This window comes from Nocardia sp. NPDC059195 (assembly GCF_042754695.1).
GTDB lineage: Bacteria > Actinomycetota > Actinomycetes > Mycobacteriales > Mycobacteriaceae > Nocardia.
In genome coordinates, this window is sequence record NZ_JBHZBG010000009.1 from 1 (window position 1) to 113,150 (window position 113,150).

The following is a 113,150-nucleotide window of genomic DNA, read 5'->3' on the forward strand; positions in this document are numbered from 1 at the left end:
CTGAGCCGAAGGCTCTAGTCTCGAGCGCTAACCGGCGGCCCTCAGGGCCGCGGACACGCGCGCGCCAGCGCGCCAATAAACACAGCGTCAAACCTGCCTGGGACTAGCGAAACATCGACCCCGACCGAACGTCCTACCCCATAACGACGTTTCGGCGCTTGGCCAGCAGTTTGTACAGGGTCTGCTGGATGGTCTCGCGGACCTGGTCGGTGACCTCGAACATCGTCATCGGGTCATCGGCCTCCTCCGGCTCGAATGCCGTGGTCGCGATCGGCTCACCGAACTCGATGTACCACTTCGACGGCATCGGCACCGCGCCCAGCAGCCCCAGATGCGGGAACAGCGGCGTCACCGGGAAATACGGCAGACCGAGCAGGCGCGCCAGCGGCTTGACGTCGGCCAGCTTCGGGTAGATCTCCTCGGAGCCGACGATCGACACGGGAATGATCGGCACCCCGGCCCGCACCGCCGCCGCCACGAAACCGCCGCGCCCGAACCGCTGCAGCTTGTACCGGTCGGCGTAGTTCTTGCCGATGCCCTTGAACCCTTCCGGGAACACCCCCGCGATGTGTCCGGAGCGCAGCAGCCGCTCGGCGTCGGGATGGCAGGCCAGTGTGTGCCCGGCCTTGCGCGCGAGCGCGCCGAGCAGCGGCATCTCGAAGATGAGATCGGCGGCCAGCAGCCGCAGCGCCCGCTGATTCGGGTGCTTGTCGTGCACGGCCAACTGCAGCATCAGACCGTCGATCGGCACGGTGCCCGCGTGATTGGCGACCAGCAGCGCGCCACCGACGGCGGGAATGTTCTCGATGCCGGCGACCTCGACGCGGAACCAGTAGTCCGACAGCGGCCGCAGCGCGGGCAGGATGACCGATTCCAGCAGGTGCCGGTCGTAGCCGAACTCGTCGACCTGGTAGTCCCCGGTGAGCCTGCGGCGCGCGAATTCCGCGGTCCGTTCGATCTGCTCGCCGACGGCGTCGCGCACGATGTCGGTCAGCGACTTCGGTGGCCGCGCGGGCATTCCCGGCCGACGCTCGCTGAGGGAGGTGACCGGCATCGCCTGCATCGGCTGATCCGGCCATCGCCGGGTCTGCGGTCGCTGTCGGGCCTCGACATTCACGTCGAGACGAATGACTTTCGCTCCCTCGTTCATGTATGCGCTCCTGAACCGGCCCCGATGAGGCCGAGCAGTTTGTGTTCCGCGGCGTCGATCCAAGCCGGATCGAAGACAGGCCGCAACGCTGCGCCCGCGATGAAGTCATCGAACGCCTGGACCGTGGTCCAGCGTGGGGTGAAACCGAGTTCGGTACGCATACGGGTGGTGTCGAGCCCGCAGCCGAAGTAGAAATATTCGGGTTGTTCGCCACTGAATCCGCGCATGATCGGGCCCATCAGCGAGCGACCGACTGTGCGGAAGACAAAAAAGGGAACCGGCGCGACGATGCGCCCGGCCCGGCGGATCGCCTGCGACATGGCCAGCGCACCGTCACCGGCGATATTGACCGTGCCACCGTGCGCACGCTGCGCCGCGTGCACGAGCACCGCGACCGCGTCTTCCTCGTGCAGCAATTGCAGTCGGGCTTCGCGACCGAGAACAGTCGGGGTGATCGGCGAACGCAGATATTGCACGCCCCGATCGGCCAGACGGGGACCGACGATCGGCGCGAAACGCAGAATCGACGCGGAGATATCGGGCCTGCGCCGCGCCATTCCACGCACCAGCGACTCGATATCGATCATGTCGCGCGCGAACCACCCCGCCGGCGGAGTGCGCGCATCCATTTCCTCGGTGAATTTCGCCGGATCCTTGGCGCTGCAGCCGTACACCGCCGACGACGACCGCACCACCACGCGCCGCACCGACGGCGCTTTTTGACACACGGCGAGCAATTGCATCGTGCCGAGGACATTGAGATCCTTCATCACCGCGCGACCGCCACCGGCGGGCGGACGGGTGAGGACGGCCGCGTGCACGACAGTGTCGACGTCGTTGCCCTCGACGACCTTGCGGATCAGCGGATTCCTGATATCGGCGCGCACGAACTCGGCACTACCCATTTTTCGGCGAAGCTCACGGCTGGGGGTGACCGTGTCCACCGCGATGACACGTTCGACGCCGGGTTCGGCAGCTAGCCGTGCCGCGACGTTGCCACCGAAGAAGCGGCTGGCTCCAGTCACCAGCACAACTTTCGGTGCGTGTCGTTCCCGTGTATCGGAACTCGTACCTGACCCCACTCAAAGCCCCCTGCTCATCGTGTTTCGCGTACCAGAGTAGCCGCATTCGCGCCACTCGCTGTCACGATCTACAAGCATTTAACGAGGATGATTCGTCCTCGCACAGTGAGATTCACAAACCCGGGCTTTTCACAGCGAGAGCCCGCCACCTTCGAAGGTGACGGGCTCGTCGCAGGCACGCTGGCTTACTTGCCGAGTTTGCGCCGCTGAACACGCGTGCGGCGAAGCAGCTTGCGGTGCTTCTTCTTCGACATACGCTTGCGGCGCTTCTTGATCACAGAACCCATAGGGTTTCCTCGCGTTCTCTCTACTCGGCATACACACGCGGTGTTCACGTGCGTCGTTTGGCGTCCGCGCCGCCGGGGCAACCGGACACCACGAACGGTGCCACCGGCAGGCGGACACGAACCAGTTGTCCATGCTACCGGGGCACCCGAGCAGCAACGAAACCGCAGTACCTCTGGCGGCTGGCGCCGCGGGTTTCGGCCCTGAACCCTGACTCTTCCCTCCCTACGGGCACTCCTTCGTCGCACCCTCCGGTCAGTCCATCGCCAGGGACGGGCCGAAACCACTCAGCTCATCCGGCGTCGAAGTACGACGTCTCCAGGTAGTCGTGCACCGCCTTCGCGTGCACTCGAAACGAGCGTCCGACACGCACCGCGGGCAGTTCACCCGAGTGCACGAGCCGGTACACCGTCATTTTCGACACCCGCATGAGTTCGGCGACCTCGGCGACGGTGAGAAACTGCGTGCCACCGCCGATCACCGTTTGCGGGGTGGCGCCGACCCGCGGGGCGGGCGAACCCGAACCACCGCCCGACGCCGATGGATTACTTGACATTCTGTTCGCAGACATCATGGCACCATTGACCTCCGGCACGCCCGCGCCGCCGGCTTCCCCACCAGCGGAACAGACACGCACGTGCTTCTACGAGCTTAGCGGGACCAGTGGGATTACTGCGACGGGTGTGAGAAATCGGTTTTCAAACCGAGTACCCGTTTGTCACTCGTTCGTTGCACCCTGTTCGGCAGAGCGCCGCTTCGCCGCGTGCAGGGCTTCGGTGAATGTCGAGCGCAGCGCACCACGCTCGAGTTCGCGCAGTGCCGCGGCGGTGGTGCCGCCGGGTGAGGTGACCGCGGCCCGCAGATCGGCCGGGCTCTGGCCGGTTTCGTCGAGCATGGCCGCCGATCCGATCATCGTCTGCACGACCAGTTCCCCCGCTACCTCCCGAGGGAGGCCGAGACCGACAGCGGCATCGGTCATCGCCTCGACGACGAGGAAGAAATACGCGGGCCCCGAACCCGACACCGCGGTGACCGCGTCCATCTGCGATTCGGACACCGTCACCACCTTGCCGACGGCTTCGAGCATCTCACCGACCTGCTCCAGCTGCTCGGCCTTGGCGTAGCGGCCGGGCGATTGCACGCACATACCCTGCCCGACCAGCATCGGAGTGTTCGACATGACGCGTACGACAGCGAATCCCGCGGGTAGCTTCGACTCGAGCCGCGCGGTGGAAACACCCGCGGCCAGCGAGACGAGTACCTGGTCGCTACCGCTGTCCAGGTCGGCCTTGGACAGATCGGTGAGCACCGAGTCGACCACACCGGGCTTGACCGCGATGACCACGATGTCGGCACCGACCACCGCGTCGCTGACGGATCCGCTCACCCGCACCTTGAAACGCTCGGCCAGCTGCGCGGCACGCGGGGCGAGCGGCTCAACGATGACCAGATCCTTTGTCGCCCGACCGGATTCCAACAATCCGGCCACCAGCGCCTCACCGATCCGACCGCCACCGACCACCGCAATTCTCGTCATGCGGACAAGGTTAGTTGGCCCGGTGGCCTCAGCGTGCAGCCGGGATCAGGGCCAGCTGGCGACTCTGGGCGACGACGGCACCGGTGGAGTCGATCACCAGGTGGTCCTCGTCGAACATCCGCTCACCGACCTCACGGGCGGTCGCGACGACGCGCAGCCAACCGGGCGCGGGGATACGGCGCAGGTAGGTGGTCATCTGGACCGTCGGCGACCAGCCGAAGTGGCCGAGGTTCATCGGGACGGGCGGGCTGATGTCGGCGGCCATCATCGCGAAGGCGGCGCGCGCCCGCGGATCGGATTCGTCGCCGTCGAACGGGCGGATCCACAGCCGTAACCGGGGCGGGCCGGTCTCGCCGCGCAGGAATTCACCCCAGCTGGGGTCGATCAGCAAGTGCGCGCCCTGGCTGACGTGCACGATCTTGCCCATCGGCGAATCGGCGGTGTAGCCGATGGCCTCGGCGCTCGGTTCCGCGGCCATGTCCGTGTCGGGGCCGGTCCACCGGGTTTCCGCGGAGTCGAGGTGGCCGAAGGTGAACGCGGTCCGGACGAGGGTGCGCCCGTTCTGGATCAGGTCGACATCGGCCAGGCAGATCTGGCGGCCCTTCTTGCGGATGTGCACCGCGTATTCGACCTCGCCGGGGTCGGGGGCGCCGAGGAAGTCGGTGCTGGCCGCGATGGGCGCCATCTGGGCGAGTGCTTCGTCGGCCTCGGTGAGCCAGCGGGTCGCCGCCGCGGCGGTGGCCGCGACCATGGTGCCGCCGTGCACCTTGGGACCGATGGTCCAGGTGGGCGCGATGACGCCGGCGTAGCGGCCGGTCCCGGCATCGGTGGTGGTGAGCTCGGTCAGGTCGAGAACCTGGCTGAACGGCGCGTCGGTCGCGAGTTCTCGCGTCATCGTCACTCCTGGTCGAGGGGCACAGCAATTCGTACAGCGTACAAGGTGGTTTTTTTGGAGCGCTGGCGCGCTCGAGCGGGCCCCTCGGGGGCCGTGCCGGTCATGGCAGGTCGGCGTGGTGCGGCTTCGGATCGGGGGTCGCGCCGGTGAGGTGACGGCGCGCGAATTCGAGGGTGCGCGCCAGTTGCGCCGAGCGTTCGGCGGTGGTTCGCGCGTTCTGGGTGTTGATCTCGGCGACCGCGTGGCCGCGGAAACCGGTGTGGATCAGGTGTTCACACAGTTGCGCGCACGGCTGGGTGCCGTCGCCGGGCACCAGGTGCTCGTCGTGCGCGGCGCCGCGCCCGTCGGCCAGGTGCAGGTGGACCAGGCCCTCGCCCATCCGCCGCGCCAGCTCGAGCGCGTCGGCGCCGGCGGTCGCGGTGTGCGAGAGGTCGAGGGTGTAGTGGTCGAAGCCGATATCGGTGGGATCGTAGGAGGGGCTGAACGCGCTCACCGCGCGTCCGGGGCCCGAGCGACGTTCCAGCCTGCGCACGGCACCGTCGCGGAACAGGGTGTCGGCCCGCATCGGGAACATGTTCTCCACGGCCACCTTGACCGGGTGATGCGTCTCGAGCTCACCGACCTGATCGGCGAATCCCCTGGCATAGCGGCGTTGCCAGCGAAACGGCGGGTGTACCACCACGGTGTCGGCGCCGAGCGCTTCCGCGGTGCGCACGCTGCGTTCCAGCTTGGCCACCGGGTCGGCACCCCACACTCGTTGGGAGATCAGCAGACACGGTGCGTGCACGGCCAGCACCGGAACGCCGTAGCGCTTCGCGTAGGACTGCACGGTCGCGATGTCCTGGCTGGCCGGTTCGGCCCAGACCATCAATTCCACACCGTCGTAACCCAATTCGGCGGCATAACGGAACGCCGCCTGCGTGTTCTCCGGATACACCGAGGCCGTCGAAAGCCCGATCGCGATGTCCGCCCGTGCGTTCCCCACAGCCCACTCCCTGTATTCAGCTGGTACTGAGGAGAAAGGCTAGCGGTCCCAGCGTCACGAAGACGCCTACGACGACGGCGATCACAGTGCTGAAGATGTCGTCGGTGCGGCGCAGGATGCGAACCAGGGCCACCAGACCGAGGATCACCACCATCGCCAGGGCCAGCGCCACCCACGGCAGCGTTTCCCACATCGTCTCGAAGCCCTTGAACAGCAACATGCCCGCGACCGCCGCACCCGCACTCTGCGCGCCCAGGATCATCCACTGGCGGCGGTTGTCGTTTTCGCCGCCGCCGCGCGCCATGCTCGAAACACGTGCGGCGCGGCTCGCTACCGACCCGCCCGCGCGATTGCCCGACAGCCGGCTCTCGGCCCGCGACTCGGCGCGGCCCGTTGTCTTCGCCTTGCCTCGGCCTGCCATCTTCGACTTGGCCCGGTCGGCCATCTTCGACTTGGCCCGGTCGGCCATCTTCGTCGCGGCCGCTTTGGTCGCGGCGCGCCTGCTCGCCCTGGTCGGCTTCGGTTCGTAGTCGTCGTCGTAGTCGTCGTCATCGTCGAAAGCCGCGTCGTCGTCGTAATCGGATTCGGCGTAGTCGGCGTCGGAGTAGTCGTTGTCGGCGTAGTCGCGGTCGACGTAATCGGACTCGGCGTAGTCGTCGGTGTCCTCGTCATCGGCCTGGTCCGCGCCGACGCGATAGACAATCTCGGTGTGCGCGTCGGCGTCGGGGCCACGATCGGCCCGCTGCCGCAGCAGATCGCCTGCCACCGACTGCCCGGACACCAGCGGCTGCTCCTGGCTGACCGGCGACCACGCGGCCGTCGGGAAACCACCGCTCTCCGGTGCGGGCGCGGTCTTGTCCGGGCGATGCCTGCGCGCCGACCACGACGGCAATCCACCGGACTTCGGCTCCCCCCGCCTGCGATCCAGCGACGGGCGCTGATCCGCGCCGCGTGCCGGTGGGGCATCGGCACCCGGCGCCAGGTTGTAGGCCTGCGTGGCATCGGCATTCGGCGGATACCCGTTGAACCCCGGTGCCGGTGGCTGCCCGTTGAAACCGGGCGTCGACTCGGGGAGCCCGGTACGGCCCGACCCGTTGAAACCTCGCGCGGGCTCGGGTCCCGGCCGCCCGTTGGCGCCCGGCGCGGGCCTGCCATCGAACGACTCGCCCGGTCGGCCGTTGAAACCCGGCGCGGGTCGGCTGTCGAAGGCGCCCTGGCGCTCGTCGAAGCCCGATCCGGAGCGGCTGTCGAAACCCGGGCCGATATCGGGGAGATCGGCCAATCCGCGAGACTGCCCCGGACGACCCATGAATGCCTGCGGGGCGTCGATGCCCGCCTCGTACAGCGGCGCGTCGAACGACGCACGGCCCGGTGCCGGGCTGGCCTCGATGGCCTCTTCCGCCGCTTCGGCGGCCCGCCTGCGTGCGGCCCGTCCACCGGTGACCGGCGGCGGCTTCGGCGGCTCTGGATACGGGGCGACATCGGGCTCTTCCGGCCGATGTCGTCTGCCGCCACCGACCGCGGGCAGCGCACCGGAGCCGAACATCTCGGCGATACCGGGATCGACCGGCTGCGCGGGGCCGCCCGGCACACCGAGCCGACCCGGACCGCGTCCCGCACGGGAGCTGGTATCGCGGGCCTCGGCCCGGAACGGCCCGAACGGATCGGCGGCCGGTCGCTGACCGAGTGGATCGGGCGCGGAGTACCCCGCGTCGGGGTCGAATCGGGTGATCGGGCCCGACATCGGCGAGAACGCCGGTTCAGCCGGACCGGGCGGCGGGTAGGGCGCGGGCTGGTAACTCGCGGGCGGTTCGTAACTCGGCGCCGGCTCCGGCTCGTAGGTCGGCGCGGGCAGATAGGCGGGCGATGGCTCCGGCGCGGGCGGGGCGGGCGCGGCATGCGAGTTCGGCTTCACCGCCGCGTTCTCACCGGTCAGATCGTTGACCGAGACCCCGCGCCCACTGCGTCGCCGTCGTCCGCCGCCGCCGGAGGCAGCGGGTGCGGCCCCCTGCGCGGCATTGCGAGCAAGCAGCTCGGCGACCGATAGCTGCTTCGAATCCTCACTGCTCATGCCGACTCCACTTCCGCGACGGGCGTGACCGGCGGTACCGCGGCCGGTCCACCTCCGTTGGGCTCGGAGTCCAGTTTGCGCAAAATAAGGCCTTCGCGCAGCGCCCATGGGCAGATTTCGATGCTGTCGAGCGATAACGCCCGCATACTCGCCTCCGCGACCAATGCTCCGGCCACCAATTGCTGGGACCGGTCCGAACTCACGCCTTCCAGTTCCGCGCGGTCGGAGGCGGTCATCCGGGAGATGAACGCGATCAGCTGGCGCAGACCGGAGCTGGTGAGTGTACGTCGCACCCGTGGGCCCGCGGCCGAGGGTGCCGCGCCGGTCAGCCGGGCCAGTGAACGGAATGTCTTCGAGGTGCCGACAGCCAGGTCGGGTTTTCCGGGCTCGATGAGGGTCTTGGACGGGACAACCAGCTCGGCGTCGAGCCAGTCGCGCAGGACCGCGATCTTGCGCTTGCCCGGCGGGTCGTCGCGCAGCCACTCCCTGGTGAGCCTGCCCGCACCGAGTTGCAGCGACAGCGCCACATCGGGCTCCTCGTCGCCGCCGTTGGACAGCTCCAGCGAGCCGCCGCCGATATCGAGATTCATGATCCGCCCCGCGCTCCAGCCGAACCAGCGGCGCACCGCGAGGAACGTCAGACGGGCCTCGTCCTCGCCGGTGAGCACCTGTAGATCGACCCCGGTCATGGACCGGACGCGAACGAGCACTTCCTCGGAATTGGTCGCCTCACGCAGCGCTGAGGTGGCAAACGGCATCAGCTCGACGCACCTGGAATTGCGTGCCAGATCAGCGAATTCGAGGATGGTCGCGATCAGTCGCGCCTCGCCCTCCTCGGTGATCCGGCCCATCGAGTCCATGCTCTCCGACAGGCGCAACGTCGACTTCGACGAGCTCATCGGCATCGGGTGGCCACCACGATGGGCGTCCACCACGAGCAGGTGGACGGTATTGCTTCCGACATCGAGAACACCAAGCCGCACACGAATACGGTACTTGGTGATCCGGTACAGCAGGCCAGGCGACTGAACTGTTAGCGTCAAGAGTTGTGACCGAAGGCGCAGCTGGCACCCCGGAGACCGGGCTCCGACCTGGGCGAAAGATCGATCCGACCCCGGAAGTCGAGCTCGATTTCCCACGGGAGTGGATCGAGTTCACCGACCCAGCAAACGACGAGCACCAGATCGTCGCCGATCTGACGTGGCTGCTGTCGCGCTGGACGTGTGTGTTCGGCACGCCCGCCTGCCAGGGCATCATCGCCGAACGCCCCGACGACGGCTGTTGCTCGCACGGCGCGTTCCTCGCCGACAAGGACGATCGCAAGCGCCTCAACGGTGCTGTGAAGATGCTCACACCCGATGACTGGCAGCTGATGGGCGAGGCCACCGAGAACGGCAAGGTCGTCAAGAAGGGTTACCTCGAACTCGACGAACTCGAGGACGAACCCGCCCTGCGCACCCGCCGCTTCGACGGTGCCTGCATCTTCCTCAACCGCCCCGGTTTCGCCGCGGGCCCCGGTTGCGCGCTGCACATCATGGCGGTGCGCAAGGGCATCGAACCCCTCGAGGTGAAGCCGGACGTGTGCTGGCAGCTGCCGATCCGGCGAACCCAGGATTGGGTGGATCGCCCCGATGGCGTGCAGATCCTGCGCACCGTGGTCACCGAATACGACCGGCGCGGCTGGGGCCCCGGCGGCCTGGATCTGGATTGGTACTGCACCGGCTCCCCCGACGCCCACGTGGGCGCGAAGCCGGTCTGGCAGTCCTACGGCCCGGAACTGCGTGAGCTGCTCGGTGCACCCGCCTACGACGAACTCGCCCGGCACTGCCGCCGGCGCGAGGGTCTCGGCCTGGTCGCGGTGCATCCGGCGACGGTCGAAGCCGAGCGGATGAACCCCGAATCTCACAGTCCGAATCACCCGGAGTGAAAGCCTCGTAACCTTTCGGTTCATCTGTAGGTCGTGCATCCGTCACCGAACTCGGGTTGGATAGCTGCTCATGTCCAAGAAAGCGATCTACGCCGCGACCCTCGCGATCGGCGCGACCCTCTCCATGACCGGCCTGGCCAATGCCGAACCGAACGGCGATCCGGCGAAGTACGCGGACTTCACGGCCGAATTCGTGACCTACACCGACCCCGCGGCGATCGACGCGGCCAAGAACGGCAAGTACATCATCGTCTCCACGATGGGCACCTCCTCCACCATCGCCTGCCGCGGCACCGGCACCGACGTGCCGATCTACGACTGCATGCAGGAAGACGCCTACGGCTGGGTCTCCCTCAAGAAGATCGAAACCCCCCTGGGCACCGCCTGGAGCGCAATTTAAGGACCCCCGCCCATGAACGAAAGGGTCCCGTCGGAATTCCGACGGGACCCTTTCGTTGGGAGAGGTAATCAGGCTTCGAGCTTGTAGCCGAGGCCTCGAACGGTGACCAGGTGTTCCGGCTTGGCTGGGTCGGCTTCGATCTTCGAGCGCAGGCGCTTGACGTGGACGTCGAGGGTTTTGGTGTCGCCTACGTAGTCGGCGCCCCACACCCGGTCGATCAGCTGTCCACGGGTGAGTACGCGGCCGGAGTTGCGCAGCAGGTACTCGAGCAGGTCGAACTCCTTGAGCGGCAGGGTGACCTGCCCGCCGTTGACGTGCACGGTGTGGCGGTCCACATCCATCCGCACCGGGCCGGCCTCCAGCACGCCGTTCTCGCTGCCGGAGTCCAGCTCGTCACCGGCGCCGCGGCGCAGCACGGCCCGGATCCGCGCGATCAGCTCGCGGGCCGAGTACGGCTTGGTGACGTAGTCGTCGGCGCCCAGTTCCAGCCCCACGACCTTGTCGATCTCGCTGTCGCGCGCGGTCACCATGATCACCGGCACACCGCTGCGCGTGCGCAGCTGCTTGCACACGTCGGTGCCGCTCATGCCGGGCAGCATCAGGTCGAGTAGCACGATATCGGCGCCCGAGCGGTCGAATTCGGCCAGCGCGGACGGGCCGTCGCCGACGACGGTGACGTCGAAGCCTTCCTTGCGAAGCAGGAACGCCAGCGGCTCGGCCAGCGAATCCTCGTCTTCGACGATCAACACACTCGTCATCTGCGTGCCTCCACACCGTTCGTTCGTCCCGCGAGAGTGCGCGGGACGGTGGTTTCTCTCGTGGTGGGCTCCGGCGTCTGTTCCGCGTCCTCGTCCCCATCGGTTTCCAGATGGGCGGGGATGCGCAGCGTGAACGTCGAGCCGGTGCCCAGTTTGCTCCACAGGGTGATTTCACCGTTGTGATTGGCCGCCACGTGTTTCACGATGGCCAGGCCGAGCCCGGTGCCGCCGGTCGATCGGGAGCGGGCCTTGTCGGAGCGGAAGAACCGCTCGAACACCCGTTCCTGGTCTTCCTTGGCGATCCCGATGCCACGATCGGTGACCGCCATCGCGACATGATCGCCGCGCAGCGACCGGCTCACCGACACATGCGAACCCTGTGGTGAATACGCGATCGCATTCTCCACCAGATTCGACAGCGCGGTAACCAGCAACGTTTCGTCGCCGAGCACTTCCAGCCCACTGGGCCGGTCGGTGCTGACGGTGATGCCCGCGGCCTCGGCGGCGGTGCGCGAGCGGTCGACCGCCTGCTGCACCACCGTGTCGACGTCGACCACGGCCAGATCGGGCAGTTTCTCGGCGCCCTGCAAGCGCGACAGCGCGATCAGCTCGGTCACCATCTTGCCGAGGCGCCGCGATTCGCCCAGCACGCGCGAGCCGAAGTGGCGCACGGCCTCGGGATCGTCGGCCGATTCCAGCATGGCCTCGGCCAGCAGGCTCATCGCGCCGACGGGGGTCTTGAGCTCATGGCTGACATTGGCGACGAAATCGCGCCGCGTCGCTTCCATGCGGGCCTGCTCGGAATCGTCGTCGGCGAACAGCACGACGAAGCTGGTTTCCTCGCGGGACAGTTTGCGGGCCACGCCACGCACAGCGATCCGGCCGCGACCGGGTAGCGGGTTCTTGGCGGTGAGGTCGTATTCGGTGGATTCGCCGGTCGCGAGGACCTTCTCCACGGCCGCCCACGCGCGTTCGTCGAGCAACCGGTTGCGGACCAGGCCGAGTTCCTCGGCGCGCGGATTCACGAGCACCACATCGCGGTATTCGTCGACCACGGCGATGCCGGACTCGGACGCGAGCACGATCAGGTCGAGCACCTGCGACATGGTCAGCCCGGTGTCTTCCTGGGTACGGGCGGCCTGCCTGGCATTGACGAACGGGATCAGCAGGCCCCCGACTGCCAGCCCGACGACAGCCGCGAGGACTGCCAACAGCACTGCCTGCGGAACACTCACAAGATTGATCGTACGAGTGCGGGCGGACATAACGTCGGCGGGTCGACGAAGTTTCGCGCAGGTCACAGGCACTTGGTATGGCGTTCTTTTGCCGTTCACCCGGCAGGCACCTGAACCTCCGCCGGGCGTGTCAGTCCGGCGGTTCGCCGTACATCGCGATGGTCACCGCGGGTCCGTGCCGGTGGACCCATGCGCCGAGCGCATAAATCGGAACGAGCAGATCGCGGCCCGCTTCGGTGAGTTCCTATTCGACTCGCGGCGGCGATTCGGGGTACCGGCGCCTGCGTACGAGCGCCATCCGCGCCATCCGCCGCAGCGTCTGCGTCAGCATCTTCTGGCTGATCCCGCCCGCACCCGCGAGAAGTTCGCTGTGACGTAGCGGACCATCGCGGGAGCAGGTACACCAGCACCGAATGGCGCTGCCGCTCTTGCGGCAGCGCCAGGGAAACCGACTACGCCGCGATCCCGAGTCCCAGCGCCACCGCGACCGGCACCAGGTACAGCACCGGGAACGCCACCGTCTTGTACGACCGCGCCCGCAGCACCGTCAGCACCGCACCGGCGAAGTACAGAATCAGCCCGATCGCGGCGATCACCCCGAGCACCGGCACGAACAATCCCACCAGCAGTCCCACCGACCCGAGGGCCTTGGCGATCCCCAGCGGCGTCCACCAGTTCTGCGGGACGCCGTATTCCACCAGCGGCTCCACCACGAACGGCGCGCGGCGCAGCAGCGAGAACGCCGAGAAGCCCACCCACAGTGCGGCGACGACAGTGACGATGACGTAGGCGGTGAACATGTGCGTAACTCCTTCGGCAGCCGCGCGTTTCGCGGTATCTACCGAGGTGACGACACAGCCGCCGCGAGTGTGACATCACCCGGACAGCACAGCGGCCCCACACCGTCGGACGGTGTGGGGCCGTGGGAAATCAGTTACTTGCCGCCCTGGCTGGCGACCGCGGCGGCACCGGCGGCAGCGGCAGCCGGGTCCAGGTATTCAGCGGCCTTCACCGGACGCAGGTTCTCGTCCAGCTCGTAGACCAGCGGAATGCCGGTGGGGATGTTCAGGCTGGAGATGTCGGAGTCGGAGATCCCGTCGAGGTGCTTGACCAGCGCGCGCAGCGAGTTGCCGTGCGCAGCGACCAGGACGGTCTTGCCGGTGAGCAGTTCCTTGGAGATGGTGTCTTCCCAGTACGGGACCATCCGCTTGACGACATCGAGCAGGCACTCGGTCTCGGGGACCTCGATGCCCGCGTAGCGCGGGTCGCCTTCCTGGCTGTACGGGTTCTCGGGCTGGATCGGCGGCGGCGGGGTGTCGTAGCTGCGACGCCACAGCATGAACTGCTCCTGGCCGTACTGCTCGCGGACCTGCTCCTTGTTCTTGCCCTGCAGGTCGCCGTAGTGGCGCTCGTTGAGGCGCCAGTCGCGCACGACCGGGATCCAGTGCCGGTCGGCGGTGCCGAGGGCGTTGTCGGCGGTGCTGATCGCGCGGCGCAGCAGCGAGGTGTAGACGATATCGGGCAGGATGCCCGCCTCTTTGAGCAGCTCTCCGGCCCGTTTACCCTCGGCGATGCCCTTGTCGGTGAGTTGCACGTCCACCCAGCCGGTGAACAGGTTGAGGGCGTTCCATTCGCTCTCGCCGTGGCGCAGCAGCACGAGGGTGTAGGTCATAGGGGCCATTCTGACATTTCGCCGATGTCAGGCCCACTCCACCTCGTCGAAGCCGATGACGATCTCGTACGGCCCGCCTTTGACCAGCGCGTCGACCTGTAATCGCGACGCCACCGAGTCGACTTCGCGCACTACGGCGCACACTCCTTGGAACGGACCCTCCGGAATATGGACGACATCGCCCGGCACGTAGTCGGCAGCCACCTCATCGAGGCTACGCCCGCCCACCGCAACCTTCCCTGAACGCGCCCGAGGACCCTTGAAGTCTCCGCTCTGGTTGCGGGCCGTCCCGCTTCTGGACTGAGTGGAGGGTGCGACGAAGGAGTGCCCGGAGGGAGGGAAGAAGTGGGACCAGGGGCCCGCAACCCGCGGCGCCAGCCGCAAATCTATTCAGCCGCGAGCACCGCCGCCCCGACCAGCGTGGCGCCCTCGCTCAGCGTCGACGGTTCCACCGCAAGATCCCGGACGAACTCGAGCCGCGCATGCCTGGCGACGGCCGCGCGCAACGGCCCCCACAGCGGCTCCCCCGAATGCGCGAACCCACCGCTGATCACCACCCGATCCACATCCAGCAGCGCGGCGGCCGACGAGATCGCCTGCCCCAAGGCGGTTCCCGCACGAGCCATGGCGGCGAGCGCGATCGGGTCGCCACGGTGCGCGGCCTCGGCGAGCTCCACCCCGCTCTCGCCCACCCAGCCACGCGCACGCGCCCACCGCACCGACGACATCCCGCTCGCTACCGCCTCCACGCACCCGACTCCCCCACAGGGACACGCGGTGTCGTCACCGGGCACCACGATGTGCCCGATGTGACCGGCATTTCCCGTGCGCCCCATCACAACTCGCCCATCGGCGACGATCCCCCCACCGACCCCCGACGACACCGTCATGGCCAGCCCGTTGTCCACCCCACGCAGCCCGCCGACCCGATGCTCGGCCAGCGCCAGACACGCACCGTCGATCGCCAACCGCACCACCGCGGCCGGGAACAGTGCCCGCACCTGTTCGACGATCGCGAACCCGTCACGCCACGCCGCCAGATTCAACGGCCTGATCACCCCCGCGGGCACATCGACCGGACCCGCCGATCCGATCCCGACCGCACTCACCTCGTTGTCACTTGCCACAGCGACCAGCAGGCCCCGGCACACCGCCCATGGATCGTCCGAAGCCGCGGCCGCCCGGCGCACCGCGTGCAACCCGTAGTGCGGGTCCACAAGTCCCGCGGCGAATTTCGTCGCCCCGATATCGAGCGCAAGTACCGCCATCACCACTCCCTACCTGCCGCGCCGGGCTACACCCGGTCCCCCTGCTGTGAATCATCACAGCATGTGGCACGCGACACTTTGACTACCGATCGGTACAAATCACAGGCTTTCGTTAGATACTTCGACACGGGTCGGGTCGTTCTCGTTGGGCAGCACTACTGTTGATGAAGGAAAGCTGTGTCGAAAATCGCTGTACTGGTGTTGAGTCTGCTATCGGTGGGCTTGTTCGCCGCACCCGCGGGCGCGAACCCGCTGTATCCGACGCCTGATCCGGATCCGTTCTTCCACGCACCGGCTGACATCGCCGCGCTGGCACCCGGCGACGTCGTGCGAACCCGCCACATCGACACCTGGATGTACCCGGGCACCGAAGGCCACCAGGTCGCGTTCCGCTCCACCAACTCGACCGGCAACGCGATCATGGGCGTCACCACGGTGCTGCTGCCGATCGGCGTGAAGAATCCGCCGCTGGTGTCCTACCAGGCGCTGATCAACTCCATCGGCACCCGCTGCAACCCCTCGCAGTCGCTGTTCAACGGCGAGCTGCAGGACGCGCCCGGCGCCATGCTGCCGTTGGCGCGTGGCTGGGCGATCTCGGTGCCCGATTACCTTGGCCCGACGGTGGCCTACGGTGCGGCCAAGCTCAGCGGCATGGTCACCCTCGACAGCGTGCGTGCCGTGCAGAAGGTCGCCGAGCTCGGTGTCGGCAACTCGCCGGTCGCGATCGCCGGCTACTCCGGCGGCGGCATGGCCACCGCATGGGCAGGCGCGCTGCAGCCCACCTACGCACCGGAGCTGAAGCTCGCGGCCGTGGTGTCCGGCGGTATCCCCGCTGACCTCGAATTGATGGCCGACGCACTCGGCTTCGCGCCGCACCCCGGTTTCGGCCTTGCCTTCGCCGCCGCGATGGGCATCGAGCGCGAGTACCCCAACAAGGTGCCGGTGTCGGATCAGCTCAATGAAAACGGCCTGTGGTTCCGTGAATTCACCAAGGACGCCTGCCGTCGCTTCCTGCTGTTCCACGGCATCACCCGCAACGCCGAACAGATGGCGGCGTCCAAGGAACTGATGAACAGCGAGGTCGCCCGTGGCGTCCTGCGCGAGAACAGCCTCGTGCACTTCCAGGGCGCGCCGACCGCACCCACCTATATCTGGCAGGGCAAGTACGACATCCTCACCCCGTACGCGCCGGTCGCCGAGACCATCGCCCGCTGGTGCGGTCAGGGTGCGCCGGTGCAGCTGAACACGGTCGAGATCTCCGAGCACATGACCGCCGCCGTGGCGGGCTTCCCCGATGCCTGGAACTACGTCGAGGCCCGCTTCCGCAACGAACCGGTACCGACCAACTGCTGAGCTGAAAAATGATGCCGGGCAGGAACTCTCCTGCCCGGCATCGTTGTTCTCAGACCTTGTCGGCGTCGTCGATGATGTGCTCGAAGGCGCGCAGGTTCTGCAGCGACTCACCGCGCGAGACCCGCCACTTCCATTCCTTGCGAATGGATTCGGCGAACCCGAGCTCGAGCAGGATGTTGAAGTCGGCGTCGACCGCTTCGAGGGTCTGGCCGAAGATCCGGTCGAGTTCGTCGGCGGTGACCGACTCGGTGGACATGCGGCCGACCAGGTAGATGTCGCCGACATTGTCGAGGGTGTAGGCCACCCCGTAGAGGCGGCGGTTGCGGCGCAGCAGGTATTTGTAGACGCCTTCGAAGTTCTCGTCGGGCTTGCGGCACACGAACGACTCGATGCGAACCCCGTGCTTGCCCACGGTCAGCATCACCGAGGTCTTCAGCTTGCGCTCACCCGGCAGCACCACGATGAACGTGTCGTCACCGTGGCGGGTGTATTCGATCTCGCGATCGCGCAGTGTGTCGTCGATAACCTGTGAAACGGCGCTCACCTGCGCACTCCCGTCCGGCGCCGCATCAGCGCCCGCGATCTGGCCTGCCTGGTCTCGCCCGCGTGCAGGGCGATCGGACCGCGTTCGGCGCGGAATCCGGCCATCGCGGCAGCGTAGCTGTCGAGCAGGCCGTCGGCGGTGTGCGCCCAGGAGAACCGGCTCGCGTGCTCGACGGCGGTGGTGCCCATGCGGGTCAGCCGGTCGGGGTCGTCGAGCAGGGCGGCCAGCGCGTCGGCCCAGTCGGGTGTGCGATGCCCCGGCACCAGCAGGCCGGATTCGTGGTTACGGACCGCGGTGCCGAGACCGCCGACGTCGGCGGCAAGCACCGGAGTGCCGCTGGCCTGCGCCTCGATGGCGACCAGGCCGAAGGATTCGTTGTAGCTGGGCACGGCCACCACATCGGCCGCGCGGTACACCTGCACGAGTTTGTCGGCGGGCTGCGGCGGCAGGAACGTGACCCGCTCGGCGATGCCGAGGTCGGCGGCCAGTTCGATCAGCGCGTCGGGCCTGGCCAGTCCGGTACCGGACGGTCCGCCCACGATCAGCACGCGCAGCTTGCGGCTCGGATCGCGGCTCAGGAGCTCGGCCGCGGCCCGGACGAGCACATCGGGGGCCTTGAGCGGCTGGATCCGGCCGATGAACGCGACGATCTGCTCGTCGGCGCGCAGACCGAGTTCGGTGCGCGCGGCGAGCTTGTCGCCGGGCCGGTAGCGGGTCAGGTCGGCACCGGGCGGCACCACGTCGATGCGGTCGGGCGAGGCGCCGTAGAGGTCGACGAGCTGACGGGCTTCGTCACCGGTGTTGGCGACGAGCCGGTCGGACTCGGCGATCACCTGCTTCTCGCCGATCACCCTGGTCTCGGGTTCGGGGGTGTCACCCTCGGCGAGCGCGGCGTTCTTCACCGCGGCGAGGGTGTGCGCGGTGTGCACCAGTGGCACCCGCCAGCGGTCGCGCGCGAGCCAGCCGACCTGGCCGGAGAGCCAGTAGTGCGAGTGCACGAGGTCGTAGTGGCCGGGCAGGTGCCGCGCTTCCTGCCGCAGCACCTCGGCGGTGAACGGACACAGCTGGGTGGGCAGCTCCTGCTTGTCGAGTCCCTCGAACGGCCCGGCAACCACGTGGCGCACGATCACGCCGGGTCCGGCCTCGGCGACCGGCGGCAGCTCCGACGAGGTCGCGCGGGTGAAGATCTCCACCTCGGTGCCCCGTTTGGCCAGCTCGAGCGCGGTGTGCAGCACGTAGACGTTCATCCCGCCCGCGTCACCGGTGCCGGGCTGCGCCAGCGGTGAGGTATGCACCGATAACACCGCGATGCGATGGGGCAAAAGATCGGGACGACGCTGGCTCACACCCTCCAGTGTGCACGCCGCGACGCCGCCACCGTTGCCCCTACCGGGTTCGGTGACGGCTGTCACAGCGCAAACGCGTGTGAGTTCACGTACTCGTCGCGGTCGAGCCTGCCCGATCCGGCGCCGGAGCGCGAGCGGATTTCGGCCGTCACTCTCGGTGCAGCGCTGCCTCGAACACGGGCCACGATTTGTGCATGTCCTGCTCCCAGTAGCCCCACGAATGGGTGCCGTTGGGACGCAGGTCCACCGTCGCGGGGATGCCGAGCGACTGCAGTCGGTCGCGCAGCTGCCGGGTGCACAGATTCGTGACGGCCTCGAGCCCGGCGCCGAACAGCAACTGCATCGGGTCCATCCGGGCGCCGATGTTGTCGTGCGGGCCGGGAATGCCGGTCCCGGAGGAGATGTAGACGTCGGTGCCGCGCAGCGCTTCCGCGTGCAGGTAGGGGTCGTTGGCCGACCACGCGGGATCGGTGGGCGGGCCCCACATATTGGCCGCGTTGCCGAGCCTGCTGCCCACCACGGTCCGCACAATCGCTTGTCCGCGTGGATCACTCGTGCGCACGCACCCGCTGTAGGAACCGATCGCCCGGTACAGCCCCGGTTCCGACAACGCGAGCTGGAACACCGAGGTCCCGGCCATCGACAGGCCCGCGATGGCGTTGGCGCCGGTGCCGTCGAACTCCTCGTCGATCACGGGCGGTAGCTCTTTGGTGAGGAAGGTGGTCCACCGCTGCTTGCCGAGCACCGGGTCGTCGGTCCGCCAGTCCGCGAAATAGCTTCCGGCCCCGCCGAACGGGATCACCACATTGACCTGTTTGCCCTTGAAGAACTCGACCACGTCGGTGCGATCCAGCCAGTTACCGTCGCTACCCCCGCCGACCCCGTTGAGCAGATACAGCGTCGGCGCCGGCTCGTTCGGATCCGCGGCCCGCAACACCCGCACCCGGGTGACGATGTCCATCGCCGGTGAGTACACGCCCACGTCGATGGTGCGATCGGGCTCGACCCGCTGATCCTCGATCCGCGCCGCGCCCGGCTCGGCACCCGCGGGCACCCCGACCACGACACCGGCCAACAAGCCCAGCACGGCCACCGCAACCCGTGCGCCCACTGCCCGACCAAACATCATCGAACTCCGTTCTCGACGCCGAATCCTCTTCTCCACATACGATCCAACGACATTCCAGAACGCTACACACGAATTCAGCGGAAGTATGTGACGATTCCCAGAAGATTTCCCGAATTCTGTACGCGCGGCCCAAGTAGTTCTCCGGAGCAATCACAGCACAATCACATCAGCGCCGCATACCAATCACGCCATGGCTCCTACCTGGGCAAATACACCAACGAGTCGAGCCATGCCAACGCGAACAACCGGCATACTCCGTCGGCACATGTAGACCAATTGGACCCCACTGTCGACGCGCCGAATTGCGAACAATGACGCAACCCGCCTGCGAATTTTTTCACAAAGGGAATCGCCACAATCGGCACGAAGCCATAGACGAGCGTCCGACACGGGGCCTCCCAGCGCGACCGCCTGCCCAAGACCTGAGGCAGCAAGCACGAGGAGACGCGCGTCACAGTCGGCGCGGCGATGAATCCCGGCGCGAGCCACCGTCTTCCCCAGTGAGCATGCCGAACGCGGCGACGTGACCGACCTGCGCTACCAACTCGCTTGTCCCCCAAGCACTTCGAGCATCGGAGAACCCCAGAATGTACACTCGCTCCCGGTCCGTGATCGCGTTGACAGCTGTGGCCATGTCCGCCCTACTGGTCAGCGGATGCGGAAACAACGAGACAACCTCCGGCGCTGCTACGTCGGAGGTCAGGTCGGCCGCGGCCGATCAGGCCTCCGCCGACGGCAAAGGCCGCTACGCCGAGGTCAACGGCGGCAAGACCTACTACGAGATCCACGGCACCGGACAGCCGCTGATCCTGTTGCACGGCGGCCTGTCGGGTGCCGAATCCACCTTCGGCGCACTGATTCCCGAGCTGTCCAAGACTCGTCAGGTGATCGCCGTCGAACTCCAGGCGCACGGCCACACCCCCGATAGAGACCGCGCGATGACCTACGAGGCCATGGCCGACGATGTCGCGGCGTTGATCACCCACCTGAGGCTCGGCCGAACCGATGTCCTCGGCTACTCCCTCGGCGGTGGGGTGGCGTTGCAACTCGCTACCCGCACACCGGATCTGGTCGACCAGCTGGTCATCTCGTCCGCCCCGTTCCGCTTCAACGGCTGGCTGCCCGAGACCCGTGCGGGCATGGCCGCCATGAACCCCGACGCCCTGCGCGAGAGCCCGATGTATCCGCTCTACACCAGCGCCGCACCCGACCCGGCAGGCTGGACCGGGCTGGTCACCAAGACCCGGCAGCTACTGACCCAGGACTACGACTGGACCGGGCAGCTGGCCCGGATCCAGGCGCCGACGCTGGTCCTCGCGGCCGAATCCGATGCGCTGTCCCGGGAGCACGCCGTCGAGATGGTCTCTTTGATCAATGCCGACAAAGCGGGGCAAGCTCGGCTCGAGATCGCCCCTGGCACTACTCATTACGACGTTGTGTACCGGGCCGATCTGCTGCTGCCCCCGCTCACCGGGTTCTTGGACTCGACCGTCCGCTGACCCGTTCCGACCAGGCTGTCAGCCCACGCCGAGAGCTCGGGCGAAGGGCGGCCAGGAGCGATGCAGGTCGTCGTTCCAGTAGCCCCAGGAGTGAGTTCCGTTGGGGCGCAGGTCGACCGTGGCGGGAATATCCAGGTCGCGCAAGCGGGTGCCGAGTTGCTGGGTACACAGGGCGGTAACCGCGTCAAGGGCGCCGCCGATGATCAGCTGGTCCAGCAGTTTCATCGAATCACCGTGCAGCCCAGGCCCGTTCACAGTGTCGAGCGAGCCGGGCAGTCCGGTGCCGGAGGAAACGTAAATGACCAGGCCGCGCAGGCGTTCCGCGTGCAGAAAGGGGTCGTTGGCGGCCCAGAGCGGGTCGCTGGGTTGTCCCCACATGTTCACCGGGTCACCGTTCTGGCCGGAGACGACGGTGTTGACGATGGCGTGGCCCTGCGGACCGCTGGTGGAGACGCAGCCACTGTAGGAACCGACAGCTTTGTAGAGCTGGGGTGCCGCGAGCGCCAGTTGAAAGGCCGCGGTGCCCGCCATCGACACGCCCGCAATGGCATTGGCGCCGCTGCCGTGGAATTCGGCGTCGATGACGCGGGGTAGCTCGCGGGTGAGGAAGGTGGTCCAGCGCTGGCGGCCGAGGACGGGGTCGTCGGCCCGCCAGTCGGCGTAGTAGCTGCCCGCGCCGCCGATCGGCATCACGACGGTGACCTGCTTGCCGGCGAAGAAGGGGTCGGCATCGGTGCGGGTGAGCCAGTTGCCGCCGTCGCGCCAGTCACCGGTGGGGCCCGCGCCACCATCGACGCCGTTGAGCAGGTACAGAACTGGCGCGTTCGCCGAGCGGTCGGGCGCGGGCAGCACCGCGACGGTCACCGATTTCGCCATGGCGGCCGAGTGCACCACCAGCTCGACGACCCGGCCGGGACCGGGCGCGACGGAAATGAGCCGCGCGGCGTCGGAGGCCGGGCTCGCTCCGGCAACCGGGGTGGCGCACGCCAAGCCCGCCACGAGAACCAGCACACATCGCGTCAAGACGCTCATGCGCCACCTCCATGCCCGGCCGCAGGACAAGGCCGTCGACTCAGAGTAGGTCGCACTCACCTGACCCGGACATGTTTCTGAAACATTACCGATTCAGAGCAAACGAGGGTGCGTCGAACTCACTCCAACGCGTCGATAAACGCGCTGACCTCGGCAAGGAAGCGCGGCCGGTCCTCGATGAACAGGCCGTGCTGAGCGCCTTCCCAGAACGAACCGCGGGCGTCAGGGGCATTGTCGAGGATGTACTGACCATTGGCCGCCGGGACCACCGGGTCATCGGTGCCGTGCAGCACGAGAACCGGAACATCCAGGGCACGAAGGGTTTCGGTGTTGTCGATCGTGCGGTAGAACAGCGCCTTGCGTACCGAGGGCGGGGTCGCCAGACTGCCGCCGAACAGCCGCTGCGCATCGACACCCTTGTCCTCACCGGGCCCGGTATTGGCATTGCCGAACACCGCGAACGCGCGCACCGCCCGCCCGGCAGCCTCGTCGAACACGCCCGGAATCGCTTTCTCCATCGCGGGCCCGGGCGCCGCACCGGGCACATCGCGGCCGATATGCGCGGGCGCACCGCAGTAGACGACGCCCGCGACCGCCGAGGTGCCGTAGGTGGCGAGGTAGTCGGTGGCGACGATCCCGCCATAGGACCACCCGAGCAGCACCGCCCCGGCGTCGACACCCTCGGCGGCCAGCACCGCGGCCACATCGCCCGCCCACGCCTTGGGGTCGTCATAACCGGCGCCGGGATCGTCGGAGTACCCGTGCCCGCGCAGGTCGACCGCGATCACCCGATACCGCTGCGCCAGATCATCCGCGGCCGCACCCCAGCACCGCAGATTCCCGGCCCACCCGTGCAGGAGCACCAGCGGCCTACCGGAACCGCTCACCCGGTAGACGATCCTCGTTCCATCGGCACTGACAGCATCGCGAATAGCCATACCGACAGGCTAATCGGCGCAGTCGCGAAGCGTTCCTCGGCTGCGCATGGCCCCCTAGCGTCACCGTGATCGGAGCCATGGCGACCGGAAATACCGGGCGAATAAGATCGACAAACATGAGCATTCGCACCGCCGTCGTTACCGGAGCCAGCTCGGGAATCGGTGAAGCCACCGCCCGGGAGCTGGCCAAGCAGGGCTATCACGTCTATGTGGGTGCCCGCCGGTTCGACCGGGTGCAGCGCCTCGCCGCCGAGATCGGCGGCACCGCGATCGAACTCGACGTTACCTCCGAGGAATCGGTGCGCGCCTTCACCGACGCGATCGACCACGTCGACGTGCTGGTCAACAACGCGGGCGGCGCGAAGGGCCTGGCCCCGGTCATCGACGCCGACCTGGACGACTGGCGCTGGATGTGGGAGACCAATGTCATCGGCACCCTGCGCGTCACCAAGGCACTGCTGCCGAAACTGATCGCGTCCGGCGACGGCCTGATCGTCACCATCACCTCCATCGCCGCCCTGCACACCTACGACAACGGCTCCGGCTACACCTCCGCCAAGCACGCCCAGGCTGTCGCCCACCGCACCCTGCGCGGCGAACTCCTCGGCCAGCCGGTCCGCCTCACCGAGCTCGCCCCCGGCGCCGTGGAAACCGAGTTCTCCCTGGTCCGCTTCGACGGCGACGCCGACCGCGCCGCCAAGGTCTACGAAGGCATCGACCCCCTCTTCGCCCAGGACATCGCCGAGATCGTCGGCTTCGTAGCCAGCCGCCCACCCCACGTCAACCTCGACACCATCGTCGTCAAACCCCGCGACCAGGCAGGCCCCGGCTCCTTCGCCCGCCGCTCCTGACTCCGTCGGCAGTTGGCTCCACTCGAGCCGTTTCCCCAGTTCTGGACCGCTACCGCCCCCTAAACGTGAACCTCGTCACTATGTTCGTTCGAGCTATCCAGGCGCGTCGATCACCCACGAAGCCGAGCCGGGGGCCAATTCGCGGGCGCCGTAGGCAGATCCAGGATCGATCGCCGTTCGGGTGGCGGGGTCGGTAGCGGGTATTGATACTGGGAGCGAGTCGCTCGGGCGTTGCCGTGAATTCGCCGTGCCGAGCGACCGGCCGTTAACATCGCCGTTTGCCGTTAGCCAGTCATAGGAGTAGAAGTTCGATGCTCGGTATCAAGTCCGTTTTCAGTGGGTTCAAAGATTTCCTGATGCGCGGGAACGTCATCGACCTCGCGGTCGCGGTCGTGATGGGTACCGCGTTCACCGCGGTGGTCACCGCGTTCAGCAAGGGGCTCATCAACCCGCTGCTCGCGGTGTTCGGCTCGACCAATGAGCTCGGCCTCGGTGTCCAGCTGATCGCAGGCAAGCCGGCGACGTTCATCGCGTTCGGCCCGATCATCACCGCGTTCATCGACTTCTTCATGGTCGCCGCGGTCCTGTACTTCGTGCTGATGCTGCCGATGAAGTCGCTGAAGAACAAGTTCGGCACCACCAAGGACGCCGAGCCCACCGAGACCGAGCTGCTCATCGAGATCCGCGATCTGCTGGCCAAGCAGCAGGGTCTGACCACCGACGAGACCGTCGAGCTGAGCAAGGAACGCGCGAGCCAGTCCGTCGAGGCGTAGTCGCCCGATCCGGCTGATCGACGTCACGACGAACCCCCGACCGGCATGGTCGGGGGTTCGTCGTTATCCGGAGCGGTTCACGCGAATGCCGGGGTCTTGGCCGGCCAGCGGGGATGGTCGGCGTCGATGACGTAGGAGTGGGTGTGCTGGAAGTGGCGGGGGCCGATCTGGATCGCGTCGACCAGGATCGCCGGGTCGACCGAGCCGAGTTCGTGGACGTGGGTGATCTCGGCCGGGTCGTGGCGGGGCCACAGCCGGATCGCCGCGGTGGCGCCGAGGGCGGCGATCACGGCGAGGGTTGCCCAGGTGGCGGTGAAGCCCGCGGTGGTGGCCAGCCAGCCGGTGATCGGGTAGGTGATCAGCCAGGCGAGGTGAGACAGGGAGAACTGTGCCGCGAACAGGGCGGGGCGGTCCTGGGCGCGGGCGGAGCGGCGCAGGACACGGCCGGTGGGGGTGAGGATCAGGGCAGTGCCCGCGCCGATGGTGGCCCAGGTGGTGAGGGCGGCGGGCCAGTGCCACTCGCCGGTCGGCATGGTCGACAGGACGAGTGCGGCGGTGAGGCCGGCGAGGAGCACAGCGGCGCCGGTGAGCATGACCGGGCGCTCGCCGCGGCGGTCCAGGATCCGGGGCAGGGTGAGGGCGATGAACATGGTGCCGAGGCCGTTCGCCGCCAGCAGTAGCGCGACGCCGGACTGATTGCCGCCCAGCACATCCCGCGCGTAGTTCACGGTGTTGACCATCACCACCGAGCCCGCGGCGGCGACCACCAGGTTCAATCCGAGCAGTCCACGCAGCCGCGGAGTCGCCGCGAACAGTCGCAGCCCGGCAACGAGCCGTTCCTTGATCGCGCCATCGCCGACGACCGCGTTCGGAATGCGCGCGGCCAGCACCAGGGCGACCGACACCGCGAAGCCGACGCCGGTGCCGACGAACAGCCAGTGGAAACTGATCAAGCTCAGGGCCAGCGCCGCCAGCATCGGGCTGAGCAGCGTTTCCATCGTCGCCGCGAGCTGAGCGGCCGACAGCGCCTTCGTGTAGTCGCGTTCGTCGGGCAGGATGTCGGGCAGCACCGCCTGGTAGGTGGGGGTATAGGCGGCCGAGGCGATCTGCAGCAGGGTGATGAGCACGTAGATCTGCCAGATCTGGTCGACGAAGGGCAGAGCCAGCACGATCGCGCCACGAATACCGTTGAGCGCCATCAGGAATTGCCTGCGCGGCAGTCGGCCCGCGTAGGCGCCCGCGATCGGCGCGACGGTCACGTAGGCGACCATCTTCAGCGTCAACGCGGTACTGAGCACGATGGCCGCGTTCCCGCCCGCCAGTTCGTAGGCGAGCAGACCGAGGGCCACGGTGGTGAGTCCGGTGCCGAACAGAGCCGCGACCTGGGCGGTGAACAGCAGTCGATAGTCGCGGTGGGCGAACAGTGAGGTGGTCATGGAACTGCCCTTTCAAGACTGCTTATCTGCGTATGAATGCAATAACCAGCATAAGGCGGAGAGTATTCCCGCACCACCGAAATTTCCTTCGGCTTGACCTCGAGGACAGTTGAGGTAGGACGGTAGAGCGCAGCGGCGGCCGAGGGGCCGTCACCGACGAACAGGAACGTCATGAGCGCCACGGTTGACCACGTCCGAACCGCAGACAACGCAGACGCGCAGCGGTCCTCCGCGCACGGCCGGAGCGAAGGCTCGGGTACGCCCAACAGCCCGCTGCGGCTCGCGGTCGTCATCGGCAGCACCAGGGAAGGGCGCTTCGGTCCGACGATCGCGCACTGGTTCGTCCGGCAGGCGGCACTGCGCGACGCGATCTTCGTCGATGTCGTCGACACCGCGAGCATCGAACTGCCGCGCGCGTTCGGCGCCGCGAGCGACCACCCCTCCCTCACCGAGGCCACCGACAAGCTCGCGCGCGCCGACGCGTTCGTCGTGGTGACACCCGAGTACAACCACAGCTACCCCGGCTCGCTGAAGAACCTGATCGACACCCACCACGCCGAATGGCAGGCCAAGCCGGTCGGCTTCGTCTCCTACGGCGGCATCTCCGGTGGGCTGCGCGCCGTGGAACACCTGCGCCCGGTCTTCGCCGAACTCCACGCCGTCACCGTGCGCGACTCGATCTGCTTCCCGAACGCGTGGGGCCGATTCGACGAGGCGGGCGAGCTCACCGCCCCGAACGATGCCGACGCCGCCGCCGCGACCATGCTCGATCAGCTCACCTGGTGGGGCGAGGCCCTGCGCGCCGCCCGCGTTGCCAACCCGTACGGGAAGTGACCGCGATGATCACTACCGCTGCCCCGGTCACCACCCGCAACCCGATGCGCATCGCCCTGGTCCTGGTGGCAGGCATGATCATGGCGACGCTCGATCAGACCATCGTGAACGTGGCGATCAACAAGCTGGCGATGGAGTTCCACGCGGGCTTGAGCACCATCCAATGGGTCGCCACCGGCTACTCGCTCGCCCTAGGCGCGGTGGTCCCGACCTCGGCGTGGCTGGTCGGCCGGTTCGGCGCCAAGCGGCTGTATCTGATCGCGATCAGCGCGTTCGTGGCAGGTTCGGTGCTGGCCGGATTGTCATGGAACATCGAGTCGCTCATCGCTTTTCGATTGATTCAGGGCGCGAGCGGCGGGCTGTTGATGCCGGTCGCCATGACGATCCTGCTGCGCGCGGCCGGACCCGACCGGCTGGGGCAGTTGATGAGCACCCTCGGGTTGGCCATCCTGGTCGGCCCGCTGCTCGGCCCGGTGGTCGGTGGCTACCTGATCGACGAGGTGTCGTGGCGGTGGATGTTCTTCATCAATCTGCCGCTCGGCGCGCTGGTGCTGATGCTGGCGGCCCGGGTGGTGCCCGATGACGCGCCGGAACCGCCACGTGCGCTGGATGTGCGTGGGCTGCTGCTGATGTCGCCCGGCTTGGCGCTGGTGATCTACGGCGTCACCGCCGCGGGTGAGAGCGCCGGGTTCGCCACACCCGCGGTGCTGGTGCCGCTGCTGGTTGGAGCCGGTCTGATCGCCGCGTTCGTGCGTCGTTCGCTGACCACCTCGGTGCCGCTGCTGGATCTGCGCGTGCTCGGCAACCGGACGACCGGCACCTCCGCGGTGCTGCTCGCGGTCTTCGCGGGCGGATATTTCGGGTCGATGTTGTTGCTGCCGTTGTATTTCCAGGTCGTGCGCGGTGAGTCAGCGCTGGTGGCAGGCGCTTTGGGGATTCCGTTCGCCCTGGCCTCGGGTGCGACGATGCAGGTGGCGGGCAGATTGATCGACCGGATTCCGCCCGGCCGCTACCTGCCCGCGTCGATCACGGTGGCGCTCACCGGGTTTGTGCTGTTCGCGATCCAACTCGACGCGGACGCGCCGTACTGGGCGCTGTGCCTCACGATGGTGCTGATGGGAGCGGGTGGCGGCGGAACCTTGATGCCGGTGATGACCACGGCGACCCGGCCACTGAGCCGCGAGCAGCAGCCCGTCGGGTCGACGGTGCTGAACATGATCAGCACCACGTCGATGGCGATCGGCACCGCGGTGGCCTCGGTGACACTGGGTGCGCTGCTCCCGGTGACGGGTGGACTCCAGGCGCTGCACGCCATGACGGCGGATCAGCGGGCCGAACTCGCCCCCGCCCTGGCCGACGCGTTCCAGCACACCTACCTGATCGCGCCCGTCATGATCGCGTTGGCACTCGTTCCGGCGCTGCTGCTACCCCGGCGCTAGCGGTAGCCGAGCCGTCGTGCCGTGGAACTATCGCGGCACGACGGCAGCGTCCGGCGTAGATCCGGTGGGCAACGCGGACATGGACTGCCACGTCGCCCAGTCGATGGCCCAGTCGTAGATGTCGCCATCGGCCTGGGAGAGCTCGATCGACGTGCCGGTCACTTCGACCGGGTCGCCGTAGAGCGCCGTCGGGAAGTAGGCCTGGGCGTCGCCCGGTGAGAGGTTGATGCAGCCGTTGGTGACGTTCGAAGAACCCTGGGCCGAGAGGGATTCGGGGTTGGCGTGGATGAATTCGCCGTTGTTGGAGATGCGGACGGCCCACCGTTCGCGAACATTGGTGTAGTACGGCGGATTCGACATCATGAAATCCTCGTACTTCTCGGTGACGACGTGCACGCCCGAGCGGGTGACATTGCGCGGTTCGTTGCCTTCGCCGTAGGAGACCGCGAAGTCGAAGATCGTGGCACCGTCGCGGACCACCTGCATGCGATGGCTCGGGGCGTTGGCGATGACGATCTGGCTGCGGCCGATGGTGAAATCGGAGGTGATATCGGAGTCGCCGTACGCGCCGCCGCCGAGGTCGACGCCGTAGAGCTTCGCGCCGACGTGCACAGTGGTGCCGGGGGTCCAGTAGTTCTTCGGACGCCAGTGCACCCGCGAGCCACCGTCGTCGGGCAGCCAAGCCCAGGATCCTTCGGTGCTCTGGTCGGTGGTGACAGTGAGCGCCTTCTCCACGGCCGCCTTGTTCGTGACCGGCCCGGCGAACTTCAGGATGATCGGCGCCCCGATCCCGACCTCCTGGCCGTCGCCGATATTGATCGTGGCCGGGATGGTCGACTGCGGGCTGATCGTGGTGAAGGTGCCGTCGATCGGGATCGGTTTCGCGTCGGCACCGATGGCCGTACCGGCCCAGGTGTACGACGCGCCGTAGCCGAGCGGTTCGGCGACCTTGTAGGTCGTGCGGTCGGGGCTGAGCTGACCGGTGATCTGTTTGCCGTTGGCGTTGGTGAGGGCGATCTGGTCGATCGTGCCATGGGCGACCGTCACCGAAACGGGCGCGACCGGGTCGACATCGGTAGCGCCGGGCGCGGGCGCGATGGTGACCTGCGCGACCGGCACCGCCGCCTCGCCGTCCTTGCCCGGCCGGTCGATCGTGCACCCGGTCAGCACAACGAGCACGGCCAGCAAGATCACCGCAACCACGGACCGCCCGCCCCGAACGCCCATTTCACGCCCTTGCGCCGACGAACCACGGCGCGCGGCTGCCCGCGCGCGCAACAGACCGGTTACCGAATGTTTGCTCACGCATCGAATGTACGCCGAGCTACCGAACTACACCCCGTGAGCGCGGTCACCAACCATGCCGATACCGGACCCGAGCGACTACCCGATCGCTCATCGACGCGGCCGCGTATACGGCTTGTCAGGCGGATCGCGCCAGGCCGACTCGAGTCCGGCGAAATCGTGCCATCGACCTCGTTCGAATCAGAATTCTGACTGGAACTAGCCGCTTTGCACGATGACGCCAGTGGCTCGCCGAGGCTACCGGCGGTTGAGCCACTCCTCGGTGAAGGTGGCCTCGTTGCCGAGCAGTTCGATCAGGCGCTCGGAGATGGCCGCCTCGATCTTGCCGCCGAAGAGCGGGATCTTCACCTCGATGGTGCCGTTGATGGCGGTGGTGGAGCCGGTGCCGTCGTCGGGAGCCATCGTGACCGTGCCGCGGACCACCGCGGGGGCGCCGTCCACGTGGGCTTCGAAGATGCCGCCGGTGCCGGTGTAGGTCTCGGTGCGCGGAATGACCAGGTCACCGGGGCGCACGGCGGTGATGGCCGGCGGGAGCTGATCGGCGGGGATGGACTGCACCATCTGGACGCGGACCTGGTCGCCGTCGACGGCGAAGGCGTCGAGCCGGGCCCCGGGGCCCCCGACCTCGGCGATTCGGGCCTTCCAGTACTGCTCGTCGGAGTACGCGGCGCGCACCGCATCGACGGAATGCGTGTAGCCGGCAGTGAACGCCAGAGGTGTAGCCATATTCGACACGGTACCGTCTGCGAACGTGCGTACAACACGGGTGGTGTCCTCCGATCAGCTGCGTGACCTGCTTGCCGATACCGGCGCGACGGTCCGGGATTCGGTGCTTTTGTCCGAATTGACGACCCTGCGGGTCGGCGGGCTCGCGCTGCTCGCCGAATGCGCGACCACCGAGGACCTGGTGGCCACGGTGAAGGCCCTGGACGCGGCCGATATCGCGGTCCTGCTGGTGGCGGGCGGGTCGAACCTGCTCATCGACGACGCGGGCTTCGACGGAGTGGCCGTCCGGGTCGGCACGACCGGTGTCGAGCTGGGGCCCGACGGAGTGGTGGCCGAGGCGGGTGCGAACTGGGACGAGGTCGTCGCGGCGACCGTCGCGGCCGGACTGGGCGGGCTGGAATGCCTGTCCGGGATTCCCGGTTCGGCCGGTGCGACGCCGGTGCAGAACGTCGGCGCCTACGGGGTCGAGGTCGCGTCGCTGTTGCGCCGGGTGCGTCTGCTCGATCGCAAGGCCGGGGACGTGCGCTGGGCCGAGCCCGCCGAACTCGGCTTCGGTTACCGGACCAGTGTGCTCAAGCACAGCGATGACGCCGTGGTCCTCGCCGTCGAATTCGCGCTGGATCCGAGCGGGATGAGCGCGCCGTTGCGCTACGGCGAACTCGCGAAGGCGCTCGGCGCGGGCGACGGCGAGACCAGGCCCGTGGAGCAGGTGCGCGCGCAAGTACTCCGTCTGCGCGCGGGCAAGGGCATGGTCCTCGACCCGGCCGATCACGACACTTGGAGCGCCGGTTCGTTCTTCACCAACCCGGTCGTCACTGAGGAGCAGCTGCCCCGGGTACTGGCCGCGATCGCCACGCACGTCGGCGACGATGTCAAGGTGCCCACCTATCCCGCACCCGATGGCACCAAACTCTCGGCGGGCTGGCTCATCGAACGAGCCGGTTTCGCGAAGGGCTTCCCCGGCGAAGCCGCCGCCGCGCGCCTGTCGACCAAGCACGCCCTCGCCCTGACCAATCGCGGCACCGCGACGGCATCCGACATCGTCGCCCTGGCCCGCACGGTCCGCGCGGGCGTGCAGGAGCGCTTCGGCGTGACCTTGGAACCCGAACCGGTCACGGTCGGTCTCACCCTGTAGAACGCGCTTACTGCGAGCGCGGGCCTGGACGACGGCTCGCCATGGCGCGGTAACCGTCAGCCATTGACGGTCGGCACCGGCTGGTCGCCGACAGCCGCACGTCGAAGTCGGGCGCATCGCGTTGGGATCCCGAACAACATCTCCACCTCTTACGCCTGCCCGCACCTCAACCACGTAACGTGTCCTGCCATGGCACGCAGACTGGACTACTCCGCTCGCTACCCCCTGCACACCACCGAAGAGCTGTACGCAGCCCTCCAGAGCAGGGACTACTGGGAAGCCCGCGTCGCCGAAATGCGCAAGTACGCCCCCAGCAACGAAGTGGTCAGCCTCGACGTCACCGACGACGGCATCGACGTGGTCCTGCACCACACCCTGCCCCGCGAGATGCTCCCCGATATCGCCCAGACCGTCATGCGCAAAGACATGGTGATCACCCGCAAGGAGAGCTGGGGCCCCTTCGCCCACGACGAGACCGAGGGCAAGTTCTCCGCCTCGATCCCCGCAGGCCCCGGCAGCCTCACCGGCACCATCCGCCTGTTCCCCACCGAAACCGGCGCCACCATGCGCTTCTCCCCCACCGCCAAGGTCTTCATCCCCATGGTCGGCCCGCGCCTGGAGCAGTTGATGCTGGTGAACCTGGTCGACCTGTTCCGCGCCGAGCAGGAAGAAACCCTGCGCTACCTGGACAACCAGACCGCCGACAAGTCGGTCTGACAACCCCGGTGAGCCGCAAAGCCCTCCCTCCGGTCGGCACCATCACCCGCGGCACCACCGGCGTCAACCGTCTACGCCGCAGCGATCGCTGGCTCGTCAACGACGAACTCGTCAGCAAGACCCTGCGGGAATCCCCCACCCCCTTGGTTGTCGACCTCGGCTACGGCGCCGCCCCGTGGACCACCTTCGAGCTGGCCGCCCGCTTGCGGACAGTCCGTCCCGACCTCGATGTGGTCGGCCTCGAGATCGACCCGGCCCGCGTCGTCGAACCCCGCGACGGCGTCCGCTTCGCCCGTGGCGGCTTCGAACTGGCGGGCCTGCGACCGACCCTCGTCCGCGCGTTCAACGTCTTGCGCCAATACCCCGAGGGCGCGGTCCCCGACGCGTGGGCGCGAATCCAGTCCAATCTGGCCCCCGACGGCCTCCTCGTCGACGGCACCTGCGACGAGCTCGGCCGCCGCTGCGCCTGGGTGCTCCTCGACCGCCACCGCCCCCTCTCCCTGACCCTGGCCTGGGATCCCTTCACCGTAGACCGCCCCTCCGACATCGCCGAGCGCCTGCCGAAAGCGTTGATCCACCGCAACATTCCCGGTGAACGTATCCACGCTCTCCTCATCGCGGCAGACCAAGCCTGGGAGCGTTGCGCGGCCATGGCACCGTACGGCCCGCGCATCCGCTGGCGAGCAGCCGCGCAGATGTTGCGCGCCAACGGCTTCCCGCTACAGACCTATCGCCGACGAATGCGCGACTGCGTGCTGTCGGTCCCCTGGGACGTAGTCGCCCCGTCAGACCCGGCTTAACGCCCGCCGCACCCGCGCCGACGCTCGCGGCGCCAATTGCTGCCCACCCCACCAGATCTCGTCGGTATCGCACCGGTGGATCGCCACCGCGTCAGCCACCACCTCGTCCAATGCCGACTGCGAGATCTCGGTCTCGGCCAGGTCGAGGACCGTCCGCACCGGCGTCGTCACCAGAAACGGCCCAGCCGACTCCACATCCGCCGCGCGGAGCTTGCGCCTGGTCAGCACCAGTCGCGGCGTCACGGGCGGGCGACCCGCCGACACCGAAAGATGCAGAAACCGCGGCTGCAATCGGCCGAGCCCGTGCAGTTCCGCCGCACTCTGATACGACGCCGCCGCGGCACCGTCGAACCACGCCGCCCACATCGCGTACTCGTCCAGCGGCCCCACCCGCCACTGCCCCAGCCGCATCATCCCGACCCCGGCCCTGGTCACCGACCCGTCTCCCAGGGCCGCCCTGACCTGCGATTCGCAGCCGGTGCGCAGCACCTGACGCGTGGTGAAGAAGCCCGCATGCCGCCCGGCGAGGCGCCGCAGCACCCGCCACCGATGATCCGCTGTCCCCGCCACCCGGCGCACGCCCTCGCCAGTCATGCATCCCAGGCTACGCCCGGTCGCGTGTGCCAGGTCACATTTTGCTGTGAAGGCTTTCACCACGTCCTCAGAGCAGACACAGAAAGATCGGGAAGAATCCGATGCCATGACCACGCAAAAGCCCCCACGCCCCAGAATCGGTCGGCGCCCGCTGGTGATCGCGTTGGCCGTGGTCGCCGTCCTTCTCGTCGCGGCCATCGGCGGCACCGAAGCCTATGCCCGGCACAAGGTCTCACGCTGCATCAGCAGCGCGTTCGAGCAGCAGATGGGCTCGGGCATCGACGTGGGCTTCGGTCTGCGACCGATCCTGCTGTCCTATGTGGACGGCAAGGTCGGCTCGGTCACCGTCGACAGCGAGGACAACAAGTTCGGCCCCGCTGTCGGGATGGTGGTGCACGCGAAATTCAACGACATCGAACTCGTCGACCGCGGTCGCGGCGGCGGCACCATCGACAGCTCGACCGCCGACGTGACCTGGAACAACGACGGCATCCGCGAGACGCTCGGCACCATGGTGAGCGGCGTGAGCTCCTCGGCGAGCACCGGCGTGCTGACTCTCGATGTGCTCGGCGGCCTCGCCCAGCTGGAGGTGCAGCCGCTGGTCCGCGACGGCAACGTCACGGTGGACACCAAGTCGGCGCAGTTTCTCGGCATCGGCCTGCCCACCGACCTCGTGCAGGGCATCGTCGAAACCTTCACCCAGAGCCTGCAGAGCTACCCGCTCGGCCTGCGCGCCCAGGAGGTGAAGGTCACCGATGACGGTGTGACAGTGCACCTTTCCGGCGGCAAGACCTCGCTGGACGCCGCCCCCTCCGGCCAGCAGACCGAGTTCACCTGCTGATCGTCTACTCAGGAAAGCCGTCGAGCACCGCGGCGGATTTCGACAACCCGAGCCGGGTAGCACCGGCCTCGATCATCGCGGCGGCGTCCTCGGCGGTGCGGATCCCCCCACTGGCCTTCACCCCGAGTCGCCCGCCGACGGTCTCGGCCATCAACCGCACCGCGTGCACGCTCGCACCGCCCGCCGGATGAAAGCCGGTGGAGGTCTTCACGAAATCGGCACCGGCCTGCTCGGCCGCCCGGCACGCGCCGACGATCGCCTCGTCGGTGAGTGCGGCCGATTCGATGATCACCTTGAGCACGGCCCGATCCAGGGTCGCCTCGCGTGCGGTGATGATGTCGGCGAGCACGGCATTGAAATCACCGGCCAGCGCCGCTCCCACGTCGATCACCATGTCGACCTCGGCGGCGCCCTGCTCCACGGCCAGCCGCGCCTCGGCACCCTTCACCAGCGAGTGGTGCTTGCCGGACGGGAAGCCCGCGACAGTGGCCACCACCAGCCCCGGCGCGCGCACCGGCAGCATCGACGGGGAGATGCAGATCGCGTAGACCCCGAGCTTGCGGGCATCCGCGATCAGCGCGTCGACCTCGGCCGGGGTGGCTTCCGGGGCGAGCAGGGTGTGGTCGATCATGTCGGCCACGGCGGCCCGGGTCAGCGGCGCGGAAGTCATTTCCCGAGCATGGCACATCCGCGGCCGCCTCCGGCAGAGAGGGCGTCGACGTATCCGCCGCACATCATTGCGCTCTTCTACCCAAATCCTGGAGACTTAAGCCTGTGCTGATCCGTCGCGAGACCCCAGCGGACGCCGCGGCGATCGCCGCGATCCACCGCGCCGCTTTCGCCCCGCACTACGCGGACGATCCGGCCGTCACCGAACCACCCGAACCCGCCCTCGTCGAGACGCTACGCACCGACGAGTCGTGGATGCCGACCCTGTCGCTGGTCGCGCTCGAATACGACACGGTCGTGGGGCATATCTGTCTCACCAGAGCAGGTATCGGCCCGTTCCCCGTGCTCGCGCTCGGCCCGCTCGGCGTAGACCCGGAGCATCAGAAGTCCGGCGTCGGCTCGGCGCTGGTCCATGCCGCTCTCGGTGCCGCCGACGCCCTCGACGAATCGGTCGTCGGCCTGGTCGGCGACCCCGACTACTACGCCCGCTTCGGTTTCGTCCCCGGCCCGCGCCTGGGCATCGTGCCCGACGAAGCCGAATGGGCGGCGTACTTCCAGGTCCGCCCGCTCACGGCCTACGACTCCGCCGTCACCGGCGAATTCCGTTATCCCGCACCGTTTTACGACCTGTAGATCACTCGAAGACGACCGTGCGCCGACCGTGCACGAGCACCCGGCCTTCGAGGTGCCAGCGCAGCCCGCGCGCGAGCACGACCCGCTCGATGTCACGTCCTTGGCGCACCATGTCGCGCACATCATCGGCGTGATCGACCCGGATCACGTCCTGCTCGATGATGGGCCCCGCGTCCAGCTCGGCGGTGACGTAGTGACAGGTCGCCCCGATCAGCTTCACCCCGCGCGCGTAGGCCTGGTGATAGGGCCGCGCGCCGACGAACGAGGGCAGGAAGCTGTGGTGGATATTGATCGCGCGCCCAGCCCAGTGCTCGCACAGGTCCGCCGGGAGCACCTGCATGAAGCGGGCCAGCACCACCGCGTGTGGATCGTGGGAGTCGACGAGTTCGCGCACCTGCTCGAAGGCCGGACCGCGCTCGGCCGGATCCTTCGGGAACGGCACGTAGTGGAACTTCACCCCGTGCGCCTCGGTCATGCCCGCGAGGTCGGGATGGTTGCCGATCACGGCCTCGATGGTCGCGGGCAGCTCACCGGCCTGCGCGCGGCCGAGCAGGTCGTGCAAGCAGTGCCCGTCCTTACTGACCAGCAGCACCGCCCGCCGCGGCGCACCGGAATCGTGTAGCTGCCAGTCGGTCTCGGGACCGAACTCGGCGGCCACCTCGGCGAAGCGCTCCCGCAGCTCGTCGATCGAGAACGGCACCGTCGAGGCCTTCACGGCCTGCCGGGTGAAGAACCAGCCGATGTCACCGTCGGAGTGGTACCCGGCCTCCACGATCGAGCCGCCGAATTCGGCGATGAACGAGGAGATCCGGGCGATGATGCCCGGCCGGTCCGGGCACCCGAGGCTCAGCACGAACCGGCGGTCGTCCGAGGTCACAGCGGTAGAACTCATCCGCCGATTCTCGCAGGCGGTCAGGCCGAGGCGCGCACGGGCTCACGGACGGCGGCGAGTACCTCGGCCACTTCGGCATTGAACAGGTCATAGCGTTCGACATTGCCGAGGTGCCCGGTCGGCAGCACCTTGAACCCGGCGAGCGTGCCCGCTTCCCGCAGCAGCGCGGCCAGGCGCTCGGCGTGCAGCGCCGGGGTCATGTCGTCGCGGTCGCCCGCGAGCACGGTGGTCGGCACCGAGAAGTTCTTCGCGTCATCGCCGAGGTGCAGCGCCGCGAGCAAGTTCCCGTAGCGCGCACGCGTCATCATCGGGCAGCCACGGACCACCGACAGCCCGTAGTCCAGCTTCTCGCGCGAGGTGTCGAGGGTCATCACCTGACGGGCGAAGATCCAGCGCACCGGCTTGATCGGCGGGAAGACCACCGGGGTGCCCAGGATCATCTTGCCGAGCCAGTCCGGCGTCGGCATCGCGCGCCCACGCAGCAGCCGCAGCGGCTTGTTCAGGCCGGGGACCATGGTCGACACCTCGACCAGCGAGTGCGCGCCGGTATTGGTGAGGATCACCGCGGCGGCCTGTTCGGCGACGCGCTCGGGGTAGCGGCCCGCCCAGGCGATGAGCGTCATCCCGCCCATGCTGTGTCCGGCCAGTACCGCGCGCTGACCCGGCAGCAGGACGGCGTCGAGCACGTCGCACAGGTCGTCGGCGAGCAGATTCGTGCTCGGGCGGGCGTAGCCGTTGGTGCTCTCGCCGTGGCCGCGCTGGTCGTAGGCGACCACGCGGTACTCGCCGGCGAAGGCGTTGATCTGGGCGTTCCAGTATTCGAGCGAGCAGGTCCAGCCGTGGGCGAACACGATGACGGGCGCGTCGACCGGGCCGTAGGCGTGCACTCGCAGGCGTGCTCCGTCGGCGGTGATCACCGGGATCACGTCATGCGGCATCCGCGGCGGATCGAAGGCCGCGATTCCGTGCGACCGGGTCCGCAGGTCGGCCCGGTGGGCCGCGAGGGTGGTCTTGACCACGGTGGACGCCTGATCGACCAGGTTCACCAGAGCCGTCGGCAACTTTGCGCGCATCAGCACACTCCTTTGTGTTACTGATAGATACAGTAACACCGTGTACCACTCACCCGCGAGCCCTCCGGATGGCCGTTACCAGCGCGGGCCGCGCTGCACCTCGTCGACCTTCGGGCGCACGTCGGCCAGGTACACACCGGTCGCGATGATCGCGATGAACGACAGCATCCCCAGCCCACCGATGCCGATCAGCAAGAACACCAGCGCACCGCCGAGAATCGCCAGCCAGATCGGCTTGGTCATCTTGTCGACGGCGGTGAACGCATCCGAACGCTGGCGCACAGCGTGAATGAGCGCGAACACCGTCGCGCCGAAGGCGCCGATCCACAGGACCAGCAGAATCAGCGAGGTCATCCCATTCACCATGTTCACATCCCCATCATACGAACAGCGGCCCCGTACACGCTCGGTGTACGGGGCCGCTGTCAGCGGTGATGCCCGAAGGGGCTTAGACCTTCTTGGGCGCGACCTTCTTGGCCGGAGCGGCCTTCTTGGCGGCCGGAGCCTTCTTCGCGACGGGAGCCTTGGCCGGAGCCGGCTCCTCGGTGGTGACGGCGACGACCTCGGCCTCGACAACAGCCTCGACCTTGTCGGCCACAGCCTCAGCCTCGGCCTTGCTGCGGTTGCCCAGCAGGTCGTTGACCTTGGTCAGGGCGTCCTCGGCGCGAGCGGAGGCATCCTTGTACAGGGTCTCGACGCGACCGATCTGCTCGTCGACGGCCTGGTTGGCACGCAGCCGGTCGACGGTCTCCTCACCGCGAACGGCGAGATCGGCGTAGATGTCGAGCGCCTGGCGGTAGTACTGCTCGGCCAGCTTGCGCAGCTCTTCGGGGGTGAACTTCTCGCGCAGCTCGGCGAGATCCTCCGGCAGCTCCGAGGGCAGGCCGGAGATGCGGTCACGCAGGGTGTCGAACTGAGCAGCCACGTCGGCGGGCACGTTCGCGATGCGCTCGCGGGCCTCTTCGACGCGGGCCTTGGCATCGGTGGCGACAACGCGGCCACGGACGTCGGCGACAACGTCGTTCACGGCGGCGTAGATGGCGTCACCGGCACCGACGGTGGCGAACAGCGGCTTGGTCACAGTGGCGGTCTTCTCGGTCATCAGTCTTCATTCTCCTGGTGTGGCGGAGTGTCAGTTGTCGTGAACGAAACGTCACTGTCTCGTTCGATCCCCCCTGAGCCGGCTTCTTCCCCGTTTTCCCGGCGAAACGACTCATAGATTTCCAGCAACACCTGTTTCTGCCGCTCGGACACCGAAGTGTCGGCCAGCAGGGCGTCACGGACCGGGCTGTGCGGACGCTGTTCCAGAAAACCTGCCCGCACATACAACACCTCCGAGGAAACCCGCAGTGCCTTGGCGATCTGCGCGAGTACTTCGGCGGAGGGATTACGTAATCCGCGTTCGATTTGGCTCAGGTACGGATTACTTACCCCCGCCAGAGCGGCGAGCTGACGCAGGGACACCTGCGCACCTTCGCGCTGTGCCCTGATGAAACCTCCGATATCTTGAGCCGCGTGCGCTACACGACTCTCGGGTTGGTCTGTCATCGCTCACCTTCTGGCGTTGTAAGGCCAATACTAGAACAGGGTGCTAACTATTGCAAGCACTACAGTTAGCACTCGGTCGGCTAACCATCACTCAGTGGAACAGCAGCTGCGAGATCGTGTAGATGGCCAGGCCGGCGAGCGAGCCGACGACCGTGCCGTTGATCCTGATGAACTGCAAATCCCGGCCGACCTGCAACTCGATCTTCCGGCTCGCCTCGTCAGCATCCCAGCGCGCGACCGTGTCGGTCACCAGTGTCGTGATCTCCGCGGAGTAGTTACCGACCAGATAGCGAGCACCGCGGTCGATCCACCCGTCCACTTTGCCACGCATCGCCGGATCGTCACGCAGACGCTCGCCGAGCTGCTGCACATTCTCGGCCACCTTCCGGCGCAACGTGGAATCGGGATCGTCGGCCGACTCCAAGATCAACCGCTTCGCCGCGCGCCAGGTGGCCTCGGCCATTCCGGTAATCTGCTCGCGGCCCATGATCTCGGCCTTTACCTTCTCCGCCTTGGCGATCATCGCGTCGTCGTGTTGCAGGTCCTCGGCGAAATCCTGCAGAAAGCGATCGGCGGCCCGGCGCAATTCATGATCGGGATCGGAGCGCACCTTCCAGGTGAACTCTACGAGTTCCCGATAGATTCGCTCGGAAAGCAAGGTATTGACGAATTTCGGCGCCCATTGCGGCGCATCGCGCACCACGATCCGGTCGATCGTGTCCTGGGAGCCCAGCGCCCACTGATGCGCGCGCTCGGCCAGCAGATCGATCAGCGGCCGCTGCCGGTTGTCGGCGATCATCTCCGAGAGCACCCGGCCCAGCGGCGGCCCCCACAGCGGTTCGGCGATCCGCTTGACGATGGTGTTGTCGATGATCTGCTCGACGTCCTCGTCGCGCAGGGTGTTGACCACCGCGGTCAGGATCGTCGCACTCTCCTGCGCCACCCGGGCCGCGTGCGCCGGATCGGCCATCCACCGACCCACGCGCAGCGAGATCTGCGCCGAGTCCAGGCGCGCCGAGACCACGTCGGGAGCGAGGAAGTTGGTGCCGACGAAGGCGCCGAGGCTCTCGCCGAGCTGGTCCTTCTTCTTACGGATGATCGCGGTGTGCGGGATCGGCAGACCCAACGGGTGCTTGAACAGCGCGGTGACCGCGAACCAATCGGCCAGTGCGCCGACCATGCCCGCCTCCGAGGCCGCGCGAACATAGCCAACCCACTCGCCACCGCCGCCACGCGATTCGAGCCAGCGGCACAGCAGGTAGATCACGCTGGCCGCCACCAGGAAACTGGTCGCCAGGGCCTTCATCTTGAACAGGTCGCGTTTTTTGCCCGCCTCGTCGGTCATCACCGCGAAGCCGGCGGGCTGTGCGGCGGGCTCGGTGCGCGGCGTGAGAACCGCCGTGTTGCCGGGAGATTTCTCCATAGCCACCATTCTGCTGTGCGCGCGGCGAGTGCGCCGCCGTCAACCCCGCGTGGCGTCTCCCACGACACGGCGAACCGCACGGTTTGTCGTACGCGCGCGTAAGCACCGGAGTGTGGTAAATGCCGCAACGTGGGCCAAAGGAGCGCCGCCCCACACCGGCGCGCCTAAGCTGTTGGCTAGAGACGCCAACATCGACCACAAGGGGGCTGTCCTGTCCACCGAAGACCTTGTCGAGATCGGCGAGCAGTCGAGCCGAGCCAGTGTGCGCGGTGGCGGCCAAGCCGACGGCCGCAAACGTCGGTGGCGCCAGCACAAGATCGACCGCCGCGAGGAACTGGTCGACGGCACCCTCAACGCCATCCGCGCACGGGGCAGCCAGGCTGGCATGGACGAGATCGCCACCGAGATCGGCGTGTCCAAGACCGTGCTGTACCGCTACTTCGCGGACAAGAGCGACCTGGTCCACGCCACTATGCAGCGCTTCATCGAAACCACCCTGCTGCCCCGGGTGTACGGCGCGATCAGCCTCGACGCCGACGAATACCAACTCGTGCGCGCCGCGATGACCGAATACGTGGGCACCGTCGACGACGACCCCGAGGTCTACCAGTTCATCATGGGAAATTCCGCGGGCGACAAGTCCTCCCTCGCGGAATTCGAGCGCTTGTTCGCCGAGGTGGTCACCACGGTGCTGGTCGACCGGGCGGGCAGCAAGGGCATGCGCACCGACGGCGCGCTGCTGTGGTCGTACATGCTGGTCGGCGGCATCCAGCTGGCCACGCACTGGTGGACAACCACCGACAAGGCCATGCCACGCCAGGACGTCATCGACTACCTCACGATGATGGCCTGGAGCGCGATCGAGGGCATCGCCAGGGCGGGCGGCTCCACCCAGATCTTCACCACACAGCCACATCCCCTTCCCGATATCCCGACACAGGATCTCTGACCAGCTTTTTCTCGCGTTCGAGGGAGCCGGGCTCGACAATGCCGCGCGGTTGGCTACGCTGAACCGAGTGGGGCGCTGTGGCTTGCGTCACCAGGGGTGGTCGTGTGACGCTGCGCGTCTGCGCCGCTGCGCACGTCGGCACCAACGGAGGTACCTCGATGGCGAAAAACGTGCCGACTTCCCGGCTTGCCCGTGGAACAAAACTGGGGGCGGTCGCGGCGGGTTCGGTCATCCGCTCGAAGAAGACCAGGCTATCGATGCGCGGCCGCTCGGAGGCGGTGCGCGCGCGGATGGCCGAGGAGTCGATGATCCGCACCACCGAACAGGTGGTCATGGTGCTGGGCACCATGAAGGGCGTCGCTATGAAACTGGGCCAGATGATGTCGGTGCTGGATCTGGATCTGGTGCCCGAGAACCATCGTGAGCGGTTCCAGCAGCGCCTCGCCGTGCTGCGCAACGCGGCACCGACGGTGTCGTTCGAGTCCATGCGCGCGGTGATCGAGCAGGATTTCGGCGCCCCGCTGGCGGAGATCTTCGCCGAGTTCGATCCTGAGCCGATCGCCGCCGCCTCGATCGGCCAGGTGTACCGCGCCACCCTGCACGACGGCCGTGCCGTCGCGGTGAAGGTCCAGTACCCCGGTGTCGACGCCGCGGTGCGCGCGGATCTGAAGAACCTCACCATGTTTCGCCGGGTGCTGGCCTCGGCGATGCCGTGGATCACCCCCGCGGTGCTCGACGAGCTGAAACTGAACATGGAGAGCGAGCTCGACTACCAGGCCGAAGCCGCCACGCAGTCCGAGATCGCGCACCTGTATCGCGAGCACCCGTTCATCGTGGTGCCGGCCTCGGTGCCCGAGCTGTCGACCACCCGTGTGTTGGTCAGCGAGTTCATCGACGGCGACGGCTTCGACGAGATCCGGAAAATGCCCGCTGCGCTTCGCGATCGGGTCGGCGAGATCATCTACCGGTTCTATGTCGGCTCGCTGTTCAGCTTCAACGAGTTCTGTGGCGACCCGCATCCGGGCAATGTGCTGCTCGCTCGTGACGGCCGGGTCGCCTTCCTCGACTTCGGGCTGTTCAACCGGATGGACCCCAAGCTGGTCGGCTTCGAAATCGAGTGCCTGCGCGCGGCCGCCGAGGATCGCGCCGAAGACCTGCGGCAGTTGATGATCGATCGCGGCGTGATCGATTCGCCGGAGGAGATCGGCGCCGAGGAATGCCTCGAATACGTGCTCGCCGCCTCGGAATGGTGTCTGGTCGACGAGGAACTCACCATCACCCCCGAACTGGCCAGCGGCGCTTTCCTGCTCGCCGTCGACCCGAGGGCCAGCGAGTTCACCGGCATGAAGCAGCAGAACCTGCCGCCCGAACACCTGTTCTCCCGCCGCGCCGACTTCCTCACCTTCGGCATGCTCGGCCAGCTCGACAGCACCAACAACTGGCATTCGATCGCCAGGGAATGGCTCTACGGCGACCAGCCGGTCACCGAACTCGGTCTGGCCCACCGCGATTGGCTCAGCACCCACCCACCCAAACCGGTGAAGAAGACCCGCGCCCGCAAGGCGAGCGCAGCAGCCACCAAGCCCTGATCATCTCTTCTCGAAAGGCGCGCAATGCCGCAGCACCGTGAGTTCGACCTGATCCTGTTCGGCGCAACGGGTTTCGTCGGCAAACTCACCGCCGAATACCTGCTCACCGCGGCCCCGGCCGACGCCAAGATCGCCCTGGCCGGTCGCTCGGCGGGCAAGCTCGCCGCCACCCGCGCCGAGCTGGGCCCGGCTGCCGTGAATTGGGAACTCGTCGTCGCCGATTCCAGTGATCCGGCATCGCTGGCGGCCATGGCCGAGCGCACCAAAGTCGTGGTCACCACGGTCGGCCCGTACCTGCGCTACGGCATGCCGCTGCTGGGCGCGTGCGCCGCGGCGGGCACCCACTACGCCGATCTCACGGGCGAGCCGCTGTTCATCCACGACGCCATCGAGAAGTTCGAGCAGACCGCGGTCGACTCGGGCGCCAAGATCGTGAATTCCTGTGGCTACGACTCGATTCCGTCGGATCTGAGCGTGTACGAGATCTACCGCGCCACCATCGCCGACGACACCGGCGAGCTCGAGGACACCACCCTGGTCGCCTATCTCAAGGGCGGCATGAGCGGCGGCACCATCGATTCCGGGCGCGCCATGATGGAAGACATCGCGGCCGATTCCACGCGCGGCAAGATCCTGGCCCACCCGTATTCGCTGAGCCCGGATCGCAGCATGGAACCCGATGTCGGCCGCCAGTCCGATCAGGCGCTGGCCCGCGCCGACAGCATCGACGCCAGCCTGGACGGCTGGGTCACCACGTTCGTGATGGCCTCGCACAACACCAAGGTCGTGCGCCGCACCAACGGCCTGCTCGGCTGGGCCTACGGCAAGCAGTTCCGCTACCGCGAGGTGATGAACGCGGGCACCTCGGCCGCCGCGCCGCTGGTCGCCGCGGGTATCGCGGGCGGCATCGTGGCCGGCATGGCCTCGGGCGCAGTGCTTTCGAGGGTTTCGCTCGGCCGCAAGCTGCTCGACCGGATCCTGCCCAAGCCCGGCACCGGCCCCGACGAGAAGGCCCGCCGCAGTGGCTGGTTCACCATGAAAACCTTCGCCCGCACCAGCTCGGGCGCCAAGTACCAGGCCACCTTCTCCGGCACCGGCGATCCCGGCTACCAGGCCACCGCGGTACTGCTCGGCCAGAGCGGACTGAGCCTGGCCTTCGACACGCTGCCCGAGCGCGCCGGCGTGCTCACCCCCGCTTCCGCGATGGGCGAGGCGCTCACCGCGCGGCTGCGCGAGGCGGGCATGACCATCGAGGTAGCACGGCAGTGAATCTCGCCCGCAAGACGATGAACGCCCCGGCGCTGGCGGCGGTATACGAGCACGCGTGGCGACCCACGCTGTTCTACCTCGCCAGCGGCCGGACCACCGGCACCGACCGCCGCGACGCGGTCGACACCCTGCGCCTGAGCGGCCCCATGAAGGTGCTCGATGTGGCATGCGGCCCAGGGAATTTCACCCGCTACCTCAGCGAGTACCTGACCAAGGGCGGCTTCGTCACGGGCCTGGACTACTCGGCGCCGATGCTGGCCAAAGCCGCCACCGACAACGCGAGCGCGCGGGTCGGCTACGTCCGCGGCGACGCCCGCACGCTTCCGTTCCCCGACGGAACCTTCGACGCCGTCTGCTGTTTCGGCGCCCTCTACCTGATCCCCGACCCGCTGGTCGCTACCCGCGAGATGATCCGCGTCCTCGCCCCCGGCGGCCGCATCGCGATCAGCACCAGCTACGTCGAGGACAACCTCTTCGGCTCGGCGACCAGCCTGGCCGCCAGCGCGGGCGGCCTACGCCTGTTCGACCGCGACACCTTCCCGAAGCTGTTCGCCCGGGCGGGCCTGACAGAAATAGACCAGCGCGTCCGCCGTTTCATGCAATACGTGGACGCCACTCGCCCACTCTAAGCGGTGTAGCAAATTTGCTACACTCGTAGCATGGCCGCCGTTCCTGCACGTGACCTGCGCAATCACACTGCCGAGGTGCTGCGGCGCGTCGAGGCGGGGGAGGAAATCGAGATCTTGCGGGACAACCGACCCGTGGCGAAACTGATTCCCTTCCCCTCTCGCCGACAGTGGATCCCCGCGACAGAGATTATCGGCGAACTGGTCCACCTCGGCCCGGACACCACAGGGTTGCGTGCCGAACTCCGTGAAACCCTGTCCGACACGACAGATGACCTCCGTTGGTGAGCGAATCGCAGCGGGCGCTGGCCGACACCTCGATCTTCATCGGGCTGGAGGCGCAGCGGTTCGACCGAGCTGCGGTCGCGAACTATGAGTGGGGTGTCTCCGTGGTGACCTTGGGAGAACTGCGGCTAGGTGTGCTGCACGCCAAAGAGCCCGAGTCTGCCTCACGGCGACTGTCGACCTACCAACTCGCACAACGATTCACCCCGATCGGCATCGACGAAAGGGTCGCGGAGTCGTGGGCCTTGCTGGTTTCGAGGCTGCGGGCCGCGGGCCGGAAGGTTCCGATCAACAACAGCTGGATAGCGGCCACCGCGATCACCCATGGCATCCCGATCGTGACCCAGGGCGGCGACTACGACTCGATGCCAGGTTTGCAGGTCATCAAGCTCTGACCCCGTATCGCGCCCACCGTCAGCGCCGCCCTGACCGTTCGCCGGGCAGACCGGCGACGAACGCCTGCCTTGCGGCTGACGACGCCACCGGGGCTCACAAGGGGGAATGCTGTGCGCCGACGGCGGCGGCGGACAAGGGGGCCCGCCCGGTCTGAGCCTGGTACCCGGCTAGACCAGGCTCAGCCAGTAGTCCTGGAACTTCAGGAACACCAGCAGCAGCACCACCGCGTAGAACACCACGACCAGGGTCCAGCGCCATTCGGCGAGGATCCCCATCGCACCACGCGAGCGACCCCACAACTCCTGGGTGATCACCGCGAACAGCACCGGCACCGCCGCCCACACCACCATGCAGTACGGGCACAGCGCGTTGATCCGGTACAGGCTCTGGAAGATCAGCCAGCACAACCCGGCGACACCGAGGACGGTTCCGAGCCACAGCCCGCCCCAGATCCAGCGCGGGAACCCGACGCCGACCACCGACAGGACGCCGAGGGTCACCACCACCGAGAACCCGACGACGCCGATCAGCGGGTTGGGAAAGCCGAAGACCGCGGCCTGGTCGGTCTTCATGATCGACCCACACGACAGCACCGAGTTGATGCTGCACGAGGTGACGTAATTCGGGTCGACGAACAGCTTGAACCGTTCGACGGTGAGCGTGAACGACGCCAGCCAGCCCGCCAGCCCGGCGATCAGCAGCAGCCAGGCCGAGCGGGCGGGGGCGGTGATCACTTGGCCGCGTCAGCGATCACGGAGGCCAGGCCGTTCTCGGTGAAGATCGCGTCGGACTGGTTCAGCTGGCCGTTGATGTACACCGACGGCGTCGACTTCACGCCACTCTGCAGCGTGGTCTGGGTGACCTGCTGGATGTAGTCGTTGTACGGCTTGTCGGTGATGCACGTCGCCACGGCCGGATCGGTGTACCCGGCGCCGACGGCGATCTCGATGAGCTCGTCGTTGCTCAGGCCGGCGCCACCCTCGGCGGGCTGCTTGTCGAACATGGTCTGCAGCCAGCTCTGGTACTTGGTCGTATCGGACTTCGCCACGCAGAACGACGCGTTCGCCGCGCGCGAGGAGTACTGGTTGGTCGAGGCCTTGTCGAGGAAGGAGATGATCTGGTACTCGACGGAGGCGGTGCCGTCGGCGGCGGCCTTGGCCAGCGCCTCACCGTTGGCGGTCTCGAACTGCTTGCAGGCCGGGCACTGCAGGTCAGCGACCACGCGCACCTTGACCTTCGCATCGGGGTTGCCGATCACGACTGTGCCGGTCTCGGTGACCGCCCCGCCCGTCGCGGGCAGCTGCGCCGCCGAAATCGTCGTCGACTCCTCGTCGGAATCGGACTTGTTCACCGCGATACCGATGCCGATGGCCGCCACCAGCGCGACCAGCACCGCAGCGACACCGACCTGGATCGCGATCTTGCGCTTCTTGTCGGCCGCCTCAGCCGCTGCCAGCGGATTCTTGCCCGAGGGCCTCTTGCCCGTGCTCACCGTCGTCACACGCCTTTCGCTCGTTGGCTCCCCACCTCCGAATATCATGCGGGCCGAACCTGAGAGTTTCCGCAAAGCTGGGATTCAGGACTCGTCGAGTCGTTTCAACTGCTCGGCGATATCGAAGTCGGCGGGCGGCCAGTCGAGTTCCAACCTGGCCAGCGCGGCGATCAGCAACTCGGTGACCGCGAGGCGCGCGTACCACTTGTGGTCCGACGGCAGCACGTGCCATGGCGCGTAATCGGTGTTGGTGCGTTCGAGAACGGCCTGGTAGGCCTTCTGATACTCGGGCCAGTAAGCGCGTTCGGTGATGTCGGAGGGGTTGAATTTCCAGTATTTGTCCGGCCGCTCGAGACGTTCGCGCAGCCGCCGCTTCTGCTCGTCGAGTGAGACGAACATGGCGACCTTCACGATGGTGGTGCCCGCGTCGGCGACCTCCTTCTCGAAGGCGTTGATCTGGTCGTAGCGCTGCTCCCACTCCGCCTGCGGCACGAGATCGTGCACCCGCACCACCAGCACGTCCTCGTAGTGGGAGCGGTCGAAGACACCGATCTGACCGTGCGCGGGCAGCTTGTTGCGGATGCGCCACAGGAAGTCGTGCTGCTTCTCCAGTTCGGTCGGCACGCCGAAGGACGCGTGATCGACGCCCTGCGGGTCGACCGAACCGATGACGTGGCGCACGATGCCGCCCTTACCCGCGGTATCCATGCCCTGCAAGATCAGCAGCACGCTGTGCTGTCCGCCGGTGCGACCGTGCGCGAACAGCTTCTCCTGCAAAACCGACAGCACCGTGGCCCGTTCGGCGAGCAGTTCCTTGCCCAGACGCTTGTCGCCGGTGAAACCCGGTGTGCTCGAGGTGTCGAGATCGGCGACGCGCTGACCGTCGGCGCGCAGTGCGATATCGGCCGTTTCGGTCCAGTGTTTCGCCATTTCCCATGCCTACCACTAGTGGGTGGGTTTACCGGGCAAGCTCGACGCAATCGTTGCCTGCCAGCACTGCACGCCCGCCGGGTCGGCGATGTCGGCGCTGTGGACATACACGGGATCTCGGCCCGCGCCGCGCTGGGCGCGGTAGTCGGCGAGCAGGCGGAACGCGATGGCGCCGAGCGGGATGATCGCGGCCAGATTGACCAGCGCCATCACGCCCATGAACACATCGGCCAGGTTCCAGATCAGGCTCACCGAGCCGAGCGCGCCACCGAAGACGGCCACCAGCACCAGGATTCGGAACGCGGTGAGTACCTGTGGACGACTGGTGATGAATTCGATATTGGCGCGACCGTAGTAGAAGTTGCCGATCATCGAGCTGAACGCGAGCAGGAACACCACCGCGGTGAGCACGTGCCCGGCCCAGGTGCCCAGCGAGGCCTGCAGCGCGCTCTGGGTGAGGTCGGCGCTGCGCCGCTCGGACAGGTCCGGGTCGGAGGTGAGAATGATGAACGCGGTGATCGAGCAGATCAGCAGGGTATCGAAGTAGACGCCGAGCGACTGGACCAAACCCTGCTTCACCGGATGCGAGACATCCGCTGCCGCAGCGGCATTGGGCGAGGACCCGAGTCCGGCCTCATTGGAGAACATGCCGCGCCGGATACCTTGCGCGAGCGCGGTACCGATCCCGCCCCCGACCACCTCGCGCAGCCCGAACGCCCCGCCGACGATATCGGCGAGCACCCGCGGCAGGTCGGTGAGGTTGAGCGCCACCACGGCGATGCCGAGCAGCAGATACACGATCGCCATCACCGGAACCAGCACCTCGGTGATATGGCTGATCCGGCGCACCCCGCCGAAGATCACCACCCCGAGCAGCGTGATCAGGCACAGTCCGATCAGCGGGGCGAACCAGTCACCATCGAGCGCCGACAGCGACGCCCGCCCGGTCGCCACGATGGTGTTGGACTGCACCGCGTTGAACACGAACCCGAAGGTCACCGTGATGATCACCGCGAAGGCCATCCCCTGCCATCGCCGGCGCAAGCCGTACTCCATGTAGTAGGCCGGGCCGCCGCGAAAAGTCCCCGGTTCCGTCTCCCGCCGCTTGTAGAGCTGGGCTAGCGTCGATTCCACGAACGCCGACGCGGCTCCGACCGTGGCCATCGCCCACATCCAGAACACCGCCCCCGGCCCACCGACACTGATCGCGGTCGCGACCCCCGCGATATTGCCGGTCCCCACCCGCGCCGCCGCGGAGATACTGAAGGCCCCGAACGCCGACACCGACTTCTTCCCGTCGGCCGCCGTCGGCCCCTTCTCCGCGACCACCCGGAACATCTCGGGCAACATCCGCAGCTGCACCACCCCACTGCGCACGGTGAAGTACAGCCCAGCCACGATGACCAGCGGAATCAGCAGCCAGTTCCAGAACACATCATTGACATCGACGATCACCGAGTTCAAGGTGTCCATCCGGCGAACGCTACCGCCGCCGCACGCCACGACCGGTCAGGCGGCGACCGATGTTGCCGGTTCGATCACCGATCTTTCGAATGCTCTTGCCGGAGCATCCGGATCAGCTTGTGGAGGTGCGCAGGTTCTTGGATGCAACCCCGGACACCGCCGAAGTGACCATCCTGCGTTCAGCAGCGGGCGAGGTGGTGGCTTTACCTGCTGAGGTTTTCGAGGGGCTCCGCTTGGTCGCGCTCGCATTGTCCGAAGGGAAGGCGGTCACGGTCGCGCCGCTGCACACCACGCTGACAACCCAGGAAGCCGCCGAGCTCCTCGGGATGAGCAGACCCACATTCGTCAAGCTCTTGAACTCGGGCAGCATTCCGTTCACCCGACCAGGCCGACACCGTCGCGTCCGCCTCGCGGACGTGCTGTCCTTTCGCGAGCACCGGCGTACCGAACGTGCCGCTGGATTATCAGAACTGACCAGGATCTCCGAGGATCTGGATCTCTACAACGACACCCCTGCGGAGCCGTTGAAACGAGAGGACTGATGCAGCGAGTCTTACTCGATACCTGCGTTTTGTACTGGTAGATCGGATGGAGAACCACCCCAAAGATCGGCACGTGCTGGCGGCGGCGCTGCAAGGCAACGCAGATGTGCTGCTGACATTCAACCTCGAGGACTTCGAGGTCAGACCTATCGGCGACGGGTTCCCGGAGCTACTGCACCCGGACGCCTTTCTGCTGGATGTCTTGGATCTGGCACCCGGCCGAGTGATCAGGTTGCTCGACAGACAGGTTGCCGAGCACAAACGTCCACCGAAGCACATTCAAGGTCTACTCGACGTGCTCGACCGCTCCGGAGTTCCGGGCTTCGATGCCGAGGTGCGGCGCCACCTCGACTAACACCCTGGCGACTCAGTGGCTGAGGGCCGCCACGGCGAACATTGCGGCTACGCCGAAGGTCGAACGCGACCACGCCGAACATCACCCCCGCGGCCAACCGAAAACCAGGTGTTTGCGGTCGCCGATCCGCATGGCGACGAAACCGCCGAACAGCGTCGACAACACCGACACCAGGGACAACAGGATCGCCACGAGGTGCCTATTCGTCGGTGGATGCGGCTTCGGACTCGGCTTTCTTGCGCTTCTTTTTCTTCGGTGCCGACGAGTCGGCCTCTTCGGTGACTTCGTAGCGCCGCACATACGCGCCCGCGAATCCTTGCAGCGTGGCGGTGACAGGAATCGCGAGTAGGGCGCCGGTGGGCCCGAGTAACGCGGCGCCCGCGATCACCGCCCCGAAGGCCACCGCCGGATGCATGTCCAGGGTGGTCGCGGTGATGCGCGGTTGCAGAACGTAGTTCTCGAACTGCTGATAGGCGACGATGAACAGCAGGATCCACAGGGCGGTGATCGGGTCGTGCACCAGCGCGACCAGCACCGGGAGCGCACCGGCCATATACGTGCCGACGGTCGGGATGAACTGGGAGACAACGCCGACCCACAGCGCCAAGGCGAACGCCGAGGGTACATCGAGCACCCGCAGCGCGACATAGTGCGCGATCGCCGAGCACAGGGCGAGCAGGGCTCGCGAATAGATGTAGCCGCCGGTCTTCTCGACCGCGATATCCCAGGCCCGCAACACATGTTTCTGCTTCTTCGGCGGCAGCAGCGAACACACCCAGGTGCGGAAGCGTGGTCCGTCGGCCGCGAAGTAGAACGTGAACAGCAGCACTCCGAGCAGCTGGAACAGCGCGCCGATCGCGACCGTGCCGATGCCCCAGACGTTGCCGGCCAGGCCGACCAGATACTTCTCGATCGTGGAACTCCACTCCGAGGCGTACTTGGTCAGGTCGTCGCCCGAAACATCTTGGTGGAAGGTCGAATTGACCCAGTCGACCAGGTCCTGGACGTAATCGGGGGCGTTCGTCACCAGCATGGTCACCTGGTTGACCAGCAGCGCGCCCAGCGTCCACACGAACGCGACGATCACCACCAGCACCACCAGGAACACCGCACCGGTGCCCGCCCCGCGCCGAACACCGCGCGCGGCAAGCCAATTCACGGCGGGTTCGATCGCGAACGCCAGGAATATCGACACCAGCAGCACGGTCAGCAAGCCCTGCATCTTGGCGAGCACCCAGAACGCCGCGATCAACCCGGCTACCGCGAGCACGGCGTACAGCAACGCCCGCGGCAGCCAGCGCGGCGGTGTTCGCACCGACCAGAAGGCAGGCAGGGCACTCACGGCGGCGGGTTCAGCGGATTCGTCCTCGGCAACCACGAATCTCACGGTACCGAGGACGAGCGCCCGCGGCCCGTCGGCGCGCGTGCCGCGGACCCGCCTCGACTACACCGTGGCGGTGTCGATCACGAACCGGTACTGGACATCGCTGGCGACCACGCGGTCGTACGCGGAGTCGATCTCATCGGCGGAGATCAGTTCGATCTCGGCGCCGATCCCGTGCGAGGCACAGAAGTTCAGCATCTCCTGGGTCTGCGCGACACCGCCGATCATCGAACCGGCCAGTGACCGGCGGAAGCCGGCGAGGTGGCGCCCGGTGACGCTCATCGGGTTCTCCGGCAGGCCGAGGATGACGAGTGTGCCGTCGAGGGCGAGCAAGCGCAGGTAGTTGTCGATGGGCAGGTCGGCCGACACCGTGTTGATGATCAGGTCGAACTGACCGCGCAGCTGACGGAAGGTTTCCTTGTCGCTGGTGGCGTAGTAGTGGTCGGCTCCCATGCGCAGGCCGTCGTCGCGCTTGCGCAGCGACTGGCTCAGCACCGTGACCTCCGCGCCGAGCGCCGCGGCGATCTTCACCCCGACATGCCCGAGCCCGCCCATCCCGATGATCGCGACCTTCTTGCCCGGTCCCGCGTTCCAGTGCTTCAGCGGCGAATACAGCGTGATGCCCGCGCACAGCAGCGGCGCGGCGACATCGAGGCCGATACCTTCGGGAATCGCGACGACGAAGCTCTCGTCGACCACGATCTGCGTGGAGTAGCCACCCATCGTGTACCCGCCCGGCTGCGCGGATTCGGGGACGGGCGAGTTATAGGTCCAGGTGGAGCCATTGGTGCAGTACTGCTCCTCGCCCGCCAGACACGGCACGCACTTACCGCACGAGTTCACCAGGCAGCCGACGCCGACCCGGTCACCGATCTGGTACTTGCGCACCGACGAGCCGACCGCGGCCACGATGCCCGCGATCTCGTGGCCGGGCACGCACGGATACTGCGCACCGCCCCACTCGTCGCGCGCGGTGTGGATATCGGAGTGGCAGATACCGGCGTACTTGATGTCGATCAGGACATCGTCGGGACCGACTTCGCGACGTTCGATCGTGACCTTTTCGAAGGCCCCGTCGGGAGAGGGCTTGGCGTAGGCGGCAGCGGTGCTCATGGGTACATGCCTACAGTCGCATGCGTGCTTTGCCAAGTAGACCGTACCGACGGCGGTGTCTCGAGCCCGACCCGGCGAGTCGAGCCTCGTACCGCGTCCTTATCGAGACCGGGGGACCCGGAAAACGGGTCACAATGGACTGGTCGGCTCGCGAGAGAGGACATGTGCTGTGAAGCGTGTCGGACGAGTGCTGGTGACGATGCTGGTTGCGCTGCTCGGGGTCTGCGCCTTTCTCGGGTATCGCGGGGAGTTCGCCCTGGTCGAGCCGGAGTTCGTGGCGCAAGCGCAGGCGCCGGTGCCGGTGCCGCTCGACCCCGTGCTGGTCGCCGGGCAGGTGGAATCGGTACTGGTCAATATCGATGTCGACGCGGCCGGTTTCGGCGTCGGAGCGGCCGGGTCGGGGATCGTGCTCACCGCCGACGGGCAGATTCTGACCAGCCATCACGTGATCAAAGGGGCCGAGGCGCTGAGCGTCACCGATATCGCCAACGGGTTCGTCTACGAGGCGACCGTGCTCGGCTACGACTCGGGCGCCGATATCGCGCTGTTGTCGTTGGGTGGGGCAACAGGACTGCCGACCGCGCGGCTCGGCAGCTCCGCCGACCTGCGGATCAGCCAGGATGTGCTGGCTATCGGCGACGCGGGCGGCGACGGCGGCCTGCCCACCTCGGTCGCCGGTCCGATCACCGATCTGGACGCGACGATCGTCGCCATGAACTCCGCCGACCTGACCCGCAAAGCGCTCAACGGGATGGTGGAGATCGCCGCGCCGGTGATGGGCGGGCAGTCCGGCGGCGCGCTGGCCGACGCGTCGGGGGCGGTGGTCGGGGTGATCACGGCGGCGTCGGGCGAGGCCTCGAGGGCCGAGGGCAAACCGGCCAACGGGTACGCGGTCCCGATCGACACCGCCATGCGGATCGTGGCCCAGATCCGTTCGGGGACGCCGACCGAAACCGTCCATATCGGCCCGACCGCCACCCTCGGCGTGCAGGTCATCGATGCCAGACCGGCCGGTGCGCAGGTGAGTTGGGCCTTCTACGGCCAGCCCGCGCGCGAGGCCGGGATCAGCATCGGGGATGTGATCACCGCGGTCGACGGCGTCTCGATCACCACCGCGAAGGCCCTCAGCGCGGCCATCAACGTCCGCAAGCCCGCCGATCCGGTCCGACTCGATGTCACCTCGCCGGACGGCGCGACCCGGACCGTCGAGGTGGCGCTGGCCAAGGGAACACCCAACTAGCCGATCCGACGCGCTCGACCATCGAACCAGCACGCAGCGATCTCACCCGCTCCGGGCGATGTGCGCCGATCGTGCATCGGCGGATGCTGGTGTCGCGCGGTCCGACAACGGTCGCGCGCGATGCGGACGCCAGGACGAGGAGCGCACATGCCGGATCAGACCGTCCCCGAATTGACCGCCCATGCCTATCTGTACGGATTCCCCCTGGTCTTCAACCTCGATTCGATCGAGCGATTGCACCGCGAAGGCATCGGTGAGATCCCCGCGACGCCGTTCAACGACTTCGCCCATGCCCGCACGCTCGCCGACGCCTCGGCGACCTTCGTCTCGATCAACAATGACACCCTGTACTCGGTCGCCCTGATCGACCTTTCAGTCGGTCCAGTGACCTTCCACGTGCCGGACGCCGGCGATCGGTACTACGTCATGCAGTTCATCGACGCCTGGACCGACAACTTCGCCTACGTCGGCACCAGGGCCACCGGAAACCGCGTGGGCGACTACCTCCTCGTACCGCCGGGCTGGACCGGTACCGCCCCCGACGACACAACGGTTATCCATTTCCCCACCACTATCGGCGTGATCGCCGGTCGATGGGCCTGCGCCGGCGAGGACGACCTCCCCGCCGTGCACGCCTTGCAGGACGCGCTGACCTTGACAGCCGCCGACCGAGCCGCGCAGCCGACGGGACTTCCGTCGCCGGATCCGACGGTCGCCCCGGACCTGATGTTCCTCGAGAAGGTCCGCGTCTGGTCGCAGGCCTTTCCGCCCGCGAAGCGCGATCTCGCGCTCCAGGAATCGTTCGCGCAGATCGGCCTGACGACAGCGGGCGCCTCGCCCTACCTCACCCTCGACCCGGACCGAGCATCCGCGCTGCGCGCCGGACTGGGCGAGGGCCAGGAAGAACTGGGCAACGTGATAAAGAGCGGGGCGGGCGCCGGGGACAACGGCTGGCAGCTCACACTGCACCTGTTCGACTACAACATCGACTTCTTCGAGGTCGGCACGCGCGACGACGAGAACTTCAAGATCACCGACCCGACCCAGCGGATCATCGCTCGCGCCGTAGCCGCCAAGGCCGGACTCTGGGGCAACCACGCCTACGAGGCCGCCTACGCGATGATCTACACCGACAGCACCGGCCGGCAGTTGACCGGCGCGAACACCTACACCCTGCGCCTTGACCCCACCCCGCCGGTCAACGCCTTCTGGTCGGTCACCATGTACACGACCCCCGACTTCTACCTGTGCGCCAACCCGATCGACCGCTACTCGATCGGCGACCGCACCCCCGGCCTCGTCTACGACGACAACGGCGCCCTCACGATCACCATCAGCCACACCGAGCCCGCCGACCCCAAGGCCCGCGCGAACTGGCTTCCCGCCCCGGCCGGGGACTTCCGCCCCTGTCTGCGCATGTACGAGCCACAACCCCCAATCCTCGACCAGACCTACGCCCTCCCCCCGATCGCCAGAACCTGACCTATTCCTCGTCCTGCCTTGCCCGTTGGAGCACCTCGGCTTCGGTCGGTGGGCTGGCGGGGTGGTAGCTCAGGCACAGTGGGGTGGTGAGTTTTCGGAACGCCCGGCCCTCGGTAGCTCCGTAGAACTGGCCGGTTCTCAGACGGCCGATGTCGTCCAGGTTCCCACCCCAGCTGGCGGCGATGCTCTTGGCTGTTTGGATCTGGACCGCTGTGCCCAGCTTGCCGAAGAACTGGATCGCTGTGTTGCCGACGACCCTGCTGTCCAGCCCTTTTGGTGCCTGCGTGGCGTAGGCGATACCCAGTCCGTACTTTCTTGCCTGCGCCGCGAGCATCAGCGTGCTGGCGGAGGCCGGAGTGTGCTTGCCCGAGGGCGCGAGCATCTGTGCTTCGTCGAGTACGAGCAGCGCGCCGAGTGGCCGGTCGCCCGCCGGGTTGGTCTTGAAGTAGGTGAACAGGGCCACCTGTAGCTGGCTGACGAAAGTGGCGCGTTGGTCGGGGTCGGGTAGTCCGACGCAACTGACCACCGAGACTCGAGCCTTCTTGCCAGGTGCGGGGGTCAGCAGAACGCCGGGGTCGAGGGGTTCTCCGTCGCCACCGAACAGGGGGTCGTTGATCATGGAAACCGTGAGACCGTCCGCCATTTCGGCGGCGAGGTCCGCGGCGTTGCGCACGCGACTCACACCGTCGGGGAGGTCGGCGAGCAGGTCGATGAGGCCCGTCAGTTTCGTCTGTCCCGACCTGGCGAAATGGGTGAGCGTCTGCAACAGCACCGCGCGCGCCTTTTCCGACTTCGTCCGTGCGATGCCGGACCGCGTCAGCAGATCACCGGCGGCCACTTCCACTGCGGTCCGCAGTTCATCCGGGTCGTCGAGCACCGCCGCGAAATCCGGGAGCGGGTTCAGGATGAGGGGTCGCCCGGCCTGTCGACGCGGAGTCCACACGACCACATCGGTCTCGGCCAGGTACCGTGCGGCCTTCTCGGCATCGCCCGGCTGCCACGCCGACGGCGCTTCCTGCCACGCATCACCGAGCCGGGAAAGGTCGTTGTTCACGTCGAGGACGATCACCGAAACCCCGTGCAGTGCTACTTCTTCCACTAGCCGGCGGAGCAGCACTGTTTTGCCTGAGCCGCTGCTCGCGAACAGAACGAGATGCTTACGCAACAATTCCAGCGGAATGACGAATTCGCTGTTGTCGGCGAGCCCACGACCGAGCGTGACCGTCGGCCCAGAGGATTCGACCACCGCTGGGTTGACGGGCTCGACCCCGGAGTGACCATTGGCGTTGATCTCGTTCGAATCCGGCTGCACAACAGCGGATTCGGGAAGACTGCCGAACACCCGGCGGAACAACTGAGTCTTTCCAGCGGGCGCGCGCTCCACAAGCCAAGCGTCGAGTCCCGGCTTCGCCTCGGCGAGCATGTGCTGTAGCGCGGTGAATGTCCGGAGATCGTCCTGGGAAATGGGCAGCGTGCTTCCATCCGCCGACGCCAGATCATCCAGCATCGCGGCGGTTTTGGGCCCCTTCGAGAAGGGGATGTTGCGCAGAATCGTCAGATGCCGGTTGCCGTCGGACTCCTCGATGCCGGATTCGATGACCGCCGAGCGCATCCGGGACTGCACAGCCAGGTGGTGGGTGTGCCCGATCGCCCGGAAACTCCAGTGTTCCTGCTCTTCGAGGATGGGGTCGACCGTGCGGAGCAGGCGTGCGTGCAGCGCCCGCCCGGTGGCGGTCGCCGAGTCGATGCTCAGGTCGTCGCGATCGCGTTGCTCGAGGACGAAACACTGCAGGGCAGCCTTGAGCAGGGCAGCCATGATTTCGTCTTCTTCGGCCGGGTCGAGCGGCATGGTGGAATCGGCGGCTTCGCGTAGTTCGGCGAAGCGGTTGTCGAAACCACTCAGGTCCACCTGCGGCACCGGCACATTCGCCTCAGCACCGGCCCCGATAGCGGCGAAGTCGGCGAGTTCCCGAATCTGGCCTCGCTCCAGGCAATTCCGCACGTGCTCGGCGACGAGTTGCAGCAACCTGCGCGGCGTGTAGCGGGTCACGTCGGCCGCTTCGAAGGCGCGCGCGGCGATCGGCCAGGTCGGGTACGGCGGCGTGAAGTCGACCTCGTCGTACTGAACCGCCAGATGACCCGCGACAACCGCCGCCGCCACCGGGGCGCCGGGAAGCGCGGTGGCCAAGAACCGCTCGGCGAATCGGTCGGCGGATGAGGACAGCCCTTGCGTTTTCAGATAATCCCAGGTGGTGGGGATGCACGCGGCGATGATGATCGTGCGCACCGTCTCCTCCCGCAGCTTCATCAAGCTGTCCGCGAGGTTCGCCGCCTTCGCCCCACCCCTGTTGGCGGAATCGGCCATGACGGCATCGATCTGATCGAGCGCGATCACCACCGGCCCCGCCGCGCCGAACAACCTGATCAGATCCTGAAAGATCAACTGCGCATTGCTGTTTCCGCGCCGGAATCCCCACTCCCTGGCGACATCCTGATCGATCGGGTCACGCAGAATGAGAACGCTGTCGCCCACATCGCGCAGGGGACCGCCCGCGCGGAACAGCACCAGGGCCCGCAGTGTGTCTTGGCACTGGTAGGCCAATTGTGGTTCCGGAATGGACAAGTCGGCCAGAAACTGTTCGACGTCCTCGGGCTTGGGCCGCATCGGGCCGGCGATCCGCGCGGTGCGCTCGCGGTCGTAGCCGGCCCGCTCGGCGAGCGCGACCAGCATCCGGCGCAACTGCCCACCGTCGGCGTCGATCAACCGGTTCATCACCCCGTGAACGGCTCCGTCCCAGAACGATTCACCGTCGATCAGCTTCGGCATGAAGAAGAATCCACCGTGGTCCTGGACGTACTGCCGAATCCAGCCGAGCAAGTGCGTCTTCCCGACCCCGGGATCGCCGTTGAGAATGAACCCGGTCGGCGACATGTCCGGCCGATCCTTCGCCAGACCGATCGCCCTGGCGATCTCCGCCGACGCCTCGCGATGCAGCTCCACGACGTGATAACTCTGCGGCCGCCAGATCGAATCCGGGCCGAGTGCGGTGCTGAACTGCACCCGCGCGAGCGCGCGATATTCCAGCTCGTTCACCGCACCGCCTCAACGGTCAGCAGATGACGGGCAGTGCCGCCCAGCACGATCGCCGCCGCGTGATCGTCGTCGGTCAACGTCTTGCGGTCGGCCTCCGCCCGCACGTGCACACCGTCGCGATCGGCGAGCCGCACCATCGCGTCCGAGAAATCGGCGGGCGGGATGTGCGGCAACCTATTACGCAGTTCGGAGAGCCGGACCTGGTCCGGCTTGCCCTTGGTGAGCTCGGTGTATTTGCGGATGATCTGGCCTGCCACATCGGGTACGAAGACATCGGTGAGCAGTTGTCCGGTGGTCTCGAGATGCCGGTGGAGCCCGGCCAGCACCGCGTACAGGGCGCCCCCGAAGGAACCGGATTTCTCCGGGCGCGGGCGCGCGAGCTCCTCGGTGCACCACCGCGCACCCTGCTCGGTGAGTTCGTGCACGAGCGCACGACCGACCTTGACGCTGTCGACCAGCCCCAGCTTGTTGAGCCGCAGCCGGGGTTTGCCATCGAGTGTCACCCCGGCCACCGCGAACAGCTCGGCGTTGGTGAGTTCGCGTGCCTCTGCCAGCAGCGTCAGCAGCACTGCGAGTTCTCGTGGGCTCATCTGATCCGACAATGTTCGATCCGTTCTCTCACGATCCGTCGCCTTCGATGACGGTGAATCCGTTTTCGGAAACTTGCAGGTCACGTCTACCGTCGAAGGTTCCGGTAGCGCGAACGCTGGCTCCAGAGCTATGTGCCGCAATGGCTTTCGCGTACTCGTCGGCGGTGCGCAGCCGCACCGTGACGCGTCGTCGCCGTCCGGTGCTCGTCTCGTCGACAACGAGCACACCCCGCACGATCGCCTTCGGTCCGCCGTCGTTGTCCAGCCCGACGACGACCCCTTCGACCACTGCGGGCGACTCGGGTCCGGCCAGCACTTCTTGCCGGTCGGTCGGCAGCGGCGCCGAAGCCACCGCCTGGTCGAACAGGCCCGGCAACCGGGCAACCGTGGTGCTGGAGAACTCGACCGCCACATCAGGCCGCGGCACCTGGCGTGACCAGCGGAAGCTCAACTCGAATTGCCTCGGGTCGCGTTCCGCCGACCCGAGCGCGCTGAACAATTCGACGGTTTCGTACCGGATCTCATGCGCGATTCCGAACCGCTCTCCCTGTGCCGCGCCACGCACCGTGGCCGCGATATCGAGCATCCGAATCGCCGAGCCGCGCCCCAGCCGCGAGCCAGGGCCCGCGAGGAACACATCGAATCCGAAGACGTCGCGACGCGGTAGCAGCGTTGTGTCGTCGAGCAACTCGGCGACCGCACGCTCTCGCATCGACGACATCCTGATCTCGCTGCCCGCCACCTGGTATGCGCAGGTGACGAGCAACGAACGCAGGGCCGCCAGCGCGGTTGTTCCGGCCTCGAGCGAAACCTCACCGTCGCCCGCGCGATACCCGACGATATCGACGCCACCGGAAACGATGTCGCGCACAACGACTTCCGTCGACCGCTGCTCGGAATCGGCGACACACCGCACCAGCGCCCGCATACGTGCGGTGAGGTCGACGACCTCGCCGTCGGGCACCAGCACGTCGAACTCGCCGTGTGACCAGATCCGGCCATTGCGCCACTGCACCTGGGGCGTCCAGCCCTGGGCCTGGAGATACCCGATGACCTCATCGAGCCGGGGCGCGGCGACCATCGGCCCTACCTCGGCGATCCGGCGACGAGCGCGGCGAGTGCCTCGACATCGAGCACATTGCTCACCGGAATCGGCACCGACACCTTGCGCTTGGAGTTGTCGACAGCGAAGCGAACCCGGTCACGCAGTGAGAGGAAGTATCCCGCGTGACGAAGCATCAGCCCGCCGGTGACCGAGTCGGTGAACAGGTCGGCCACAACGGGCACGTGAACGGCGAAAAGGTAACGCGGAACGGCGAAATCGGTGCCGGCGAGCTGGTTGAACTGGGTGTGGCTGAGCCCGCCGAAGATGAGCTGTCCCTGCCGGTACTTCGGCCGCGACACGGTCTTGATCTGCACTTCGATCTGCGGGGAGAAGCCGAATCTGGTCCGCCCCGGCTGCTTGATCGTCAGGTCGACTCCGTCGACATCGAGATCATCGGTCGACCAGATGAGGCCGGCCGCCGAGGCGAGCACCCGGATGTAATCGTGCCCGAACTTCCCTTGATGGTGATGCGGATCGAGCACCGCGTCCCCCTCCCGACCCGACGGTACCGCCGCGAACTGTAGTCGCTGGCACCGAGATCCGCCGGGGTTCAGGCATTCTCATGTTTGAACCATGCCCACGCTGGGTAAAGGATCAGCCGACAACAAAGGGGCGCACCGAAAATCGGTGCGCCCCTTCGGCTTGTTCGCCTACTCCGCTGTCGCGGCCGCCTCCTGCGCGGCCAGCGCCCGCCGGCGAACCCGGCGAGCCGCTGCCACCATGTTCCGCAACGACGGCTCCAACTGCCAGTAGTGGCGCGTCTTGAGGCCGCCGTCGGGATTGGCCCACAACCGTTGCGGGGTCACTGCGTTCGCGGCCTGTGTGAGCAGCTCGTCGAACTCGTCGATGTCGGGGATGCGGGCCGAGCGGCTCTCGTACACGCCGGGGCCGACACCGTGGGTGAGGCCGTGGCCGGTGGAGAGGTCCTCGGTGAGCGCCTCGATGACCCATTCGATCGAGCGGGTGGCCACGATCGCGGTGACGTCGGCGTCGAGCTGGTCGATCGCGTCGACCACCTCGGTGCGACCGGAATAGCCGATGTGCGTGTGGATCTGGGTATCTGAGCGCACGCCTGAGGTGGCCAGCTTGAACGCGCCGACCGCCCAGCGCAGGTACTCCTCGCGTCCGCGCGGGCGGGCGGGGAGCAGCTCACGGATGGCGGGTTCGTCGACCTGGATGATCGCGATTCCGGCCTTCTCCAGGTCGACCACTTCGTCCCGAATGGCAAGCGCCACTTGGTCGGCGGTCTCGTAGAGCGGCTGATCCTGGCGAACGAACGAGCGCGCCAGCATCGTGACCGGCCCGGTGACCATGCCCTTGACCGGCTTGTCGGTCAGCGACTGCGCGTAGGTGGTCCACTCCACCGACATCGGCGCGGGCCGCGCCACATCGCCGTAGACGATCGGCGGCCGCACACAGCGCGAGCCGTACACCTGCACCCAGCCGAAACGGGTGGTGGCGAAACCGTCGAGCTGCTCGGCGAAGAACTGGATCATGTCGTTGCGCTCGTGCTCACCGTGCACGAAAACATCGAGGCCGATGTCTTCCTGCAGGCGGATCGTCGCCTCGATCTCGGCCTCGACCAGCTTGCGGTAGTCGTCGTCGGACAGCCGCCCCGAGGCCACCTCGTGGCGGGCCTGGCGCAGTTTGCCGCTCTGCGGGAACGAGCCGAGCGTGGTCGCGGGCACCAGCGGCAGGTTCAACCGCTCCTGCTGCGCGGCCGCGCGCACGTCGTAGGGCGCGCGTTCGCGCATCTCGGGGGTCACCGCGTACACCCGCTGGCGCACCGCGTGCTTCTGCTTGAAATGCACCTCGGTCGGCCGCTTGCGCCAGTTCTCCGACGGGCCCTCGGTGAGCGCCTTGGCGAGCGAGACGACCTCGCCCACCTTCTGTTTCGCGAAGGCGAGCCGATCGGCGACATTGCCTTCGATGTCGTACTCGGCGAGCACGTCGTAGGGCACGTGCAGCAGCGTGGTGCCGGTGGACACCACCAGATCCGGGCACACCTCGGCGATCGCGTTGAGGTAGTTGAGCGTGACGACCCGGTCGGCCCGCCACACATTGGTGCCGCTGATGACACCCGCGTAGATCCGCTTGCGCTTGATCCCGGGGATCTCGGCCAGTTCCTCCGCCGTCATCCGGTACGAGGCCAGATCCAGGCCGATCGCCTCGACATTGCTCGCGGCCAGAATCCGCAGCGCCTCACCGAAGTCGCCGTATTGCCCGGTGACCAGGATGCGCGGCCGCAGCGGCGCCTTCGCCAGCCGGTGGTAGGCCTTCTCGAACGCGGCCAGCTCGGCGGGCGTGCGCTCAGCGGTGAAGCAGGGTTCGTCGAGCTGCACGCAGGTCGACCCGCGCTTGGCGAGGATCTCGAACAGCTCTTCGTAGAACGGCAGCAGCTGATCGAGCAGGCTCAACGTGTCGAACTCGGTCTCGCCCGGCACATGCCCGGCCTTCGACAGCAGCAGCAGCGACACCGGGCCGAGCACCACCGGACGCAGCTCGATCCCGCGCGCGGCCGCCCGGTCCCACTCGTCGAGCAGGGCCTCTGGGTGCAGCGAGAACGTGGTGTCGGCGTCGAGTTCGGGCTGACGGTAGTGGTAGTTGGTGCCGAAGAAACGCACCAGCTCGAGCGGCGGGGTGTTCGGATTGCCGCGCGCCATCAGGAAGTAGAAGTCGAGCGGGTCGAGCCCGTCTTCGAACTCCTTGAATCGCGAGGGCACCGCGCCGAACAGCAGCGCGTTGTCGAGGATGTGATCGTAGAAGGAGAACGTGTTGCCCGGCACCTGCGTGAGTCCGGTCGCGGCCAGCTCGTTGAACTGACGCTCCTGGATATCGCGGCCTACCGCGCGCAGTTCCTCGCGTTCCATCGATCCGCGCCAGTAGGCCTCGAGCGCACGCTTGAGCTCTCGATGCGGACCGATCCTCGGGTATCCGAGAACGCTCGACCCGAATCCATCGGTGACGTTGACCATGACCGCCGATACTCCCTTTCGATCACACGCTGCGCTCGAGACCTAGCACCGGCCACGCGAGCGCGTCCGGCAACAGCAGCTTAAGCCGCAATAACGCCCCCGCGCCGCTCCCCCCGCAAACCCCGAGCACCTGAGCGCCTCTTGTAAGTCTTTTTAGGGGCCCGCCCTGATCTGGACTGACCGGAGGGTGCGACGAAGGAGTACCCGGAGGGAGGGAAGATCAGGGGCCCGAAGGGCCCCGCTCGAGCGCGCCAGCGCTCCAATAAACACAGCCACCAAACGACCCCGAGCGGGTGGTCCTGATGCGTCCCTACCGAACAGCCCGCATCCGGGCTGTCCAGTCCCTTACTTCCCGTACTGGTAGAACCCGGCTCCGGTCTTCTTACCGAGCAGCCCGGCCTCCACCATGCGCATCAGCAGCGGCGGGGCCGAGTAGAGCGGCTCCTTGAACTCGGAGTACATCGAGTCCGCGATCGACTTGACGGTGTCGAGCCCGACGAGGTCGGTCAGCGCCAGCGGGCCCATCGGGTGGGCACAGCCGAGCACCATCGCCTTGTCGACGTCGTCCTTGGTGGCGAAGCCCGACTCGACCATCCGGATGGCCGAGAGCAGGTACGGCACCAGCAGCGCGTTGACGACGAAACCGGAGCGGTCCGCCGATCGCACGATCTGCTTGCCGAGGATCTCGGCGGCGAACTGCTCGGCGCGCTTGGCGACCGGCTCGCTGGTCTTGAGCGTGGTGACCAGCTCGACCAGCGGCAGCACCGGCACCGGGTTGAAGAAGTGCAGACCGACCACGCGCTCAGGGTTCGCGGTGGCGACGGCGATCTTCATGATCGGGATGGAGGAGGTGTTGGAGGCGAGCACGGCGTTCGGGTCGGTGACGACCTTGTCCAGCTCGGCGAAGATGGCCGTCTTGACCTCTTCGTTCTCGACAACGGCCTCGACCACCAGCTGACGGTCGGCGAAGTCGCTGAGATCGGAGGTGAAGCGCAGCCGCCAGGCCGCCTGCTCCCGCTCGCGCTCGGTGATCTTGCCGCTGCTCACGCCACGGTCCAGCGAACGCAGGATCCGTGCGCGGCCCGCAGCGGCGAGTTCACGCGTGGTCTCGTAGACGAGGACGTCGACGTGCGCGCGTGCGCACACTTCGGCGATACCAGCGCCCATCTGTCCCGCGCCGATGATTCCGACGCGCTGAATCTTCTCGCTGCTGCTCACGTCCCGCTCCTGCTGTGTGTCTGGCTGTGGGGTGGCTGGGGAGGTCATAGCGACCAAAGTATAGGGATGCCCTCCCACGCCAGGGCTGTATGGCGTGGGAGGGCGTACACCCCTACCGGAGTAGAGGAAAGTAGCTGCTACTCAAAGCAACCCGAGGGGGATCAGTGGAACTGACCCTCTTCGGTGGAGCCCTTCAGAGCGGCGGTCGACGTGTTGGGGTCGACGGTGGTGGCGATGGTGTCGAAGTAGCCGGCACCGACCTCACGCTGGTGCTTGATGGCGGTGAAGCCACGCTCGGCAGCAGCCTTGAACTCGCGCTCCTGCAGGTCGACGAACGCGGTCATGCCCTCGCGAGCGTAGCCGTGCGCCAGGTCGAACATGCCGTAGTTGAGCGAGTGGAAGCCCGCCAGGGTGATGAACTGGAACTTGAAGCCCATCGCGCCGAGCTCACGCTGGAACTTCGCGATGGTCGCGTCGTCCAGGTGCGCCTTCCAGTTGAACGAAGGCGAGCAGTTGTAGGCCAGCAGCTGGTCCGGGAACTCGCTGCGAACCGACTCGGCGAACTTGCGCGCGACCTCGAGATCCGGGATACCGGTCTCCATCCAGATGAGGTCGGCGAAGGGGGCGTAGGCCTTGGCACGCGCGATGCAGGGCTCGATGCCGTTCTTCACACCGAAGAAGCCCTCGGCGGTACGGGTGCCGTCCAGGAACTCACGGTCGCGCTCGTCCACATCGGAGGTGATGAGGGTGGCGGCCTCGGCGTCGGTGCGGGCGATGATCACCGAAGGCACGTCGGCGACGTCGGCGGCCAGACGCGCGGAGGTCAGGGTGCGGATGTGCTGCTGGGTGGGGATCAGCACCTTGCCACCGAGGTGGCCGCACTTCTTCTCCGAGGCGAGCTGGTCTTCCCAGTGCACACCGGCGGCACCGGCCACGATCATGGCCTTCTGCAGCTCGTAGGCGTTCAGGGCGCCACCGAAGCCGGCCTCGGCGTCGGCCACGATCGGGGCCAGCCAGTTCTTGACCGACTCGTCGCCCTCGACCTTGGAGATCTCGTCGGCGCGCGAGAGCGCGTTGTTGATGCGACGCACGACCGCGGGAACCGAGTTCGCCGGGTACAGCGACTGGTCCGGGTAGGTGTGGCCGGACAGGTTGGCGTCACCGGCGACCTGCCAACCGGACAGGTAGATGGCCTTCAGGCCGGCGCGAACCTGCTGCACGGCCTGGTTGCCGGTGAGGGCGCCCAGCGAGTTGATGTAGTCCTCGTTGTTCACGAGGTCCCACAGGATCTCCGAACCGCGACGGGCGAGGGTGTGCTCCTCGACGACGTTGCCCTGCAGCTTGGAAACCTGCTCAGCGGAGTAGGTGCGGGTCAGGCCCTTCCAACGCGGGTTGGTGTCCCAATCCTGCTGGATTTCCGCTGCGGTCTTCGGGGTGCCGGGGAGAGACATCTCTTGACTCCACTTCCTCGTGTGGTCGGTGCTCCACGCTGTCGGTGTGTGAATCAACCGGTGGCTGAACGCTTTCGGTTGCACAACTCGTACTGCTGGAGCAATTTGCAGGCTTGCTAGGACTTACTAGGGCCCAAGGGGTGTACTTCCAAACAATGGCACACCCGGAAATGGCCGTCTACCTGTTGGTTGTGTGAATCTCAGCTAGTTTTGCCGACGCGTTTGCTAACTTTGCGAAATTAGCGGGCTGATTGCAAGCATCAGGCCTACCGGCGGGTAGTGCTGACCAGGAGTTTTAGCATAACGCTTGTACTGTTAGCGATCACCGGGTGGGCACGCTCCGACACTCCCGAGCCTTCCAGCGTGTGAGTCGTTTCACACACCACGCCGGACACGAATGGTGTGCGTGTCGTCACTCGATTCGGTCACGACGCACGCATCTGCCCCTTCGCCCCCAGAAATGGGTGCACCGCATGACGTGCGGGACACTCATCCACCGAGACGACAGGTCGCTCGGAAGTGGGCGCACCCTGGACGTTCGTCCACGAAAGACGAAAGAGTGGGTCCATGAGGATTTCGAGGATCGCGGCGACATCGCTGACCGTGCTGGCGGCGGCACTGAGCCTGGTGCCGGTGGCGAGCGCGCAACCGACCGAGGCGGCAGGCACCGTTGTCGGCGTCGAGTCACTGTCCGCCGCGGCGACCCTGCCCGGTTCCGCCCGTGCCGAGCGCCTGCTCTACCGGTCGACCACCGCGGGCGACCAGCCGACCACCACCAGCGCGGCCGTGTACTTCCCCGCGGGCGAGGCCCCACAGGGCGGCTGGCCGGTGATCGCGTGGGCGCACGGGACCGTCGGACTCGGCGACGACTGCGCCTACAGCGTGGCCGGGCCCGCCGCCGTCGAGCGCGACTGGGCTTACCTCGGCACCTGGTTGAGCCAGGGCTACGCGATCGTCGCCGCCGACTACGCGGGCCTGGGCGGACCCGGCGAACACCCCTACCTCAACGGCATCGCCGAAGCGCACAACGTGGTCGACGCGGTGAAGGCCGCGACCGAGCAGTACTCGTCCCTGTCGCACCGGTGGGCAGTGGTCGGCCAGTCCCAGGGCGCGGGCGCCGCGGTGTTCACCGCCCGCTTCGCCACCGAATTCGGCGGCCCCGCCCTGGATTACCGTGGCGGGGTAGGCACCGGTATCCCCGCTTACATCGAGGACGTCATCGGGCTCATCGGCCCCGGCATGCCCCCCATCGCCCTGAGCTCCCACCTCACCGCCTACGTCCTCTACATCCTCAGCGGCCTGCGCACCACCTACCCCGACCTGAACATCGACGGCCTGCTCACCGACACCGGCCGCACCTGGCTGACCCGCGCCCAAACCGCCTGCATCGGCCCCCTCGGAGACGAACTGGCCGCCGCGAAACCCTCCATCGGCAGCATGTTCGCCCGCCCCCTGTCCTCGCTCCCCGACACCAACCGCCTGCTCGCGCACTACATGGGCCTCCCCGAGTTCGGCTACGACCGCCCACTTTTCCTAGGCCAGGGCCTACAGGACACCGACGTGGTCACCCCCGAAACCCTTCGCTACGCCGCGGTCCTACAAGCCAACCGCCAGCCGATCACCTTCCACACCTACCCCACCGACCACAGCGGCACCGTCAACGCCTCCTTGGTCGACTCGGTCCCCTTCGTCAGCGCGCTATTCACCTGACCTGAGTACGAAACGGCCCCGCGCTACTCCAAGTAGCGCGGGGCCGTGGTGGTTTCGATGCCGTCGAGCGCTCATATCCCGTAGCGCTCAGCGCACACTCAACGCCGTCATCTTCATGACCAGGCAGTTTTCAGTGTAGCGGAGTGTTCGACTAGCGAATGCTCATGTCATCGAGCGTGGCCGCGGTCAGGATATTCGCCGACCATCCGCGCAACTGCTCGAGATCAGCACTGTCCACAATCGCAAGGATCTCACGGGGCACCGCACCGAACTTCAACGCGAGCTGATCAGCGAGCAACTCCCGCAACATCGCGACCCGCCCGCGCGCCTCCCCGCGAGCTTCCCCGCGCGCTTCCCCACGCGCTTCCCCACGCGCTTCCCCGATGGCTTCGCCCTCGGCCCGAAGCTGTTCAGCAGTCGTCACGAATGCCTCCTTTGCCTGCGGCCCGAGCTGGTCGATGAGCGGACGCAGCTCATCTGTCGACGTTTTGCTGACACTCACAATGTACGTGAGCACCGCGGTCAAGTCATCGATACTTATCTTGCGCAGATAAGGGAGCAGGGGCTCCAAATCGCGGCCGAGATGCTTGCTACGGGGCGCGGTCTTCAGCAAGACCTGCAACGTCACCACGGCGGGTGTGCTCGGACGGGCGTAGAGACCGTCCAGGTCAGCGCTGGTTATGTCATCGAGCAGGAACCGCAACCGCGGCAAGTACGGCGCCAAGACAGCTTTGCTCGCTTCGTCGATGTCGATCAGGTCCATCACCTCCAGCGGTGCGTCCCAGGGCTGCTGGCGCGAACTGGCGTGCATCACGAGCGGCACGACCGGGGGGACCGTTTCTGCGTCCGGGTTGTCACGCAAGTACTGATTCCAGATCGCGACGACGTAGTCGAGCATCCGCAACGCCATGAACCGGTCGCTGCTGGACTGGTGTTCGAGCAGGAAGTACAGGTACGCCTCGTGGCCATCGATGCGGGTTCGGAAGAGAAGGTCGCTGTAGGTCGCCCGTAGATGTTTCGATACGAAACTGCACGGCAGCAGCTCGAGCACGGTCCAGTCGACCCGGGCATCGAGCTCATCGGGCACCATCGGTCTTATCTGCGACGCGGCGTCGGCCGGATTGGTGAGCAAATGACGAACCAGCGAATCGTGTGGCTTCGAAGCCGAATCCCCCATAGCCACACGCTATCTCGCATGGTCAACTCATCAGACAGCGGCATCACCTTTGCGGTCGGTACCACGCGCGGCCAGAATTGTTGGCCGAGAGGGTCTATCGGGGCATGGCGATCGGGAGGTCGAGGAAGTGGGGATTCGACACCGGCGCCCTTGGGTGCTCGATACGGTTCAGTACAGCCCGTAGGTCATCAAGACCGGAGCAGCCGGATACCTTCCTTGCCGCAGCGGCCGAAACAGTACTGGCACTCGCCGTCGCGAGCACGACCGGATCGCTTGGAGAGCAGTCGGCGAAGCTCGGCCACCGTGTCGGCCGCGGCGGGCAAAATCACTGTGTTCGTGCAGGTTTCGACGCAACGTACGCCGACTCCGGGAACCATCGAGCAGATCGGGCCCCAACTATGGTGGCAGCGTGTCCGAGAAGTGGATGCCGATCTTCGGCAACAACAGGTCTGTCCCTATGCCCGCGATGCTGCTGTATGGCTCGATCACAATCCTCATCGCGATATGGCTTCCACTCTTCAAGATCGGGCGCCGCGGAAATTCGCCCTCCTATTCGCTGTGGGATCTACGCGAGTTCGGCGCTCCTGGCCTGCCCTTACTGGTTCTCGGTGCAGCCCTGCTGGTCGCCGCGGGTATCGTGGCGCACCTTCGCGCGCTGCCGAGCGCATGGCTGTCCAGCCTCGCAGTCGCCGAAACTCTCGGCATTCTGATGGCACTATCCATCGGATTCACGCTGTCTCTCGCAAAATTGAAGTATCCCGGCTCCGCTGACATCGGGTTTCTGCCGGGACTGCCCCTCCTTGCCGCTGGGCTGACCGCCACGCTCGCTGGCACCCGGCAGCAGCCGAGATCCGCAGGCTCGCCGACCTGAAACTGTTCAGGGACAGCAGCTGAGGTTCGAACTGTCACTCGACTGAGCGGCCAGCAAACCCGCTGTGTCAGTGCCAGTTTCGATGCTCGAGATCACATAGCGGGTACTGTCGCAGGCGTGAGAATCGTCAGATCAGCTGTCCTCGCCGCGTTCGTGCTGCTGCTCGCGCCTGCCTTCGCGCACGCCGACCCGCCGCCGATCTTCACCCAGGAAGAACAGTGCGACACCACCCGCACCCTGGTCGACAACGTGCGCGCCGCCAAACCTGATGCGACGCCGGAAGAGATCGCGGACATTTTCGTCAACTACATGGACTCGATGGGCGCCTACAACCGCGTCCCCCAGGCCAAGGAATCTGACCGCCAGATCACCCTGAGCAACATCGAACGCTGCGGGCTCGCCTAGGCAGATCAGTGCACACCGAAGGCCGCCATCGCGGTCGCCATCTTCATGACCAGGCGGTTTTCGGTATTGCGAACCGGGGTGAACCCGAACCGGGAATAGAAGGCTGCGGCAGGCTCGCCGATCGCATCGACAACGATGAGGCGACCACCGGTGGTCTGCGCTGCTCCCATGATTTTGGTGACCGCGTCGACGAGCAGCTGCTCACCCAAGCCCTGCCGGTGCAGCCGCTGGTCGAGGGCGAACTTCGCCAGCAAGAAGGCCGGCACGATTTTCAGCCCGGATGACAGCGACTGAGATAGGCCGTCCACGTCGCGTTCCAGCTGGGTGGGCGCGATCGAGTAATAGGCGCGCACGGTCGGATCGTCGGCGGTGACCCAGACGTAGGTGCGGCTTGTCCAGCGCTGTTCAGCCTGCAAAGCCATCCGCTGTAGCCAATTGTCGAGCACTGGCTTTCCGCAGTCGAACTCGCTGAGTTTGTGGTCGACGGAGATCGCCGTCGAGATCCAACTAACCGGCGGACCACTGTACGGACAATGTACGGAATATATCAGTGAATTGAACTGGCTCAGTGCCCGAGAAGCTGTTCAGCAGTCGTCACGAGCGCCCCGAACTGGTCGATAAGCGGACGCGGTTCGGTGTTTGCAGACACTCATAATTCCAAGACATCCAACGGGACGTCCCAGGCTCCAAAGGTCAATCGGCACCCGATTTCATGTCATTGCTACATGATATCGTGTAGCAATGACACGGGTTCGACCGATCCTGGCGCCCATTCTGCGCAATGAGACGCAAGCACGGCTGCTTGCGGCCCTCCTCTTGCGCCCTGGTCGTGAAGCGAGCATCGCCGAACTCGCCAGGGAGGTCGGGGCCGACGCAGGGAACCTGCAAAAAGAGGCGGTGCGGTTGATCGAGGCCGATATCCTCGCCGATCGCAGAATCGGCCGAACCAGACTGCTTCGGGCAACCGATAGCCCGCTCGCGAAACCCTTGGCCGATTTGCTACAGCTCGGGTATGGCCCTAAACCGGTGATCGAGGACGCACTACGCGCCATCCCCGGCATCGAGGCGGCCTATGTCGGCGGGTCTTGGGCCGCCCGCTACCTCGGCGTCAACGGGCCGTTCCCTCGTGACATCGACGTAATCATCATCGGCACACCCAACCGCGACGATGTGAGCGAGGCCGTCGTCTCGGCCCTTCGACCACTCGGACGCGACAGCCAAGTGATCTTCCGAAGTCGGACAGCCTGGGAAGATGCTGACGACGCATTCACTCGAACGGCCAAAGCAAGTCCCCTGGTAGAACTCGATCTACGAGACGAGGCGTCATGAGCTGGCCGACCGGTATCGAAACGATCAGGCAACTGATCTCCACAGGGAGCCTCCAAAAGGTCTCACCATCGTTGGACGCGGCGGCAGCCCCCGAGCGAGGCCTTCCGCTCGTACGCCAGACTCCGGAGAACCCGGAATCAGGTTGAATACGATGATATTTCGATGATCACCGCGGCGGACGTCGTGGCCGACATCGGATCAGTTCGGGCCATGCATTCGATGGCGAGCCTGCTACTTCCACAGCTGTCCGTATTCACCGACGGATAACGCCTGCCGGGTGGACCTTGCGCCAGTGTTCGGCGATGTCGATGCGGCGGGTTATCCACACCCGGTCGTGGGATTGGACGTGGTCGAGGAAGCGTTCCAGGGCCGCGGTGCGGGCGGGGCGGCCCGCTATGCGGCAGTGCAGGCCTACCGACAGCATTTTCGGGGCGCCTTCGGCGCCTTCTCGGTAGAGCACGTCGAAGGCGTCGCGCAGGTGGGCGTAGAACTCGTCGCCGTTGGCGAAGCCGGCCGGGGAGGAGAAGCGCATGTCGTTGGTGTCGAGGGTGTACGGAACCACCAGGTGGTGCTGGCCGCGCACCTCGGTCCAGTAGGGGAGGTCGTCGGCGTAGGAGTCGGAGTCGTAGACGAAACCGCCCTGTTCGACGACCAATTCGCGGGTGTTCGGGGAGTCGCGGCCGGTGTACCAGCCGAGGGGGGCCGCGCCGGTGAGATCGGTGAGGATGCGGATCGCTTCGGCCATATCGGCGCGTTCGATATCGCGATCGATCAGCTGATAGGACTTCCACTGCAGTCCGTGGCAGGCGATTTCGTGCCCGAGTTCGGAAAAGGCCGCCACCGCTTCGGGATTGCGCTGCATGGCCCGCGCCACCGCGAAGACGGTGAGCGGTAGGCCGCGCCGTTCGAAGGCGCGCAGCACCCGCCACAGCCCCGCACGCGAACCGTATTCGTAGAGCGATTCCATGCTCATGTGCCGGTTCGGAAAAGCATCGGCGGGTGTCATCTCGGAGAGGAAGGTCTCCGAATGCGGCGAACCGTCGAGGACGTTGTTCTCCCCGCCCTCTTCATAATTCAGCACGAACTGCACGGCGATATGCGCATCGTCGGGCCACCGCGGATCGGGCGGGTTCGGCCCGTAACCGACGAAATCGCGAATATCGCTCATGCTGTCTCCTCTACACGTGCTCGGGCGCCCGCCGTGGTGCCGTGCGCCGCCGGGCGCTGACCGCTCACGCGGAGAGCTCCCCGTACAGGCGCAGCCGGGCGAGACCACCGTCGGGATAGATATCGAGACGCACCTCCACGACCGAGGCGGCCGCGGGCTGTAGCGCGAATCGGTGGCGGGTGTCGGGCAGCAGATCGGTGCGCGGCAGCAGCTCGACTTCTGTTCCGTCGCTGGTGAATCCGGTGAGCGAGGCCGCGCCGGGACTGTTGCCGAGGAAGCAGGAGGTGTCGATCTCGGCCAGCCGGATCGACCCCGGTCCGGCGAGTTCGATTCGCACCCAGTCGTTTCCGTCGTCGCGGCGACGCGCGGTCTCCCAGCCGTCGCCCATTTCCCTGGCCAGGCCGGGGTAGAGCAGCTGGTTGGGCGAGCTGTAGAAGCGGTTGGAGCAGTCGAGCACGATGGCGCCGTTCTCCAGTGCGCCGAGGTCGAGCGGGCCGAGGCCGAGCAGCGCGGTATCGGGGCGACCTTCGCCGTGCACGCGCAGGCGGGCAACGCCGCCATCGGGATGCATGGTGAGTTTCACATGGGTCCACCGGTTCTCGTCGCCGACGGCGAACGGATTGCGGCTGTCACCACCGACCTTCACGCGGTCGAGCAGGGTCACCCAGTCGGTGCGGGCGGCGATCTCCTCGGCGGGCGGGTAGCCCTCGATCGCCAGCGCCGACAGCGACACCTCGGGCGGATAGTTGCCCTTGAACCAGGCGGTGTCGACCACGACGCCACGGATCACGCCGGGCACACCGAGCCGCACGATGGCCGAATCGTCACCCGGTTTACCGCGGTGCCTTCGGGTCTCCCAGCCGTCGTAGACCTGACCCTTGTGCCCGAACGTCGCCGGCTGGTATTCCGACGGACTCGGGCTGACGAGGTTCTCCTTCTCCGCGAAGAATTCGTCGTTGGCCCAGATCACCGAACCGCCCAGGGTGCGGACGGCCAGATCCGGTAGCAGGGTGAAATCGTCGCCGCCGGTGAATCGGCTCATGGATGCCTCCTGGGGTCGGGCGCCCACGATCGAAGCCGTGCGGGGCACCTCGTCTGAAATTACTGCGCCGGATGCGCGACACCGCGCTCTCATCGACTGGGTGGCGCCTCCTTCGATATTACTGGTATACCGCTATGCGGGGCGGGTACCTCACGTCGCTCGCACCCGTCGAGCCGCGAGGTCGAGCAGAACATCGCTGGTCAGGCCCGGTGCCGTGGCGAGAAGTTCAGCCTCGGTGAACGCACCGGCACGCAGGCCGCGCAGCACAGTGCTCGCCAGAGCTTCGGCGGTTGCGGGCTCGTCCATGACGCCCCCGCTGCGCCGGTCCAGATAGGCGATCAGGCGCGGCACCGCCACCTCCGACGCGCCGCGGAAGAAGTCGTAGGTGGCCAGCCAGCGGGTGACCAGGTGGCCGGGGTGCATGTCCCAGCCCTGGTAGTAGCCGCGGCGGAGCGCCCGGTCGACCAGGCGGTGATGGTTGGCCATGGCGCCTTCGGGATCGACGTCGGGGACGATCTGGGTCGAGCCGTCGCAGATCCACACTCCCGTCTGCGCGGCGGCGACCTGCATCACCGACTTGGCGTAGTCGGCGGCGGGATGGTCGAGGGCCTGATCGGTGGCCGCGATACCGCAGGCGGCGGTGTAGTCGTACGTCCCGAAATGCAGTGCGCTACAGCGACCGTCGGCCAGCTGGATCATCTTGACGATGGGCGCGGTGCCGTCGGGGGCGATGATCGCCTGCGGGCTCTCGATCTGCAGTTCGAAGCGCAGCGACCGTTCGGGCAGGCCGTGGCCGCGCTCGAGTCCGGTGCACAGGTCGACGATCGCCGACACCTGTTCCGCGGCACGGATCTTCGGCACGGTGAAGACGAAGCCGGGCAGCGCGCCACCCGCCCCGTCGAGGACGAGCTCGAGGGTCCGCAACGCGCGCCGACGTTCGTTCGCGGCCAAGCCTTTCGTGCGAACACCGAATGACACCGGAGCGCCGGGCTTTTCGGCCCACGCCGCCAGCGCCTCACCCGCCGCCTTCGCGGCCGCGTCCTCGTCCGCGTCGGCACGGAATCCGTAACCGTCTTCGAAGTCGATGCGCATGTCCTGCACCGGCCGGTCCGCGAGTTGGCGGCGGACGGCCGGTAGTGAGCCGGTGACGTCGAGGCCGACGAGGAAGTCGGCGTGGCGATGCAGCAACTCCAAGGCCGCAGCACCCCACTCATCGGGGGTCTGCGCGGTGGCGCGATCGGCGGGAACGTAGGCGGTGTGCACGGGCTGGACGCGGTCACCGGCGCCGGGGTAGCGCACGCGCAGTTCGGCGTCGACGGAGTCGAGAATGGCGTCGATACGGGCTCGAATATGTTCGGGCAGGCGAGTATTCACCCGGCGGTTCCTTCCTGGATGAGCCGCCACACACGGTCGGCGGTCATCGGTAATCGGTCCGGGCGGGCACCGACGGCGTCGCGGATCGCGTTCGCCAGGGCCGGGGCCACCGGGTTGTAGGGGGACTCACTCATCGATTTGGCACCCAGCGGGCCCAGTTCGTCACTGGTTTCGGCGAAATAGACCTCGGTGCGGGGCAGATCAGCGAACTGTGGAATGTGATAGTGGCGCAGTGTCCTGGTGGTCACCACTCCGTGCTCGGACCGCATGTCCTCGTAGAGCGCGGTGCCGAGTGCTTGCGCGACCCCGCCTTCCACCTGTCCGCGCAGCTGCACCGGATTGAGCACGGTGCCCGCGTCGGCGACCTGGATCGACTGCAGGATCTGTACCGCACCGGTCGACGGCCGCACCGCCACCCGGAACGCGTGGACATTGAAGCTCACCGAACGCGGGGTGCCCGCGTGGGTGCCGTGGGCGATCAGCTCACCGTCGGCGAGCAGCTGGGCCGCGGTGATCAGCTCGTCGCCGCAGCGCACGCCGTCCGCTTCGAGCAGGCAGTCGCGTTCGGGGTGACCGCTCACCTTCGCCGCCCTGGCCAGCAGCATCGCGTGCAGTTCGAGCGCCGCCGCGTACGAGGCCTTGCCCGCGACCATGGTGCCGGTGGAGCCGAACGCGCCGGTGTCGTGGCCGACGACGTCGGTGTCGGACTGGCGGATCACGATCCGCTCCGCGGCGGTGGCCAGTGCCGTCGCCGCGAGCTGGGCGTGGACCGTGGTGGTGCCATTACCGAATTCCGCTGTACCGACCCCGATTTCGTAGCGCCCGTCCGGGAGCAGGCTCGCCGTGGCATCGGCATGGTGTCCGCGCGGGGGTACGGTCGCGATCATCGCCACGGCCATCCCCGCACCCACCCGCCATTCCGGACCGGGTGCGGCGACACCATTGCCGCGACGCAGTGCCTGCTGGGCGGTGTCTAGACATTGGTCGAGGCCGTAGCTACCGAAAGTCAGGTCGGATTCGTCGATTTCGGCGCCGGTGAACTGATCGCCCGGGATCACCACATTGCGGCGGCGGAATTCGAAGGGGTCGATACCGAGCTCGCGGGCCAGTTCGTCGATCGCTGATTCCACGCCGAAGATCACCTGGCCGAGCCCGTAGCCGCGGAACGCGCCGGAGGGAATGTTGTTGGTGTACACCGCTTGTGCGTCGACCCGCTTGTTCGGGCAGCGGTAGACGGCCACCGATTCGCCGACGGAATGGAACATCACGCCCGCGCTGTGATTGCCGTAGGCGCCCCCGTCGGCGAGGACATCCACCGAGAGGGCGGTCAGGATGCCCGCCGCGTCGGCTGCCGCGGTGACCGCGACGCGCATCGGGTGACGGCAGGTGGCCGAGGTGAATTCGTCGGTGCGGGTGAACTCGTATTGCACGGGGTGCCCGGTGCGCAGCACGGCCAGCGCGATCAGGTCCTCGGCCAACATCTCCTGCTTCGCCCCGAACCCGCCGCCGACGCGAGTCGCGAACACCCGCACGCGATCTCGGTCCAGTCCGAACACGTGGCACAGTTCGTCGCGCACCAGGAAGGGCACCTGCGTGCTCGATCGGACGACGAGCCTGCCCGCGTCGTCGAGCCAGCCGATCCCACCGTGGGCCTCCAAGTGCACATGCTGCACGCGAGGTGAATTCCATACGCCACGCACCACTTTCGCGGCCCGCGCGATACCGGCGTCGAAATCGCCGACACCGCCGTGGATCTCGGCGATCAGATTGCGCCGCGCATCGGCGATCCGCGCGGAGTCCGGCTTGTCGGCATGCAGCTTCGGCGCGTCATCGGCCAAGGCCGCCTCGGGTTCGAATACCGCGGGCAGCACTTCGTACTCCACGTGCAGCGCTCGCACTCCGGCGCGTGCGGCATGCAGGGTCTCCCCCACCACCGCGGCTACCCGCTGTCCCGCGAACCGGACCGTTCGATCGAGGACGAAGGTGTCGTCCGGATCGTCCTCACGCAGTTCGTGGCGAGCCGTGGAGAACGCGGTTCGCGGTCCATCCACATGCGTCAACACCGCGTGCACACCCGGAACAGCCCGCGCCGCGTCCACATCGATGGAGACAATCCGCGCATGCGGGTGCGGACTGGCCAGCACCGCCAGATGCCACGGCGCAACCGGCGGCATCTGGTCCCCCGCCCCCGGCACCACATCCATCGTGAACGCTTCCTCACCTCGCACGATCCGCGCCCCCGCGGGCGCCCGCACCCCGTCCCCGATCTGCCCGGCCCGATACTTCCGCCGCATCACCCCACCGACCCGCGCCGCCACCCCCAGCACGGCATCGGCCCCAACCTCAGGCCCCTCCTCGACCGATACACCGGTGACCTCACCAGCCAGTCGACCCGAGTTTCCTTGTGCCACATAGGACTCCACCGCAGGTCCCGCCGCAATGACCCGCTGATCCGATCGCGCCACCTCATCGCTTCCCGGCCGCATGTCGCCGACAGTGGAATGAGTCTGACCATCATCGCTACTCGCCGCGGTGACCGGGGACGCGGCAGGCGGAGTTCCGGCGTCAGGCGACTCCGCGCTCGCCTGCCGCGCGGCTTCCTCGGCAGTTGTACACAGTGATGCACAGGGTGCTGCCAAGGCATCGGCGATGGCGCGATAGCCCGTGCAGCGGCAGAGGTTTCCCTTCAGCAGCTCGGCGCGTTCGGCGTCGATGACTGCCTGAGCAGGCAAGTTATCCACAGCTGTGTCGGGCCGGACGGCGGCCAGACCCGACGCTGTCACCACCATTCCGGCGGTGCAGAAACCACATTGGAAGGCGGCGTTCTCGACGAAGCTGCGCTGCACCGGGTTCGGGCCGTCGGGATCGGCGAGGCCTGCTGCCGTCGTCACCGCGCGGTCGGCGGCGCGGTGGGCGGGGATCAGGCAAGAGTGGACGGGTTCGCCGTCGAGCAGCACCGAGCAGGCGCCGCAATCGCCGGAGTCACAGCCTTTCTTGACCGCGAGCTCGCCGTGTTCGCGCAGCAGCGTGCGCAGGCACTGGCCGGGGCGCGCGGTCACCTCGACCGCGTGGCCGTCGATATCGAGCCTCATGTCGGCCACGCGCTGGGCGACGTCGTAACCGGCGAGGCCGGCACCGCCGGCGCACCGTGCTGCCCGAGGTGCCGGTCCGGGTCGAGTACCGGCTGACTCCGATCGGCGAGGACTTGTTGCCGGTGATACGGACGATCAAGGGCTGATCCGAGCAGCACCGGGTTCGAATGCTCGCCGCCCGCGCGGCCTACGACGCGACCATCTGAACTCACGATGCCTCCTCCCCGAGTTCAGCCGCGACCTCGGCGGCCAGCAACCCGGTCACGTGCTCGCGCCAGTCCGGCGCACCGTGTGGATCGTCGAACCACACGTCGTTGCCCAGGTCGGCCAGCGCGCCGGTCAGCTCGGATCGCGAAGGGACGGCATCGAAGTCGAGGACTATCGGGCGTACGGTCGCCGCGGTGATGGTGATCGCGCATCGGCCGTCGGACTCACGCCTGCCCATCACGACCGAACCGGAACGCCCGAGCGGAGCCAAGGCGATCTGGCGAAAGCTGGTGCGCGCCAACAAACTCGAGGTGGGGACCAAGAATGAGCGTACGACAGCTCCCGACGCCAGCAGGTTCTCGCCCGGCCCGGTAACGAAGTCGCGCAGGGAGATTCGTCGCTCGCCGCCGCCTCGTGGCCAGATCACCGCCGACGCGTCCAGGGCGACGAGCGCGCCGAGTACCGCCCCGGCCGGCAGGGAAAGACACACATTCCCGCCGACCGTCGCGGTGCGCCAGATCTTGTGTGAAGCCAGCAGCGCCCGGCAAGCCTGGGCGAACAGCGCCGTGCCCGGCCACTGCGGCCGCAGCATCGGGGTGCCGAGTTCGCGGCCGGGGCGGGCACCGGCGAACTCCGCCAGCGTGCAGGTCGCGGCGATCTCCAGCCCCTGCGCGGATGCCGTCAGCGGCGCCCAGCCGAGCGTGGTGATGTCGACGAGCCGATCGAGGTGATCGTGCGGTTCGGAGAACAGGAAGGTGCCACCCGCCAGCACCGCGCTGCCCGCTCCGACCTGCGCCAGATCGGCGCGTTCACGGGCAAGAACAACCTCGGAAACAGTATCCAGATCCACGTTCACCTCGCTTACCTCACCAGCCACAGTAGGGGCCGGGAGTTGCCACGATGTTGCACGAAACCCGCGCCGGATTGCGCCGCGGTTAACCCGATGTACGCCATCCAGTGTGCGCCGATCCGGGCAAAACCGCAGTTCAGCACGTCGCCGCCACCATCGAGCACTGCTGGTCGCGATGTGGGCAGGTTGGAATCCACGCGCCGGTCGACTTCCACGCCGGTCGGCCGCGCACTCGCCCGAACCACGCACCGACCCTGGCGACACAGCGCCGCCGTGACCCCACCCGCACGCCGAAACCACCTGCGCCTCCCGGAGCACGGTCAACGCCGACGCATTCCGGGCATCCCCGGAATCGAACTCGGTCCGACGCGCAGGCAACACCTGCCCCGATTCACCCCGGCGGCTCTCACGCGCCGGCCAGCAGCGTCGCCTGCGCCTGCGCGACATCGGCACCCACCGACGCCTCGTCCACTGTCAGCACCACGTCGTCGCGAACAACCTCACGCCCGTTCACCACCAAGGCGGCCAACGGTGGCGCCGACCCGAGGATCAGCGCGACGACGGGGTCATCGATACCGGCGTGCGCGGGCGTATCCAGCCGCCACAGCGCCAGATCCGCCAGCTTGCCTGGCTCGATCGACCCGATCTCGTCAGCTCGTCCGAGCACCCGCGCACCACCCATGGTCGCCAGCTCCAGCGCCGTGCGCACCGTCATCGCCCCCGGACCGCCGACCGCCCGCGCGTACAGCAGCGCGTTGCGCGGTTCCTCGATCATCGAACTCGACTCGTTGCTGGCCGCACCGTCGACGCCGAGACCAACGGGCACACCGGCCGCCACCAGGTCCGCGGTCCGCGCGATCCCGGCGCCCAACCGGCCGTTGGACGTCGGGCAATGCGCGACCCCGGTCCCGGTGCGAGCCATCGCGGCGATCGCCGGGTCGTCGAGATGCACGCCGTGCGCGTACCAGACGTCGTCGCCGAGCCAGCCGAGCTGTTCCATGTATTCAGCGGGCGTGCAGCCGAAGCCCTCCCGGCAGAATTCCAGCTCATCGAAGGTTTCGGCGAGGTGAGTGTGCAGCCGGACCCCGGCGGATCGGGCCAGCGCCGCGGACTCGCGCATGAGGTCGGCGGTCACCGAGAAGGGCGAGCAGGGGGCGAGCGCGATCCGCACCATCGCGTCGAAGGACGGGTCGTGCCAGTCCGCGATGGCTGCGGCGCTGGCGGCGAGGATGTCGTCGATCGACTCCACCACAGCGTCCGGCGGCAGCCCGCCCTTGCTCTGCCCGAGATCCATCGAGCCGCGCGCCGGGTGGAACCGCAGACCCACATCGGCCGCCGCCCCGATTTCCGCGGCGAGCAGATCGCCGCCACCACGCGGGAACACGTAGTGATGATCCGACGACGTCGTGCACCCACTGCGTGCCAGCGAAACCAGCGCGCCGGTGGCCGCCGTCCGCACCGACTTCTCGTCGATCCGCGTCCACACCGGATACAGCCTCGTCAGCCACTCGAACAGTGTGTGGTCGGCGGCCAGCCCCCGGGTGATCCACTGGTACAGGTGGTGGTGGGTGTTGACCAGGCCGGGCGTGAGCACGCAGCCACGCCCGTCGATCCGCGCGACCTCAGGGCCGAACGCCGGCGGCTCACCCGCGCCGACGGCATCGATCTTGTTGCCACGCACCGTGACCCAGCCATGTCGATACTCGGTGCCCGCCGCGTCGACGGTCACCACCGCACACCCGTGGATCAGCAGCTCGGGCGCGCTCACGGCTGCCACGCGATCCCCGCATCGGGCGCGTCCGCGCGCGCCAGGGTGGCATGGATCGAACCGTACGGCCGGTCGGCCGCCCAGAACACCTCACCTTTGTTCTCGATCTCGAACTGCGCGAGGTCGTAGTCGAAGTGGTGCTTGTTCGGCGCCGACAACCGGATCTCCGCGAGCATCGGAAAACGTTCCAGCGCCGCCGTTCCCATCGCGTACAGCGTCTGCTGCAGCGCCTTGGAATACGTGGTCGCGAACAGCTCGAGCAGGGTGGCGCGAATCCCGGCGTACACCTCGTCCCAGTCGAATCCACTGGTCTCGGCGAACCGCCACTGGACCACCAGCGAACTGGCCAGCACGCGATCGTGGGTCGGCGCGAGGGTGGTGTACTCGTCGGTGAGGAAGTCGGCGAACTCCGAGCCGGTCGACTTGAGCAGCACCAGGTCCTTGATCCCGCCGATCACCCACCGCTGCTGCCCGGCGCCCTTGCCCGCCACCGTCACCGCGGCCGTTCGCACCTCGGGCCCCTGACGCACCCAGGTGTGATCGTGTTCGGCACCACCGATCGAAACCCGCTGCCAGCCATAGGAGTCCACGTCGATGCGCGCGCTCGACACCGGCTCGACCGTATCGACGAAATGCTTCGCCAGCGCGATCGCGTAGTCCTCGATGGTGTCGAGGCCGGGCTTCTTCGAGTAGATGAACGCGGTGTGTTTCTGGGTATCGGTGGGCAGGACGTGACGCTGGTCACCATCGGTGTATGCCGCCTCGAAATCGCCGCGCAGCGCGGTCGAGACGTTCACATCGCGAATCTCGTGGCGCGCGTTCTCTTTGGAGAAACGCACAACCCGATTCTCGGCTTTGCCATATCGATGGTCGGTCAACACGATCGGACCACTCAGTGCCATCTCAGCTCCCTCGGTAGGTGGAATAGGCGAACGGCGACAGCAGCAGCGGCACATGCACGTGCGGCTGCTCACCCACCGTGAACGCGACGCAGACTTCCGGATAGAAGGTGTCGGCACCCTGCGCCGCGAAGTAGCTGCCGGTGTCGAAGAACAGCCGGTAGTCACCCGGATTCAGCCCGGCCGCGAGCTCTTTCACCCGCCCGTCGGCATCGGTGAGCGCTTCGGTGAGCCGCTGGTCGTCGCGCATGAGCCACACGGCGACACCCACGGCGGGCACCCCACGCACAGCATCGAGGACGTGGGTACTCAGGCTCGTCACGGCGCCACCAGCCCCGCCAGGCGCAGACGATTGATCTTCGCCAATTCTGTTCGCATGACCTGCCTTTCGGTAGCCGAATCGTTGTCCAGCCGCGCCCGCAATACCGCGAGCAACTCCTCACCGCCGCGGCCTGCCGCGCAGACCAGGTAGATATGGCCGAACTTCGCCTCGTAGGCGCGATTGCCCTCGGCCAGCGCCGAGCGCACGTCCGCGCCCGCCACACCGGACTGTTCGCGCGCCGACGCCGCCGAGGTCGGGCGGTCGCCGATGCGCGGGTGACCGGCCAGCGCCTCGTCGATTTCGTCGTCATCGAGTGTCGTCAATGCCGCATCGGCGGCCGCCAACAGCGATTCCCTGGTCGAGTAGGGACGCGCGGCCGCGATCACCCGTGCCCAGCGTGGCGCCGAGCAACAGGCAAGCAATGCCTCTTCGGCAGTCGCCGCAGGTAGATCGTTGAAAACCGCGAGGCTCAACCCTTCGCTCGTCATCGATCCAGCATCGCGCGATCCCCGCCCTGCCGCCACCGCTGTGCACTCCATCACGTCGGCGTGTCGTCGTCGCCGCGCTCCCCTGCCGTAATCGACCGGCAACATTGCGTCATTACCTTCGCTCACATGCCCTCATTCGACCCTTCCGCGCACGCGTCGTGCACGGGCATCGTCCTCGCGGCGGGTGCGGGCACGCGATACGGCAAACCCAAGGCACTCGCCGAGAACGGCGCCTGGTTGCGCTCGGCGATCACCGCCCTGCGCGACGGTGGTTGCGATCCGGTGATCGTCGCGCTCGGTGCGACCGGACCCGATCCGACCGATCTCGGACTGCCCGACGGCACCGAGTGGCGGTGGGTCGCCGACTGGGCGACCGGACTCGCCGCGACGGTGCGCGCGGGCCTGCGCGCCGCCACCGAAACCGACACTCGCTATGTGGCTTTTTTGCCCGTCGACATCCCCGATATCGGGGCCGATGTGGTCGCCAGAGTGCTCGCCGCGGCGCGTTCGAGCCAGAGCGGACTTGCCCGTGCTGTGTTTCACGCCACACCTGGGCATCCCGTTGTGATCGAGAACAAGCACTGGGAAGCCATTTCGGAGGTAGCCGCAGGCGATATCGGGGCCGGTTCCTATTTGGGCGGTCGACAGGATATGGTGTGCGTCACGTGCGACGACTTGGCGACAGGGACCGATCGCGATTTCCCGGAAGTCGGCGCACGGTGATCGGAGTTGTGAGATATGCGCGATATCGTCGATGACCTTCTGCGAGTGTGGCATTCGGGCCGTACGGGCGGCCTTGCCACCGTGGTCCGTACCATCGGCACCAATTCCCTGCCCATCGGCTCTTCGATGCTCGTCACCCCCAATGGTGGCGTCTTCGGATCCATCGCCTCCGGTCGATTGGAAGAGACCGTCTACGAGGCGGCATTGGAAGCGGGCCGCACCGGCGTTCGGCAACTGCGTCGCTACAGCATGCTCACCGGTATGGAATCGAGCGCCGACGACGGCACGCTCGTCGATATCTTCGTAGAGCCGTTCTCCTGCCGCGATTTTCCCGAATTCCCCACCATCGCCGCCGATATCCAAGCCCATCGCCGGGTCACCGTGTTCACCGTGGTCTGGAATCAGGATCCCGATGTCATCGGCCAGCATCTGGTCACCGACCGCAAGCACGCGACCGAACTCGTCGCACTGCCCGAGTCGGATCTGTTCGTCGCCTCGTACTGCCCGCCGCCGCGCCTGATCATCTTCGGCGCCAACGCCTATGCGGCCACCCTCGTCGCGCAGGCGCGGATGATCGGCTACCGGGTGAGCATCTGCGACTCGCGTCCCGAGTTCGCCGACCCGGCCTCGTTCCCCGGCGCCGAAGTGGTCGTCGACTGGCCGCACCGCTACCTCAACACCCTCTCGGCCGCGGGCGAGATCGACAACAGCACCGCCATCGTCGTGCTGGCCAACGAGCCGCGCTTCGAGATCCCGCTGCTCACCGTCGCCTTACGCCTACCCGAGCTCGGCTACCTAGCGGCCCTCGGCACCCCCGCCGACCAGGCCCGTCGCCTCGACGACCTGCGCGCGGGCGGCTTCGACGAGCCAACCCTGTCCCGCGTGCACGTGCCCGCGGGCCTGGAATCGGGCCCGCGCACCCCCGCCGAGACCGCCGTCTTCATCACCGCCGACTTCCTCGCCTCCCGCGCTGGTCTGCGCCTGGCCGCCCAGCGCGACTACGGTTCCGCCGCAGTGGGACTGGCGATCTAGGGGTCAGCCTCTCCGCCTGTCCGGCGGGGAGATATTCCGTGCAGCATTCACATCACGATCATGCGTGATTTTTTCTGGAACCCATTTTCTTTGCCGGACAATGCCTGTTGCAATCGCCGCAATAGTGGTTCTGCTCGCCGAAAAATTTCGGTGAGGCGATGGGCTGTCCGTAACTCTGCGTCCGAAATTGGGCGCACTCCCTCGCACCGCGCTTGTTCACAATGGGGCCATAGCAATAGCGCATGACAAATCACAGCGAGTTCACGAGGCGACCCCACGAAGGACGAGTAGCTGGTCGCAGCAGCACTTCCGAATCCGGAGCTGTATTGCGCGGCAGATATCCGTGCTCGAGGTCACCGACAAAAGTGAACCGGTAACGATTCGGTCGGGCGAAAGGACATAGAGTGTCAGACAGGATCTGACAGCCCTGCAGGCGTTGAGCGCATATGCTCTCGGCGACCGGGGGAAGCACTGCGATGACGTGCCCGACAGGGCCCGTGGACTGGAACCGACTGTTCGATGAAGCTCTCTGCACTACGTACCGTGGCCGCGCTGCGCACCACCGCCGTGGCTCTGACCGCCGCATTGTCGGTGGCCGTTGTCGCCGGTGGCGCCGCCACCGCCGCACCCGAGAAGCCCTCAGCCGTGTCGTCCATCGTCAAAGATGGACGCGTGTGGCACCTGAAGGTGTATTCGGCGGCGATGAAGAAGGACATCACGATCGACGTGCAGCGTCCCGTCGACGAGTCCAAGCCGGCCCCCAACTTCTACATGCTCAACGGCCTCGACGGCGGTGAGGGCACCGCTAGCTGGGCCGCGCAGACCCAGGCGCTGAGCTTCCTGGCCGACAAGCAGGTCAATGTGATCCAGCCGATCGGTGGCCGCGGCAGCTACTACACCGACTGGAAGCAAGAAGACCCGAAGCTCGGCCTGAACAAGTGGCGCACCTTCTTCACCCAGGAGCTGCCGCCGCTGCTCGACGGCGCCCTCAACTCGACCGGCCTCAACTCGCTGGCCGGTCTGTCCACCTCCGGCACCTCGGTGCTGCAGCTGGCCGAGGCCAACCCGGGTCTGTTCAAGTCCGTCGCCGCCTACAGTGGCTGCGCGCAGATCGCCGACCCGATGGGCAAGCAGGCCGTGAAGTTCTCCGTGGAGACCTGGGCCGGTGGCAAGACCGCGAACATGTACGGCCCGGACAACGATCCGGCGTGGGTCGAGAACGACCCGGTCATCAATGCCGAGAAGCTGCGCGGCACCAACCTCTACATCTCCAGCGGTAGCGGCATGCCGACCAACGCCGACGTCGCCTACTACCTCAACGGTTCGCCCGGCCCGATGGGCGTGATCAACCTCGGTCTCGGTATCGGCATCGAAGCGGCGACCAACGCTTGCACGCAGAACCTGAAGACCAAGCTGGACTCGCTCGGCATCCCGGCGACCTACCAGTTCACCCCGATGGGCACCCACTACTGGCCGTACTGGGAGCAGGCGCTGCACGAGTCGTGGCCGCTGCTCGCGCAGGGCATGGGTATCTGATTTCCCACTGAAAACGGGAGGCATCCGAATCCGGATGCCTCCCGTTTTTGCGTTGTGGGCGAGCTACGTTGTCGGCGCGACCGCGGTGCGCACTGTGAGCCCGGAGCGGATGAAATAGGCGATCTCCTCGCAGATCTCGTCGACCGAGATCGCGTCACCGGGAACAGTGGCGTGCACCATCTCCTGGGCGAGCGAATTCACCGCGCCGATTACCGCGAGGCCGAACAGGTGCAGGCTGCGCGATTCCGCTTCGCCGCGCTCGGCGGCACGTTGCGCTTCCCGGGTGAGCAGTGCCGAAATCGACCGCCGCTGCGCGCGCCGCCATTCCTCCACCACCGGACTCACCCCGACGACCTCGACATAGAACACCCGCGCTGCCCGGCGATCACGGCAGGTCACCGCGAGGAACGCGCGGAAACTTTCCACCACGCGTACCACCAGCGGCTGTTCACTGGTGCTTTCCAAGGCCTCGTCGAGGCGGCGCAGCGCGGCCGCGTTCAACCGGTCGACGAGTGCGATCAACAATGCCTCGCGGCTACCGATGTCTTCGTAGAAACTGCGGGTCGACACATTCGCGGTCGAGCACAGTCGCTCGATCGAGGTCGACGAATATCCCTGGGTGCCGAATAGTTCCAGCGCCGCGTCGGTCAACCTGTTGCGGCGTAGCGCGACTCGCTGCTGGCGCGACAATCCACCGTAACTACGACCACTATCGGTTACATCCGCACGCCGAACCACGGATGCATGCTAGCGCGCGATCGCCCGGCAGCCAGGCGATTCGCCATTGTCGCGGTGAATTGCGCTGACACACGGGAATTGTCGAAGCGCGACGATCAATTCTGTTCGGTAGTTGGTTCACCCTCGTCGAGCGGTTCGGCCAACGGCCAGCCACCGGCCGCCAGATGCGAAGCCACGCGCGAGACATCGTCGGGCGCGGGCTGCTCCTTCGCGAAATCGGCGATGGCCGCTTCGATTTCGGCCTCGCTGATCGACTCCCGATTCGGATTCGCCTCCACCAGCTTCTCGCCGATCACCACCACCTCGTAGTCGGTGAGGTGGCGGTGCAGCACCGCGAACAACGCGACGTAGTCCGACTGCGGAATGCCCTGCGGATACCCGGCCCGCAACCAGCCGAGCACCCGCGAGAGCAGGTTGCCGCGGACCGACGGGCTCGGCGGGGTGGGGTTCGGATCGGTCATGGCGTCCTCACTCATGATTGGCCGAACAGGTGGATGCCGAACTGGTGGGCGATGAATGCCTTGGCGGTGAACAGGATTCCGGAGATCACCACGACGACGATGAGGAGCAGGCAGATCAGCGCACCCGCCAGCGCCGGATAGTTGCGCTGTACCCGGCCCTCGGCGTCGACGGTCTCGGCATTGGCCCACCACCGCACGGCGAAGGCGAAGACCGCGGGTACGCCCGCGCCGAAGATCAGCGCGGCGAGCACCACTTCCCACAGTGAACTCAGATTGGTGATCACGGTATTCATGATCGCTCCCCTCTACCCGGCGTGGTTCTGGTCGATCGGCGACGGTGCCGAGGTGGGTGGCTGATGGCCCTCGGGCCATTCGTTCACATTGTGGGTGCCCACCGGGTCCCGGCGCGACCGGAGGTAGATCCCGAGCGATCCCGCGATCAGCAGCCCGAAGACCACGAGGACGCCGGCGAGACCGCCGATGAGGTGCGCGATCGCCCAGCAGATCGCGCCGACGATGCCTGCCATCGGCAGGGTCAGCAGCCAGGCCACGGCCATCCGGCCCATCACCCGCCAGCGCACCTCGGCGCCCTTGCCGATGCCGGTACCGAGGATCGCGCCGGTCGCGGTCTGCGTGGTCGACAGCGGCAGGCCGAAGTGGGCCGAGGTGAGGATGATCGCCGCCGAGGTCGACTCCGCCGCCAGACCCTGCGGCGACTCGATCTCGACCAAACCCTTGCCGAGGGTCCTGATGATCCGCCAGCCGCCGAGATAGGTACCGAGGGCGATCGCGACCGCGCAGGCCGACATCACCCACAGCGGCATGTGGTCGTCTTTGTCCAGCGAGCCGTAGGCGACCAGCGCGAGGAAGATGACGCCCATCGTCTTCTGCGCGTCGTTGGTGCCGTGCGCCAGCGAAACCAGCGAGGCCGAGCCGATCTGCCCCCAGCGGAAACCCTCGTCGGTCTTGCCCCGGTCGACGCCGTGGGTGATCCGATACACCAGGAACGTGCCGATGGCCGCCACCACGGCCGCGATCGCCGGCGCGAGCAGCGCGGGCAACACGATCTTGATCAGCACGCCGTCCGAACCCGATGCCCAGATCACACCGTTCCAGCCGAGCGCGGCGATCGTCGAGCCGATCAAGCCGCCGAACAGCGCGTGCGAGGAACTCGACGGCAGGCCGAGCAGCCAGGTGAACAGGTTCCACAGGATGCCGCCGACCAGGCCGGCGAAGACGATGACCAGCAGGTCATGTCCGCTCACTTCGTTCAACTGCACGATGCCCTTGGCCACCGTCGCCGCCACCGACACCGACAGAAACGCACCGATCAGATTCAGCACACCGGACAGGGCGACCGCCGTCTTCGGCTTGAGCGCACCAGTGGCGATCGAGGTCGCCATGGCGTTGGCCGTGTCGTGGAATCCGTTGGTGAAGTCGAATGCGAGAGCTGTGACGATGACGATCAACAGGACCATTAGTTCGGCGCTCACCCGAACAGTGTGTCGTATGCCGGCGCCGGATTGCCAAACTGTTGCGGGTAAGTCGCGCGAACACGGGTTGACCTCAGCCGATCGCGCGCACCGCATCGATCGTCTCGGCCTGCGCGGGCTCCTTGTCCGGCCGATAGCGGACTACTCTGGCGAAGCGCAGCGCCACCCCGCCCGGATATCGGGTACTGGTCTGGACGCCGTCGAGCGCGATCTCGACGACGAGTTCGGGGCGCAGGTACACCGTCTGCCCGTCTCGGTGGGTTTCATGCCGCGGGAATTCCTCGGTCTGCCAGCGCAGCAGTTCGTCGGTGAGACCCTTGAAGGTCTTGCCGACCATCACCGGCTCGCCGGTCTCCGGATCACGGGCGGCCAGGTGCAGATTGGACAGGAAACCGGTGCGGCGGCCGTAGCCCCATTCGGCGCCGATCACCAGTAGATCGAGGGTGTGCGCGGGTTTGATCTTCTGCCAGGCCTTGCCGCGTCGGCCCGCGGCGTACGTGGCATCGAGCGCCTTGACCATCACGCCCTCGTTGCCGACGGCCAGTGCGTCGTCATAGCAGTCGGCGGCGGCCTCGGGGCTCGGCGCGATGAGCGCGGGGATGCTGTGTTCGCCCGCGACCTGCTCGAGCGCGACGCGGCGGACACGCAGTGGTTCGTCGATGAGGTCGACGCCGTCGAGGTGCAGGCAGTCGAAGAAATAGGGGTGCAACTGGCGTGGATCGCCGATGGTGGCGAACCTGCTCATCGTTTCCTGGAACGGGCGTGGGCGGCCCGCGTCGGTGAGGGCGAGAGTTTCGCCGTCGAGGACCACGGTGGTGCAGTCGAGGGTTTTGACCAGGTCGACGAGTTCGGGGACGCCGGTGGTGATGTCGCGCAGGGTTCTGGTGAAGACCCAGACCTGGTCGCCGTCGCGGTGCACCTGGATGCGGGCGCCGTCGAGCTTGTGTTCGACGCTCACGTCGGAGCCCAGCTCGGCGAGGGCCTGGTCCAGTGAGCCGCCGGGCGAGGCCAGCATCGGCGCTACGGGGCGGCCTACCTCGAGCCGGAAGGCCGACAGTGCTTGTTCGCCCCCGGCGAGCGCGGCGATCGCGGTGGTGGGGAGTTGGCCCGAGAGCATGTGGGCTCGGCGCACCACCTCGACGGGGATACCGGTGGATTGTGCGAGTGCCTCGACAACGATCGCGGTGAGCGCGCCCTGCCGCAGTTCGCCGGTGAGCAGGCGGATCAGGAAGGACTGCTCTTCCTCTGTTGCCGCGGTGAAGAGCGCGGTGAGCAATTCGCGACGCCGGTTGGCCGAGCCTTTTCCGGTGAGCCCGGTGAGCTGGGAGAAGGTTTCGTCCACCTCGCCGACGGTCAGGCTCGCGTCGCCACTCGGTGGCGTATCGAGCCCGGTCACCGTGCGCCAACCGGCTCCGATCCGCCCCTGCACCAGCTCACCGGACAGCCACGCCACCACAGTGCCGATCTCGGCTGGCCCGGCGGCACCGAAAAGCTCGGCCAGCGCGGCGATTTTCGCCTTGCGCGACCTGGTCGCTCGCACGCCCGCGGAAGCCGTGACGACATCGCTGAACAGCACCTCACGACAGTATCGCGAGGGTGTGACACAGAGCTCGAGCCCGTTGTTAAGAATCCTTTGGCAAGCCTGCGAAATCGCCCTTAAACTGGACATATGGCCAAGACCTATGTCGGAGCGCGGCTGCGCCAGCTGCGCACCGAGCGTGGGCTGAGCCAGGTCGCGCTCGCGCAGAAGTTGGAGATCTCGGCCAGCTACCTCAACCAGATCGAACACGACGTGCGACCGCTCACCGTGCCGGTGCTGACGCGCATCAACGAGGTCTTCGGCGTCGACCCCACCTTCTTCTCCGCCCAGGACGACACCCGCCTGATCGCCGAGCTGTCCGAAGTCGTGATGGACGCCGAGCTCGGCATCGAGGCCGACACCCAGCAGATCGCCGACATGGTCTCCGCGCATCCGTCGATGGCACGCGCCCTGGTGGCCATGCACAACCGCTACCGCAACACCAGCGCGCAGCTGGCCGCCGCCACCGAGGACCGGTTCTCCGACGGTTCCGGCAGCGCCGCGATCAGCAAGCCGCACGAGGAAGTGCGCGACTACTTCTATCAGCGCCAGAACTACATCCACGAATTGGACACCGCCGCGGAAGATCTCACCGCCCGCATCCGATTCCACGGTGGCGAGGTGAGCACCGAGATCGTGCGCCTGCTGCGCGCGCACGGCGTGCGGATCAGCGAGCGCATCGACCTCGGCGAGGGCGTGCTGCACCACTTCGACCCCGAGACCAAACAGCTCGAGATCTCCCCGCACCTGTCCGGCGGCCAGCGCACTTTCAAGCTCGCCGCCGAGCTCTCCTACCTCGAGTGCGGCCCACTACTCGAAAAACTGGTCGAGGAAGGCAATTTCGCCTCCGACGCCTCGCACAAACTCGCGATGCTCGGCCTGGCGAACTACTTCGCGGCCGCGATGGTCTTGCCGTACACACACTTTCACGAAGTAGCCGAGAACTTCCGCTACGACATCGAGCGCCTGTCGGCCTTCTTCTCGCAGAGTTTCGAAACCATCTGTCACCGCCTGTCCACCCTGCAACGACCGACCCTGCGCGGCGTCCCCTTCTCCTTCGTCCGCGTCGACCGGGCGGGCAATATGTCGAAACGCCAGTCCGCCACCGGTTTCCACTTCTCGGCCAGCGGCGGCACCTGCCCGCTGTGGAACGTCTACGAGACCTTCGCCTACCCCGGCAAGATCATGACCCAGATCGCCCAGATGCCCGACGGCCGCAAATACCTCTGGATCGCCCGCACCGTCGAACGCCGCGCCACCCGCTATGGCCAACCCGGCAAGACCTTCGCCATCGGCCTCGGCTGCGAACTACGCCACGCCGGCCACGTCGTCTACGCCGACGGCATCGATCTCGGCGAAGCCGTGGCCACCCCCATCGGCGCGGGCTGCCGAGTCTGCGTCCGCGCCAACTGCCCCCAGCGCGCCTTCCCCCCACTGGGCAAGGCCCTCGACATCAGCGAACACCGCAGCTCGGTCTCGCCCTACCTCATCAAGTAGCGACAGTCCGCTCAGAAGGCTTCCTCCGGGACGGCCATGATGTCGTTGTCGATGGTGGCGAGGATGTTCTTGGTGGCGGTGAGTTCGGGCAGGACGTTCTTGGCGAAGAAGCTCGCCGCGGCGACTTTGCCCTGGTAGAAGGGACGGTCCTGCGGGGCGGCCTCCGCGGCCAGTGCGGCGGCGGCGATGTCGGCCTGGACCAGCAGGCGCCAGGCGATGAGGAGGTCGCCGACCGACATCAGGAAGCGGACCGAGCCGAGGCCGACCTTGTAGAGCTCAGCGGGGTCGGTCTGGCCCGCCATGGCGTAACCGGTGAGGGTGGCGGCCATGGCGCCGACGTCGGCTTGGGCGGTGCGCAGCAGCGCGCGCTCGGCGGCGAAGCGGCCGGTGTCGTTGTCCAGGTAGACGCTGATCTGGGTGTTCACGTGAGCCAAGGCGACGCCGCGATCGCGAATGATCTTGCGGAAGAAGAAGTCCTGGGCCTGGATCGCGGTGGTGCCCTCGTAGAGGGAGTCGATCTTGGCGTCGCGGATGTACTGCTCGATCGGATAGTCCTGCAGATAGCCGGAGCCACCGAAGATCTGCAGCGACTCGGTGAGCAACTGGTACGCGCGCTCGGATCCGACGCCCTTGACGATCGGCAGCAGCAGATCGTCCACGCGGTGCGCGGTCTCCGGATCGGCACCGGATACCAGCTGCGCCACATCCTCGTTCTGATGTGCGGCGGTATACAGATACACCGCGCGCAGCCCCTCCGCGTAGGCCTTCTGCATGGCCAGCGACCGGCGGACATCCGGGTGATGGGTAATGGTGACGCGCGGCGCCGCCTTGTCGGCGATCTGCGTCAGGTCCGCGCCCTGTACCCGCGTCTTGGCGTACTCCAGCGCGTTCAGATACCCGGTCGACAATGTCCCCGACGACTTCACACCCACCGTCATCCGCGCGTTCTCGATCACCTTGAACATCTGGGCGATGCCGTTGTGCACATCGCCGACCAGCCAGCCCTTGGCGGGCACCGCGGTGCCGCCGAAGGTCATCTCGCAGGTCGGCGATGACTTGATCCCCATCTTGTGCTCGACACCCGTCACATAGACACCATTGCGGTCGCCCAGTTCCAGCGTCTCGGGATCGAAGAGGAACTTCGGCACATAGAACAGCGACAGCCCCTTGGTGCCGGGACCGGCTCCTTCCGGCCGCGCGAGCACCAGGTGGACGATGTTCTCCGCCAGATCACCCACGTCACCGCCGGAAATGAACCGTTTCACGCCCTCGATGTGCCACGACCCGTCGGGCTGCGGCACGGCCTTGGTGCGGCCGGCGCCGACATCGGATCCGGCATCGGGCTCGGTGAGCACCATGGTGGCCTGCCACCCGCGCTCGAACCCGCCGCGTGCCCAGCGTTTCTGCTCGTCGTTGCCGACCCCGTAGAGCACCGAGCCCATCAGCGGGCCCATATTGAAGAAGCTGGCCGCCGGATTGGCACAGATGATGAGCTCGTTGATCGCCCACATCAGCGCGTTCGGGGCGGCGGTGCCGTCCATGCCCGCCGGCATGCCGAGGCGGTACCAGCCCGCCTCGCGCACCATGTCCACCGTCTTGCGCAGCGGTTCGGGCACGGTGATCTCATAGGTATCGGGATGGAAGACCACCGGGTGCCGGTCGGCCTCGGCGAACGAGTCCGCGATCGGCCCCTCGGCCAGGTGTTTCACCTCGTCGAGGAGCTGGCGCACCGTATCGGAGTCCAGGTCGCCGTAGGCGCCGGTATCCAGGAGCTTGGCGAGGTTCAGCACCTCGAACAGATTGAACTCGATGTCACGCACGTTCGCCTTGTAGTGCCCCACTGGGCCCTCCTCGACTGACCGCACACGGCCCGATTGCCGTGTGGCTCGGCTGCTCGACGTCGTACAAATCGAAGCGTGCCGCATCGCCACATCCCTACGCAACCGTAGGCAAGCCGATCCTTCGGCAGACCGCCGGCGAAGAATTCACATGGATGAAACAGACGAAACGGACACGTGACCGGGAGACATTCGGGTGCAACACGTTCCATCTACTGTCTCGAATCACGAATACAGCAGCTGTATACAACTCGGTGTACATCCAGTCGCCGGGAGCAGCGGCGGTGTTCGTTGTGGCGCGTATGGCGCCACCGTTACACCTGATGAGGAGAACCGCCCATGTCTGAATCCCGTTTGGTCAAGGCACTTGTCGTGCCTGCCGCGGTGGCCGTCGCCGGCCTGCTGCTCACCGGCTGTGGTGCTCGCGACGACGCGTCGACCGGCTCGACCGCTGCCTCCTGCGTCGACACCAGCAAGGACACCATCAAGGTGGGCTCGCTGCACTCGCTGTCGGGCACCATGGCCATTTCCGAAGTCACCGTGGCCAATTCGACCAAGCTGGCGATCGACCAGATCAACGCGGCGGGCGGTGTGCTCGGCAAGAAGATCGAGATCGTCCTCGAAGACGGCGCCTCCGACCCCAAGACCTTCGCCGAGAAGGCGGAGAAGCTGATCAGCTCCGACTGTGTCGCTTCGGTATTCGGCGGCTGGACCTCGTCGAGCCGTAAGGCCATGAAGCCCAAGTTCGAGAACCTGAACTCGCTGCTCTACTACCCCGTGCAGTACGAGGGTCTGGAAGATTCCAAGAACATCTTCTACACCGGCGCCACCACCAACCAGCAGATCATCCCCGCGCTGGACTACCTGAAGCAGAAGGGCATCACGTCCCTCTACCTGGTCGGCTCCGACTACGTCTTCCCGCAGACCGCCAACCGCGAGATCAAGGCCTACGCCGCGGCCAACGGCATCGAGATCAAGGGCGAGGACTACACCCCGCTCGGCTCCACCGACTTCTCCACCATCATCAACAAGGTGCGGGCCGCCAAGGCGGGCGCGGTGTTCAACACCCTCAACGGTGACTCCAACGTCGCCTTCTTCCGCGAGTACACCAACGCGGGCCTGAAAGCCGCTGAGATGCCGGTGGTTTCGGTGTCGATCGCCGAGGAAGAGGTCGCCGGTATCGGTGCGCAGAACATCGCGGGCCAGCTGACCGCCTGGAACTACTACCAGACCGTCGACTCCCCGGCGAACAAGAAGTTCGTCGCCGACTACAAGGCCGCCTTCGGCGCCGACAAGCCCACCTCGGACCCGATGGAAGCCGCCTACGCCTCGGTCTACCTGTGGAAGAACACCGTCGAGAAGGCGAAGTCGTTCGCGGTGGCCGACATCCAGGCCGCGGCCGACGGCGTGAGCTTCGACGCCCCGGAAGGCACCGTCACCATCGACGGCTCCAACCACCACATCACCAAGACCGCCCGGATCGGTGAGATCCGCCCCGACGGCCTGATCTACACCGTCTGGGATTCCGGCAAGGCCATCACCCCGGACCCGTACCTGAAGTCCTACGAGTGGGCCAAGGGCCTGAAGTAACTAGCCCGATAGATGTGGGACGCGCGGCTCGCGCGTCCCACATCGCCCCATTTTCAAGGAGTCCACTGCAATGGACGTGCTGATCAGTCAGCTCTTCACCGGGTTGAGTCTGGGATCCATTCTTCTGCTCGCCGCGCTCGGCCTGTCACTGACCTTCGGTCAGATGGGCGTCATCAATATGGCGCACGGCGAATTCATCATGGCCGGTTGCTACACCACTTATGTTGTGCAACAAATCTTCTCGTCGGCCGGAGTTTCGCTGGTCGTGTCCCTGCTGATGGGCTTCCTCATCGGCGGCCTGCTCGGCGCCGCCCTGGAAATGGGGCTGATCCGCTACATGTACGACCGGCCACTGGACACGCTGCTTGTCACCTTCGGTGTCGGGCTCGTGCTGCAGCAGGCCGCGCGTGACATCTTCGGCGCACCCGCCAAGAACGTGCTGGTGCCCGAATGGCTCAGTGGCGGAATCACTATCGCGGGCGCGGTCGTGCCGAAGACCCGCATCTTCATCCTCGTGCTGGCGATCGTCGCGGTGACCACCCTGGCCGCCGTGCTCAAGACCACGCCGATGGGCCGACGGATTCGCGCCGTCGTGCAGAACCGCGGGCTTGCCGAAACCAGCGGCATCTCCAGCAGATTCACCGATATCAGCACGTTCTTCATCGGCTCCGGGCTCGCCGGCGTGGCCGGTGTGGCGCTCACCCTGATCGGTTCGACGAGCCCCACCATCGGTCAGAGCTATTTGATCGACGCGTTCCTGGTGGTCGTGATCGGTGGCCTCGGCCAGATCAAGGGCACGGTGATCGCGGCGTTCGCGCTCGGCCTGCTCAACTCGTTCATCGAATACTCCACCACCGCGTCCATCGCGAAGGTGATCGTGTTCGTGCTGATCGTCATCTTCCTGCAGGTCCGCCCGCAGGGCCTGTTCACCGTGCGGACGAGGAGCCTGGCATGAGAGATCGGCTTACACCCCTCGCCGGGTTCGCGATCGCCGCCATCCTGCTGTTCGCAGTGGCACCAGCGGTACTCAGCGACTTCCGCCTCAACCTGCTCGCCAAGTTCCTCTGCTTCGCCATCGTGGCGGCCGGTATCGGATTGGCTTGGGGCCGTGGCGGAATGCTCACCCTGGGTCAGGGCGTGTTCTTCGGCATCGGCGCCTACATCATGGCCATGCACCTGCAACTCGCCGACGCCGCGCGCCTCGGCAACGACGTCCCCGAGTTCATGGAGATCTCGGGCATCAGCGAACTTCCCGGTTTCTGGCAGCCGTTCAGTTCCGCGCCGGTCGCCATTCTCGGCATCCTGGTGCTGCCCGCGCTGGTCGCCGCCGTGCTCGGTTACGGCGTGTTCAAGCGCCGGGTGCGCGGCGCCTACTTCGCCATCCTGAGCCAGGCGCTGGCCGCGGCGCTGGCGATCCTGCTCACCGGTCAGCAGGCCATCGGCGGCTTCACCGGCCTGTCGGACTTCCGCTCCTTCTTCGGATTCCGGCTCTCGGACCCCGTCAACCGGCAGATGCTGTTCTTCATCGCCGCGGGCACGCTGCTCGTGGTGGTGGCGCTGATCCGTCAGCTCAATCGCAGCCGCTACGGCGAACTGCTGGTCGCGGTGCGTGACGCGGAGGAGCGCGTGCGCTTCCTCGGCTACGACCCGGCCAATATCAAGATCGTCGCCTATGTGGTGGCGGCCTTCCTGGCCGGTATCGCCGGTGCGCTGTTCACCCCGATCGTCGGCATCATCTCCCCCGCCGATATCGGCGTCATCCCGTCGATCGCCTTCCTGATCGGCGTCGCCATCGGTGGCCGCACCACGCTGCTCGGACCGATCCTCGGTGCGATCGGGGTGGCCTGGGCGCAGACCTCGCTGTCGGAGTCGTTCCCGTCGGGTTGGACCTACATGCAGGGCGTGCTGTTCATCGTGGTCGTCGGGTTCATCCCCGCCGGTCTGGCCGGGCTGTGGCCGATGCTGAAGGGCTGGCTCGACAGTCGCAAGAAGCTGCCACCCGCACCGGAAGAACCCGCCGCCGTCGCCACCGAGGAGAAGGTGCAAGCGCGATGACACACGAACCCAAAGCGGGCGGCAACGCCGGCATGGACAGCGACTACCTCGAAATCCGTGGTCTCTCGGTCAGTTTCGATGGTTTCAAGGCAGTCACCGATGTCGATCTCACGGTGCTGCAGGGTGACCTGCGGTTCCTGATCGGCCCGAACGGCGCGGGCAAGACCACACTGATCGACGCCATCACCGGCCTCGTCCCGGCTACCGGTTCGGCGCAGAAGTCGGGCACCGAACTACTCGGCAAGAAGGTGCACCAGATCGCGCGCCTCGGCATCGGGCGGACCTTCCAGACCGCCAGTGTGTTCGAGCAGCTCACGGTGTTGCAGAACCTGGATATCGCCGCGGGCGCCGGACGTTCAGCATGGTCGCTGCTGCGCACCCGCAAGTCGGTGCTGCCGAGCATCGAAGAGGCTTTGGAGACAACGGGTCTCACCGCGCTGCGCGACAAGCCCGCCGGGGTACTCGCGCACGGGCAGAAGCAGTGGCTCGAGATCGGCATGCTGCTCGTGCAGAACGCGTCGGTGCTGCTGCTCGACGAGCCCGTGGCAGGCATGAGTGCCGAGGAGCGCGAGGAGACCGGAAACCTGTTGCGCCGCATCGGTGGTGACCGGGTGGTGATCGTGGTCGAGCACGACATGGACTTCATGCGGTCCTTCGCCAGCTCGGTCACCGTGCTCGCGGGCGGCAAGGTGCTCAGCGAGGGCAGCGTCGAACAGGTGCAGGCCGACCCGAAGGTGCAGGAGGTCTACCTCGGTACCGCGAATCTGACTGCGACAGACAAGGAGTCGGCCGATGCTTGAACTTCACGACATCCGTTCCGGCTACGGGCGCACGGAGGTCATCCACGGCGTCAGCATGACCGTGCCCGACGACAGCGTCGTCGCCATCATGGGCCACAACGGTGCGGGCAAGACCACGCTGCTGCGCGCCGCTGTCGGTCTGCTGCCAACCAAGTCGGGGACCATCACCTTCGACGGCGAGAAGATCACCAAACTCTCACCCTCGCAACGGGTCAAACGCGGCATCGGCTACGTGCCGCAGGGTCAGCAGAGCTTCGGGCAGCTGACCACCGCCGAGAACCTGCAGGTGGTCGCGGACGGGCGTAAACGGGGCAAGGCGCTGATCGACGAATCCCTCGATCTGTTCCCCGCGCTGCGTGAGCTGCTCACCCGCAAGGCGGGCCTGCTCTCGGGCGGGCAACGTCAGCAGCTGGCCATCGCGCGGGCACTGATCACCGAGCCGAAGCTGCTCATCCTCGACGAACCGACCGAGGGCATCCAGCCGTCGGTGGTCGCCGAAATCGAGCGCACCATCATCGAATTGACGCAACGCGGCGGTTTGAGCGTGCTGCTGGTGGAGCAGCACATCGGCTTCGCACTGCAGGCGGCACAGCAGTACTACGTGCTGCACTCCGGGCATCTCGGCTCGACCGGGGCAGGCGGGGCAGGTGCGGAATCCGCGGTCCGCGCGGCGATGGCGATCTGATCGCAGCGACGCGGATGGCCGGGCGGGGATCGGGCGAGGACACACGTCCCGCCGCAGGTAGGCGGCGGGTACCGCTGGCCGCGCGCGTCTACGACGAACTCCGCCACGACCTCGCCACCGGGGAACTGGCACCGACCGAACGGCTGCGCGCCGAACGACTGGCTCAGCGCTACGGCGTCTCGCGCACCCCGGTGCGCGAGGCGCTGGCCCGGCTCCAGGCCGACGGGCTCGTGCAGCGCCATCCCGACGGGCTCTACCTGTACCGGCCACGCCTGAACGAACTCGACGAGCTCTACGAATTGCGAATCGTGCTGGAATCCCGTGGTTTTCAGCGCATCGCCGCCGGTGGTTCCGTACAGGTACACATCCCGACCGAGCACGACCTACCCACCGTGCGCGGCGAGCTGGCCCGCTGGCTCGAATACCGCGACACCCCACCGGAACCCGGACCTGAGCTGGTCGCCGCCGATGAGCGGTTCCACACCGAACTACTCAGGGCGGCAGGCAATTCCGCCCTCGCCGAGGCATTGGCAGCCGTCTACCTGCGAGTTCGCCCGGTGCGCACCATGGATGTGCCCACCGCCGAACGGGTCGCGGCCATGACGGCCGATCACATCACGATCGCCGAACAGGTGCTGGCCGGCGACGACGAACAGGCACTGCACACCCTCACCGTCCACATCGAATCCTCCCGCGCCCACGTTCGGGTGCGGGCCGAACAGGCGATCGCCTTCACCAAACTCGGTCGCGCCGTGCGGGATTGATCAACAGTCCTGCTGGAACGGCCAGCACTCTGTCTTGCGCGGAGTCGCCGAGGTCGGCGCACGGGTCGTCGAGGTCTGCGAAGTGTCCGACATCGGGCGCGGATCGGGCGAGTCCTGCCACAGCGCCGCGCCGACCACCACGAAGACGACGAGGATGCCGAGCAGTGCGGCGGCGAACAGCGCGATGCCGACGAACTTTCCCCGGCGCGACGGATCGGCGGGCGGGACGGGCTCGCTGAACTTGCGCACCTGCGGCACCACCGGCGTCGGCGCGGGCTTATTACTCGCGAAACCCTCCTCGGCCAGCTCGGCGCGCGAGGGCACCTGCGCGACCCCGAGCGTCGCGCAGGTGTTGAGCACCCGATCGATCGTCCATTCGCGCGGCCCCGCCGAGAACCCTTCGAGGTATACCCGCAGTTCATGCGCGTCAACGCTGTTCGCGACCAGCACATCGAGGCCCGGCCGCAGCGCGGTACGCGCGGGCCGGACGACCACCCCGCGATACGGCACGAGCACCACCGCGCCGGACACGTGTCTGCTGTCCTGCAACGCCTGTTCCTGCGCGACCCGCACCGCGTGCACCCCGTGCTCGACCCGATCGGTGAGACCGTTCGACGGCTCGGCGTCTAAATCCAGCGGACTGTCGCTGATCATCCACGCACCGTCGGCGGTGGTGGTGAGCAGCCCGCTCTGCCGCCGCCGGAAGCCCTTCACCTCGAGCACCGTGATGCCGCGCGGCGTCACGATCACCGCGCCGAGGCGCCGGTCACCCACCCGGCAATCGACCAGCGCGAGCCCCGTACTCGGATAGGCGCGCAGGCAATCCACGAGCTCGCGCTCGGCGCCGGTGAGCTCGGCACCCGGTCTGATCCGAACCAGCATGTGCGATGTTCCCCTACTGCTGCGACCTCACACCGCCGCTGCGCGCTGCGGTACTCACCGATCATGACGCGCAACTGTTCTGAAAACCACTGGAAACCAAAGAAAACCGGCACGAATACAGGACTGGCCCCCCGAGTGGATACTGGCGAGTACGCTCCGATCCTGGCCGACGATGTTCGAGAAGACAGGTGGACCAGAGATGGATTCAGCGCCCCGACCACGCGTTTCGCCGGGACGGTTCGGCGAACTCGGCCCGATCAACTGGGCTGTCTGGCAAGTACTTTCCCGCGCGTCGGGCACCGATGACGCACATCTTTTCAGCACCCTCGGCCGCACGGGCGGGCTCTTTCGCGGCTGGCTGCATTTCTCCGGCAAGCTGATGCCGGGTGGCAAGTTGCCGCGCGCCGAGGCCGAACTGGTGATCCTGCGCGTCGCGCAGCTGCGTGCGTGCGACTACGAGGCCGACCATCATCGCCGGTTGGGGCGCAAGGCGGGACTGTCGGCCGTCGAGATCGAGCGGGTTGCCGCAGGTCCCGAGGCCGAGGGCTGGACACCTCGGCAGCGGGCCTTGCTGAATGTGGTCGATCAGCTGGTGACCACCCGGAATGTGGACGACGCGGCGTGGGCCGACCTGGCCGAGCACTACGACGAGCGGGTACTGATCGAGATCGTGCTGCTGATCAACCAGTACGAAGGTCTGGCGTCGACCATCACGACCCTGCGGATCGAGCGCGACAAGTTCTGATGGTGTGACCCAGGTCATATGGCGAGGGGTCGCGGGATCTCCCACAGTAAAGGCGTACAACGTACGGAGTTCATCGTCACCGAGGGGAACCCATGCAGATCACCGCTTCAGCCATCTCGCTCAACGTCGCCGACCCACAGGCCTCGGCCCAGTTCCTGATCGACCACCTCGGCTTCGCCGAGAAGATGGCCGCCGACGGCTTCGTCGCGCTGACACGGGCCGACGCGGGCATGGATGTGATCTACCTGCGCACCGGCCTCGGCTCGTTCAAACCCGCCCGCATCGCGGGCAGCGCGGGTGACGGCCTGCTGATCGTCTTCGTCGTCGACGAGATCGACCGTGAATACGACCGGCTGCGCGCCGAGGGCGTCCCGATCGAGACGCCGATCGAAACCGAGGAGTGGGGCGAGCGCTACTTCCAGATGACCGACCCGAACGGGGTCGTCATTCAGCTCGTGCAGTGGGTGTGATCAGCGGCGCGCGACCCGCAACGCCGCCACGATCATCGGGATCTGCAACGGCAATCGCGCCAGCACCCCGGCCTTGAAAGCCTTGGGCGCCTTCGGATTACCGACCACATCCACGGCCATCTTGATGTTGGCTGGAAAGACACCGACGAACAGCGCCGCCGCCAGCCACCCACCGAGCCTGCGGGTTCGCGGCACCGCCAGCGCGGCCGCCACCCCGAACTCGGCAACCCCGGACGCATACGTGTAGGTCCGCGGGTTGCCGGGCAGCTGGGACGGCACGATCTTGTCGAACTGCTTCGGTGCGACGAAGTGCGTTGTGCCCACCATGAGCAGCAGTCCGCTCAACCAGTAGTGCGCACGTCGACGGGGAGTTTGATCAGCCACAGTCCCGACGGTAGCAGGACCGCCTCCCTGTGGCTTCTGGCCAGGATCCAGGAGCGATCGTGGGCGGCGGGCGGTAGGAAATTTGCCCGCACCCGGTGATTACCCGTGGATTTTCGTCATCAGGACGGAGACAGTGGTCGCTGGGCAATCACCGCACACTGCGCCGGCCCGCGTGATCGGGCCGACGCAGTAGCCGGATTACTGGCGGGCGAAGACGGTGGCCGCGGAGGTTGCCGGGCGGCCGAGGAGTTTGGTCAGGTCGCCGGTGTTCACCTCGAGCAAGCCTTCGCCGATGCGGGCGTCGGCGTCGGCGAGGACGGCGGCGTACTGATCCTCGAGGCCCGCGGCGCGTAGGGCCGCCGCGTAGTCGTCTTGGGTGTGGTTTTCGTAGCGGACCGTGACGCCCTTCGCCTCCGTCACCGCGGCCGCCAGATCCGTGCCGGTCAGCGCCTCGTCACCGCCCAGTTCGTAGACCCGGCCCTCATGGCCCTCGCCGGTGAGCACGCGCGCGGCGGCCTCGGCGTAGTCGGCCCGCGCCGCGCCGGAGACGCGGCCCGTGGCCATCGCGCCGTGCAGGACGCCGGACTGTGCCGCGTTCGCGACGGCGCCGCCGTAGTTCTCCCAGTACCAGCTGTTGCGCAGCAGCACCGTCGGTACCGAGGCGGTCGCCAGCACCTCTTCTGTGCCCCGATGGTCGGCGGCGAGCAGCATCGAATTGCTCTCGGCGCGGGGAATGCTGGTGTAGGCCAGCAGTTCGACACCGGCGCGCTCGGCGGCCCGAATGACATTGGTGTGCTGGGCAATTCGAGACCCGAATTCATTGCCCGAGATCAGCAGCACCCGGTCCACACCCACCAGTGCGGCATCAAGGGCGGCCGGATCGTCGTAGGACGCCTGCCGCACGTCGGCACCTCGCGCGGCGAGATCGGCCACCTTGCCCGGATCGCGCACGATCGCGACCGGCCGCTCCCCTGCGGCGAGTAGAGCCTCCACGACCAACCGGCCGAGCTGTCCGCCTGCTGCTGTCACTGCCACGGTCATTGTTACCTCCAGCGCTACAAGTACTAACTATTAGTAAGCACTATGCCTTCAGTGGGCACTTGCGTCAAGTGGGTATGATGGACGCATGCCCGAGACGGACCACGACCCCACGCTGGAAGCCGACGTCTTCGCGCGCAATTGCACCTCCCGCCCGGTCCTGCAGAACATCGCCGGGCGGTGGGGCGTGCTGGCCATGGTCGCGCTGCGCGACGGCCCGGTCCGCTTCAGCGCCCTGCGCCGCCGGGTCGACGGCGTGAGCGAGCGCATGCTCTCGCAAACCCTGCAGGCGCTGGAACGCGACGGCATGGTCCATCGCGAGGTATTGGAAGCGATCCCACCCCGCGTCGAATACACCCTCACCGCGCTGGGCACGGAGGTCGCCGACCATCTGCGGTCACTGATCGTCGTCCTGGAATCGAATATGGACACCGTCCGCGCGGCACAGGACAGCTACCACCGCGCCGGGACCATCGGCCAGGACTAGCTCAACGCGCGAGCAGCTCGGAGACCGTGACGAATCGGTAGCCCTGCGCACGCAATGTGTCGACGATCTCGGGCACCGCGGTAATGGACTCGGCCCCGTGCATGACGTGGAGCAAGATGATCGAGCCCGGCCGGGTCTCGGCGAGGGTGTCGGCGACGATGGCTTCGCGCGACGCGCCACCCGCGGAATCGGGATCGACATCCCAGGTCACCGTGGTGCGATCGTGGTCGGCGAGATAGTGCGGCAGCGTCCACAGCTTCTTGCCGTAGGGCGGGCGGAAACTGATCGGTCCGGGATAGCCGGCGCGGCGGATCTCGCTGTCGGTCCGTTCGATCTCCTCGCGCACGGTGTCACCGGAGACCAGCACCATGCGCCGGTGCGAATACGAATGATTCCCGATCTCGTGGCCCGCTCCCACGATCGCCGCGCTGTCCCGCCACTCCGCGTATTCAAGCCAGACAAAGGTGCGTGGCGGTTAGCGCGGCGGGCGGCGGATAGTCACCGGGCAGGGTTAGCCCGTACCCGGTGAGTTACCCATGTTCGTGCGTTCTTCGGTTGTTCTAGACGATCACCTGGGTGATGTCGCCTGGGTTCAGGTAGTCGAAGAAGCGGTGGGCGCCGTCTTCGGTCATCCGCACACAGCCGTGCGATTTCGAATCGACCGGTCCCACATGGAATGCCATGTCGCCGTTGAAGAAGGTGGCCCAGCGCATCGGCGCATTGTGCATCGTGCTCCAGTGGAATTCCCGCTTGAAGGAAACCCTGGTCACCGCGGGCGGGGTTTCGAATCCGGCCATGCCGTGCGAGATCGGCGTTGGTCCGAAGATCACCCGGCCATTGTCGACCAGCCACGCCTCGTTCGTCGACAGCCGCATGCACACCCTGGCTTCGACAACCGGGCACGGTGATGCGGTGGGAACAATGGAGGTAATACCGGGAATGTCCGGCCCACCGGGGAAAAGAGGTTCGGCTACGGCCGGTGTCACCATGCCGAGTCCGGCCACAGCGGCCGCGGCGACCGCCGCGAAACGTGCTGTCCAACCGAGAATGCTCATCGAGTTTCGTACCCTCTCTGTCCGCCTCGCCGCGCCTTCTGCCGGTCGTTAGGTACGACGACAGCGCGGTGCCGGGCTGGGCGGTCACTATGGAGTCAGCTTGTGGGCGTGCCCGGCGAGTTACCCATGTACGCACAAGATCAGGTGTTGCGACTAACAAGCGAACGAAAGAGCTACAGAGATCATCGGTTACGGGCTTCGATTCACCAAATCAACGCCCAGAAAAAGACCAAATAGAAACAAAAGGGCCGGGCACGCGATTCGCGCACCCGGCCCTGTCGGCTGAAATGTCAGAAGTTGATCATGTGCCCCGCGAGGCCGTGAATCGCTTCCTGCACCGCTTCGCTCAGCGTCGGGTGCGTGTGCACATTGCGGGCCACCTCGTTCACCGTGAGGTCCCACTTCTGCGCCAGCGTCAGTTCCGGCAGCAGCTCGGACACATCGGGGCCGATCAGGTGCCCGCCGAGGAGTTCGCCGTGCGCGCCGTCGGCGATCAGCTTCACGAAACCGGTCGGGTCGCCGAGGCCGTGCGCCTTGCCGTTGGCCTGGAACGGGAAGGTGGCGACCTTCACGTCGTAGCCCTCGTCGCGGGCCTGCTGCTCGGTGAGACCGAAGCTGGCGACCTGCGGCTGGCAGAAGGTGGCGCGCGGCATCATCCGGTAGTCGCCGAGGGTCATCGTCTCAGCGCCGCCGATGGTCTCGGCCGCGACCACGCCCTGCGCCTCCGCCACGTGGGCGAGCTGCAGCTTGGCGGTGACATCACCGATCGCGTAGATGTGCGCCACGTTGGTGCGCATGTAGTCGTCGATCTCGATGGCGCCACGGTCGGTGAGGGCGACACCGGTGGTCTCCAGGCCGTAGCCCTGCACCCGCGGCGCGAAGCCGACAGCCTGCAGCACCTTGTCGACCGTGACGGTCTCGATCGCGCCGGACTTGTTGTCCTTGATCTGGACGGTGACCTTGGAGCCGTCGTCGTCGATCGACTGCACGGCCGCACCGGTGGTGATGGTGACGCCGAGCTTCTTGTACTGCTTGGTGATCTCTTTGGAGACGTCGGCGTCCTCATTGGGCAGCGCGCGGTCGAGGAACTCCACGATCCGCACGTCGACGCCGTAGTTCTTGAGAACGTAGGCGAACTCCATGCCGATCGCGCCCGCGCCGACGATCAGGATCGAGCCCGGTAGGTCACGGGTGAGGATCTGCTCCTCGTAGGTGACCACGTTGTCGGAGAGCTGGGTGCCCGGCAGCAGCTTGGTGGTGGTGCCGGTGGCGATGATGACGTTGTCGAACGTGACCGTCTCGCTGCCACCCTTGGTCAGGGCGACATCGATCGAGTTCGGGCCGGTGAAGGTACCGAGGCCGTCGAACTCGTCGATCTTGTTCTTCTTCATCAGGAAGTGCACGCCCTTGACCCGACCGTCGGCCACCTTGCGGCTGCGATCGAAGGCGGCACCGAAGTCGAAGCTGACCTCACCGGAGATGCCGAAGGTCTTGGCTTCCTTCTGGAAGATATGGGCCAGCTCGGCGTTGCGCAGCAGTGCCTTGGACGGGATGCAGCCCACGTTCAGGCACACGCCACCCCAGTATTTCTGCTCGACAATCGCTGTTCGCAGGCCGAGTTGAGCGGCACGGATCGCGGCGACATATCCGCCGGGACCAGCGCCGAGAACGACGACATCGTAGTGGGAAGTCACGGCACCGAGCCTAACTCTGTTTCGAGGAGTTCACCCACCCGTCCCCCACATAGGTGAGATGAGCCCTCGACCGGCGGTGCGCGCCCCGACCGCTCTTGCCGCGGCATCGCCGCACGACCGGATCGAGCAGTACTGTCGAGATCGTGAGCGGCGGGGCAGTGAGCAGCCGAACAGCCCAGAGCGCGCTGACCGACGGCGCGTCCGCCGATGGCCAGGGGATCGGCAGTCGGCTCGACGGCACGGTGTCGACACACCTGGTGCGGCTGCTGGTTCAGGCCGCCCGGCAAGCGGGCGCGGCCGAGGATCAGCTGACTCGCATCCCCGGCACCGACGAGGTGGTGTTGCGCGGTGAGCTGAACCGGATTCCGATGAGTTCGTTGCTGCGGCTGTGGGAGTTGATCGCGCATGCGCGCCCGGCGGGAGCGGGTGCCGCGGTGGCCGCCGCGGCACCGCTCGGCGCGCTGAATACCTGGGACTACCTGGTGACCGGCGGTGCGACACTGACGGATTCGCTGCGTGCCGCTCAGCCGTACCACCGCCTGGTCACCGCGGCGACCGAAGGTTTCGACCTGTCCGGCGAGGCCGATCTCACCATCGGCTACCGCACCTCGGCGGGCGATCCCGCGGTGGCGTCGGTGGTCAACGAGTACGTGATGGCCTACTACCTGCGCCGGGCCCGCGAAGCGACCGGCCGCCCCATCATTCCGACCAGGGTGAGTTTCGGCCACAGCGCACCAACCGACCGCGCCGACCTGGTCGCCGTATTCGGCACGGACAGCATCGAATTCGACGCCGCTACCGACTCGATCACCTTCCATGCCGACGACGCCAACGCCCCGCTCCCCCGCGCCGACCCGATGCTCGCCGATCTGATGCGCAGCCACGCCGGCCTGGTTCTGTCTTCCTCGCGCACCATCGCCGGCCCCCTCGATGCTTTTCGCCTCGCCCTCGCCGACGCCATCGACGCCGTCGACCCCACCCTGGCCCGAGTCGCGAAAACCCTGGCGATGAGCCAGCGCACCCTGCAACGCCACCTCGCCGAACACGGCACCACCTGGCGCGACGAACTCGACCTGCTCCGCTACGAACGCGCGAAAACCCTGCTGGACCAAGGACTCACCAGAAGCGTGATCGCCCGGCGCCTCGCTTTCACCGACGACCGCGCCTTACGAAAGGCCCTCCACCGCTGGACTGGGTCGACACCCGCCGACCACCCAACCCCCTGAGCACGGCGGGATCGTCGCCCGGCCGGGACGTCAGCGCGGTGGTGTCAGGTGCGCCGACAGGAGGGGTGCGTATCTCGGTTATGCGCCGCGGCATCGAAGTTCCAGACGTGGCGTGAACGGACCGGGTGCTGGCGCGCGAGGACCTCGAAAGGCCCGATCGGGCGGCATAACGTTGTCATCACCGGAGCAAAACACCGGCTGACCTCGAAAGAAGGCTCGATCATGTCGAACACGGCCACCCGCGCACTGCCCACCTTCACCCGCGAGATCCACCTCGCCGCCCGCCCGAACGGCGCACCGGTCGGCACCGATTTCGCCTTGGTTGAGCGAGACCTGCCGGAGCTCGGCGAGGGCGAGATCCTGGTCCGCAATACCTGGATGTCGGTCGATCCGTACATGCGCGGCCGGATGGACGACAAGGCGTCCTACATCGCGCCGTTCGAACTCGGTGCGGCCCTGGATGGTTCGGCGGTCGGCCTGGTGATCGCCTCCCGCTCAGCCGATATCGCGGTCGGGGCGACGGTCTCGCATTTCGCGGGCTGGCGCGAACATGCCGTCGTCGATGCCGCGACCGCGACACCGATCGACCCGGAACTCGCCGCACCGCAACACTTCCTGAGCGTGCTCGGTACCACCGGCCTCACCGCGTATGCCGCACTCACCGACGTCGCCCAGGTGAAGCCCGGCGACACCGTGTTCATCTCGGCTGCCGCGGGCGCGGTCGGCAGCGTGGCGGGGCAGATCGCCAAGGCGCTCGGCGCGAAGCGGGTGATCGGCTCGGCCGGTGGTCCGGTGAAGACCCGGAAGTTGCTCGAGGAATTCGGGTTCGACGCGGCGATCGACTACCGTGCCGGCGACCTCGGTGGTCAGCTCACGGCCGCCGCACCCGATGGCATCGATGTCTACCTCGACAGCGTCGGCGGCGAACACCTGAAAGTCGCCATCGAGTCACTCAACCAGCACGGTCGTGTCGCCCTGGTCGGCGCGATCAGCGGCTACAACGGCGCCACCGCCCAGCAGATCCCCGACCTCTACCTCGCCGCGACGAAGGAGATCACCCTGCGCGGCATGCTGGTGACCAGCTACTTCCCGATCTTCGGCGAATACATCGGCAAGGCCGCGGGCTGGCTCGCCGACGGCACCCTCCACACCACCGAAACCGTCTACGAAGGCCTCGACCAGGCCCCCGCCGCCTTCCTCGGTGTCCTCACCGGCGCCAACACCGGCAAAATGCTCGTCCACCTCGCCTGACGGACTGCCCCGCCGCGCATCGGCCCGGCGGGGCACAGCACGTCACGCACGCCAGACCTGGCTTGCGACCCGGGCGAAGTTGCCGCCGAAGATCGCTTCGCGCTCGGCGGCGGTGAAATCACGGTCGGCGAGCAGCTCGTCCAGACCGGGCACGTCGGATTCGCCGAGCAGGTCCTCGGGCGGGGTCCATTGCAGCGGTCCCCATTTCGTGTAGGCGTCGGAGAACGCGCCGGGGTTGTCGTGGATCTCGTCGTTGAATTCCTGACCGTCGAACGAGTAGTCCGACCCGATTCCGATGTGGTCGATTCCCACCAGGTCGACGCCGTATCGGATGTGGTCAGCCATCGCCGCGACCCGTTCGGCGCGCCCGGCGGGCTCGTTGCGGCCGACGAAGATGCCGACGCCGTTGATACCGATCACCCCACCGGTGGCGGCACACGCCAGCGCTTGCTCATCGGTGATATTGCGCGGGTGTTCCCACAGCACGGCGAAATTGGAATGGCTGTAGATCATCGGGACCGAGGTGTGGGTGGAGAGATCGAGACCGGTGCGGCGCGAGCAGTGCGAGCCGTCGGCGAACATGCCGACCTCGTTGAGCTTGCGCACCAGGTCTTTTCCGTAGCCGGTCAGCCCGGTGTCGTCGATATCGAGGCAACCGCAGCCGGCCGCGTTGGAATGGTTGTAGGTGGGCAGTAGCGAACGAACGCCGAGGTCGTAGAACAGTTCCAGGTTGTCGAGATCACCGTCGAGCGGCCCGGAGTCCTCGAGGTCGAAGGCCAGCGAGATCACCTCTGGTGCCCCGATATCGCCCACCCGATCGACCAGCCGGAACCGCGGATCCGCCCCCGCGTGGTCCCGGAACTGGTGCAGCAACGCCAGCGAATCGTCCTTGGTCTGCGCCGAGTACCCGACGTTCACCGACAGATACGACCCCAACGGGTACCGAGCCAGGTCCGCGACCCGGGCCGTGTGGTGCAACGGCAGACAACAGTGCTGCTCCCACAGGAACACATCCACCTCCGGTTGATTCGTGACCTGTGATCGTACGTTTCGCAGCGCATTCGACGCCGGACCGACGCTAACGCGATGTCTGATCCGTCCGATAAATCGATACTGCGCCCCTACTCCAAGGCCCTGATCTAAGGCGGTGCGACATGCGTCGCTTCCTCATCCTCCTCGCCGCATTCGCTGCCTGCGTCGGCCTATCGACCCTGCCCGCGGCCGCCACCCCGTCCTACTGCGGACTCGTCTGGGGCTCACAGGACAAATCGAATCCGACCTACTCGCCGGCCACCCTCACCACCGTGCGAGCAGGCCGTCACGAGTGCTTCGACCGCATGGTCGTCGACCTGGCGGGCCCGTCGGCGGGCTACCTGGTGCGATATGTCGATACCGTCACCGAGGACGGCTCCGGCGCCCCTGTCCCCTTGCGCGGCGGCGCGTTCCTCCAGGTGACGGTCAACGCGCCGGCCTACGACGACGCGGGCAACATGACGTATCGCCCCACCGACCGCACCGAACTCGCGAATGTCAGCGGCTATCAAACGTTGCGCCAGATTGCCTGGGCGGTCTCGTTCGAAGGCCAGTCGACGATCGGCCTCGGCGTCCGCGCCCGCCTCCCCTTCCGCGTGAGCACCCTCGATAACCCCACTCGGGTGGTCATCGACGTCGCTCACTACTGGTGATTCACCAACCCTGCCGCTCCGGGCGCGAACCGATCAGCTCATCGGGCTTGGCGCTCGACCGCGAGCGGTAGACGACATAGGGCCGGTAGAAGTAGCTGAACGGTGCGCTGAAGGCGTGCACGAGCCGGGTGAACGGCCAGAGCGCGAACAAGATCAAGGCGACCGTCACGTGGATGTGGAACGACAGCGGCGCCTGCGCCATCAAGTCACCACGCGGCTGCAGAATCCAGATCGAACGGAACCACGGCGACACCGTTTCCCGGTAGTTGTGTTCGGGCCCGATCGCGCCGGACCCGAGCAAGGTGGTCGCCAGCCCGGTGATCAACGCGCAGACCAGGACCAGGTACATGAGCTTGTCGTTGAGGGTGGTCGCGGTGAAGACCGGACCGTTGCGGCGGCGACGATAGATCAGCAACACGATGCCGGTGAGGGTGGCCACGCCCGCGATGCTGCCGAGTGCGATGGCTTGGATGTGATAAACGTGCTGGCTCATGCCGATGGCGTCGGTCCAGGATTCCGGGATGACCAGCCCGATGATGTGGCCGACGATCACCACCATCATCCCGTAGTGGAACAGCGGACTGCCGATGCGCAGCAGTCTGGACTCGTAGAGCTGTGAGGACCGGGTGGTCCAGCCGAACTTGTCGTATCGGTAGCGCCACCAGGTGCCGACGATCAGGATCGCCAGACTCACGTACGGAACGATGTCCCAGTAGATCTCACCCGCCGACACATCGTTGGCTGCCATATCACCGAAGTCCTTTCGCTACAGCGGGTTCCCGGCCTTGCGCAGTGCGGCGCGGTGGCACGGTGAGGGTGAACGGGGCAAGCCCCACCGATTCGGCCGCCGGTCCCGTGTCGACCAGCCTGCGGGCCCAGCCGAGGTCCTGCTCGGTTGCCTGCGGCAGGGTCGCGATGACCGCGGACAGCACCGGGGCGTAGCGCGAATCCTCGTCCGAGAGCGCGAGTCCGATCGCGTGGATCGCGCGCCGATACGCGGTGAGCAGGGCGCCACCGGCGACGGGGTCCACGGTGGCGGCGAACTCGAGCACGACGGGTAGATGGTCGGCGACCTCGCCGCTCGGCGGCTCCACGCCTGCGCCGCGGTATGCCTCGGAGAAGGCGAGCATCGCCGTGCCACGATTGCGCGTATCACCGTCGGTCCAGTACGTGAGCAGCAGCGTTGCCCGCCTGCGCAGGTCGAATGTCTCGGTGAACTGTTGTGCCGCGGCTACTTCGGAGAGCGAACCCAGTTCGGTCGCCACCCGGAGCAACGGCTCGGCCTGCTCGCGCGGCAGGTGGGCGCACAGTTGCGCGACGAGTTCGAGTCGCGTTCGGTGTTCGCTGTCGGGATAGGCCAGCAGCAGCGAGGCCGCCTGCCACACCAGTCGCTGTTCGGCGGCGCGCCGGGCCGCGCGAGGGCGCATCATGCGCGGCCGCCCGGGAACATGCCCTCCGGTGCGCCCTTGCCGTCCCAGTTCAGCAGATTGACCCGAGAGCCGTTGCCCGCGGCGGTGGATTCACTGGTCTGGCGCTGTTTGAGCGCGTGGAATGTCTCCACCGCGACCGGCACCGGTTTGCCGCTGGTCTCGCCGAAGGGACCCGAAACCTGTTCGTACATCCCGGGTCCGCCATCGAAGTCGAGGGCACAGTCCGCCACGGATTCCTCAAGCTGATGCCCCTGATCGGCATAGGCCGAGGGAATCACGTACCGGTCTTCGATTTTCGCCAGCGCCAACAGCCGGTACATCTCGTACATCTTTTCCTCGGTCATCCCGACGGCCGCGGGAATATCGGCTCGCGGCTCACGTCCGAGGTTGATATCGCGCATATACGACCGCATCGCGGCCAGCTTGCGCAAAACCACCGCCACCGCTTCGGTATCCCCCGCGGTGAACAGTCCGGCCAAGTACTCCAGGGGAATTCGCAACGATTCGAGTGCACCGAACAGGTTGCCCGCATCCTCGCCGTCGTGCCCGTCCCGGCTGACCGCGTCGACCACCGGCGACAGCGGCGGGACGTACCACACCATCGGCATCGTCCGGTATTCCGGATGCAGTGGGAGCGCCACCCGGAAGTCCTTGATCAGCGCGTGAATCGGGGACCGTTGTGCCGCCTCGATCCAGCTGTCCGGAATGCCGGAGGCACGCGCTCCCGCGACAACGTCCGGATCGGCGGGATCGAGCAGCACGTTCACCTGCGCCTCGTACAGATCGCGCTCATCGGCGACGGCGGCAGCGTCGAGCACCTTGTCCACGTCGTAGAAGATCAGCCCGATATACCGCAACCGGCCGACGCAGGTCTCCGCGCAGACCGTCGGCAAGCCGACCTCGACCCGCGGATAGCAAAAGGTACATTTCTCGGCCTTGCCGGTCTTGTGGTTGAAATACACCTTC

The 113,150-nt window shown here is 66.9% G+C and carries 116 protein-coding genes and 1 pseudogene (1 of these 117 running past the window's edge); 44 read left to right on the forward strand and 73 right to left on the reverse strand.

The features are described 5' to 3' along the window. Positions 1-133: 133 nt before the first annotated feature. The 9 genes from ACFXKN_RS13625 to ACFXKN_RS13665 all read right to left on the reverse strand — a co-directional run bounded on the left by ACFXKN_RS13625 (position 134) and on the right by ACFXKN_RS13665 (position 8,988). Positions 134-1,150: a lysophospholipid acyltransferase family protein gene (locus ACFXKN_RS13625; RefSeq protein ID WP_378941286.1), complete on the reverse strand. Its 1,017-nt coding sequence runs from the start codon at positions 1,148-1,150 to the stop codon at positions 134-136. Continuing rightward, positions 1,147-2,181, reverse strand: a complete 1,035-nt coding sequence (locus tag ACFXKN_RS13630) for an NAD-dependent epimerase/dehydratase family protein (protein WP_378941290.1) — start codon at positions 2,179-2,181, stop codon at positions 1,147-1,149. Before ACFXKN_RS13630 ends, ACFXKN_RS13625 begins: the two co-directional genes overlap by 4 nt. Before the next feature lie 236 nt (positions 2,182-2,417). Continuing rightward, complete coding sequence (locus ACFXKN_RS13635) at positions 2,418-2,519, reverse strand: 30S ribosomal protein bS22 (protein ID WP_003402602.1); 102 nt, start codon at positions 2,517-2,519, stop codon at positions 2,418-2,420. Positions 2,520-2,809: 290 nt separating this feature from the next. Then, the gene (locus tag ACFXKN_RS13640; RefSeq protein WP_378941302.1) at positions 2,810-3,091 is read right to left on the reverse strand and encodes a helix-turn-helix domain-containing protein; all 282 of its coding nucleotides are present in this window, start codon (positions 3,089-3,091) and stop codon (positions 2,810-2,812) included. Between the two features lie 144 nt (positions 3,092-3,235). After that, complete coding sequence (gene proC / locus ACFXKN_RS13645) at positions 3,236-4,054, reverse strand: pyrroline-5-carboxylate reductase (RefSeq protein WP_378941313.1); 819 nt, start codon at positions 4,052-4,054, stop codon at positions 3,236-3,238. Between the two features lie 28 nt (positions 4,055-4,082). Next, positions 4,083-4,949 (reverse strand): thioesterase family protein, encoded by an 867-nt coding sequence (locus ACFXKN_RS13650; protein WP_378941321.1) that lies wholly within the window; start codon positions 4,947-4,949, stop codon positions 4,083-4,085. Positions 4,950-5,049: 100 nt separating this feature from the next. Continuing rightward, positions 5,050-5,934 carry a sugar phosphate isomerase/epimerase family protein gene (locus ACFXKN_RS13655; protein WP_378941325.1) on the reverse strand — a complete coding sequence of 295 codons (885 nt, stop codon included), beginning with the start codon at positions 5,932-5,934 and terminating at the stop codon, positions 5,050-5,052. A gap of 16 nt (positions 5,935-5,950) precedes the next feature. Next, complete coding sequence (locus ACFXKN_RS13660; protein ID WP_379433067.1) at positions 5,951-8,005, reverse strand: hypothetical protein; 2,055 nt, start codon at positions 8,003-8,005, stop codon at positions 5,951-5,953. Beyond that, positions 8,002-8,988 (reverse strand): hypothetical protein, encoded by a 987-nt coding sequence (locus ACFXKN_RS13665; RefSeq protein ID WP_378941331.1) that lies wholly within the window; start codon positions 8,986-8,988, stop codon positions 8,002-8,004. The genes ACFXKN_RS13660 and ACFXKN_RS13665 overlap by 4 nt, the downstream gene beginning before the upstream one ends. 65 nt (positions 8,989-9,053) lie before the next feature. Between ACFXKN_RS13665 and ACFXKN_RS13670 the strand changes: the two genes are divergently transcribed. Both ACFXKN_RS13670 and ACFXKN_RS13675 read left to right on the forward strand, forming a co-directional pair. Then, on the forward strand, positions 9,054-9,932 hold the full coding sequence (locus ACFXKN_RS13670) for a hypothetical protein (RefSeq protein WP_378941336.1): 879 nt from the start codon (positions 9,054-9,056) through the stop codon (positions 9,930-9,932). A 70-nt stretch (positions 9,933-10,002) separates the two neighbouring features. After that, positions 10,003-10,332 carry a hypothetical protein gene (locus ACFXKN_RS13675; protein ID WP_378941341.1) on the forward strand — a complete coding sequence of 110 codons (330 nt, stop codon included), beginning with the start codon at positions 10,003-10,005 and terminating at the stop codon, positions 10,330-10,332. Between the two features lie 68 nt (positions 10,333-10,400). Here the strand turns inward: ACFXKN_RS13675 and ACFXKN_RS13680 are convergent, their stop codons facing one another. The 7 genes from ACFXKN_RS13680 to ACFXKN_RS13710 form a co-directional block, all read right to left on the reverse strand. Then, positions 10,401-11,090 (reverse strand): response regulator transcription factor, encoded by a 690-nt coding sequence (locus tag ACFXKN_RS13680; RefSeq protein ID WP_056814516.1) that lies wholly within the window; start codon positions 11,088-11,090, stop codon positions 10,401-10,403. Then, entirely contained in the window at positions 11,087-12,325 is a 1,239-nt protein-coding gene (locus tag ACFXKN_RS13685) for a sensor histidine kinase (RefSeq protein ID WP_378941346.1), read from the reverse strand. The genes ACFXKN_RS13680 and ACFXKN_RS13685 overlap by 4 nt, the downstream gene beginning before the upstream one ends. A 244-nt stretch (positions 12,326-12,569) precedes the next feature. Then, positions 12,570-12,656 (reverse strand): winged helix-turn-helix transcriptional regulator, encoded by an 87-nt coding sequence (locus tag ACFXKN_RS13690; protein WP_378943165.1) that lies wholly within the window; start codon positions 12,654-12,656, stop codon positions 12,570-12,572. A gap of 121 nt (positions 12,657-12,777) precedes the next feature. After that, entirely contained in the window at positions 12,778-13,125 is a 348-nt protein-coding gene (locus tag ACFXKN_RS13695; protein WP_378941350.1) for a DoxX family protein, read from the reverse strand. 134 nt (positions 13,126-13,259) lie between these two features. Then, entirely contained in the window at positions 13,260-13,997 is a 738-nt protein-coding gene (locus ACFXKN_RS13700) for a phosphoglyceromutase (RefSeq protein WP_378941359.1), read from the reverse strand. A 27-nt stretch (positions 13,998-14,024) separates the two neighbouring features. Next, positions 14,025-14,201, reverse strand: coding sequence for a hypothetical protein (locus ACFXKN_RS13705; protein ID WP_170112119.1), 177 nt, complete (start codon positions 14,199-14,201; stop codon positions 14,025-14,027). A gap of 182 nt (positions 14,202-14,383) precedes the next feature. Beyond that, positions 14,384-15,265, reverse strand: a complete 882-nt coding sequence (locus ACFXKN_RS13710) for an ROK family protein (protein ID WP_378941375.1) — start codon at positions 15,263-15,265, stop codon at positions 14,384-14,386. A 177-nt stretch (positions 15,266-15,442) separates the two neighbouring features. Between ACFXKN_RS13710 and ACFXKN_RS13715 the strand changes: the two genes are divergently transcribed. Beyond that, positions 15,443-16,618 (forward strand): lipase family protein, encoded by a 1,176-nt coding sequence (locus tag ACFXKN_RS13715; protein WP_378941384.1) that lies wholly within the window; start codon positions 15,443-15,445, stop codon positions 16,616-16,618. A 49-nt stretch (positions 16,619-16,667) separates the two neighbouring features. On the opposite strand, the gene ACFXKN_RS13720 is transcribed toward ACFXKN_RS13715, so the two are convergent. The 3 genes from ACFXKN_RS13720 to ACFXKN_RS13730 all read right to left on the reverse strand — a co-directional run bounded on the left by ACFXKN_RS13720 (position 16,668) and on the right by ACFXKN_RS13730 (position 19,634). Then, positions 16,668-17,162: a YbjN domain-containing protein gene (locus tag ACFXKN_RS13720; protein ID WP_378941389.1), complete on the reverse strand. Its 495-nt coding sequence runs from the start codon at positions 17,160-17,162 to the stop codon at positions 16,668-16,670. Beyond that, on the reverse strand, positions 17,159-18,517 hold the full coding sequence (gene mshA / locus ACFXKN_RS13725) for a D-inositol-3-phosphate glycosyltransferase (protein ID WP_378943170.1): 1,359 nt from the start codon (positions 18,515-18,517) through the stop codon (positions 17,159-17,161). Before mshA ends, ACFXKN_RS13720 begins: the two co-directional genes overlap by 4 nt. 139 nt (positions 18,518-18,656) lie before the next feature. Next, a complete protein-coding gene (locus ACFXKN_RS13730) occupies positions 18,657-19,634 on the reverse strand; it encodes an alpha/beta hydrolase (RefSeq protein WP_378943175.1) in 978 nt (325 codons plus the stop codon). Between the two features lie 611 nt (positions 19,635-20,245). On the opposite strand from ACFXKN_RS13730, the gene ACFXKN_RS13735 reads away from it, so the two are divergent. Next, positions 20,246-21,136: an alpha/beta fold hydrolase gene (locus tag ACFXKN_RS13735; RefSeq protein ID WP_378941396.1), complete on the forward strand. Its 891-nt coding sequence runs from the start codon at positions 20,246-20,248 to the stop codon at positions 21,134-21,136. Positions 21,137-21,154: 18 nt separating this feature from the next. On the opposite strand, the gene ACFXKN_RS13740 is transcribed toward ACFXKN_RS13735, so the two are convergent. Then, positions 21,155-22,168: an alpha/beta hydrolase gene (locus tag ACFXKN_RS13740; protein ID WP_379433068.1), complete on the reverse strand. Its 1,014-nt coding sequence runs from the start codon at positions 22,166-22,168 to the stop codon at positions 21,155-21,157. 119 nt (positions 22,169-22,287) lie between these two features. After that, the gene (locus tag ACFXKN_RS13745; RefSeq protein WP_378941412.1) at positions 22,288-23,106 is read right to left on the reverse strand and encodes an alpha/beta fold hydrolase; all 819 of its coding nucleotides are present in this window, start codon (positions 23,104-23,106) and stop codon (positions 22,288-22,290) included. Positions 23,107-23,222: 116 nt separating this feature from the next. Here ACFXKN_RS13745 and ACFXKN_RS13750 point away from each other — a divergent pair, with 116 nt between their 5' ends. Continuing rightward, positions 23,223-23,957: an SDR family NAD(P)-dependent oxidoreductase gene (locus ACFXKN_RS13750; protein WP_378941421.1), complete on the forward strand. Its 735-nt coding sequence runs from the start codon at positions 23,223-23,225 to the stop codon at positions 23,955-23,957. 311 nt (positions 23,958-24,268) lie between these two features. Beyond that, positions 24,269-24,730, forward strand: coding sequence for a large conductance mechanosensitive channel protein MscL (gene mscL / locus ACFXKN_RS13755; protein ID WP_378941428.1), 462 nt, complete (start codon positions 24,269-24,271; stop codon positions 24,728-24,730). 77 nt (positions 24,731-24,807) lie between these two features. Here mscL and ACFXKN_RS13760 read toward each other — a convergent pair whose 3' ends face one another. Further along, positions 24,808-26,166 (reverse strand): MFS transporter, encoded by a 1,359-nt coding sequence (locus ACFXKN_RS13760; protein WP_378941433.1) that lies wholly within the window; start codon positions 26,164-26,166, stop codon positions 24,808-24,810. Next, entirely contained in the window at positions 26,163-26,339 is a 177-nt protein-coding gene (locus ACFXKN_RS13765) for a hypothetical protein (RefSeq protein WP_378941436.1), read from the reverse strand. Before ACFXKN_RS13765 ends, ACFXKN_RS13760 begins: the two co-directional genes overlap by 4 nt. Here ACFXKN_RS13765 and ACFXKN_RS13770 point away from each other — a divergent pair. Both ACFXKN_RS13770 and ACFXKN_RS13775 read left to right on the forward strand, forming a co-directional pair. Next, positions 26,338-27,000 (forward strand): NADPH-dependent FMN reductase, encoded by a 663-nt coding sequence (locus tag ACFXKN_RS13770; RefSeq protein WP_378941440.1) that lies wholly within the window; start codon positions 26,338-26,340, stop codon positions 26,998-27,000. The two genes, ACFXKN_RS13765 and ACFXKN_RS13770, sit on opposite strands and share 2 nt — an antisense overlap. 5 nt (positions 27,001-27,005) lie before the next feature. Next, entirely contained in the window at positions 27,006-28,439 is a 1,434-nt protein-coding gene (locus ACFXKN_RS13775) for a DHA2 family efflux MFS transporter permease subunit (protein ID WP_378941447.1), read from the forward strand. Positions 28,440-28,466: 27 nt separating this feature from the next. Here ACFXKN_RS13775 and ACFXKN_RS13780 read toward each other — a convergent pair whose 3' ends face one another. Both ACFXKN_RS13780 and ACFXKN_RS13785 read right to left on the reverse strand, forming a co-directional pair. After that, the gene (locus ACFXKN_RS13780) at positions 28,467-29,666 is read right to left on the reverse strand and encodes an Ig-like domain-containing protein (RefSeq protein WP_379433127.1); all 1,200 of its coding nucleotides are present in this window, start codon (positions 29,664-29,666) and stop codon (positions 28,467-28,469) included. Positions 29,667-29,981: 315 nt separating this feature from the next. Continuing rightward, complete coding sequence (locus tag ACFXKN_RS13785) at positions 29,982-30,470, reverse strand: DUF2505 domain-containing protein (RefSeq protein WP_378941451.1); 489 nt, start codon at positions 30,468-30,470, stop codon at positions 29,982-29,984. A 40-nt stretch (positions 30,471-30,510) separates the two neighbouring features. On the opposite strand from ACFXKN_RS13785, the gene ACFXKN_RS13790 reads away from it, so the two are divergent. The 3 genes from ACFXKN_RS13790 (at position 30,511) to ACFXKN_RS13800 (ending at position 33,122) form a co-directional block, all read left to right on the forward strand. Beyond that, positions 30,511-31,605, forward strand: coding sequence for a UDP-N-acetylmuramate dehydrogenase (locus ACFXKN_RS13790; RefSeq protein ID WP_379433128.1), 1,095 nt, complete (start codon positions 30,511-30,513; stop codon positions 31,603-31,605). A gap of 189 nt (positions 31,606-31,794) precedes the next feature. Continuing rightward, the gene (locus ACFXKN_RS13795) at positions 31,795-32,322 is read left to right on the forward strand and encodes a DUF2505 domain-containing protein (RefSeq protein ID WP_378941456.1); all 528 of its coding nucleotides are present in this window, start codon (positions 31,795-31,797) and stop codon (positions 32,320-32,322) included. Between the two features lie 8 nt (positions 32,323-32,330). Next, positions 32,331-33,122, forward strand: coding sequence for a class I SAM-dependent methyltransferase (locus ACFXKN_RS13800; protein ID WP_378941461.1), 792 nt, complete (start codon positions 32,331-32,333; stop codon positions 33,120-33,122). Here ACFXKN_RS13800 and ACFXKN_RS13805 read toward each other — a convergent pair. Continuing rightward, positions 33,108-33,716: a hypothetical protein gene (locus ACFXKN_RS13805; protein ID WP_378941465.1), complete on the reverse strand. Its 609-nt coding sequence runs from the start codon at positions 33,714-33,716 to the stop codon at positions 33,108-33,110. The genes ACFXKN_RS13800 and ACFXKN_RS13805 overlap by 15 nt on opposite strands. Before the next feature lie 106 nt (positions 33,717-33,822). On the opposite strand from ACFXKN_RS13805, the gene ACFXKN_RS13810 reads away from it, so the two are divergent. Beyond that, a complete protein-coding gene (locus ACFXKN_RS13810) occupies positions 33,823-34,557 on the forward strand; it encodes a DUF2993 domain-containing protein (protein WP_378941469.1) in 735 nt (244 codons plus the stop codon). Between the two features lie 4 nt (positions 34,558-34,561). Here the strand turns inward: ACFXKN_RS13810 and deoC are convergent, their stop codons facing one another. After that, on the reverse strand, positions 34,562-35,227 hold the full coding sequence (gene deoC, locus ACFXKN_RS13815; protein ID WP_378941474.1) for a deoxyribose-phosphate aldolase: 666 nt from the start codon (positions 35,225-35,227) through the stop codon (positions 34,562-34,564). 104 nt (positions 35,228-35,331) lie between these two features. On the opposite strand from deoC, the gene ACFXKN_RS13820 reads away from it, so the two are divergent. Then, complete coding sequence (locus tag ACFXKN_RS13820; RefSeq protein WP_378941483.1) at positions 35,332-35,859, forward strand: GNAT family N-acetyltransferase; 528 nt, start codon at positions 35,332-35,334, stop codon at positions 35,857-35,859. A 1-nt stretch (position 35,860) separates the two neighbouring features. Here ACFXKN_RS13820 and purU read toward each other — a convergent pair whose 3' ends face one another. The 6 genes from purU to ACFXKN_RS13850 form a co-directional block, all read right to left on the reverse strand. After that, on the reverse strand, positions 35,861-36,751 hold the full coding sequence (purU, locus tag ACFXKN_RS13825; protein WP_378941492.1) for a formyltetrahydrofolate deformylase: 891 nt from the start codon (positions 36,749-36,751) through the stop codon (positions 35,861-35,863). Positions 36,752-36,771: 20 nt separating this feature from the next. After that, positions 36,772-37,824, reverse strand: coding sequence for an alpha/beta fold hydrolase (locus ACFXKN_RS13830; protein ID WP_378941499.1), 1,053 nt, complete (start codon positions 37,822-37,824; stop codon positions 36,772-36,774). A 75-nt stretch (positions 37,825-37,899) separates the two neighbouring features. Next, entirely contained in the window at positions 37,900-38,190 is a 291-nt protein-coding gene (locus tag ACFXKN_RS13835) for a DUF2516 family protein (RefSeq protein WP_378943187.1), read from the reverse strand. Positions 38,191-38,272: 82 nt separating this feature from the next. After that, positions 38,273-38,926: a heparin-binding hemagglutinin gene (locus ACFXKN_RS13840; RefSeq protein ID WP_378941506.1), complete on the reverse strand. Its 654-nt coding sequence runs from the start codon at positions 38,924-38,926 to the stop codon at positions 38,273-38,275. After that, on the reverse strand, positions 38,926-39,372 hold the full coding sequence (locus ACFXKN_RS13845; RefSeq protein ID WP_378916325.1) for a helix-turn-helix domain-containing protein: 447 nt from the start codon (positions 39,370-39,372) through the stop codon (positions 38,926-38,928). The genes ACFXKN_RS13840 and ACFXKN_RS13845 overlap by 1 nt, the downstream gene beginning before the upstream one ends. 91 nt (positions 39,373-39,463) lie before the next feature. Further along, positions 39,464-40,795 carry a DUF445 domain-containing protein gene (locus tag ACFXKN_RS13850; protein ID WP_378941515.1) on the reverse strand — a complete coding sequence of 444 codons (1,332 nt, stop codon included), beginning with the start codon at positions 40,793-40,795 and terminating at the stop codon, positions 39,464-39,466. A gap of 262 nt (positions 40,796-41,057) precedes the next feature. Here ACFXKN_RS13850 and ACFXKN_RS13855 point away from each other — a divergent pair, with 262 nt between their 5' ends. The 6 genes from ACFXKN_RS13855 to ACFXKN_RS13880 all read left to right on the forward strand — a co-directional run bounded on the left by ACFXKN_RS13855 (position 41,058) and on the right by ACFXKN_RS13880 (position 45,908). Continuing rightward, complete coding sequence (locus ACFXKN_RS13855; RefSeq protein ID WP_378943190.1) at positions 41,058-41,744, forward strand: TetR/AcrR family transcriptional regulator; 687 nt, start codon at positions 41,058-41,060, stop codon at positions 41,742-41,744. A 158-nt stretch (positions 41,745-41,902) separates the two neighbouring features. Further along, positions 41,903-43,333, forward strand: a complete 1,431-nt coding sequence (locus ACFXKN_RS13860; protein WP_378941518.1) for an ABC1 kinase family protein — start codon at positions 41,903-41,905, stop codon at positions 43,331-43,333. A gap of 24 nt (positions 43,334-43,357) precedes the next feature. Next, positions 43,358-44,602 carry a saccharopine dehydrogenase family protein gene (locus ACFXKN_RS13865; RefSeq protein ID WP_378941523.1) on the forward strand — a complete coding sequence of 415 codons (1,245 nt, stop codon included), beginning with the start codon at positions 43,358-43,360 and terminating at the stop codon, positions 44,600-44,602. Further along, positions 44,599-45,231 (forward strand): class I SAM-dependent methyltransferase, encoded by a 633-nt coding sequence (locus ACFXKN_RS13870; RefSeq protein ID WP_378941527.1) that lies wholly within the window; start codon positions 44,599-44,601, stop codon positions 45,229-45,231. The genes ACFXKN_RS13865 and ACFXKN_RS13870 overlap by 4 nt, the downstream gene beginning before the upstream one ends. Positions 45,232-45,261: 30 nt before the next feature. Continuing rightward, entirely contained in the window at positions 45,262-45,516 is a 255-nt protein-coding gene (locus tag ACFXKN_RS13875; RefSeq protein ID WP_378941534.1) for a type II toxin-antitoxin system Phd/YefM family antitoxin, read from the forward strand. Then, entirely contained in the window at positions 45,513-45,908 is a 396-nt protein-coding gene (locus tag ACFXKN_RS13880) for a type II toxin-antitoxin system VapC family toxin (protein ID WP_378941538.1), read from the forward strand. Before ACFXKN_RS13875 ends, ACFXKN_RS13880 begins: the two co-directional genes overlap by 4 nt. Positions 45,909-46,076: 168 nt before the next feature. Here ACFXKN_RS13880 and ACFXKN_RS13885 read toward each other — a convergent pair whose 3' ends face one another. The 4 genes from ACFXKN_RS13885 to ACFXKN_RS13900 form a co-directional block, all read right to left on the reverse strand. Beyond that, a complete protein-coding gene (locus tag ACFXKN_RS13885; protein ID WP_378941542.1) occupies positions 46,077-46,643 on the reverse strand; it encodes a vitamin K epoxide reductase family protein in 567 nt (188 codons plus the stop codon). Then, on the reverse strand, positions 46,640-47,401 hold the full coding sequence (locus ACFXKN_RS13890) for a DsbA family protein (RefSeq protein WP_378941548.1): 762 nt from the start codon (positions 47,399-47,401) through the stop codon (positions 46,640-46,642). The genes ACFXKN_RS13885 and ACFXKN_RS13890 overlap by 4 nt, the downstream gene beginning before the upstream one ends. A gap of 84 nt (positions 47,402-47,485) precedes the next feature. Then, the gene (locus tag ACFXKN_RS13895; RefSeq protein ID WP_378941555.1) at positions 47,486-48,331 is read right to left on the reverse strand and encodes a PPK2 family polyphosphate kinase; all 846 of its coding nucleotides are present in this window, start codon (positions 48,329-48,331) and stop codon (positions 47,486-47,488) included. A gap of 15 nt (positions 48,332-48,346) precedes the next feature. Next, positions 48,347-49,804, reverse strand: coding sequence for an alanine/glycine:cation symporter family protein (locus ACFXKN_RS13900; protein ID WP_378941563.1), 1,458 nt, complete (start codon positions 49,802-49,804; stop codon positions 48,347-48,349). Between the two features lie 128 nt (positions 49,805-49,932). Here ACFXKN_RS13900 and ACFXKN_RS13905 point away from each other — a divergent pair, with 128 nt between their 5' ends. Beyond that, a complete protein-coding gene (locus ACFXKN_RS13905; RefSeq protein WP_378941569.1) occupies positions 49,933-50,337 on the forward strand; it encodes an excisionase family DNA-binding protein in 405 nt (134 codons plus the stop codon). 46 nt (positions 50,338-50,383) lie between these two features. After that, positions 50,384-50,692 (forward strand): hypothetical protein, encoded by a 309-nt coding sequence (locus tag ACFXKN_RS13910; protein ID WP_378941574.1) that lies wholly within the window; start codon positions 50,384-50,386, stop codon positions 50,690-50,692. A 199-nt stretch (positions 50,693-50,891) separates the two neighbouring features. Here the strand turns inward: ACFXKN_RS13910 and ACFXKN_RS13915 are convergent, their stop codons facing one another. Both ACFXKN_RS13915 and ACFXKN_RS13920 read right to left on the reverse strand, forming a co-directional pair. Beyond that, a complete protein-coding gene (locus ACFXKN_RS13915; RefSeq protein WP_379433069.1) occupies positions 50,892-52,070 on the reverse strand; it encodes an AI-2E family transporter in 1,179 nt (392 codons plus the stop codon). A 66-nt stretch (positions 52,071-52,136) separates the two neighbouring features. After that, positions 52,137-53,189, reverse strand: coding sequence for an NAD(P)-dependent alcohol dehydrogenase (locus tag ACFXKN_RS13920; protein ID WP_379433070.1), 1,053 nt, complete (start codon positions 53,187-53,189; stop codon positions 52,137-52,139). 169 nt (positions 53,190-53,358) lie between these two features. Between ACFXKN_RS13920 and ACFXKN_RS13925 the strand changes: the two genes are divergently transcribed. Together ACFXKN_RS13925 and ACFXKN_RS13930 are read left to right on the forward strand one after the other, a co-directional pair. Then, positions 53,359-54,429, forward strand: a complete 1,071-nt coding sequence (locus ACFXKN_RS13925) for a S1C family serine protease (protein ID WP_379433071.1) — start codon at positions 53,359-53,361, stop codon at positions 54,427-54,429. 147 nt (positions 54,430-54,576) lie between these two features. After that, positions 54,577-55,911 (forward strand): DUF1254 domain-containing protein, encoded by a 1,335-nt coding sequence (locus tag ACFXKN_RS13930; RefSeq protein ID WP_379433072.1) that lies wholly within the window; start codon positions 54,577-54,579, stop codon positions 55,909-55,911. 1 nt (position 55,912) lies between these two features. Here the strand turns inward: ACFXKN_RS13930 and ACFXKN_RS13935 are convergent, their stop codons facing one another. From ACFXKN_RS13935 to aceA, 7 genes are all read right to left on the reverse strand, one after another. Beyond that, a complete protein-coding gene (locus ACFXKN_RS13935) occupies positions 55,913-59,005 on the reverse strand; it encodes an ATP-binding protein (protein ID WP_379433073.1) in 3,093 nt (1,030 codons plus the stop codon). Continuing rightward, the gene (locus ACFXKN_RS13940; protein WP_378941615.1) at positions 59,002-59,595 is read right to left on the reverse strand and encodes a hypothetical protein; all 594 of its coding nucleotides are present in this window, start codon (positions 59,593-59,595) and stop codon (positions 59,002-59,004) included. The genes ACFXKN_RS13935 and ACFXKN_RS13940 overlap by 4 nt, the downstream gene beginning before the upstream one ends. Before the next feature lie 28 nt (positions 59,596-59,623). Next, positions 59,624-60,676 carry a hypothetical protein gene (locus ACFXKN_RS13945; protein WP_379433074.1) on the reverse strand — a complete coding sequence of 351 codons (1,053 nt, stop codon included), beginning with the start codon at positions 60,674-60,676 and terminating at the stop codon, positions 59,624-59,626. A gap of 5 nt (positions 60,677-60,681) precedes the next feature. After that, complete coding sequence (locus ACFXKN_RS13950) at positions 60,682-61,182, reverse strand: DUF4365 domain-containing protein (protein ID WP_379433075.1); 501 nt, start codon at positions 61,180-61,182, stop codon at positions 60,682-60,684. Positions 61,183-61,350: 168 nt separating this feature from the next. Further along, on the reverse strand, positions 61,351-63,675 hold the full coding sequence (gene metE, locus ACFXKN_RS13955; RefSeq protein WP_379433076.1) for a 5-methyltetrahydropteroyltriglutamate--homocysteine S-methyltransferase: 2,325 nt from the start codon (positions 63,673-63,675) through the stop codon (positions 61,351-61,353). A 345-nt stretch (positions 63,676-64,020) separates the two neighbouring features. Beyond that, on the reverse strand, positions 64,021-64,893 hold the full coding sequence (locus ACFXKN_RS13960) for a 3-hydroxybutyryl-CoA dehydrogenase (RefSeq protein ID WP_255284589.1): 873 nt from the start codon (positions 64,891-64,893) through the stop codon (positions 64,021-64,023). Between the two features lie 161 nt (positions 64,894-65,054). Next, the gene (aceA, locus tag ACFXKN_RS13965) at positions 65,055-66,344 is read right to left on the reverse strand and encodes an isocitrate lyase (RefSeq protein ID WP_067450000.1); all 1,290 of its coding nucleotides are present in this window, start codon (positions 66,342-66,344) and stop codon (positions 65,055-65,057) included. Between the two features lie 567 nt (positions 66,345-66,911). Here aceA and ACFXKN_RS13970 point away from each other — a divergent pair. Next, positions 66,912-68,054, forward strand: coding sequence for an alpha/beta hydrolase family protein (locus tag ACFXKN_RS13970; RefSeq protein WP_379433077.1), 1,143 nt, complete (start codon positions 66,912-66,914; stop codon positions 68,052-68,054). A gap of 151 nt (positions 68,055-68,205) precedes the next feature. Here the strand turns inward: ACFXKN_RS13970 and ACFXKN_RS13975 are convergent, their stop codons facing one another. After that, entirely contained in the window at positions 68,206-69,231 is a 1,026-nt protein-coding gene (locus ACFXKN_RS13975; protein WP_378941644.1) for an Rpn family recombination-promoting nuclease/putative transposase, read from the reverse strand. A gap of 409 nt (positions 69,232-69,640) precedes the next feature. Here ACFXKN_RS13975 and ACFXKN_RS13980 point away from each other — a divergent pair, with 409 nt between their 5' ends. Continuing rightward, the gene (locus tag ACFXKN_RS13980; RefSeq protein ID WP_379433078.1) at positions 69,641-70,102 is read left to right on the forward strand and encodes a hypothetical protein; all 462 of its coding nucleotides are present in this window, start codon (positions 69,641-69,643) and stop codon (positions 70,100-70,102) included. Between the two features lie 117 nt (positions 70,103-70,219). Further along, positions 70,220-70,507 (forward strand): hypothetical protein, encoded by a 288-nt coding sequence (locus ACFXKN_RS13985; protein ID WP_378941653.1) that lies wholly within the window; start codon positions 70,220-70,222, stop codon positions 70,505-70,507. Between the two features lie 5 nt (positions 70,508-70,512). Here the strand turns inward: ACFXKN_RS13985 and ACFXKN_RS13990 are convergent, their stop codons facing one another. Further along, a complete protein-coding gene (locus ACFXKN_RS13990; RefSeq protein ID WP_379433079.1) occupies positions 70,513-70,929 on the reverse strand; it encodes an N-acetyltransferase in 417 nt (138 codons plus the stop codon). A gap of 319 nt (positions 70,930-71,248) precedes the next feature. Here ACFXKN_RS13990 and ACFXKN_RS13995 point away from each other — a divergent pair, with 319 nt between their 5' ends. After that, on the forward strand, positions 71,249-71,836 hold the full coding sequence (locus tag ACFXKN_RS13995; protein ID WP_379433080.1) for an ArsR family transcriptional regulator: 588 nt from the start codon (positions 71,249-71,251) through the stop codon (positions 71,834-71,836). Positions 71,837-72,089: 253 nt separating this feature from the next. Here ACFXKN_RS13995 and puuE read toward each other — a convergent pair whose 3' ends face one another. From puuE to ACFXKN_RS14015, 4 genes are all read right to left on the reverse strand, one after another. Next, positions 72,090-73,004: an allantoinase PuuE gene (gene puuE, locus ACFXKN_RS14000; protein WP_379433081.1), complete on the reverse strand. Its 915-nt coding sequence runs from the start codon at positions 73,002-73,004 to the stop codon at positions 72,090-72,092. 64 nt (positions 73,005-73,068) lie between these two features. Continuing rightward, complete coding sequence (gene alc, locus ACFXKN_RS14005; protein ID WP_379433082.1) at positions 73,069-74,046, reverse strand: allantoicase; 978 nt, start codon at positions 74,044-74,046, stop codon at positions 73,069-73,071. Positions 74,047-74,196: 150 nt separating this feature from the next. Further along, complete coding sequence (locus tag ACFXKN_RS14010; RefSeq protein ID WP_379433083.1) at positions 74,197-75,420, reverse strand: DUF6986 family protein; 1,224 nt, start codon at positions 75,418-75,420, stop codon at positions 74,197-74,199. Beyond that, positions 75,417-78,512, reverse strand: a complete 3,096-nt coding sequence (locus ACFXKN_RS14015) for a molybdopterin-dependent oxidoreductase (protein WP_379433129.1) — start codon at positions 78,510-78,512, stop codon at positions 75,417-75,419. Before ACFXKN_RS14015 ends, ACFXKN_RS14010 begins: the two co-directional genes overlap by 4 nt. Positions 78,513-78,580: 68 nt before the next feature. Here ACFXKN_RS14015 and ACFXKN_RS14020 point away from each other — a divergent pair, with 68 nt between their 5' ends. Further along, positions 78,581-78,658 (forward strand): winged helix-turn-helix transcriptional regulator, encoded by a 78-nt coding sequence (locus ACFXKN_RS14020; RefSeq protein WP_378943200.1) that lies wholly within the window; start codon positions 78,581-78,583, stop codon positions 78,656-78,658. A gap of 62 nt (positions 78,659-78,720) precedes the next feature. Here ACFXKN_RS14020 and ACFXKN_RS14025 read toward each other — a convergent pair whose 3' ends face one another. From ACFXKN_RS14025 to uraD, 5 genes are all read right to left on the reverse strand, one after another. Beyond that, the gene (locus ACFXKN_RS14025; protein WP_379433130.1) at positions 78,721-79,569 is read right to left on the reverse strand and encodes an FAD binding domain-containing protein; all 849 of its coding nucleotides are present in this window, start codon (positions 79,567-79,569) and stop codon (positions 78,721-78,723) included. A 406-nt stretch (positions 79,570-79,975) separates the two neighbouring features. Then, on the reverse strand, positions 79,976-81,346 hold the full coding sequence (locus ACFXKN_RS14030) for an 8-oxoguanine deaminase (RefSeq protein ID WP_378941686.1): 1,371 nt from the start codon (positions 81,344-81,346) through the stop codon (positions 79,976-79,978). After that, on the reverse strand, positions 81,334-82,239 hold the full coding sequence (pucL, locus tag ACFXKN_RS14035; RefSeq protein ID WP_379433084.1) for a factor-independent urate hydroxylase: 906 nt from the start codon (positions 82,237-82,239) through the stop codon (positions 81,334-81,336). The genes ACFXKN_RS14030 and pucL overlap by 13 nt, the downstream gene beginning before the upstream one ends. 1 nt (position 82,240) lies before the next feature. Then, positions 82,241-82,558, reverse strand: coding sequence for a hydroxyisourate hydrolase (uraH, locus tag ACFXKN_RS14040; protein ID WP_378941706.1), 318 nt, complete (start codon positions 82,556-82,558; stop codon positions 82,241-82,243). Further along, the gene (gene uraD / locus ACFXKN_RS14045) at positions 82,555-83,046 is read right to left on the reverse strand and encodes a 2-oxo-4-hydroxy-4-carboxy-5-ureidoimidazoline decarboxylase (protein ID WP_379433085.1); all 492 of its coding nucleotides are present in this window, start codon (positions 83,044-83,046) and stop codon (positions 82,555-82,557) included. The genes uraH and uraD overlap by 4 nt, the downstream gene beginning before the upstream one ends. A 126-nt stretch (positions 83,047-83,172) precedes the next feature. On the opposite strand from uraD, the gene ACFXKN_RS14050 reads away from it, so the two are divergent. The 3 genes from ACFXKN_RS14050 (at position 83,173) to ACFXKN_RS14060 (ending at position 86,337) form a co-directional block, all read left to right on the forward strand. Then, positions 83,173-83,769, forward strand: coding sequence for an NTP transferase domain-containing protein (locus ACFXKN_RS14050; protein WP_378941729.1), 597 nt, complete (start codon positions 83,173-83,175; stop codon positions 83,767-83,769). A 15-nt stretch (positions 83,770-83,784) separates the two neighbouring features. Beyond that, positions 83,785-84,801: an XdhC family protein gene (locus ACFXKN_RS14055; protein WP_378941736.1), complete on the forward strand. Its 1,017-nt coding sequence runs from the start codon at positions 83,785-83,787 to the stop codon at positions 84,799-84,801. 519 nt (positions 84,802-85,320) lie between these two features. Beyond that, positions 85,321-86,337 (forward strand): alpha/beta hydrolase, encoded by a 1,017-nt coding sequence (locus ACFXKN_RS14060; protein WP_378941741.1) that lies wholly within the window; start codon positions 85,321-85,323, stop codon positions 86,335-86,337. A gap of 63 nt (positions 86,338-86,400) precedes the next feature. On the opposite strand, the gene ACFXKN_RS14065 is transcribed toward ACFXKN_RS14060, so the two are convergent. The 5 genes from ACFXKN_RS14065 to ACFXKN_RS14085 form a co-directional block, all read right to left on the reverse strand. Then, positions 86,401-87,075, reverse strand: a complete 675-nt coding sequence (locus ACFXKN_RS14065; protein WP_378916408.1) for a TetR/AcrR family transcriptional regulator — start codon at positions 87,073-87,075, stop codon at positions 86,401-86,403. A 95-nt stretch (positions 87,076-87,170) separates the two neighbouring features. Beyond that, the gene (locus ACFXKN_RS14070; RefSeq protein WP_379433086.1) at positions 87,171-87,536 is read right to left on the reverse strand and encodes a DUF3349 domain-containing protein; all 366 of its coding nucleotides are present in this window, start codon (positions 87,534-87,536) and stop codon (positions 87,171-87,173) included. Positions 87,537-87,547: 11 nt separating this feature from the next. Continuing rightward, on the reverse strand, positions 87,548-87,829 hold the full coding sequence (locus ACFXKN_RS14075) for a hypothetical protein (protein ID WP_378941751.1): 282 nt from the start codon (positions 87,827-87,829) through the stop codon (positions 87,548-87,550). Positions 87,830-87,841: 12 nt separating this feature from the next. Further along, on the reverse strand, positions 87,842-89,029 hold the full coding sequence (locus ACFXKN_RS14080; protein ID WP_378941760.1) for an anion permease: 1,188 nt from the start codon (positions 89,027-89,029) through the stop codon (positions 87,842-87,844). Between the two features lie 73 nt (positions 89,030-89,102). Next, on the reverse strand, positions 89,103-90,605 hold the full coding sequence (locus ACFXKN_RS14085; protein WP_379433087.1) for an ATP-dependent DNA ligase: 1,503 nt from the start codon (positions 90,603-90,605) through the stop codon (positions 89,103-89,105). 93 nt (positions 90,606-90,698) lie between these two features. On the opposite strand from ACFXKN_RS14085, the gene ramB reads away from it, so the two are divergent. After that, positions 90,699-92,105: an acetate metabolism transcriptional regulator RamB gene (ramB, locus tag ACFXKN_RS14090; RefSeq protein WP_378941779.1), complete on the forward strand. Its 1,407-nt coding sequence runs from the start codon at positions 90,699-90,701 to the stop codon at positions 92,103-92,105. An 11-nt stretch (positions 92,106-92,116) separates the two neighbouring features. Here the strand turns inward: ramB and ACFXKN_RS14095 are convergent, their stop codons facing one another. Further along, positions 92,117-93,946 carry an acyl-CoA dehydrogenase gene (locus tag ACFXKN_RS14095; protein ID WP_379433088.1) on the reverse strand — a complete coding sequence of 610 codons (1,830 nt, stop codon included), beginning with the start codon at positions 93,944-93,946 and terminating at the stop codon, positions 92,117-92,119. A gap of 336 nt (positions 93,947-94,282) precedes the next feature. Here ACFXKN_RS14095 and urtA point away from each other — a divergent pair, with 336 nt between their 5' ends. The 6 genes from urtA to ACFXKN_RS14125 all read left to right on the forward strand — a co-directional run bounded on the left by urtA (position 94,283) and on the right by ACFXKN_RS14125 (position 99,837). Then, entirely contained in the window at positions 94,283-95,533 is a 1,251-nt protein-coding gene (urtA, locus tag ACFXKN_RS14100) for an urea ABC transporter substrate-binding protein (protein WP_378941793.1), read from the forward strand. Between the two features lie 70 nt (positions 95,534-95,603). After that, positions 95,604-96,488 (forward strand): urea ABC transporter permease subunit UrtB, encoded by an 885-nt coding sequence (gene urtB, locus ACFXKN_RS14105; protein ID WP_378941800.1) that lies wholly within the window; start codon positions 95,604-95,606, stop codon positions 96,486-96,488. Next, positions 96,485-97,588, forward strand: coding sequence for an urea ABC transporter permease subunit UrtC (gene urtC / locus ACFXKN_RS14110; protein WP_379433089.1), 1,104 nt, complete (start codon positions 96,485-96,487; stop codon positions 97,586-97,588). Before urtB ends, urtC begins: the two co-directional genes overlap by 4 nt. Beyond that, the gene (urtD, locus tag ACFXKN_RS14115) at positions 97,585-98,388 is read left to right on the forward strand and encodes an urea ABC transporter ATP-binding protein UrtD (protein ID WP_378941826.1); all 804 of its coding nucleotides are present in this window, start codon (positions 97,585-97,587) and stop codon (positions 98,386-98,388) included. The genes urtC and urtD overlap by 4 nt, the downstream gene beginning before the upstream one ends. Then, a complete protein-coding gene (gene urtE / locus ACFXKN_RS14120; RefSeq protein ID WP_378916433.1) occupies positions 98,381-99,073 on the forward strand; it encodes an urea ABC transporter ATP-binding subunit UrtE in 693 nt (230 codons plus the stop codon). The genes urtD and urtE overlap by 8 nt, the downstream gene beginning before the upstream one ends. A 14-nt stretch (positions 99,074-99,087) precedes the next feature. Then, entirely contained in the window at positions 99,088-99,837 is a 750-nt protein-coding gene (locus ACFXKN_RS14125; RefSeq protein ID WP_379433090.1) for a GntR family transcriptional regulator, read from the forward strand. Here the strand turns inward: ACFXKN_RS14125 and ACFXKN_RS14130 are convergent, their stop codons facing one another. Further along, positions 99,838-100,719, reverse strand: coding sequence for an NERD domain-containing protein (locus tag ACFXKN_RS14130; protein WP_378941839.1), 882 nt, complete (start codon positions 100,717-100,719; stop codon positions 99,838-99,840). Between the two features lie 199 nt (positions 100,720-100,918). Between ACFXKN_RS14130 and ACFXKN_RS14135 the strand changes: the two genes are divergently transcribed. Beyond that, entirely contained in the window at positions 100,919-101,464 is a 546-nt protein-coding gene (locus ACFXKN_RS14135; RefSeq protein WP_378941842.1) for a carboxymuconolactone decarboxylase family protein, read from the forward strand. A gap of 92 nt (positions 101,465-101,556) precedes the next feature. After that, entirely contained in the window at positions 101,557-101,934 is a 378-nt protein-coding gene (locus ACFXKN_RS14140) for a VOC family protein (protein WP_379433091.1), read from the forward strand. On the opposite strand, the gene ACFXKN_RS14145 is transcribed toward ACFXKN_RS14140, so the two are convergent. Beyond that, the gene (locus ACFXKN_RS14145; protein ID WP_379433092.1) at positions 101,935-102,318 is read right to left on the reverse strand and encodes a MauE/DoxX family redox-associated membrane protein; all 384 of its coding nucleotides are present in this window, start codon (positions 102,316-102,318) and stop codon (positions 101,935-101,937) included. A gap of 198 nt (positions 102,319-102,516) precedes the next feature. Next, positions 102,517-103,359, reverse strand: coding sequence for an SDR family oxidoreductase (locus ACFXKN_RS14150; RefSeq protein WP_379433093.1), 843 nt, complete (start codon positions 103,357-103,359; stop codon positions 102,517-102,519). Between the two features lie 85 nt (positions 103,360-103,444). Between ACFXKN_RS14150 and ACFXKN_RS14155 the strand changes: the two genes are divergently transcribed. After that, a complete protein-coding gene (locus ACFXKN_RS14155; protein WP_378941862.1) occupies positions 103,445-103,843 on the forward strand; it encodes a winged helix-turn-helix transcriptional regulator in 399 nt (132 codons plus the stop codon). 1 nt (position 103,844) lies between these two features. Here ACFXKN_RS14155 and ACFXKN_RS14160 read toward each other — a convergent pair. From ACFXKN_RS14160 to lpdA, 3 genes and pseudogenes are all read right to left on the reverse strand, one after another. Beyond that, positions 103,845-104,270: pseudogene (locus ACFXKN_RS14160) on the reverse strand (polysaccharide deacetylase family protein); the annotation flags it as partial. 133 nt (positions 104,271-104,403) lie between these two features. Next, positions 104,404-104,898 carry a L,D-transpeptidase gene (locus tag ACFXKN_RS14165; protein WP_378941868.1) on the reverse strand — a complete coding sequence of 165 codons (495 nt, stop codon included), beginning with the start codon at positions 104,896-104,898 and terminating at the stop codon, positions 104,404-104,406. A gap of 290 nt (positions 104,899-105,188) precedes the next feature. Next, positions 105,189-106,592, reverse strand: a complete 1,404-nt coding sequence (lpdA, locus tag ACFXKN_RS14170; RefSeq protein ID WP_378916457.1) for a dihydrolipoyl dehydrogenase — start codon at positions 106,590-106,592, stop codon at positions 105,189-105,191. A 143-nt stretch (positions 106,593-106,735) separates the two neighbouring features. Between lpdA and ACFXKN_RS14175 the strand changes: the two genes are divergently transcribed. Next, positions 106,736-107,818: an AraC family transcriptional regulator ligand-binding domain-containing protein gene (locus ACFXKN_RS14175; protein ID WP_379433094.1), complete on the forward strand. Its 1,083-nt coding sequence runs from the start codon at positions 106,736-106,738 to the stop codon at positions 107,816-107,818. A gap of 222 nt (positions 107,819-108,040) precedes the next feature. Next, entirely contained in the window at positions 108,041-109,069 is a 1,029-nt protein-coding gene (locus ACFXKN_RS14180) for an NADP-dependent oxidoreductase (protein WP_379433095.1), read from the forward strand. A 42-nt stretch (positions 109,070-109,111) separates the two neighbouring features. Here the strand turns inward: ACFXKN_RS14180 and ACFXKN_RS14185 are convergent, their stop codons facing one another. Next, complete coding sequence (locus ACFXKN_RS14185) at positions 109,112-110,086, reverse strand: dipeptidase (protein WP_379433096.1); 975 nt, start codon at positions 110,084-110,086, stop codon at positions 109,112-109,114. 137 nt (positions 110,087-110,223) lie between these two features. On the opposite strand from ACFXKN_RS14185, the gene ACFXKN_RS14190 reads away from it, so the two are divergent. Next, positions 110,224-110,754: a hypothetical protein gene (locus tag ACFXKN_RS14190; protein ID WP_379433097.1), complete on the forward strand. Its 531-nt coding sequence runs from the start codon at positions 110,224-110,226 to the stop codon at positions 110,752-110,754. A 1-nt stretch (position 110,755) separates the two neighbouring features. Here ACFXKN_RS14190 and narI read toward each other — a convergent pair whose 3' ends face one another. The 3 genes in view from narI to narH are tightly spaced (at most 16 nt apart) and all read right to left on the reverse strand, a layout consistent with a single transcriptional unit that may run on beyond the window. Then, the gene (gene narI, locus ACFXKN_RS14195; RefSeq protein ID WP_378943213.1) at positions 110,756-111,487 is read right to left on the reverse strand and encodes a respiratory nitrate reductase subunit gamma; all 732 of its coding nucleotides are present in this window, start codon (positions 111,485-111,487) and stop codon (positions 110,756-110,758) included. A gap of 16 nt (positions 111,488-111,503) precedes the next feature. Then, positions 111,504-112,184 carry a nitrate reductase molybdenum cofactor assembly chaperone gene (gene narJ / locus ACFXKN_RS14200; protein WP_379433098.1) on the reverse strand — a complete coding sequence of 227 codons (681 nt, stop codon included), beginning with the start codon at positions 112,182-112,184 and terminating at the stop codon, positions 111,504-111,506. Next, positions 112,181-113,150, reverse strand: partial view of a nitrate reductase subunit beta gene (gene narH / locus ACFXKN_RS14205; protein ID WP_379433099.1) — the 3' portion only. The gene runs 680 nt beyond the window's last position; the window shows 970 of its 1,650 coding nt (coding positions 681-1,650); its start codon lies off the right edge, out of view — the gene reads right to left on this strand; its stop codon occupies positions 112,181-112,183. The genes narJ and narH overlap by 4 nt, the downstream gene beginning before the upstream one ends.

Coding starts and splice junctions, on each gene's coding strand:
- ACFXKN_RS13650 (WP_378941321.1), bottom strand. CDS start 4,949: ATGACGCGAGAACTCGCGACCGACGCGCCGTTCAGCCAGGTTCTCGAC.
- ACFXKN_RS13780 (WP_379433127.1), bottom strand. CDS start 29,666: ATGGGCGTTCGGGGCGGGCGGTCCGTGGTTGCGGTGATCTTGCTGGCC.
- ACFXKN_RS13875 (WP_378941534.1), top strand. CDS start 45,262: ATGGCCGCCGTTCCTGCACGTGACCTGCGCAATCACACTGCCGAGGTG.
- ACFXKN_RS14130 (WP_378941839.1), bottom strand. CDS start 100,719: ATGCTGGTTCGGATCAGACCGGGTGCCGAGCTCACCGGCGCCGAGCGC.
- pucL (WP_379433084.1), bottom strand. CDS start 82,239: ATGGCACTGAGTGGTCCGATCGTGTTGACCGACCATCGATATGGCAAA.
- urtA (WP_378941793.1), top strand. CDS start 94,283: ATGTCTGAATCCCGTTTGGTCAAGGCACTTGTCGTGCCTGCCGCGGTG.
- aceA (WP_067450000.1), bottom strand. CDS start 66,344: ATGTCTCTCCCCGGCACCCCGAAGACCGCAGCGGAAATCCAGCAGGAT.
- ACFXKN_RS13945 (WP_379433074.1), bottom strand. CDS start 60,676: ATGGTCGCCGCGCCCCGGCTCGATGAGGTCATCGGGTATCTCCAGGCC.
- ACFXKN_RS13845 (WP_378916325.1), bottom strand. CDS start 39,372: ATGACAGACCAACCCGAGAGTCGTGTAGCGCACGCGGCTCAAGATATC.
- purU (WP_378941492.1), bottom strand. CDS start 36,751: ATGAGTTCTACCGCTGTGACCTCGGACGACCGCCGGTTCGTGCTGAGC.
- ACFXKN_RS13710 (WP_378941375.1), bottom strand. CDS start 15,265: ATGGCGGTACTTGCGCTCGATATCGGGGCGACGAAATTCGCCGCGGGA.
- ACFXKN_RS13750 (WP_378941421.1), top strand. CDS start 23,223: ATGAGCATTCGCACCGCCGTCGTTACCGGAGCCAGCTCGGGAATCGGT.
- ACFXKN_RS13970 (WP_379433077.1), top strand. CDS start 66,912: ATGAGGATTTCGAGGATCGCGGCGACATCGCTGACCGTGCTGGCGGCG.
- mscL (WP_378941428.1), top strand. CDS start 24,269: ATGCTCGGTATCAAGTCCGTTTTCAGTGGGTTCAAAGATTTCCTGATG.
- ACFXKN_RS13940 (WP_378941615.1), bottom strand. CDS start 59,595: ATGAGCCCACGAGAACTCGCAGTGCTGCTGACGCTGCTGGCAGAGGCA.
- alc (WP_379433082.1), bottom strand. CDS start 74,046: ATGAGCCGATTCACCGGCGGCGACGATTTCACCCTGCTACCGGATCTG.
- ACFXKN_RS13900 (WP_378941563.1), bottom strand. CDS start 49,804: ATGGACACCTTGAACTCGGTGATCGTCGATGTCAATGATGTGTTCTGG.
- ACFXKN_RS13760 (WP_378941433.1), bottom strand. CDS start 26,166: ATGACCACCTCACTGTTCGCCCACCGCGACTATCGACTGCTGTTCACC.
- narJ (WP_379433098.1), bottom strand. CDS start 112,184: ATGATGCGCCCTCGCGCGGCCCGGCGCGCCGCCGAACAGCGACTGGTG.
- ACFXKN_RS13680 (WP_056814516.1), bottom strand. CDS start 11,090: ATGACGAGTGTGTTGATCGTCGAAGACGAGGATTCGCTGGCCGAGCCG.
- ACFXKN_RS13675 (WP_378941341.1), top strand. CDS start 10,003: ATGTCCAAGAAAGCGATCTACGCCGCGACCCTCGCGATCGGCGCGACC.
- ACFXKN_RS14050 (WP_378941729.1), top strand. CDS start 83,173: ATGCCCTCATTCGACCCTTCCGCGCACGCGTCGTGCACGGGCATCGTC.
- ACFXKN_RS13895 (WP_378941555.1), bottom strand. CDS start 48,331: ATGGCGAAACACTGGACCGAAACGGCCGATATCGCACTGCGCGCCGAC.
- ACFXKN_RS14190 (WP_379433097.1), top strand. CDS start 110,224: ATGCGTCGCTTCCTCATCCTCCTCGCCGCATTCGCTGCCTGCGTCGGC.
- ACFXKN_RS13660 (WP_379433067.1), bottom strand. CDS start 8,005: ATGAGCAGTGAGGATTCGAAGCAGCTATCGGTCGCCGAGCTGCTTGCT.
- ACFXKN_RS13635 (WP_003402602.1), bottom strand. CDS start 2,519: ATGGGTTCTGTGATCAAGAAGCGCCGCAAGCGTATGTCGAAGAAGAAG.
- ACFXKN_RS14060 (WP_378941741.1), top strand. CDS start 85,321: ATGAAGCTCTCTGCACTACGTACCGTGGCCGCGCTGCGCACCACCGCC.
- ACFXKN_RS14180 (WP_379433095.1), top strand. CDS start 108,041: ATGTCGAACACGGCCACCCGCGCACTGCCCACCTTCACCCGCGAGATC.
- ACFXKN_RS13810 (WP_378941469.1), top strand. CDS start 33,823: ATGACCACGCAAAAGCCCCCACGCCCCAGAATCGGTCGGCGCCCGCTG.
- ACFXKN_RS13920 (WP_379433070.1), bottom strand. CDS start 53,189: ATGAGCACCGCTGCCGCCTACGCCAAGCCCTCTCCCGACGGGGCCTTC.
- ACFXKN_RS13740 (WP_379433068.1), bottom strand. CDS start 22,168: ATGAGCGTCTTGACGCGATGTGTGCTGGTTCTCGTGGCGGGCTTGGCG.
- ACFXKN_RS14135 (WP_378941842.1), top strand. CDS start 100,919: ATGGATTCAGCGCCCCGACCACGCGTTTCGCCGGGACGGTTCGGCGAA.
- ACFXKN_RS13765 (WP_378941436.1), bottom strand. CDS start 26,339: ATGACGTTCCTGTTCGTCGGTGACGGCCCCTCGGCCGCCGCTGCGCTC.
- ACFXKN_RS14070 (WP_379433086.1), bottom strand. CDS start 87,536: ATGACCGATCCGAACCCCACCCCGCCGAGCCCGTCGGTCCGCGGCAAC.
- ACFXKN_RS13975 (WP_378941644.1), bottom strand. CDS start 69,231: ATGGGGGATTCGGCTTCGAAGCCACACGATTCGCTGGTTCGTCATTTG.
- ACFXKN_RS14015 (WP_379433129.1), bottom strand. CDS start 78,512: ATGAGGCTCGATATCGACGGCCACGCGGTCGAGGTGACCGCGCGCCCC.
- ACFXKN_RS13995 (WP_379433080.1), top strand. CDS start 71,249: ATGACACGGGTTCGACCGATCCTGGCGCCCATTCTGCGCAATGAGACG.
- metE (WP_379433076.1), bottom strand. CDS start 63,675: ATGGTCAACGTCACCGATGGATTCGGGTCGAGCGTTCTCGGATACCCG.
- ACFXKN_RS14150 (WP_379433093.1), bottom strand. CDS start 103,359: ATGACCGTGGCAGTGACAGCAGCAGGCGGACAGCTCGGCCGGTTGGTC.
- ACFXKN_RS13775 (WP_378941447.1), top strand. CDS start 27,006: ATGATCACTACCGCTGCCCCGGTCACCACCCGCAACCCGATGCGCATC.
- ramB (WP_378941779.1), top strand. CDS start 90,699: ATGGCCAAGACCTATGTCGGAGCGCGGCTGCGCCAGCTGCGCACCGAG.
- ACFXKN_RS13990 (WP_379433079.1), bottom strand. CDS start 70,929: ATGGCTTTGCAGGCTGAACAGCGCTGGACAAGCCGCACCTACGTCTGG.
- ACFXKN_RS13730 (WP_378943175.1), bottom strand. CDS start 19,634: ATGTTTGGTCGGGCAGTGGGCGCACGGGTTGCGGTGGCCGTGCTGGGC.
- ACFXKN_RS13625 (WP_378941286.1), bottom strand. CDS start 1,150: ATGAACGAGGGAGCGAAAGTCATTCGTCTCGACGTGAATGTCGAGGCC.
- ACFXKN_RS13770 (WP_378941440.1), top strand. CDS start 26,338: ATGAGCGCCACGGTTGACCACGTCCGAACCGCAGACAACGCAGACGCG.
- ACFXKN_RS13840 (WP_378941506.1), bottom strand. CDS start 38,926: ATGACCGAGAAGACCGCCACTGTGACCAAGCCGCTGTTCGCCACCGTC.
- ACFXKN_RS13860 (WP_378941518.1), top strand. CDS start 41,903: ATGGCGAAAAACGTGCCGACTTCCCGGCTTGCCCGTGGAACAAAACTG.
- ACFXKN_RS14125 (WP_379433090.1), top strand. CDS start 99,088: ATGGCCGGGCGGGGATCGGGCGAGGACACACGTCCCGCCGCAGGTAGG.
- ACFXKN_RS13850 (WP_378941515.1), bottom strand. CDS start 40,795: ATGGAGAAATCTCCCGGCAACACGGCGGTTCTCACGCCGCGCACCGAG.
- ACFXKN_RS13640 (WP_378941302.1), bottom strand. CDS start 3,091: ATGATGTCTGCGAACAGAATGTCAAGTAATCCATCGGCGTCGGGCGGT.
- ACFXKN_RS14165 (WP_378941868.1), bottom strand. CDS start 104,898: ATGAGCATTCTCGGTTGGACAGCACGTTTCGCGGCGGTCGCCGCGGCC.
- urtC (WP_379433089.1), top strand. CDS start 96,485: ATGAGAGATCGGCTTACACCCCTCGCCGGGTTCGCGATCGCCGCCATC.
- urtE (WP_378916433.1), top strand. CDS start 98,381: ATGCTTGAACTTCACGACATCCGTTCCGGCTACGGGCGCACGGAGGTC.
- deoC (WP_378941474.1), bottom strand. CDS start 35,227: ATGACTTCCGCGCCGCTGACCCGGGCCGCCGTGGCCGACATGATCGAC.
- ACFXKN_RS14075 (WP_378941751.1), bottom strand. CDS start 87,829: ATGAATACCGTGATCACCAATCTGAGTTCACTGTGGGAAGTGGTGCTC.
- proC (WP_378941313.1), bottom strand. CDS start 4,054: ATGACGAGAATTGCGGTGGTCGGTGGCGGTCGGATCGGTGAGGCGCTG.
- ACFXKN_RS13745 (WP_378941412.1), bottom strand. CDS start 23,106: ATGGCTATTCGCGATGCTGTCAGTGCCGATGGAACGAGGATCGTCTAC.
- ACFXKN_RS13695 (WP_378941350.1), bottom strand. CDS start 13,125: ATGTTCACCGCCTACGTCATCGTCACTGTCGTCGCCGCACTGTGGGTG.
- ACFXKN_RS13910 (WP_378941574.1), top strand. CDS start 50,384: ATGGAGAACCACCCCAAAGATCGGCACGTGCTGGCGGCGGCGCTGCAA.
- urtD (WP_378941826.1), top strand. CDS start 97,585: ATGACACACGAACCCAAAGCGGGCGGCAACGCCGGCATGGACAGCGAC.
- ACFXKN_RS14155 (WP_378941862.1), top strand. CDS start 103,445: ATGCCCGAGACGGACCACGACCCCACGCTGGAAGCCGACGTCTTCGCG.
- ACFXKN_RS13865 (WP_378941523.1), top strand. CDS start 43,358: ATGCCGCAGCACCGTGAGTTCGACCTGATCCTGTTCGGCGCAACGGGT.
- uraD (WP_379433085.1), bottom strand. CDS start 83,046: ATGACGAGCGAAGGGTTGAGCCTCGCGGTTTTCAACGATCTACCTGCG.
- ACFXKN_RS14055 (WP_378941736.1), top strand. CDS start 83,785: ATGCGCGATATCGTCGATGACCTTCTGCGAGTGTGGCATTCGGGCCGT.
- ACFXKN_RS14140 (WP_379433091.1), top strand. CDS start 101,557: ATGCAGATCACCGCTTCAGCCATCTCGCTCAACGTCGCCGACCCACAG.
- ACFXKN_RS13785 (WP_378941451.1), bottom strand. CDS start 30,470: ATGGCTACACCTCTGGCGTTCACTGCCGGCTACACGCATTCCGTCGAT.
- urtB (WP_378941800.1), top strand. CDS start 95,604: ATGGACGTGCTGATCAGTCAGCTCTTCACCGGGTTGAGTCTGGGATCC.
- ACFXKN_RS13690 (WP_378943165.1), bottom strand. CDS start 12,656: ATGCTGACGCAGACGCTGCGGCGGATGGCGCGGATGGCGCTCGTACGC.
- ACFXKN_RS13930 (WP_379433072.1), top strand. CDS start 54,577: ATGCCGGATCAGACCGTCCCCGAATTGACCGCCCATGCCTATCTGTAC.
- ACFXKN_RS13835 (WP_378943187.1), bottom strand. CDS start 38,190: ATGGTGAATGGGATGACCTCGCTGATTCTGCTGGTCCTGTGGATCGGC.
- ACFXKN_RS13700 (WP_378941359.1), bottom strand. CDS start 13,997: ATGACCTACACCCTCGTGCTGCTGCGCCACGGCGAGAGCGAATGGAAC.
- ACFXKN_RS13795 (WP_378941456.1), top strand. CDS start 31,795: ATGGCACGCAGACTGGACTACTCCGCTCGCTACCCCCTGCACACCACC.
- ACFXKN_RS13830 (WP_378941499.1), bottom strand. CDS start 37,824: ATGCGCGCAAAGTTGCCGACGGCTCTGGTGAACCTGGTCGATCAGGCG.
- ACFXKN_RS13805 (WP_378941465.1), bottom strand. CDS start 33,716: ATGACTGGCGAGGGCGTGCGCCGGGTGGCGGGGACAGCGGATCATCGG.
- puuE (WP_379433081.1), bottom strand. CDS start 73,004: ATGAGCGATATTCGCGATTTCGTCGGTTACGGGCCGAACCCGCCCGAT.